Here is a 114,081-nt window from a genome sequence, read left to right on the forward strand (position 1 = left end):
AACCGGCTGCTCACTGCAGTCGGTTTATATACTAAGGAACGGATGTTTCTTAGTATCAATGCGCGTACTTTTTTATTTGCGCAATTATATATTTTGACTCGAGTATTAGGGTTAAGCACTTATAGTACATAAACTTGTCACAGCGAATGCTTGCTGTAAAGAATTAGAAGGAGTGAAGGGTTTTGGCAATTGAAAAAGAGTATCCAATGACTAAAGAAGGAAAGTTAAAGCTTGAACAGGAACTGGAACAATTAAAAACGGTTAAACGTAAAGAAGTGGTGGAGAGAATTAAAATCGCCCGCAGTTTTGGGGACCTTTCCGAGAACTCGGAGTACGATTCCGCAAAAGAAGAGCAGGCATTCGTTGAAGGACGAATTACAACAATCGAAAACATGATCCGTAATGCTAAAATCATTGAAGGCAATGATTCGAATACAGATACAGTTTCACTTGGGAAGTCGGTAACATTCGTAGAACTTCCAAATGGTGACGAAGAAACATACTCCATCGTAGGGAGTGTTGAAGCGGACCCATTCGAAGGGAAAATTTCCAATGATTCTCCAATCGCGAAAAGCCTAATAGGGAAAAGGGTCGGCGACAAGGTATCGATCATGACACCTGGCGGCGAAATGAGCGTCAAGATTGTTTCCATCAGCTAAATACGGCTTAAGAGGGTGTCCATAGGGGCATCCTCTTTTTTATCGGAAAAATGAATTGATAAATTTGTTCATAATTGTTTAAAAATTAGCACCTCGTCAACAATGGTTACGAGGTGTATTTTATGAAAAAGAAACGAATGAGGTTGCTGGCTATTTTATTGACCACTTTCATGCTGATGCTCATAGGAAGGCTCGCCTACATCCAACTTGTATCGACAGAATCTTTTTCAAAGCATGATGTGAACCTAATAGAAGCAAGTGTGAATCAGCGTTCACAGATATTAAAGATTGATGATGGGCGTGGAAAGTTTTATGACAGAAATGGGGAACCACTTGCACATGAAGAGATCCCGACGCTCGTCCTATTTCCATTTTTGAAAAAAATGACATGGCCTATAGATGAAATTGCCTCGATAATAGGCAGATCGGAAACGGAGTTGAAACGGGCAATTGAACAAGCGGATGAACCATTTGTATTTGGCGGAGATGAACCGATAGAGTTGACGCCCAGCCAATCGAAGGCAATCAATCAATTGAAGATTCCCGGGGTCTTTGCCGTGAACGAGAAATTATATCACGATCAAACCCCTGCAGCGCAATTGATCGGCACGACGAATATATCAGATGCGGAAAAGAAAAAACGTTATCCCGACATGAATTTATCTCCTGAAACGAAAATCGGCAATACGGGACTGCAAAGGACCTTTGATGAGTTCTTGCTTTCCGCTGGGGAATCGAAGCTCGTTTTTCACGTGGATGCCAGCGGAGGCCCAATGTTCGGTGTCGATGTTAAATATGTGGAACCAGCGAATCCCCTCTACCCAGTCAAGGTCGTAACGACCATTGATAAAGAGATTCAGGAAAAAGCGGAGAAGCTCGTCGATGAACGCGGGATAAAAAAAGGCGGTCTCGTACTGATCGATATCGAAAAAAGTGAAATCGTTGCAATGGTATCACGCCCTGCGCTTAATATAAAAGATCCGAATGGCGAAGGGGCCGTCAATATGATGCTGACTCAAAAAACGCCAGGTTCCGTCTTTAAAACGGTCACGGCAGCAGCGGCCATCGATTATGAAGCGGCTAGTCCTACCAGGACATTTAATTGTAATTTAACGATTGACGGGAAAACGGATAAACAGAGGGAACTGGGCATGCTTAATTTTGAAAATAGCTTTGCCCAAAGCTGTAACAGGACGTTTGCCGAATTGTCACAGGAAATTTCTAAGAAGAATCCTGACTTTTTGGATAAATACGCAAAAATGCTAGGGTTGATTGGCGAAACGGGCTGGCAAGGGGATGTTTATCACACGGAAGTTACCCAGTTGCATCATGAACAAACCGGGAAGGTCTGGCATGATGACGGCTTAAAAAAGGACCCCAAAATGATTGCCAAAACAGCAATTGGCCAGCAGGATGTCCAGACGACACCGCTCGCTATAGCGAATATGATGGCAACGATTGCCCGCGGTGGCAAGAAGGAACAGGTCAAAGCCGTTTCTAGGGTCGAATTTAACAATAGTACGACCGTAGTCGATTTCCCCGATCAAAGTATTGGCGGTGAGACACTTTCCCCATATACAACGATGAAAATGCAGCACCTCCTGAGGAAGGTCGTAACGGAAGAAAAAGGGACGGGTGCTTCCTTGAGAGATTTGCCTGTGGAGGTAGCTGGCAAGTCTGGTACAGCTCAGACGAATATTGAAAAAGGGGAGCTCAATAAATGGTTTGCAGGCTACTTTCCATATAAAAATCCCAAATATGCTCTAGTTACCGTAAGTTTTGAAACGAAGGAAAACAGTTCCAGTATGACGCCTCTTTTTTCAGATATTGTAAAAGTCTTGTACTCCAAGGACCAGGACAATAGCGAGAATTGACGAAAGTGTAGGAAACCCTTCCCTTCTATCTCTAGCTAAATCATGTTAAAATGAGGCAGTAAGAAATGGTAAGGGAGGAATGGACCTTGGGCTCACGTTTTAATCAGAGAGATCAAAAAAGAAAAGTAAATAAAATATATAATATTGCAATCACCATCGTTTCCATTTTAATCGTCATTGTTGCTGTCACCATTTTCTTAAGTGATGGTGGCACTGAATCAAAAAAAGCCACGACTGAACAAAAACAAATCGCCCATAAACAGGGGAAAGTAGTGGACAAACCTGCTGGGAAAGAGGAAGAAACCGATTCAGGGAAGGAAGTGGCAGAAGAAGATAGTAAAGCAACAGAAGAAGATGGCAAAGCAACGGAGGAAGATACCGAAGAGAAGTCTGAAGATGGAACAGACCCAGAAAAAGCAGGGGATGCCAAACTTGTGGAAGTGGAAGGCAGCGGAGATGGCAATGTCGCGGCTACATATACGAGTGAGGGCTGGAAACCAGTTGGAACTGAGCAATCCGGGGAACACACTACAAGCTTCCAAAAAGGCTCAGTCGATTGGAATGAAATGAGTAAGGCCATTGCTCTTGGAGCCGGAATCGATGAAGGAAGCATGAGACTTTGGTGGCTTCAAAACGGCGGTTCGCCTAATACGGCGATCGGTACCGTTTCTGAGGGGAACAGTCCAAAAACCTTCCGGGTCCATATCGAATGGGTGGACGGATCAGGTTGGAAGCCTGTAAAAGTCGAAGAGCTGAAAACAAACGATAAAAGGTAATGGATAAAAAAATATTAACGAAAAACCCCCGAAAGGAATTCCACTTTTCGGGGGTTTTTTCATTGTGGTCACTTTTTTGCTTTAAAGTGTACGACTGCACTGTAAAAACGTCTGCCTTCCTCGCTTACATACATTTGGTGTGATACGGATTGAACCTGAAGCATGATCGCTTTATTGATTTCAATTTGTGATTGAATTTTTTCCTCGAGGTTTTTAATGCTTTCTGCCTCGAAAAATTCTATTTTATCTTCGAATAAGTTTAAGTCTAGTTGAAAACTCATGACTGTTCCCCTCCAACATTTAGATACTGTTAGTTTAACACCAATCTGAACTGAATGAATGGATTTGCCTAAAAAACAAGAACTGTTTTTGTGTTTATTTCATATTATGCTGATAGGTTTTATTATCTAATCATAGGGGCAGAGAAATTTATAGATTTATTTGAAGAATGGTCGAAATCGTATGATGATACGGTGGTGGACACGATAATGAGTATCAAGACGTTATTAAACATTTTGATAGGATATTGGAAAGTTCACCAATTAGGCTTATGGTCACGTGCTACAAGGCCTGCGTAGGTACAAGGAATCTATTGAACAGCGGAAGCCTTTCCGCCGATTATTCTATATTGCATAAACCTCATTAAACTGGTAGGATAACTTAGAAAGGTGTCCTGATATGACAGTCCTTCCTAATATCCATGAGTTGATTGGGGAGAAGACGGTGATTTGAAATCACGCATTTCCGGTTACTGAATGAAGTCCGTATCTTTGGCTAACTGGAATACTTTAATCCGGGAGGAAACCAAGGGGATATGGATGGCATTTTTACCAATCTATATGGATGAAACGAATTTTGATAAGATCCATTCGAAAAGCGATCGTGAAGCTTTTCTATATGGTGAAGGAATTGACGATTAAAGAAGGCCTGTTTGTCGGCAATTCTTTTGGGCATTTTCAGCGGCCATGAAGGATTCAGCCAAGGCTTCAAGTGGGGGCGAATATCGTTGTGATATTCCCGGATTCCAGTGAACGATACTTTAGAAAAAAATTTATCAGGGTGGTATATAAAATGGGCAGAGAATTTATAGATTTATTTGAGGAATGGTCGAAATCGTATGATGATACGGTTGGTGGACACGATATTGAGTATCAAGAGGTTTTTAAACATTATGATAGGATATTGGACAGCGTCACCAATCGGGTTCATGGCCATGTGCTTGAGTTTGGCGTAGGTACCGGGAATTTGACGGAAAGGCTTTTGAAGAAAGGCCTGAAGGTATCGGGAATCGAGCCATCACCTGCCATGAGGGAAATAGCGGTAAGCAAGTTGCAAGGGAAAACAGAAATTGTAGATGGCGATTTTATCGATTTTCCGAAGCCGGAACAGGTTGATTCGATCGTGAGTACGTACGCGTTTCATCATTTAACCGATGAAGAAAAAGAAAAAGCGATAGCCAGCTATGGAAAGTTACTGAATACTGGTGGTAAAATAGTGTTTGCGGATACGATGTATCAATCCAGGGAAGCGCATGAACAAGCGATTTCTGATGCAAGGCAGGCGGGCTTTCATAATTTGGCGAACGATTTGCAAACGGAATATTATACGACGATTCCTTTTTTGGAAAAAGCACTTGAAGCAAATGGATATAAAGTGAACTTCGAGCGCTGCAATCAATTTGTCTGGATTATGGAGGCGGAAAAATTATAGGAAGAGGTTTTTACTAATGAAAGTAGCCATAATCGGAGCAATGGAAGAAGAAGTTACAATTTTACGTGATAAATTGGAAGGTTTGGAGCAGGTGACCATTGCCGGTTCCGAGTTCAATACAGGCACACTGAATGGTATCGAGGTCATTTTGCTTAAATCGGGAATAGGTAAAGTGAATGCGGCAATGTCCACTACGATCCTTTTAGAAAAATTCAAACCGGATGCGGTCATCAATACTGGCTCTGCCGGCGGTTATCATACAGCACTGAATGTCGGGGATGTGGTCATATCCTCGGAAGTTCGCCATCATGATGTGGACGTGACGATTTTTGGATATGAGTACGGTCAAGTCCCTCAGCTGCCTGCAGCTTTCATCCCTGATGAAAAACTTCTTGCAATCGCAGAAGAAGCAGCTAAAGAAATAGAGAATATGCAAGTGGCGAAAGGGCTGATCGTGACGGGGGATTCTTTCATGAATGATCCTGACAGGGTTGAATTCGTCAGAGGGAAATTTTCCGATTTATACGCGGTGGAAATGGAAGCGGCAGCCATTGCACAGGTAGCCTTCCAATTCAAAACACCATTTGTCATCATTCGTTCCCTTTCGGATATCGCAGGTAAGGAGTCCAATATTTCCTTTGATAAATTCCTGGAAACGGCGGCTCTACATTCAGCGGCACTGATTTTGAAAATGGTTGAAAAAATGAAATGAATGATTAGTGATCAGCGGAAGTCTTTCCGCTGATTATTCTTTATTGCATAATTCTTATTAAATTGGTAGGATAACTATGAAAGGATGTCCGAATATGAAAGTCTTTAAAAACATTCATGAGTTGATCGGGGAAACGCCGATGATGGAAATAACCCATTTCCCGCTTCCAGATGAAGTCCGTATCTTTGCCAAACTGGAATACTTTAATCCGGGAGGCAGTGTGAAGGACCGGCTTGGTCAAGAACTTTTAGCCCAAGCGTTACAGACAGGGAAGGTGAAAAAGGGTGGGACAATCATTGAACCGACTGCCGGAAATACTGGGATTGGCTTGGCGTTGGCGGCAATAAACAGTGGAGTGGACGTGATATTTTGTGTTCCGGAGAAATTCAGTGCCGAGAAACAGGAATTGATGCGTGCCCTTGGGGCCAAAGTGATCCAGACCCCGACAGAGGAAGGAATGACAGGAGCGATTGCGAAGGCTAAGGAACTGCTGGCTGAAATTCCAGGATCTTATTGTCCCCAACAGTTTGCCAACCCATCCAATCCTGATGCCTATTATAAAACGCTGGGACCTGAAATATGGGAACAGATGGATGGCGATGTAGATGTGTTTGTTGCCGGAGCAGGAACGGGAGGGACATTCATGGGAACATCGCGATATTTAAAAGAAAAGAATGCAGCTTCTGTCAAAACGGTCATAGTCGAACCAGAAGGATCGATTTTAAACGGAGGCGAAGCAGGACCCCATAAAACCGAGGGGATAGGGATGGAATTTTTACCTGCTTATATGGATGAGACGTATTTTGATCAGATTCATACGATAAGTGATCGTGACGCTTTCCATATGGTGAAGGAATTGGCGATGAAAGAAGGCTTGCTTGTCGGCAGTTCTTCCGGCGCGGCATTTGCAGCGGCCATGAAAGAAGCGGCCAAGGCTGACCGGGGGACGAATATCGTCGTCGTATTTCCGGATTCCAGTGAACGATACTTAAGCAAAAAAATTTATCAGGGGGGTATATAAAATGAGAAAAAAAACACAATTGATCCATGGCGGCATTTTTGGTGATGAAAAAACAGGCGCGGTTTCGGTGCCGATTTATCAAGTGAGCACCTATAAGCAGGATGGTCCGGGGAATCATCGGGGATATGAATATTCCCGTACGGGCAACCCAACCCGCCATGCCCTCGAGGAATTGATCAAGGACCTCGAAGAAGGAGAAAGAGGATTCGCCTTCGGGTCAGGAATGGCAGCGATGACGGCGGTCATGATGCTGTTCAGTCAAGGTGATCATGTATTGATGACAGATGACGTTTATGGAGGGTCCTTCCGGGTCATCACGAAAGTTCTTAACCGCTTCGGGGTGGAAGCTACGTTCATCAATACGAGTGACATACACTCGATCGAAAAAGAGATCAGGGATAATACGAAGGCACTTTTCATTGAAACCCCGACGAACCCATTATTGAAGATCACTGATCTAGAGGCGGTATCAAAAATAGCTAAAGAAAACGGCATCCTCACCATTGTGGATAATACCTTCAGTACGCCATATTGGCAAAATCCACTTACACTTGGAGCCGATATCGTGCTTCATAGCGCTACGAAGTACCTGGGGGGACACAGCGATGTTGTAGCGGGCCTTGTCGTGGTGAATGATGAAAAACTTGGCAATGACCTTCATTTCATCCAGAACTCTACAGGGGGCGTGCTAGGGCCCCAAGATTCATGGTTGCTAATGCGTGGAATTAAAACGCTGGGAATTCGAATGGAAGAACATGAAAAAAATACATCTCGTATCGTCCGTTTCCTATCCGGGCATGAAGGCGTTTCGAAAATCTATTACCCAGGTCTTGAAAACCATCCAAACCATGATATTGCAAAAAAACAATCGCGTGGCTTCGGCGGTATGGTTTCATTCGATGTCGGCAGTGCCGAAAAAGCCGAATCGGTTTTGAGTAAAGTGAAATTCTTCACACTTGCTGAAAGTCTAGGGGCAGTGGAAAGCTTAATTTCGATTCCGGCCTTGATGACGCATGCCTCGATTCCGGCAGAGCGCCGTGCAGAGCTTGGAATAACAGATGGGTTGATTCGTATTTCAGTTGGTCTGGAAGACGTTGAAGACTTATTGGAAGACTTGGAACAAGCGCTAAAAGGATAAATCGGAAGAGGGACCGCTTCATAGCTTGCTGCCATTATTTACACCCTGTCATTTGGAATGAATATGGTAAAATGAGATATCGATATCTTATTAGCTTGAAAGAAGGTGGAATGGCATGAAAAACCGCAAAAAACAAACAGCTGCAGTGCTGCGTTCGAAAATGGTCGATTTTAAACAATTTGCGATCACCTTGCTATGTGTCGGCTCGTTCTTCTATTTAGGAACCATCCTTCCCACTGGCGACAAAGCGATGATTGACACATATGTCTATATGGGAGCGACAATCATGTTCCTTGGCATATCCATAGTATTTTTCCGATTATCCAAAAAATATAAAAAGACCCTGGCGGAAATGGATGACCAGGACTCTTTACAACAATAGAAGAAAACCTGATTCTTTCAAGAATCAGGTTTTTTTGTTTATCTTACGTTATTGCCTGTTATATGGGCAGATATATCCTACCCATTGCCTCATTTAAGTGATAATGGCTAAGAGAAAATAGGAAGAAAGAAAGAGATTTCAAAAAAATGGGCAAAAGCCGTTTACAAATATTGAATTTGTGGATATACTTACCAGGTAATATAAAATATTCCAAAGGGAGGTCGAGTAAAATGAAATTGTATTTATATGGAATCGTCACAAATCAGATTAGCCGGTCCGTTTCAAATAACAATCACATACCATTCGACCTGTGCCAAGCGGAATATTTCTAAAGCAATTTGGCTTTATTAATCATTCAGACATAGCGGCCGCAGGGAGAAGTGTTTTATCCTGCGGCCTTTTTATATTTAAAAAATCCCGCAGGAGGACGTAACTTTCTGCGGCCTTTTTATGCCTTTTTGTTGGGCCGCTCCCTTAAAGGAGGTGATATTATGACACTGAATATGCTTTTCTTCACCATCACGATTAAATTGAAAAAAATGACTGCCGAGGAATGTTTGCAACAGGAGAGAATCCACAAGATCCGAGAAGAACATCTAGATAAAGCGCTGAAGCATCGTCCTTTTTTCTAAAGAGATATGAGGTTGGTATTCCATTAATGATTTTTAAGAAAGGTGGGAGGGTAATATGGATAAATTGGTAAATGCAAAAGGAGAGAAGCGTTGCTATTGGCAGGAGAAGGATACCGGCTAACGGCTTTGCCGACGTTTCACAGTATAGACATGGTTTGTATAAAAAAATGTTCACCTAAACAGCGGAAAAGGATGTTGGAAACATGATGAATCGAGGTGAGGAGTGATTCATCATGTTCTCAATGTGGATGACGCTAATTAACACTGAGGTCATCGGAACTGAGATATCCGTCAATGTCTCCGTTGAGCCTATCAGCCGCTGAAATGAATATGTAAAAGGGGAAACTCGGCACTCTGGCCGAGTTTTTTTCTTTGTTTGCATCAGCAGCACGGACCTGGTCCGCCATAACCAAACCCACATCCCGGGAACCACCAAAACCCGAAAATGAGCAATAAAATCAAGAGGACAATAAACAGGCCATAACTATACAAGTAATCGAATCCTTCATTACAAGGTGCAGGAGGCGGATAACCATAGCTGTACCCGTATGGTCCCAAATTATATCCCATCCTAAAACCCCCCCTTTCCTTAAAAATTCACTTTCATTATATGTACGTTTGTATTCGTCCGTTTGGGAATTCATCCATTCTGGTTTGAACATTTAATACTTTCATGATTTCTTTCAGTGGGACAGACACGTACAAGCCCACCGTTGCATAGGTATGAATAGGGAACCAAAGAAACGGGGGATGAAACCAATGCCCGGAATACTTACAGCTGTCGGCTATATTATCAAAGAATTTTACTTATTAGTTTCCTATGTCAAAAACAACGCTTTTCCCCAGCCCTTGTCATCTCAGGATGAAAAGAAATATCTGAAGCTTATGAGTGAGGGAGATGGTGATGCCCGTAACATCCTGATCGAGCATAATCTCAGACTTGTTGCCCATATCGTCAAGAAATTCGAGAATACGGGCGAAGATACAGAGGATTTGATTTCAATAGGAACAATTGGTTTGATAAAGGCCATTGAGAGTTATTCGGATGGGAAGGGTACGAAGCTGGCCACATATGCGGCGCGATGCATTGAGAATGAGATCTTGATGCATTTACGAGCGACTAAGAAAACGAAAAAAGATATTTCCCTGCATGATCCAATCGGTCAGGATAAAGAAGGAAATGAAATCAGTTTAATTGATGTACTGAAATCGGAATCGGAAGATGTCATTGATACGATTCAGCTTAATATGGAAATTGAAAAAGTGAAAAAGTATATTGATATTTTGGATGAACGGGAAAAGGAAGTCATTGTAGGCAGGTTCGGACTGGATTTAAAAAAGGAAAAAACCCAGCGTGAAATCGCTAAAGAGCTTGGCATTTCCCGCAGTTATGTATCAAGGATCGAAAAGCGTGCCTTGATGAAGATGTTTCACGAATTTTACAGGGCAGAAAAAGAGAAGGAAAAGAAAGCAAAAGGATAGGAATGCTAAAATTCAAAAGAGTGCGGGGGAATTCCCCCGCACTCTATTTTTTAATATTTATTTCTGATCAAATCTGCAAAAGCATTATAAATCTCGATCCCCTGAAAAAGGAACATGCGTGAAGCGGTTAAAGAAAATACCCCTATCATTATTAGTCTGAACCACATATAAATCACTCCTCGATTTTATTTTTTTTATAAAATGTCAGAGTGTGTGGCAACGTAATTCGCCTGAAAAAAAACTGGACCGAGATATCGTCGGCGAAGATTTGAATGAAAATAAAGGAAACTTAAAATGGAAAATTCAAAAATGATAATAATGATAATGGACTGCCAGGAACTAAGGAAAGGGACGAAAGGCAGTTTCTTGTCGGCCTTTTCCCAGTGATGAACATCAATGTGCTCTTCAAGGGTTAGCTGCTGTCCGTGATGATGGAACTGTATCGGCAGTGTCCATAGAATTAGGACGACAGCAGACAAGTGGATAAAGAATTTCATACAATCAACCACCCCTTTCCGAAGAATATATTCATCATATCATGCTTTTATTGTGGGATAAACAAAAATGTTCTAAAGTATACTGAAAATTCTTTTTAATTAGAAAAATATTGAATAAAGCTCTATAATAGGCTTATTGATAAAAAGGGGGCAATGCAGTATGGGATATGCTTTGACGTGGGATTTGGATATCTTTTTTAAAGGGGGAAGCTCTTCTAAGGAGTTCCTGCTTTTCTTAAATGAAATTAACGAAGAGGTACAGGAATTGGACCGGCTTGTTAGCAATATCAATCCAGAAGGAAACGATGATGGAAGTTTAATTCAGGCATTTGATTTTTTTAAAAATACAAATATGAAATCGTCTCAGGCCGGTGCTTTCATCGGATGCCTGGAAGCTCAAAATGCGCAGGATAAAAAGGCAGGTCAGCTGCGGATCAAACAAATGAAGATAGTCGCTTCACTAAAAATGGTGTTAAGTAAGCTGGATGAAAAGTTGATACAGCTTGATGAAGCGTTTTTTAAAGAAATCCTTGAAAAAGAACCATTGAATGAATTGAAATTCGTATTGGACGAACGTCGAGAACGGGCAAAGGAAAAGCTTTCAGTTAAGGAAGAATCATTAATCACTCAATTGTCCATGGACGGTTTCGAAGGCTGGAGCCAAATGTATGATACGATCGTTAGTTCAATGACTATCCCCCATAAGGGTGAAAATCTTTCTGTAGGCCAAGCGGCGAATAAATTTTCGGATCCTGATGGAAAGGCACGGAAAGAATTATTTACTGCTTGGGAACAAGCTTGGGGAGGGAAAAGTGACCTTTTTGCCCGGACTTTGAACCACTTAGCAGGATTTCGTCTCAGTGTGAATGATAAAAGGGGCTGGGATGATATTTTGAAGGAGCCTCTGGAAATAGGGAGGATGAAAAAAGAAACCCTCGAAAGCATGTGGAATGTAATTGCCGATCATAAGGAGCCGCTTGTGCGATTTTTGCAAAGGAAGGCAGAGTTACTTGATTTGGATAAATTAAGTTGGGCGGATTTGGATGCACCGCTCGCTGTTACAGCAGAGTCCAAAGTAATGGATTATCAAGAAGGTGCAGACTTCATCATACAGCAATTCTCTAAATTCGGCTCTCAATTAGCAAACTTCACCCAAAAAGCTTTTGAGGACAGCTGGATTGAAGCGGAGGACAGACCAGGTAAGAGGCCAGGCGGTTTTTGCACGGGCTTTCCACTAAATAAGCAGTCAAGAATTTTCATGACGTACTCGGGTACCCCTTCAAATGTATCGACATTGGCCCATGAATTGGGGCATGCGTTCCATTCTTATGCGATGAGGGAAATCCATCCATTGAACCGATCATATGCAATGAACGTGGCTGAAACCGCCTCTACTTTTGCTGAAATGGTCGTATCGGATGCAGCTGTGAAGGAAGCGGCCAGTGAGGAAGAAAAGCTGGTTCTTTTAGAAGATAAAATTCAGCGTTCCGTAACATTATTGATGAATGTCCATGCCCGTTTCTTATTCGAGACAAGATTTTATGATGAGAGGAAACAAGGATATGTCAGTGCCGAACGATTGAATGAACTGATGGTTGATGCACAAAAAGAAGCTTATGGTGATGCATTAAGTGATTATAATCCAACGTTCTGGGCTTCAAAGCTTCATTTCTATATTACAGGTGTACCATTTTATAATTTTCCGTATACATTCGGCTACTTATTCTCATTAGGCATTTACGCGAATGCCCTGAAAGAACCGGCAGGATTTGAAGAAAAATATATCGCCCTATTAAAGGATACTGGTTCGATGAAGGTCGAGGATTTGGCAGACAAACATTTAGGCGTCGATTTGACGACCCGGGATTTTTGGGAAGAAGCGGTTAATGCCTGTATGAAGGATGTAGAAGAATTCATGCGTTTGACCGATCCGCTTGTCCGAAAGGCATAAATAAGTTTAAGGTGAATATGAACGAAAAAAAGCGGATGTCCGAGTTAAGGACATCCGCTTTCTTATTTAAACTTTCTTTAGTTTAAATGGACTGACCATGAGTAATGATAATATAATCATGAGGGATAAGAAAAAGACCGGATGAAAATACGGGATAGCGAGAAAACTTAAGGTAGCGATGCAGCCTGCAACTGTAATGGGAACTCCTGTAAAATATCCATTGCTTTCACTTATATTGAAGCGGGCGAGGCGAAATGCGCCACAGCCAATATAGAAAACCGTGAATAGTGTGCCAGGTGCCCCGAATTCTATTAATATTCCTTGGTATAATAATAGGGCTGGTGCGACGCCAAAAGAAATGATGTCACACATGGAATCAAGTTGCTTACCCAATTCCGATTCAATGTTAAACTTTCGTGCAACCATACCGTCAAAGCGATCTGCAAGGGCAGCCAAGAAGATTAAAAGCAGGCTTAAATTCAATTGGCCATGCATCACGGCAATTATCGCAAATCCACCAAGGGATAAATTAATTAAAGTAAGTATATTTGCTGTTTGTGCTTTCACTTTTTTAATGGTTTGATCTAGGGCGTGTAATAAAAACATCTTTTCACTCCTTTCAAATGAAACAAAATAAAACAAAATATAATAAACATAAGTATTTATTATATAATAATATTTTATTTAACACAATTTATGCAAGTAATTTTTGAATAATTTTACAATTTGGAGTGGTTTTATTTGTATCAGTCTTTGTATCGCATTCTTATTGAACTGACGAATGGTCGGTATTCATCAGGTTTATTAAAGCATTTTAGCCAATCTCGTTGGAGCAGGCCCTTGATTTTACTATATGTAAAAACTTTCAACCTTAATCAACAAGAATTTGGTAAGGATTTAAAAGGGTATACGAATCTTCATGAGCTATTTACAAGGCGGTTAAAGGCGGACGCCAGGCCTATTACGGCAGCTCCTTCTGCAGTGGCTTCTCCCGTCGACGGTGTACTCGAGGATTCAGGGGAGATACGCGCTGATAAAAAGATCGTCGTTAAGGGAAAGGTGTATTCAATGGAGGAGATGCTCGGGGATGAGCTTTTTTTGGAAAAGTACATAGGCGGCAAATATCTCGTGTTATACTTAAGCCCGAGTCATTACCACAGGATCCATGCACCAATCAAGGGCTCCGTGGTCAAACGCTGGACTCTTGGAAGGAAATCGTACCCCGTTAATAAATGGGGAATGAAATATGGAAAAGAGCCTTTGGCAAAAAATTATCGTACAATAACTGAACTTCAAAATGAAGCGGGAAGTCTGGCAATGGTGAAAGTTGGAGCCATGTTCATAAATTCGATCGTCATTACTGATGAATCGGATGAATTGGAAAAAGGACAGGAATTTTCTTATTTCAGCTTTGGGTCGACAGTGGTCCTTCTTTTTGAAAAAGGCAGTTTTGAACTTGAAGGAAACATAACCATCCCCGCTGATGTCCGTGTCGGTGAAACAATCGGATTCATGAGACCCGTCTAACTTCAAATGAAAAATAAGAAGGCTGACATTTGATGTCAGCCTATGTATTTCATATTAGAATATTGATCGGATTTTATGTGTTAAGGATCTTCGATGAATTTCCGTTTCTATGAGGCGGATGAAATCGGTACTTAACTTTAAATTCTGCGCTTTAAAATAGGATTCCAGCAACAGGTCATCAGATAGTTTTTGCATCAGAACGCCATATACGGCTGCTCACCTCCAGTAGGGATTGCGAGGAATAATTTGGTGTTTACTTGCATATATTGATAAGTCTTCCTTGATGTACCCCTACTGTATCAGAAATAAACTTGGAGAACAATCGTTCTGTTATCCACAGTTAAAAGTGGATAACCTGTGGTTAAGTTGTTTACAAGGTGAACGAAATGATGCACATCAGTATGGATAATGTTAGTAAAGTTATCCACAGGTTGGATATATGAAATTTTTGTCGAAATCTTTTAGGAATAATTAGTTCTTTGGGTCTGGTTTACCTGCTAATTTCCCATTCTTTAATAAAAAATGCCTTTCCATATTAGAAAACATACATTATGATGTTTTTTTACCGTCAGACCTTCTTTCCTAATTTTTTTTGAAAGTGAGCCGAAAATTCGATATGATGGAGACGGTAAATTTTAACGAAAATATAGAGGTGCCAATATGCTTAAATTATTTTTGCCGAGTGAACATGTTAAAAGCATTTTTAATATAGATCCTCAAGAATTGAAAAAAAGAGGGATAAAGGGAGTCATTACCGATTTGGATAATACTCTCGTTGAATGGGACAGGCCAACAGCCACCCCCGATTTAATCAAATGGTTCGACAATATGCGGGATCATGGGATTTTAGTGACGATTGTGTCCAATAATAATGAAAAACGGGTTCGGTCTTTTTCCGATCCGCTTCACATTCCGTTTATCTTCCAGGCCAGAAAACCGATGGCAAGAGCTTTCCATAAAGCCCGTAAGACGATGGGATTGAAGTTAGAAGAAACGGTGGTAATCGGCGATCAATTATTGACGGATGTATTGGGAGGGAACAGAGGCGGGTTCCATACGATCTTAGTGGTCCCTGTTGCGCAGACCGACGAATTCAGAACGAAGATCAATCGTTATTTTGAAAGAAAGATCATGGCATTTTTTAAACGAAAAGGAATGATAGAATGGGAGGATCACAATTGAACAATCATCAAGAATTAGTGTGCATCGGCTGTGGTGTGAAGGTCCAGACGGAAGATCCGAAGGAGTTGGGCTTTGCCCCTAAATCAGCCCTGGAAAAAGAGAGCATCGTATGTCAGCGCTGCTTTAAATTGAAACATTATAACGAAGTTCAGGATGTATCCTTAACTGACGATGACTTCTTGAAAATCTTGAATAAAGTAGGCGAAACCGATTCTTTAATCGTCAAAATCGTCGATATTTTTGATTTCAATGGAAGCTGGCTTCCGGGCCTGCATCGATTTGTCGGAAGAAATGATGTTCTTTTGATCGGTAATAAGGTCGACTTATTGCCTAAATCAGTAAAACCGAACAAGTTGATCAATTGGATGAAGCAATCGTCCAAGGAATTGGGGCTTAACCCGATTGATGTCCTGCTTGTCAGTGCGGAAAAGGGAAAACACATCCTTGAAGCGGCTGATGCGATTGAGCGGTATCGCAAAGGAAAGGATGTCTATGTCGTGGGCTGTACGAATGTAGGTAAATCGACTTTCATCAACCGTCTTATAAAAGAAGTGAGTGGTGAAGGTGATATCATCACGACATCCCACTTCCCAGGCACAACCCTGGATATGATCGAAATTCCTTTGGATGATGGACAGGCTTTGATTGATACACCAGGTATCATTAATCATCATCAAATGGCTCATTATGTGGACAAACGGGACTTCAAGGTGATTATGCCGAAGAAGGAAATCAAGCCGAGAGTGTACCAACTGAATGAAGGGCAGACGCTATTTTTCGGTGGATTGGCCCGGTTGGACTATGTCTCAGGCGGAAGGCGTTCACTCACTTGCTACCTTTCGAATGAATTGAATATCCACCGTACGAAATTGGAAAATGCCGATGAATTGTATAAAAACCATGCCGGGGAATTATTGACGCCCCCACGCCCTGAACAAATCGAGGAGTTTCCGAAGCTGATTCCACATGAATTCTCCTTGAAAGATGGTAAAATGGATATTGTGTTTTCTGGACTTGGCTGGGTTACGGTCAATGAGCCAGGAGCGAAAATCGTTGCACATGTCCCTAAGGGTGTCAATGTGATCGTTCGTAAATCATTAATCTAAATATAGGGGTCGTCTAGTCTATGAAAAAGATATATGGGGTAATGGGAGATCCAATTGCACATTCGATGTCCCCGGACATTCATAATGATGCATTTGAAAAAGAAAATATAGAAGCGGTTTATCATCATTTTCATGTGACGAAAGAAGGTTTGAACGATGCCGTGAAAGGCATGAAAGCCCTTGGTATAGAAGGGTTTAACATCACGATTCCTCATAAGACTTCAATCATCCCTTTCCTTGATGAGGTGGATGAACTGGCCCTGGCAATCGGGGCTGTAAATACGGTTGTTAACAAAAATGGTCGGTTTATAGGGTATAATACAGACGGAAAAGGATTTTTCAAATCTTTATGCGATGAAATATCAGGTGACATTAAGGCTAAAAAAACGTTAGTGATCGGAGCGGGCGGTGCTGCGCGTGCGATTTATTTTACTCTTGTTAAAGAAGGGGTAAAACAAGTTGATATTGCAAACCGGACAAAGGAAAGAGCGGCCCAGCTTGTTTCTGATTGCCCATATGATAAAGTATCGAAGGCACTCTCGATTATCGAAGCGGAAGAAAGCTTATCACAATATGATTTAATCATCCAAACGACTTCTTCTGGAATGAGTCCGGAATTGGACCATTCACCGTTGAAGGTCGACCAGCTTAAAACCGGTGCAATCGTCAGTGATATCATCTATAACCCTCTGCAAACCAAGCTGCTGCTTGAAGCGCGGGAAAAAGGGGCGGAAACGCAAAATGGTCTGGGGATGTTCATCAACCAGGCTGCGCTTGCATTTGAGATATGGACAGGCGTTATGCCGGATACAGCAAGAATGACAGAGATTGTCTTGAACAAACTAGGAGGTAACACATGTTAACAGGAAAACAGAAAAGATTTTTACGATCAAAGGCCCATCACCTCAATCCAATTTTTCAAGTTGGTAAAGGCGGGGTCAATGATAATCTCATCAAGCAAATTGGTGAGGCGCTTGAAGTACGTGAATTAATAAAGGTCAGCATCCTGCAAAACTGTGAAGAGGACCGCAATGATGTGGGACGTTCTTTATCAAAAGGTGCAAGAGCGGAATTGGTTCAGATTATCGGCAACACAATTGTGCTGTATAAAGAATCAAGAGAAAACAAACAACTTAAATTACCTTAAGGAACCTATCTATGAAAAAAATTGGAATTCTTGGCGGTACATTCAATCCTCCACATATTGGGCATTTAATAATAGCGAATGAAGTGTTGGATGCCCTTGAGCTAGATGAAATTAGATTCATGCCAAATCATGTTCCTCCCCATAAAGAAAAATCGGAGGAAGTAACCGATATGGACAGGCTGGCTATGTTGGAAAACGCGATAGCCGGAAACCCATCTTTTTATATTGAAGGTATTGAAATAGAAAGAAAAGGCACATCTTATACGTATGATACGATAAAATTGCTGAAAGAACTTGAGCCAACCAATGAGTTCTATTTCATAATTGGCGCAGATATGATTGAGTATTTACCGAATTGGCACCGTATTGACGAGCTGGTGGACATGGTCAATTTCGTTGGGGTGAAGCGCCCCGGTTATAATGAAAAGACCCTATACCCAATCACGATGGTGAAAGTCCCTCAGATGTTCATTTCCTCTTCCATGATACGGAGGAAGCTAAGAACGGGGAAAACCGTGAAATATTTAATAGCAGATCCAGTGGTGAAGTATATTAAAGGGAATGGTTTATATGAATCGTGAGAAAGCATTGGTGCTGGTCAAAGAACAAATTACCGAGCGCCGGTACATTCATACCTTGGGCGTAGTCGGATCAGCGATTGAACTTGCTGAACTGTATGGTGCCGACGTCAAAAAAGCAGAATTGGCAGCCATTTTCCATGATTATGCAAAATTTCGTCCAAAAGAGGAAATGAAGCAAATAATAATCGCTGAAAAAATGGCGCCGGAGTTACTTGATTATGATATGGAGCTGTGGCATGCTCCAGTCGGGGCTTTTCTCGTGAAAAAGGAAGCGGGTATCACTGACGTAGAAATATTGGATGCGATTGCCTATCACACGTCTGGCAGGGTTGGCATGAGCCTTTTGGATAAGGTCATATACCTTGCTGACTATATTGAGCCGGGACGTTCTTTTCCTGGAGTCGACGAAGTCAGGCTGACAGCAAAGCGAAATTTGGATCATGCTGTCATTCAGGCTTTAAGGAATACAGTTGTTTTTTTAATGAAAAGAAATCAGGCAATTTACCCTGACACATTTAAGACATATAATGATTTGATCATGAATTTGAAGGAGAAGATGTAATGACTGAACGTGAACTTCTTGTAATTGCAGCAAAAGCGGCAGATGATAAAAGAGCGGAGGATATCGTAGCATTGAATATGCAAGGTATTTCCCTTGTAGCGGATTACTTTTTGATCTGCCACGGTAATTCTGAAAAACAAGTACAAGCAATAGCTCGTGAAATGAAGAGCAAAGCTGATGAATCAGGAATCAATGTAAAACGTCTTGAAGGTTTTGACGAAGCGAAATGGGTGCTTGTGGATCTTGGTGATGTAGTAGCCCACATCTTCCATAAGGATGAAAGAAACTATTATAACCTTGAACGTTTATGGGGAGATGCACCTTTTGAAGATCTAGAGAGTGAACTGACTCCATGACTTATGAACGCTTTGCCTATGTATACGATGAATTGATGAAGGACGCACCCTATGAAAAATGGCTGTTAATCCTTACGGCGAAGCTGGAACAGTACGGAATTGGTGGGAGGAAAGTCCTGGATTTAGCTTGTGGAACCGGGGAAATGACCGTTGAATTGGCACAACACGGATTTGAAGTCACCGGCGTGGATTTATCTGATGAAATGCTTCTTGTTGCCAATGAAAAAGCGGTGAGGCTTGGATTATCGATTCCACTTTTCCAACAGAATATGGCAGAACTCGAGGGACTTGGTCAATTTGACTGTGTCACGATTTTTTGTGATTCGCTGAACTACCTTCGCGACGAGGCGGATATAGTAAAAACGTTCAGCAGGGTTCATGAGCATTTAAAGGATGGCGGATTATTCTTGTTCGATATCCATTCGATTTATAAAATGGAAAAAATCTTTCATGATAATACGTTTGCTGTCAATGATGAGGAAGTATCCTATATATGGGACTGTTTCCCGGGGGAAGAACCTTACAGTGTGGAACATGATTTAAGTTTTTTCGTGAGGGACGATGAAAGTGGTCTGTACGACCGTTTTGATGAGTTGCATTATCAACGGACCTATCCGGTTGAACAATACAAAAAGTGGTTGAAGGAAGCAGGTTTTACGGTTTCTGAAATACTGGCGGATCTTGAAGAAGCACCGCTTGTAACGGAAACCGAAAGAATCTTGTTTGTAGCCAGTAAATGAAAGAAGAGGTCAAGATCCCCGTTCGTACATCCCTGTACGAGTGAAGGTCTGACCTCTTCTTTTTTTTATTTTTAGAAGGAAATGAGATATATGTTACGAATATTAATAAGGATGGCCGAACTGCTTCTCAACTTCGTGAAGATCCTCTGCAAACTTTTCATGTGTCGCTTGAAAAAGATGATGGAACATTTCCCCGGTTTCAGCTTCTAAAACCTTGATCCCCTCACCCGTGATTCCACCCTTTACACAAACCTTTTCCTGCAAGGTCGGCAATGTATAAACTCCTTTACCAAGCAGTTCCCCTAAGCCAACCAGCATGTTTTCAGTCAAAGTCGTAGCGGTTTCTTTATCTATCTTCGTCGTTTGGCAAGCCGCGTCAATAAAAGCTTGTGCTAAATAGCTGAAGAAGGCAGGACCGCAGCTGACGATATCGGAAGCTACCCGTGTAATATCATTTTCAATAATGACCGGTGCCGATATGGCGGAGGCCAAATCAAATAAAGCTGACATTTTCTCCTTACTGCAGCTCTCGCTGAAACTCAGTAACGATACTCCTGAACCCACACGGTTCGTTATGCTCGGTATAAAACGGGCACAGGGGGCATTCACTGCCGATTCAAGCTGGGAGACTGAAACAGGGCTTGTGATGGAAATAACCAGCTGATCCCTTTTTATATGATGTTTGATTCCCTGCAACAGGCTATCTATTTGTAATGGTTTTACACAGATAAAAATAAAGTCCGCTTGCTGGACGATTTCGGAAGCGCTCTCCGCAACCCCGATACCAGGGTGTTTTTCTTTCAGCGTCAATGCTTTGGAAATTGTTCGATTAGTAATGATTAGATCAGCCGGATTCAATATTTTTGCCTCCAGCCACGCCTCGATTAAAATGGTCCCCATATTGCCGGTTCCGATTACACCGATTTTCTTCAATGCCGATCAACTCCTCTCACTTAAGCGATTGATTCTCCTAGAAACCCTATGTATTTTTAATCTGTCCTATGACAATGTATTGTGCGAAAACTAGCAAGGAGGAAAATGAATGGAAAAAATTTTAAAAAAGAAAATGGCGATGATTACCGTTGCGTTGGTATCTGGGGCAGCAGGAATTTACTTTTTTTTGCAACAAGGGAAAGGTCCGGTTGATACGGAAGATATATTTGCTGTTACGGCAAATGAAGATAAAATCGAACAAAGTGAAAATGAAACGCCTGCCGAACCAGTAATCATTAAAGTGGATGTTAAAGGAGCGGTGCAGGCCCCAGGCTTATTTACGGCCCAGGCAGGTGACCGGGTAATCGATTTGATCACAGATGCGGGCAGTTTTACGGACAAGGCCGATAAGGATAAAGTGAACTTTGCCCAAATCGTTGAAGACCAAATGGTCATCTATGTACCGGAAATAGGTGAAGAAGACAAGGGAATCTTGGAGGATATACAAGTCGGTCCGCCTGGTAATGCCGCCGCTAAGGGGCCGTCAGGGAGACAGATGAACTTGAATACAGCTACGCAGGAAGATTTGGAAACACTGACGGGAATTGGACCATCCAAAGCGATTGCGATCCTGGAATACAGGGAAAAAGTGGGGAAATTCAAGCAGGTAGATGAATTGAAGAAGGTATCGGGAATCGGCGATAAAACGTTTGAAAAGTTACAGGATTCCATTTCGGTGCAATGAATGATTGAATTTGCTACACAAATGGACAGGAAGAGGGTAAAATTGAAGAAAATCATTCTAGGGAGTAAGGGGATACAACATGAACAGGATTAGTTGGGATCAATATTTCATGGCGCAAAGCCATTTATTAGCTTTAAGAAGCACATGTACACGACTCGCTGTAGGAGCGACGATCGTCCGGGATAACCGGATCATTGCGGGAGGATATAATGGGTCCATTGCAGGAGGGACGCACTGTATTGATGATGGCTGTTATGTAATTGATAATCATTGTGTCAGAACGATACATGCTGAAATGAATGCACTTTTACAATGTGCGAAATTTGGAGTGCCAGCTGATGGGGCAGAAATATATGTGACACATTTTCCATGTCTTCAGTGCTGTAAATCACTCATCCAAGCTGGAATCAAAGCTGTTTATTATGCGGAGGATTACAAAAACCATCCATATGCCCTGGAGTTATTTAAACAGGCTGGTGTCAAGACAGAAAAGGTCGAAGCGAAAGGGGCCATAGATGTTAATGGAAAAGAGAAAAAGGACTTTGTGTTCTCGTTGCTAGCTCAACTTGAACGAACAGGTCTGGGAAAAGAAGCTGTATTGGAGCTGGAAAAGCAGGCCAAACAGATATTTGACAATTAAATAGGATGGGGGGCAGGCATGGCTAGACACCTTATCTTATTAGCCGTTTCGGCCACATTTGGGGTTTCGGCCCATTCATTTTTACATGTAGGGCAGCTGATCATTATCCTTATTTTTCTCTGTTTCCTTTATTTATCGGTCGGGTTGAGCGTAAAGGCCCTTAGCGTTCATTTAGTGATCATGGGGATTTTCTTAGGGGCTGCCTCTTTCTCCGATCACCGGAACAACTCTGTATATCATGGAACGGAAAGTCGATTCATCATCACATTTACCGATCCACCGAATATTGATGGAAATTCATTAAAAGGATTCGTTGGCAGTGAGAAAGGCGAGCGGCTAATGCTTCGTTATAACATCACCACCGAACAAGAAAAAGCAAAGCTTAGCCAGCTTCTGCGAATCGGTTTATCATGTCCGGCCGAAGGGAATTTGCAAGTTCCTGACAAAAACAGGAATGAAAACAGTTTCGATTACCAGCGTTATCTTTTGCGACAAGGCACCCATTGGATATTTAAAGCTGATTCCATTTCATTTCGAGAATGCCAAGAGGTTGGAAACTCGATTGTCGTTTCGATTCGTAATTTGCGAATGAAGGGAGTTGGGTATATTAGTGAACACTTTCCGGAAGAATCGAGCGGTTTTGTCAAAGCTCTCATATTCGGCGACCAGACAGATATAGATGAAGTCGACCTTACTAATTATCAGCGGTTGGGTCTGGTTCATTTACTGGCGATTTCCGGTCTTCATGTAAGTTTTTTAACGGGAATGTTATTTTATCTTGGCATCAGGGTTGGAATTACAAGGGAAAATATGATGGTGGCCATTCTGATTTTCCTTCCAATTTACATGATACTTTCAGGTGCTAGCCCATCAGTGGTTAGATCGTGTTTAATGGCTATGCTTTTCTTTTTACTCCTGCTGTTCAAAAAGCGAATCTCGGCGGGTGCCACAATTGCATCGGTTTACATGGCACTGTTGTTTTTTAAGCCTAATATGCTCTATGATATAGGCTTTCAGCTTTCATTCGCAGTCACTTTCTCCATTATCATGTCTTCAAGCATTTTCTTACAATACCCGCAAAAAACGATGCAGCTATTTATCATCAGTTCCATATCCCAATTGGCTGCCCTTCCCATTTTACTTTTTCACTTTTTTGAAGTATCTTTTCTTGGCGTGTTCTTGAACGTATTGTATATTCCTCTTTATTCCATCATCTTGCTGCCATTTTCACTGATTACCCTTTTCATTCATTTATTGCTACCTTCCCTGGGGCAACCCCTCATATCAATTTTGAACTTCACTTTCATGCTCTCTAATAAAGCCGCGGATGCGGTATCGGATTTGCCCCTTGCATCCATTACGTTTGGAAAACCGCCTTTCATCATGATGACATTACTTGTTATTTCCCTTTTAGGGTTATACCTGACTTGGGATGAATCTTTTGAAAAATGTAAAATCTGGTGCGGAATCATGATTGTCCTTTTGCTTTTTCAATATAATTTACAAAGGTTCTCACCTTTTGGTGAAGTACAGATAATCGATGTTGGACAAGGTGACTCCATTTTAATTATCCTGCCGTTCAATCGCGGTAATTATCTGATTGATACGGGAGGGCAAATTACATTTCCAATCGAAACATGGGCAAAAAGGAGAAAGAAATTCAATACGGCGGATGATATCATTATTCCATTATTGAAAAGTAAGGGAATCCAGCACTTGGACAAACTGATTTTAACTCATGCAGATTCAGATCATATGGGAAGTGCAAAGGAATTAATTGAAAATTTCAAGGTGAGGGAGATTGTTATTGGAGGCTGGAGTGAAGAGCATTATCGGGATTTGGATTTTGTGTCCATTGCAAGAGTTAAAAAGATTAAAATGACGGTTACGAAGAGGGGGGATCATTGGGCAGTGGGCGAAGCTGCGTTTTCCGTGCTAAGTCCATATGAAAAAAAAGAGGATAAGAATGATTCCTCGATAGTTCTATTAGCAAAGCTTGGGGGATTGTCATGGCTATTGACTGGAGATATGGGAGAAGAGGGGGAAAGGGAACTGTTAAGCACATTTCCGCAGCTGCAGGCGGATATCTTGAAGGTTGGTCACCATGGCAGTAAAACATCTTCTTCCACGCCCTTCCTTGAACAGCTACAGTCGAAAGCTGCGCTTATTTCAGTTGGAAAGGATAATCGCTACGGTCACCCTCATGGAGACGTAATTGGAAATCTGGAGGGAAATGGCATTAAGGTGTTCAGGACGGATGAGGATGGAGCTATTATTTACAAGTATTATAAAAGTAAAGGAACCTTTCGGAAGACTCTTCCATAGTATGTAGAAAATCAATAAGAAAGAGACTGCAACGGCAGCCTCCTTCAGGAAAAATAAGTGCATGTAGTAAATGAAATCAGGATCCGACAGCTTTAATGACGACAGCTATGGTGAACATGGCGGCGAAAAATACAAAAGAACCGATGAATCCCATAGCGGAATCAGCGACGTCATCTGTTTTTGATTGGACATTCTTTTCGAATTCGTTCATTGTTTACCCCTCCTATTTCTGCTAATAGTATAAAACATTACCAAAAAAAAATCTACAGGCTACACTTCTTCATTTCCTTTACTGACAAGAGTTGTCACAAATAGTTTGGGATTTTGAGGTCAAAATAAAAGTACAAACAAAGCAAGCCAAAAAGCAAAGCTCGATTTTTGAATTCTACATGAATACTTTACCCGCTTTCAAGGGAGATTACCCGGGCCTTTCTTGAAAGTGTTCATATAGATCCGGAATTAGCCCTTTAGAGGGCTAGTTCCCTTTATAGCTTGTCAAATGGTCCATCCACCTATACCATTAGAGAAGAATACATAAAAAAGAGGCGGATTCTATTGGTATTAGACGTATGGAAAAGTATAAAAAAAGGGCAATTCGCGCCAGTATACATGTTATATGGAACGGAGGCCTATCTAATTAATGAAACGAAGCAGCTATTGATCGAGAATGTCCTTCACGAAGATGAGATGGATTTTAACTTTTCTCAATTTGATTTGGAAGAGACGCCTGTTGAAACAGCGCTTGAAGATGTTGAAACCCTCCCGTTTATCGGGGAAAGGCGTCTTGTTTTCATGCAAAACCCATTTTTTCTGACAGCTGAAAAAACGAAGTCAAGAGTTGAACATAATGTGAAAAGGCTTGAAGCCTATTTGGCTGATCCCGTTCCTTATTCTATTGTCGTGTTGACCGCACCTTATGAGAAACTGGATGAACGGAAAAAAATCACCAAGGAACTGAAGCGTAAGGCGGTTCTCGTTGAGGCAAAGAAGCTTGGTGACCATGAATTAAAGGGGTGGGTGAAGGAGCGGGTCGCAGCCTCTTCCGTCCAAATAGATGAACAAGCTACAGAGCTTTTACTTGAACTTGCAGGAACGAATCTGATGATGCTAACAAATGAATTGGATAAAATGGTGCTTTATGCTGAAGCTGATAAACACATTACGGTCGAGGTAGTGGAAAAGCTGGTCGCTAAATCCCTTGAGCAGAATATCTTCACGCTTGTTGACCATGTTTTGCAGCGGAAGATGGAGAGTGCCATGACGATTTTACACGATCTTCTCAGGCAGAATGAAGAGCCGATCAAGATATTGAGTGTTATGGCGGGACAGGTCAGGTTAATGTATCAGGTGAAAGAGCTTTCACGTCAAGGCTATAGCCAGCAAAAAATTGCAGGACAACTGAAGGTGCACCCTTACAGGGTAAAGCTGGCACTTGAAAAGACGGGAAAATTCCAGGAACGCGAGCTGTTGAGCATCATGAACGACTTAGCGGAGGCGGATTATAAAATGAAGACTGGACAGGCAGATAAGGCGATAACACTTGAATTGCTGCTCTTGAAAATTAGATGAAAATTAGATGATAAAAAAGGTGGCAGAAACCCTGTCACCTTTTTTGAACAAAAAAACACGCACAAAAAAAACGATCCAATTGGATCGTTTAATTTTTTGTCATTATGCGTTAAGAGCGTTAAGTCTTTTCGCTAAACGAGATTTTTTACGGGCTGCCGCATTTTTATGGATTAATCCTTTAGATGCAGCTTTGTCTAATTTCACAGCAGCTGTTAATAGAGCTTCTTTAGCAGCTTCAACGTTTTCACCAGCTAATGCAACTTCAGCATTTTTCACTGTAGTACGCATAGTTGATCTAACAGTAATGTTATGAACGCGTTTTTTGTCGTTAATTTTTACACGTTTAATAGCAGATTTAATGTTTGGCATTCCGTTCACCTCCTACAAAGAAATCGAGATTATATGAACTCGACTTTTCAAATCCATATCAAATAGCACAAGTGATATTCTATCAGACTGCTCATAAATATGCAATACTTCAGATTGAGAATCGAAAAGGAATTATAATTTCAGGAATAAATTCATCTCGTCATGGTTCATTGTACCAAAAAAATGAATAATAAAAAAGCAAAAACGACAGAATGTTTAAGAGAGACTATGGAAATTACTAGATTAGATATCAATTCAAACATCAGGAGGCCGTTATGGAAAATAATTTGGACCTTAGAGAATACGGAATTCGAACAGATTTGGCGATTGAAGCAAAGGAAATTGCCCTTGAACATAAAGGTGTTGTTGAGGAAGTGGATGTATCCCGAATCGAAGGGGTCATTATTAAGGAAAAAGAAGTGGATGATCTGAAGGTATCCTTAGTCGAGGTCACGGCTGAGGGGGAAAAAGAAATCGGTAAAAAAAAGGGCAGCTACTTGACCATCGAAGTCCAGGGGATCCGCCAGCAGGATACGGATACCCAGCAGCGGGTGGAAAAGGTGTTTGCCAACGAACTGGCTTACTTCTTGCAACGGAATAAAATCACCAAAGAAAGCAGTTGTTTAGTTGTCGGACTTGGTAATTGGAATGTTACTCCCGATGCTCTAGGGCCTGCTGTCGTTGAGAATCTTGTAGTCACGAGGCATTTGTTCGAATTGCAGCCGGAGTCCGTCAAGGAAGGCTATCGCCCGGTCAGTGCGATTTCCCCTGGTGTGATGGGGATTACGGGAATCGAGACGAGTGACATCATAAAAGGGGTCATCGAAAAAAGTAACCCTGATTTCCTGATCGTCGTTGATGCCTTGGCTGCCCGTTCGATCGACCGTGTGAATTCAACGATTCAAATTACGGATACAGGCATCCATCCAGGTTCTGGTGTGGGAAATAAACGAAAAGAATTGAGTCAGGAAACACTGGGAGTTCCTGTTATAGCTATTGGAATACCAACCGTAGTAGATGCCGTATCCATTGCCAGTGATACGATTGATTATATATTGAAGCATTTTGGCAAGGAATTGAATGAAGGGGACAGACCATCACGTTCATTGGCACCCGCTGGATTCAGTTTTGGAAAACGTACAAAGCTGACCGAAGAGGATATGCCAGGCGAAAAGGAACGCCAAACCTTCTTGGGGATGATAGGTGTCCTCCCTGATGAAGAGAAACGGAAATTGATATATGAGGTGCTGTCACCGCTTGGCCAAAATTTAATGGTTACACCGAAGGAAGTGGATGTTTTCATTGAGGATATGGCCAATTTGATAGCCAATGGGTTAAATGCAGCGCTGCATCATTCAATAAATCAAGAAAATACCGGTTACTATACCCGTTAAATCATTTTAAGTGCCCAAAAATGGTGTTCTACCCTTTCTAGCAAAGTCATAGGTATTAATAGACAAGCTATAGAGAGGGTGGAAGAATGAAAAGAAGAAATTCGCCAGGAATCATAACAGCCATTCACGGATCAACAATAATAAAAACTTTTCTAGGTATTCTCGCCTTGCTTCTTTTTGTTTTTTCAGTCAGCGGGGTCATGACTTCCCTAAGACCGGAATATCGGATATCCTCGAATTCCGTACATACCGTTGCGAACCAATTTTCAGGAAAAATGCTGTTCGCGATGCTGGCAAATGAAAATCATTATTTTTTTAATGCCCTGCCAGAAGGTAAGCAGGAATCGGTGATCACGAATCAATTGATAAAAGTCTCGACTAACATTTCATTTGAGGACCCGCGAAGTTTACTTGGCCGCGAACTTCCTGGCTTCTCGATTTTTGATAATGAAATCCTCGTGGCTGGGGAGGGGACGAATTATACGAATATGCCGTATGAATCCTCACCGCCAGTAGACGTCCTGAATGAAGAAAGGGATGCATCCCTGCAAAACCTGGATGAGATTGAAGAACCGGAAAAAGGAGTGGCCAATCAGCCGAATCAAACGACCAATGGCCGGAAAGTGGTCGAGATTTATCATAGCCATAACCGGGAATCGTACCTTCCTTATTTAAAAGGCGTGACCAATCCGGATCTGGCCTACCATTCTAAAATCAATATTACGAAACTCGGGAAAAGGATGGTTGAAGATCTGGCTGATAAGGGGATTGGTTCCTCGCTCGATAAAACGGATATCATGGGAAATCTCAATAATAAAGGATTGAATTATACCAAATCCTATCAAGAATCCCGAAAGTCAGTCCAGACGGCATTGGCCACTAACAAAGATTTGGAATATCTGATTGATATCCATCGCGATGCAAAGCGGAAAAAAGATACGACAATTACGATCAAAGGTAAAGAGTATGCCAAAATCGCCTTCGTGATCGGGGGCAATAATCCGAACTATGAAAAAAATGCCGCACTTGCCAATAAGCTTCATATAGCTTTGGAGAAAAAATACCCAGGGATTTCACGCGGGCTTATGAAACAGGGCGGAACTAGACATAATGGTATATATAATCAGGATTTGTCAGGCAATGCCATGCTCATTGAAATTGGCGGTGTTGATAATACATTCGAGGAAATGTACTTAACCGTTGATGCCTTTAGCGATGCTTTCAGCGAATTTTATTGGGATGCCAAGGCAGTGGATAAAACGACTGGGGAATCGGAAGCGAAGTAATTGAAAGGAGTTCTCTATCATGGTTCGATTTTGGTTGAAATGTACAGGGATTGTACTCGTATTATTTTTAGGTGTCCTTATTGGGATGCAGCAAGCGAACGATGGGATGAAAAAAATGAAGGGGTATGAGGATCCCTCTTTGAATAGTGCATTCATCATTAACCAATCGGACAAAGGGGAGATGGAAGCGGATATCCTTGGACAAAAAGTAACAAGTCATGATTTGGAGACGAAAAAAGAAAAGCTTGAAGAAATGAAAGCATTCAACTTTTTCTCTTCGATCGGCAAAGCACTTGGAGATACCATATCAGGGGCCTTCCAAGCACTTATCGATATGATTTAGGTGTGGAATAAGTTGAGTGTGCCCTATCCAAAGGCTGCATCCGAATCCGGAATGCAGCCTTTTTTTATGCTTTGCCCTGTAATGATGCTTCTTTTGTAACTATTCTGTTGAATCTTGCATTTTCTATTGATATAATAAAAAATAGTGTATTGTGTCGACTAGTGGGAGTGAACGTCATGAATAGAGAAGAAAAATTAAAAAGACAATCAAAGATTCGTAACTTTTCCATCATCGCTCATATTGATCATGGTAAATCTACATTGGCGGATCGTATCATTGAAAAAACGAACGCCATGACTCAGCGTGAAATGAAGAGTCAACTGTTGGATTCCATGGATTTAGAGCGTGAGCGTGGAATTACGATTAAATTGAATGCGATTCAATTGAAATATAATGCGAAAGATGGCGAAGAATATATTTTCCATCTTATTGATACACCGGGACATGTCGATTTTACGTATGAAGTGTCACGAAGCCTTGCAGCTTGTGAAGGGGCTGTCCTTGTTGTCGATGCGGCACAGGGTATTGAGGCCCAAACGCTTGCAAACGTGTATTTAGCTTTGGACAACAATCTGGAAATCATTCCGGTCATCAATAAAATTGATTTGCCGAGTGCCGATCCGGAACGGGTACGTGGAGAAATCGAGGAAGTAATCGGGTTGGATGCTTCCGATGCAGTTTTGGCTTCAGCTAAAGCGGGAATCGGAATCGAGGAGATTTTGGAGCAGGTCGTTGAATTGGTCCCAGCTCCACAGGGAGATCCCGATGCCCCGTTCAAGGCGCTTATTTTCGATTCACTGTTTGATGCGTACCGCGGTGTGGTTGCTTATATCCGTGTTGTTGAAGGTTCCATTAAAGTGGGCGACAAAATCAAAATGATGTCCACGGGCAAGGAATTTGATGTAACCGAATTGGGTGTCTTCAATCCAAAGACCCAGCTGTTGGATGAACTGAACGTCGGTGATGTAGGTTTCCTTACGGCAGCCATTAAAAACGTTGGTGATACGACTGTTGGTGATACGATTACCAGTGCCGTGAATAGTGCGACAGAACCATTGCCGGGCTACCGGAAGATGAATCCGATGGTATATTGCGGTCTATACCCAATTGACGCATCGAAATTCAATGATTTACGGGATGCGTTAGAGAAATTGGAATTGAACGATTCAGCGCTGCAGTTCGAAGCGGAATCATCGCAAGCATTGGGCTTCGGTTTCCGTTGCGGATTCCTCGGACTCCTTCATATGGAAATTATCCAGGAACGGATTGAACGTGAATTCAAAATTGATCTGATCACAACTGCGCCGAGTGTTATTTATGATGTGATCCAAACAGACGGAACGGTCCTGAAAGTAGATAACCCGTCTAATATGCCAGATGCTCAAAAGATTGAACGGGTCGAGGAGCCGTACGTCAAAGCGACGATGATGGCACCGACGGAGTTCGTCGGAACGATCATGGAAATCTGTCAAAATAAACGCGGCAACTTCATTGATATGGAATATATCGATGAGACCCGTGTGAGCATTCATTATGAAATACCTTTATCGGAAATCGTGTATGATTTCTTCGATCAATTGAAATCCAATACAAGAGGCTATGCTTCATTCGATTATGAGTTGATTGGCTACAAACCGTCCAAGCTTGTGAAGATGGATATCTTACTGAATGCTGAAACTGTCGATGCTTTAAGTTTCATCGTTCATAAGGACTTTGCCTATGAACGCGGTAAAGTCATTGTTGAAAAATTGAAGAAATTGATTCCAAGACAACAATTCGAAGTGCCGATCCAAGCGGCAATCGGGCAAAAAATCGTGGCCCGTTCTTCGATTAGTGCAATGCGCAAAAACGTATTGGCTAAATGTTACGGCGGCGATATTTCCCGTAAACGTAAGTTGCTCGAAAAACAGAAAGAAGGTAAAAAGCGGATGAAACAGGTAGGTTCCGTTGAAGTGCCGCAAGAAGCTTTCATGGCTGTTTTGAAAATGGATGATACGACACCAAAAAAATAAATAAAATAAACGATAGATAGAAAAAAGAGGGTAGAGGAGATCTAGCCTCTTTTTCTATCGACTCATTCGATTAAAAGGTTGTGAACACAATGATTAAAAGCGCCTACCTCCATATACCATTTTGTGAACATATTTGTCACTATTGTGATTTTAATAAAGTGTTTTTGCAGGGACAGCCGGTCGACGATTATTTACAGATGATGAAAAGGGAAATGGTGATGCAGCTTTCCAAATACCCGACTGCAGGATTGGATACTGTTTTTGTCGGTGGAGGGACACCGACCTCTCTAGATGAAAAGCAGCTTGCATTCTTATGTGAAGCAATCAATGAAACCCTGCCATTTGACCCCGAAAAGGCTGAATATACATTTGAAGCCAATCCAGGGGATCTTTCGAGAGAAAAACTCGAGATACTTTATCATTCAGGTGTCAATAGACTTAGCTTTGGTGTGCAAAGCTTCAATGATGAATTATTAAAACGAATTGGCCGGACCCACCGGGCTCTAGAAGTATATGAAACGATTCATCTGGCTCAAGAGGTTGGCTTTACGAATATCAGCATCGATCTGATTTATGGATTGCCGGGCCAAACGATGGAAGATTTCAATGATACGCTGGATAAAGCGATTGCCCTTCAATTGCCGCATTATTCGAGCTACTCATTGATCGTTGAACCGAAGACGGTTTTTTATAATCAGATGCGAAGGGGTAAATTAAGCCTGCCGCCGCAGGAGCTCGAGGCTTCGATGTATGAGAGGCTGATGGAAGAGATGGAGAAGCATGGTCTGCATCAATATGAAATCAGTAATTTTGCCCGTGAAGGGTTTGAAAGCCGGCACAATCTGACATATTGGGATAATGTGGAGTATTATGGGATTGGTGCCGGTGCACATGGCTATACTGGAGGAACAAGAGTGGCCAATCATGGTCCGGTGAAGAAATATATCGCACCATTGATGGCGAACCAGCTGCCTGTTTTGGAGGAGCACCCAGTACCGCTTCATGAACGGATGGAAGAGGAGATGTTTTTGGGTCTCCGAAAAACGGAAGGAGTTTCATTGGAAAACTTCAAGAATAAATTTTTTGTTGAAATGACGGAGATTTTCAGGAAACCGCTCGAAGAAGAATCGGCAAAGGGTCTGCTTAAGATAGAAGGCGGGTTCGTGCGCTTAACCGAACGGGGAAAATTGCTTGGAAATGAAGTGTTCCAATCATTTTTAGGCGTTATTGATTCCGAGTGAAGTAAATCTATGTTATTTTAACGATGAATTAGGGGTTTTCATTGTTGACATCATAAGCTTCATTTGATAATTTATTAGTATATTAGCACTCGGAGAGACAGAGTGCTAACAGAGGTGATCATACATGCTAACTGATCGTCAATTATTGATTCTACAAGTGATAATCGAGGATTTTATCCATTCTGCACAGCCAGTTGGGTCACGAAGCTTGTCGAAGAAAGATGAAATTACGTTCAGCTCTGCCACAATTCGAAACGAAATGTCCGATCTTGAAGAAATGGGATTTTTAGAAAAAACCCATACTTCTTCCGGTAGGATTCCTTCTGAAAAAGGGTATAGATATTATGTGGATCATTTACTTTCTCCTCAAGCTCCGAAAAAGAATGAAATGAAGATATTAAAATCCGTTTTTGTAGAACGAATTTATGAATTGGAAAAGATCGTTCAAAAGTCAGCGAAAATACTTTCGGAACTGACGAATTATACGGCGATTGTACTGGGGCCAAAAGTGAATGAGCATAAGCTGAAAAAAATCCAGATCATTCCTCTGAGCCCAGAAACGGCAATAGCCATCATTATCACTGATACAGGTCATGTGGAAAATCGAATGATTTCCTTACCGCCTTCTTTGGATATAAACGAAATTGAAAAGATGGTGAACATATTAAATTCCCGTTTAGTCGATGTTCCGCTGGTTGATCTAAAGGATAAGATTTATAAGGAAGTGGCTGTTCTTTTGAGCCGTCACATCCATAACTATGGATCGATGGTCTCGGTCCTGGCGGATACCCTGACGGACACAAAACCCGAAAAGATATTTTTCGGCGGGAAAACGAATATGCTGAGGCAGCCGGAGTTCCATGATATTGCTAAAGTAAGCACGCTTTTATCAATGATTGAGCAGGAACAGGGATTTTATGAACTCATTACCCAAAATCCATCGGGCATCCACGTCAAGATTGGCCGTGAAAATCAAAACACAGTGCTCGATGACTGCAGTTTGATTACGGCAACCTACTCAATCGGGCAGGAGCAAGTGGGCACATTAGCCATATTGGGTCCAACGAGAATGGAATATTCGAGAGTGATCAGTTTGCTTTCGTTTTTCTCGAAAGATTTAACGGCCCTGATGACAAAACTGTATCAAAAATAGGAGCAAAGGTAATATTGTTAAGGTGGCGGAGGTCATACTCCGCAGCCTGACGTATTACTTTAGCATAAATTGTATAACCCTTTTAGGGAGGTGAGATTGTGACAGAAAATAAAAACGAAGAACAAACATTGGAAAATGAAACAATCGAGGAAAGCGCTGCAGATGCAGTTTTCGCTGAAGATGAAATTCCAGCTGAACAAAACCAGGAGGAAACTCCGGTTGAAAAAGATGAACTTCAATTGGCTCATGAAAAGATTGCTGAGCTTCAGGCAAAAATCGAAGAAATGGATAACCGTTATCTTCGTCTGCAGGCCGATTTTGATAATTCAAGACGCCGTGCCAAGCTTGATATGGAGGCGGCTCAAAAATATAGAGTTCAAAGTATTGCCGTTGATTTAGTGGAGGCTCTTGATAATTTTGAAAGAGCTACAAAAATCGAAGCGGAAAATGAACAGACGAAATCCCTGCTATCTGGCATGGAAATGGTCTACAAAGCGATTACTGATGCATTGACTAAAGAAGGCATCGAACCGATTAGTTCGGTTGGTGAAGAGTTCGATCCGCGTTTGCATCAAGCGGTCATGCAAGTTCAAGATGAAAACTTCGGTTCTAACATCGTCGTCGAGGAATTCCAAAAAGGATACCTTCTTAAAGACCGTGTTATTCGACCTGCAATGGTAAAAGTGAACGAATAAGATTTTTACATATAATAATTGGGAGGTAGTGAAACTATGAGCAAGATTATTGGTATTGACTTAGGTACAACAAACTCTTGTGTATCTGTACTTGAAGGCGGGGAACCAAAAGTAATCCCGAATCCAGAAGGAAACCGTACAACACCATCCGTAGTGGCATTCAAAAATGGAGAAAGACAAGTGGGGGAAGTGGCAAAACGCCAAGCGATTACTAACCCTAACACGATCATTTCCATTAAACGCCATATGGGTACCGACCATAAAGAAGTAATTGAAGGAAAAGAATACTCACCTCAGGAAGTGTCTGCAATCATCCTTCAATACCTAAAATCATACGCTGAAGAGTATCTTGGCGAAAAAGTTACAAAAGCGGTTATCACTGTACCTGCTTATTTCAATGATGCAGAACGTCAAGCAACTAAGGATGCCGGTCAAATTGCTGGTCTTGAAGTGGAACGTATCATCAACGAACCGACAGCTGCAGCACTTGCATACGGTTTGGATAAAACGGAAGAAGATCAAACGATCCTTGTATTCGACCTTGGCGGCGGTACATTTGACGTATCGATAATGGAACTTGGGGATGGCGTTTTCGAAGTTAAGTCGACAGCCGGTGACAACCGTCTAGGTGGAGATGATTTCGACCAAGTCATCATCGATTACCTAGTAGAAGCATTCAAGAAAGAAAACGGAATCGACCTTTCAAAAGACAAAATGGCGGTTCAACGTTTGAAAGATGCAGCTGAAAAAGCGAAAAAAGATCTTTCCGGCGTAACTTCAACTCAAATTTCTTTACCATTCATCACAGCTGGAGATGCTGGCCCGCTTCACCTGGACGTAACGATGACTAGAGCTAAATTCGATGAGCTTTCTTCAGGTCTTGTGGAACGCACTATGGGACCAACTCGTCAAGCATTGAAAGATGCTGGCCTTTCAGCATCTGAAATCGACAAAGTAATCCTTGTTGGCGGATCTACACGTATTCCTGCGGTTGTTGAAGCGATCAAAAAGGAAATCGGTCAAGAACCAAGCAAAGGTGTAAACCCTGATGAAGTAGTGGCCATGGGTGCTGCAATTCAAGGTGGCGTATTGACAGGGGATGTTAAAGATGTAGTCCTTCTGGATGTAACTCCACTTTCACTTGGAATTGAAACGATGGGCGGAGTATTCACGAAACTGATTGACCGTAATACTACGATTCCGACAAGTAAATCACAAGTATTCTCGACAGCGGCTGATAATCAAACGGCAGTTGATATCCATGTCCTGCAAGGTGAACGTCCAATGTCAGCGGATAACAAAACTCTTGGTCGTTTCCAATTGAGTGACATTCCACCGGCACCGCGTGGAATTCCACAAGTTGAAGTGACATTCGATATCGATAAAAATGGTATCGTGAACGTTCGTGCGAAAGATCTTGGCACGAACAAAGAACAAGCGATCACCATCAAATCATCTTCAGGCCTTTCTGATGAAGAAATCGACCGCATGGTACGTGAGGCGGAAGAAAATGCCGATAGCGATAAACAACGTAAAGAAGAAGTCGAACTTCGTAACGAAGCTGATCAATTAGTTTTCCAAACGGAAAAAACGCTTAAAGATCTAGAAGGTAAAGTTGACGAAGCGGAAGTAACTAAAGCGAATGAAGCGAAGGACGAACTGAAAGCTGCAATCGAGAAAAATGAGCTTGAAGAAATCCGCGTGAAAAAAGATGCACTTAATGAAATCGTTCAAGCTTTGACAATGAAGCTTTATGAAGAAGCGGCAAAAGCTCAGCAAGCTGGCGAAGCCGGTGCTGGCGAATCTGCTCAGGACGATAATGTAGTTGATGCAGAGTACACGGAAGTTAACGAAGAAGAGAAAAAATAAAAAGTGACCCAATCGGGACACTGATATATATTGGGCAGTTGATTTCTGCCTGCCATTGTAGAAAAGTCAAAGTCAGGTTATCTTGACTTTGGCTTTTTTTACAGTGGATGGAATCATTGCCAGGAAGTGTTGGCATCTGATTTTCTTTTGTTCTTACAATCGCTGGTGGGGAATCATGGAAATTTAGAGAGAAATGTGTGCAAATTGGGACTGGCATTACAATTTACAAAAAAGTGTTAAAGCCGTTTGTACTTTTCTAGTTGATTATTATCTTCGTTCAGTGATAATATTACCTTTATGTGAATCGAATCGGGAGTGGATTTTAGATATGAGTAAACGCGATTATTATGAGGTGTTAGGCCTTTCGAAGAGTGCTTCGAAGGATGAAATCAAAAAAGCGTATCGTAAGCTCTCCAAACAATATCACCCTGATATTAATAAAGCGGACGATGCTGCGGATAAATTTAAAGAAATCAAGGAAGCTTACGAAGTATTGAGCGACGACCAGAAAAAGGCCCATTATGACCAATTCGGACATACAGATCCAAATCAGGGCTTTGGCGGTCAGGACTTTGGTGGTTTCGGCGGTTTTGAAGATATTTTCAGCAGTTTCTTTGGGGGCGGCGGACGCAGGAGAGATCCGAATGCACCACGTCAAGGGGCGGATTTACAGTATACGATGACGCTTTCTTTTGAAGAGGCTGCATTTGGAAAAGAGACTGAAATTGAAATTCCGCGTGAAGAGAATTGTGATACATGCAAAGGATCAGGTGCAAAACCAGGTACAAAAGTGGAAAACTGTTCACATTGTCATGGGACCGGTCAATTGAATGTAGAACAAAACACAGCGTTCGGAAGGATTGTGAACCGGAGAGCATGTCATCATTGTCAAGGAACAGGAAAAATCATTCCTAATAAATGTTCAACATGCGGCGGGGACGGAAAAGTCCAAAAACGTAAAAAGATCCAAGTTAAGGTGCCAGCAGGAATTGATGATGGCCAGCAATTGCGTGTAACCGGACAAGGCGAGCCAGGAATCAATGGCGGACCAGCCGGAGATCTGTATGTAGTCTTCCATGTGCGCAGTCATGAATTCTTTGAGCGGGATGGCGATGATATCTATTGTGAAATGCCTGTTACTTTTGCTCAGGCCGCACTAGGGGATGAAATAGAAGTTCCGACCCTTCATGGAAAAGTGAAGCTGAAGATCCCTGCCGGTACACAAACGAGCACGCGCTTCCGTTTAAAAGGCAAAGGTGTTCCTAATGTCAGAGGATATGGCCAAGGAGATCAGCATGTGGTCGTATTAGTGGTCACACCTAAAAAATTAACGGAAAAACAAAAGGACCTGCTTCGTGAGTTCAGCGATATCAGCGGTCAAGGTATTGATGAACATCATGATGGGTTTTTCTCAAAAGTGAAGCGTGCTTTTAAAGATAGGTGAATAAAAGTAAAAGAACAAATTGGGAGTTGGTAGATTATGAAGTGGTCTGAATTTGCAATCCAAACAACGAATGAAGCGGTTGAACCTGTTTCGAATATTCTTCATGAGGCAGGTGCCAGCGGTGTTGTCATTGAGGATCCTCTAGAATTAGTCAAGGAACGCGAAAATGTTTTTGGCGAAATCTACCACTTAAATCCAGATGATTATCCGGATGAAGGTGTATTGATTAAGGCATATTTGCCAGTTAACAGCTTCCTTGGTGAAACTGTTGATGCTATAAAGGAATCAATTAATAATCTCCTTCATTTTGATATAGACCTTGGGAAGAATGTTGTTTCAATTAGTGAAGTGAATGAAGAAGAGTGGGCGACGGCTTGGAAAAAATATTATAATCCCGTCAAGATTTCCGAACGGTTTACCATCGTGCCGACATGGGAAGATTATACTCCAGTCAGCAGTGACGAATTGATCATTGAACTTGATCCCGGCATGGCCTTCGGAACGGGGACACATCCGACAACGGTCATGTGTATCCAAGCGTTGGAACGTACAGTTCGTCCAGGGGATTTAGTTGTTGATGTAGGAACGGGTTCTGGGGTTCTAAGCATTGCTGCTGCATTATTGGATGCAGAACGAATCCAGTCCCTTGATTTGGATGAAGTGGCTGTACAGTCAGCTATTCAAAATGTGGAACTTAATAACGTGCAGAATAAAGTGTCCGTTTCACAAGGCAACTTGCTGGATGGTGTGAATGAACAAGCGGATGTCGTCGTGGCTAATATTCTTGCCGAAGTGATCATGCGATTTACGGATGATGTAGCGAAAGTGGTTAAACCTGGCGGATATTTCATCGCTTCTGGGATCATTCAACCAAAGAAACAAGATGTGAAGGATGCGATTATAGGATCTGGATTCACCATTGAGGAAACGATCTTGATGGAAGATTGGGTAGCAATAATAGCGAAAAGAAATGATTAATTGAAAAAGTTACTCTGATTATCGGGTATTTTGATAGTCAGAGTACCTTTTTTTAGCTTGAATCCTTGCATGGCTTGCATTCGGGAAACCTGACTGTTAGCCGCTGTATGTATTTTAGACTAGATGAAGTAGGTGGCAGTGTGCAACGGTATTTTCTTAACGAAGAAGACATCAATGGAAACAGGGTGACGATATCAGGTGATGATTTTCACCATATCTCCAGGGTGATGAGAATGGGACCGGGAGAGCGGATAATCACGGTGAAAGCTAATGGTATGACTGCTGTCACGGAAATTTCCGAAATAACTGATGATGTTGTTATAGGGACTGTTATCGAATGGAAGAATGAAGAAAAGGAACTTCCTGTGAGGGTTGTGATAGCGAGCGGTCTGCCTAAAGGGGATAAATTGGAATATATCGTACAAAAGGGTACGGAACTGGGTGCGGTTGAGTTTATCCCTTTTATTGCTGCTCGTTCGGTGGTAAAATGGGACCACAAAAAGGTAGGCAAGAAATTGGAGAGGCTCCAGAAGATTTCAAAAGAGGCGGCCGAGCAATCTCACCGCACTGTTATCCCTGCCATCAAGGAGCCGATGACGGCAGATCAGCTAGCTGGGTATGCTTCCGGTTTCAATCATAAATTAATCGCTTTTGAAGAAGAGGCAAAGCGGGGGGAAACTTCTGTACTCGCTTCGGTCCTGAAGGATATCACCGGAGGGCAATCGATCTTATTTGTCTTTGGTCCTGAAGGTGGTTTAGCAGATAAGGAAATTGAAAAACTGTCTGATGCCGGTTTTCTAGCTTGCGGTCTTGGACCAAGAATATTAAGAACTGAAACAGCACCTTTATATGCACTTTCCGCTGTTTCTTATCATGTAGAACTTTTGAGGTGATGAAAAATGGCAACGGTCGCTTTCCATACATTAGGCTGTAAAGTGAATCATTATGAAACAGAGGCTATTTGGCAATTATTTAAAACTGGGGGATATGATCGTGTTGAGTTTGAAAATACATCAGATGTATATGTCATCAACACATGCACGGTGACAAACACTGGCGATAAGAAAAGCCGTCAGGTCATCCGTCGTGCCATTCGTAAAAATCCGAATGCCGTCATAGCGGTAACGGGATGTTACGCTCAGACATCGCCAGCTGAAATCATGGCCATACCAGGTGTGGATATTGTTGTAGGAACACAGGACAGGGTTAAACTTCTTGATTATATCGAGCAATTCAAGGTGGAACGTGAACCAATCAATGCTGTAGGAAATATCATGAAAAACCGTGTCTATGAAGAGTTGGATGTACCTGCTTTTACAGACCGTACACGCGCTTCGCTAAAGATTCAGGAAGGTTGCAATAATTTCTGCACTTTCTGCATCATACCTTGGGCTCGTGGCTTGATGCGTTCCCGCGATCCGAAGGAAGTCGTTCACCAAGCTGAGCAGCTTGTCGAGGCAGGGTATAAGGAGTTAGTCCTGACCGGAATCCATACTGGTGGCTACGGAGACGATTTGAAGGACTATAATTTGGCGATGCTGCTGCGGGACTTGGAAAAAATCGATGGGCTGAAGCGTATCCGTATTTCATCCATTGAAGCCAGCCAAATTACAGATGAGATCATTGAAGTGCTGACGAATTCGAAAAAAGTCGTACGTCATTTGCATATACCAATCCAATCGGGTTCCGATACAGTACTAAAACGGATGAGACGTAAATATACGATGGATTTCTTCGGTGATCGAATCGAAAAGTTGAAAATTGCACTTCCGGGTCTTGCTGTTACCTCTGATGTCATCGTAGGTTTCCCAGGTGAAACCGAAGAAGAATTCATGGAGACATATAACTTTATAGAAAAATATAAATTCTCCGAACTTCATGTTTTCCCTTATTCAAAACGGACAGGGACTCCGGCTGCCCGTATGGAGGATCAAGTGGATGAAGATGTCAAAAATGAACGTGTCCACCGACTTATCGCTTTGTCGGATCAGCTGGCAAAAGAGTATGCCTCCCGATTCGAGGGTGAAGTTCTGGAAGTCATTCCTGAAACGAAGTTGGAAAATGGCCTTTATGAAGGCTACTCCGATAATTATATGAAAATCGTTTTCCCGGCTTCAGATGAAATGGTCGGTGAAATCGTAAAAGTGAAAATTACAAAGTCGGGCTATCCATTTAGTGAAGGACAGTTCGTGACGATCGTAAAGGATTTACCATTGCAACAAGCATCAAATATTTAAGACGGCGAATTTACGCTGTCTTTTTTTTATTCTCTGTTTGATGTGTTTTCTTGGAACGTTCGGGTAAAGACTATATATATCGTCAAAGTGGATAAATTATGGTATGATTAGAGGTACGTACAACTAGTTATAGTTTGTTTTTGAGGAGGATTATTAATGTCACAAAATGTAGCAGGTTTAATTGACCACACGTTATTAAAAGCAGATGCAACCAAAGAGCAAATTAAGGTATTATGCGAAGAAGCGAGAGAGTATAACTTTGCTTCCGTATGCGTAAACCCGACATGGGTTAAGTATGCAAGCGAACTTTTGGAAGGGTCAGAAGTGAAAGTTTGTACGGTTATCGGGTTCCCTCTAGGTGCAACCACACCGGAAACTAAAGCTTTTGAAACGAAAGATGCCATCAGCAATGGTGCTCACGAAGTCGATATGGTGATCAATATCGGCGCATTGAAGGACAAGGATGATGAGTTGGTAGAGCGGGATATCCGTGCTGTGATAGCTGCATCCACTGGTAAGGCTCTATCGAAAGTAATCATTGAAACCTCTCTATTGACTGAGGAAGAAAAAGTCCGTGCTTGTGAACTGGCAGTAAAAGCGGGAACGGATTATGTTAAAACATCAACTGGTTTTTCGACCGGCGGTGCGACTGTCGAAGATATCACGCTCATGAGAAAAACGGTCGGTCCCGATATCGGTGTCAAAGCTTCAGGTGGTGTCCGCAACACGAGTGATGCCCAGAAAGTGATTGAAGCTGGTGCAACAAGAATTGGTGCGAGTGCAGGTGTCTCCATCGTAAAGGGCTTAACGGCTGAATCCGATTATTGATTTTTTTAAAAGGCGGAGAATAATTTTTCTCCGCCTTTTTTTTATTCCCCTTTTTCCCACCACGTCTGATCGCGCTTGCTTCATTCCTGTCCTAGAAAAAGCTCTCCACGGCAAAAAATGAAAGATGTATCTATTTTGAATTCTCACTAGTTATTTTTGGAACCAGCAACTTTTAAAGAAAACCGCACAAGCGGCGAGTTTCACGAGTTAGAACGGCGAATTCACGAGTAAAGCACCGGAATTCACGAGTAAACGTGCAAAACTCACGAGTAAAAGCGTAAAATTCACGAGTAAAGCACTGAAATTGAGTGAATGTCATGAAAATGCAAAAGAAAACGCCCCAAAATTAAGCCAAAGCACGTAATTTTGAGGAGGAAATTGAAATTCACGAGTAAAAGCGCAAAATTCACGAGTAAAGCACTGAAATTCACGAGTAAACGTGCAAAACTCACGAGTAAAAGCGTAAAATTCACGAGTAAAGCACCGGAATTGAGTGAATGTCATGAAAATGCAAAAGAAAACGCCCCAAAATTAAGCTAAAGCGCGCAATTTTGAGGAGGAAATTGAAATTCACGAGTAAAAGCGTAAAATTCACGAGTAAAGCACTGAAATTGAGTGAATGTCATGAAAATGCAAAAGAAAACGCCCCAAAATTAAGCTAAAGCGCGCAATTTTGAGGAGGAAATTGAAATTCACGAGTAAAAGCGCAATATCACGAGTAAAGCACCAAAACTCACGAGCAAACCGCCGAAATTGTCCCCAAAGCCATTGACTTTTAGGACAGGCCTTTATTTTTTAGGGGGACGGTGCACCCAAAGAATGAAGCTGGAGAATTGGCGTGCGAAAGGCAAGACAGCCAAAGAAGTCAAGATATTGAAAATGACACTAGCATGGGCGAGTTGTTTCCCCTCGTTTTCGGTGAAAAAGGCAGCCGTTCGTACCAGGATGTCCACAAAAGGCAGGAATGCAGCAACCCCGATGACGTTTAGCCAAATATGTGCATAAGCTGTGAAGGCAGCTTGTCTACCAGACCCGATGCTGGCCATGTATCCGGTGATGCAAGTGCCTATATTGGATCCAAACATGATGATGATTGCGGAAGTGACGGATAACTCCCCATTCATCAAAAAGCTCATGGCTATCCCGATGGTTGCCGAACTAGAGTGAATGAGTGCCGTCAATAATATCCCTGCTAATAGGGCATAACTGATATGGCCCTCTATGTAATTGATGAGCGTTTGTATGGATGGATAGGCTGCAATTGGTGTCGAAAGCGTTTTAAAACCACTCATAGCCGCGAAGATGGCCGAGATTCCGATCAGTGTCATCCCTAAGCTTCGCGATAATACATTTGGCATGAAGCAAAGGAAAGCGCCGCTGATGACACCTGGGATGATCCAACCATCCAAAGAGAAGGTCATGAACTCTGCCGTGAAGGTGGATCCGATATTCGTTCCAAGAATAATCCCGATTGTTTGCGGGAACGTTAAGCTTCCTGCAGAAACGAGGCCGACAGTCATGACCATGACCGCCGAGCTGCTCTGCAAGATCCCTGTAAAGATGGTTCCGGCCATGAAACCCTTCCATGGTTTATCCGTTACTTTTGAGAGAAATGTTTTTAATGCTGCACCGGACATATTGAACAACCCGATTCGTAAAACTGACATACCAGCCAAAAATATCGCAATGAATAGTAGGAATAAAAATAGTTCATACATGACTGTCACCCCTTTAATAACTTATGGTCCGTTAAGGGGAGACATGCTATAAATTGGGTTTCCATGCCGTTGAATGATGGTTTAAAGAAAAATTATGATAATAACATGATAATATTCAAAATAAGTTTGATTTTATTGGTTGACCTGCTAAAGATGATATATTATAATTGTTTAGTACATGTATAACATGTTGACAACTTGAGTTAGTGTGTTGTTTTCGGAGGGAGGGAAAGAGATGTCTAAAACCGTCGTTCGTAAAAACGAATCGCTTGAAGATGCTCTTCGTCGTTTCAAACGTACTGTATCTAAAGCAGGATCGCTTCAGGAAGCTAGGAAGCGTGAATTTTATGAAAAACCAAGCGTAAAACGTAAGAAAAAGTCTGAAGCTGCAAGAAAACGTAAATTCTAAGAGAGGGTGGAAAGATGAGTCTTCTCGAGCGTTTAAATAATGATATGAAACAAGCGATGAAGAACAAGGAAAAGGACAAACTATCTGTTATTCGGATGCTGAAAGCTTCTATTCAAAATGAAGCACTGAAGCAGAGACAAGATTTAACAGATGATGAAGAATTGACAGTGCTCTCTCGCGAATTAAAACAACGCAAAGACTCCCTCCAGGAGTTTGAAAACGCAGGTCGTTCCGATCTCGTGGATAAAGTCCGCACCGAACTAGTATACGTAGAGGCATATATGCCTAAGCAACTTTCAGAAGAAGAGATTTCTAAAATTGTTAAACAAACGATTGAAGAAGTCAATGCAACATCCAAAGCAGATATGGGGAGAGTTATGGGAGCTTTAATGCCTAAAGTTAAAGGTAAAGCGGATGGTTCTCTAGTAAACAAATTAGTACAACAACATCTATCTTAAACTCGAAACTTAAAACTCGAAACCTAACCGCAGGCAAATTGCCTGTGGTTTTTGTGTATTTCCTGGTTTTTGTGCGTATATTATTGAAACGAAGCCACAGATAATATGGGCACTTTCAATTTTATTTGCTTTTTTTGAAACCTTTTTCATATACATACGTAATAACTAAAGAACAGAGTATAGGGTTGCTTCATTTGCTCCTTATTCGAATTTTAGTTGCGGGCTGAATTTTACTGGTAAGTATCTTCCTGAAAATTGGAGGCACTTACAGCGTTTAAGACGGTAAAGGGGGGGGCGTTCTGCCTGAAAATTTGGCGTTATTTATCTGTACTCTTATTTGGATTGCTGTTCACCATGTCTTCATTTGGAGGATCGGTGGTTTCTGCAAAAGAGAAGATCGTTTACCATGTTCCAATTGAAGAAACGGTGGAAAAGGGACTCTCGGCCTTTTTGGAGCGTGCGCTGACCACTGCTGAAGCTGCTGATGCAGATCTTGTGGTATTCGAGGTGAACACCCCTGGAGGCGCTGTGGATGCAGCAGGGGAAATTGCGAAGTTACTGTCCGATTCACCAATTAAGACTGTTGCTTACGTGAATAACAGGGCTTTATCTGCAGGTGCATATATTTCCCTAAGTGCAGATGAGATCTATATGGTTCCAAGTGCCACTATGGGATCAGCGGCAGTGATTGATTCAACGGGGAACGCTGCAGGTAAGAAAGCCCAATCTTATTGGCTGGCTGCCATGAAGACTGCTGCAGAACAAAATGGTCGCGATCCCATATTCGCTCAGGCAATGGCGGATGATGACATCGACCTTCCCGAATATGGGGCGGAAAGAGGAAAGTTGCTGACATTTACAGCTGAACAGGCAAAAAAGGCTGGTTATAGTGAAGGCACCGTCTCTGGGAAAACGGAGTTGTATAGTATACTTGGGGTTGAGGATGCCGATATTCGGTCAATCGAAGAAAGCTTTCCAGAAAAACTTGCCCGCTTTTTGACCAATCCGATTGTCGTCCCCATTTTATTGACGATAGCAGGAATCGGGATTGTGATTGAATTGTTTTCACCTGGTTTTGGAATTCCGGGGGTAATTGGGATCTCCAGTCTTGTCTTATTCTTCTATGGTCATCTTGTCGCTGGTATCACCGGGTACGAATCGTTAGCGATGTTCATCATTGGGGTCATTCTTGTATTAGTTGAGTTTTTTATCCCAGGGGGGATTATCGGGCTGCTTGGATTTACGGCGATTGTGGGGAGTTTATTCCTTGCATCAGGTGATCCGGTTATTATGACGATATCCTTGCTAATTGCGGTCACCGTATCCATTTTGGTATTCATCCTACTTGTAAAGGTGTTTGGAAAACAAATGAAATTTTTCAGGAAAATGATATTAACCGATGCAACAAAAACGGAACAAGGATATGTCAGCAATCCGAATCGAGTGGATTTATTAGGTGTGGAAGGGAAGGCCTTTACAGATTTGAGGCCCTCAGGAACAGCTTTAATCAAAGATGAAAGAGTGGATGTCGTGACTGAAGGAAGCTTTATTTCCAAAGGGTCGACGATCATGATCGTTAAAGTTGAAGGATCTAGGGTGGTCGTCCGGGAAATTCCGGATTCAAATTAAAAAATTTTAAGAAACAGGAAGGATGAATAATTAAGTGATAACTTCAGGAACGATATTTATTGTACTGGCAGTGATTGCTGCCATAATCGTATTGGCAGTGTTTTTCACATTCGTACCAATAATGTTATGGATTTCCGCTTTAGCGGCAGGAGTCAAAATCAGTATATTTACATTAGTAGGGATGAGGCTTCGCCGTGTTATACCAAGCAGGGTTGTCAATCCGCTTATCAAGGCCCATAAGGCTGGAATCAATGTTTCAACGAATCAATTGGAGAGCCATTACCTTGCAGGCGGTAATGTCGATCGCGTAGTGAATGCTTTAATTGCTGCAGAACGTGCCAATATCGTGTTACCTTTCGAACGGGGTGCAGCTATTGACCTTGCAGGTCGGGATGTACTGCAAGCCGTTCAAATGAGCGTTAACCCGAAAGTGATCGAAACTCCATTCATCTCTGGTGTAGCGATGAATGGTATTGAAGTGAAAGCAAAGGCGAGGATTACGGTCCGTGCCAATATTGAACGTCTAGTCGGTGGTGCCGGCGAAGAGACAATCATTGCCCGTGTAGGTGAAGGGATCGTATCGACGATCGGTGCTTCGAAAATGCATACGGATGTACTTGAAAACCCCGATTTGATTTCAAGAACGGTTTTATCAAAAGGGTTGGATTCTGGAACGGCATTCGAAATTCTTTCCATTGATATCGCTGAAGTGGATATCGGGAAAAATATTGGGGCCATATTACAGACTGACCAAGCTGAGGCCGATAAGAAAATAGCCCAGGCAAAAGCCGAAGAACGCCGTGCAATGGCTGTTGCACTTGAACAGGAAATGGTTGCCCGTGTTCAGGAAATGAGAGCGAAGGTTGTTCAATCAGAAGCGGAAGTTCCGTTGGCAATGGCCGATGCACTGAAAAGCGGAAATCTGGGAGTGATGGATTATATGAATATCCAAAACATCACGGCAGATACGGATATGCGCGATTCCATCAGTAAAATATCCGAAAATCCAAAAGATAGCAATAACAACAATAATAATAATTAGGTCAGGGAAGGGAGGTCTTTAAATGGGAGATATTATTGATTTCTTTCTCAAGAACCCATTCCTTATCATTGTCTTGATCGGTATTTTAACGTCCATGTTAGGAAAGAAAAAGCAGCCTCAGCAAAATGATGATCCAAACAGGCCTCCGAAAAAGAACTGGCAGGAGGTCATACGGGAGCTTCAAGGTGAAATGTCACAAGGGGATCAGCAGCAAAGGCCTGCCCCTGCTCCCGTAAGGAAAGTCGAACAGCAGGCAACGCAGGCTGTTGAAGTAAACGATGAGACGAAGAATGAAGCGAACAAAAGGATTGCTGAGCTTAGACGGCTTCAGCAGAAGTACGATCAAGAGCGTTTATATCAAAAAGCGAAGGCAGATCAAATTACATCAGCGATATCTGATAACAGCAGTCCGGTCTATCGCAAAGGACCTTCTTTTGGCAAAAAGCAGCTGATTGATGGCATCATCATGTCAGAAGTGCTGGGACCGCCAAGGGCGAAGCGAAGTCTTCAGAGGTCCAGAAGGTAACAGAGTGCAACACCGGGCTTTTTTCATTACATCCTTGATGCCACGAAAAAATAGGCTTTCATTCCCTTATAATTTTGTGCTAGAACCCTCTTTCATTTCATACATTGAGATGAAAGGGGGTTCTTTTTTATGGCACGCAATTGGGGAAAAAAAGTGAAACAGCTTATGACCAAAACAATGGACCTTCCGCAAGATGTCATGATGGACCTGCCGCGAATTACAATGATCGGACAATTACATATTTATATTGAAAACCATCGTGGCTTATTGGCTTTTACAGACAGCGAAGTGCGATTGATGCTGAAAAATGGGCAGTTGCTGATAAAGGGAAACGCCTTTGTCATAAAGACGATTTTGCCGGAAGAAATCATGCTCGAAGGCAAAATTGACAAGGTTTATTTTATCAATGAATGATCCCGGGAGGTCTCCATGAAAAACCAATGGACAAACTATTATACAGGCTATGTAAAAGTGAAGGCATATGGAAAAGGCGCAGAACGGCTGATTAACATGCTGACGAGAAGAGGGCTGCATATCTGGGATGTGAAGCGCGTCGGCAGCGAAGCCCTGATTTTTCATATGGATGTTAGGGATATCCCTAAACTCCGTCAGGTCATGCGTAAGAGCGATTGTAAAGTAAAATTCATGCAGGGAAAGGGTGTCCCTTTCCTCATGAAGAGGGTTATGAAAAACAGCGGATTTTTAGTGGGCCTGATCGCTTTCCTGCTTTGCATATTTGTACTTTCCAATATGGTATGGGGCATCGAGGTACAAGATGCCAAGCCGGCAACCGAGCATGCCATCCGGAAAGAATTGGACAAGATGGGCGTGAAGATCGGTAAAGTGCAATTCTTTGTTGATGATGTGGATACGATTCAGCGTAAGCTGTCGGACCGGATTGGTGCATTGACATGGGTGGGGGTAGAGCTAAAGGGAACGACATACCATTTCCGGGTTGTTGAAAAACGGCAGCCTAAAGAAGTCGAGAAAACATCTCCACAGAATTTGGTAGCTTCCAAAAAAGCGATCATCACTAATATGTTCGTTGAAAAGGGACAATCTATAGTTAATGTGAATGATTATGTAGGAAAAGGACAGCTTCTTGTTTCAGGACTGATTGGAAAAGAGGATAAACAGGAAATTGTATCCGCAAAGGGAGTAATAAAAGGGAAAACGTGGTATAAAGCGAAAGTGGATGTTCCGTTAAAAACCAAGTTTGCTGTTTTTAACGGAAATGAAACGAGTAGGCACTTTTTGAAAATGGGGGAATTTTCACTGCCTATTTGGGGATTCAAGGATCCGGGATATGAAAAACAGGTAAAAGAAACGACAGTGAGGCCGTTTCACTTTCTTCAATGGGAACTGCCCATTTCTTATAAACAGGTGACCTTAAGGAGCAAGGAAGACATTGTTCGGAGTTATACAGAGGAAGAAGCGGTGAAGGAAGGCAGGAAAATGGCTAAAGCAGAATTGGAAAAGCATTTAGACGAGGAAGATGAAATCGTCGAAGAAAAAATTTTGCACGAAAGCATAGAGAATGGTAAAGTTAAATTATCTATACATTACCAAGTTATTGAAGATATAGCGATTGGACAGCCAATCATTCAAGGAGACTAACGAATGGCAGATGATGTGAAAGTAATTAAGCTGGAAATAGAGTCACCTAATGAAGCGATCGCTTTATTGGGCAATGGGGATTCAAATGTGAAAGTGCTTGAAGAGGAGCTAGGCATTTCCGTCATTACCCGGGGTGAAGCGGTGAGTGTTGCCGGGGATATCGAGCGCGTAACGATGGGACAGGAAATACTTAAGGCACTATTGACAGTGATCAGAAAAGGAATTGCAATCAGCTCTAGAGATGTGCTTTATGCAATTGAATTGGCAAGAAAAGGAACCTTGGAGTATTTTGGTGAATTATATGATGAGGAAATCGCGAAAACGGCTAAGGGGAAATCCATTAAAGTCAAAACTATCGGGCAGAGATACTATATCCAGGCAATAAAGAAACATGACCTGGTATTTGGAATTGGGCCTGCCGGAACCGGGAAGACCTATCTTGCTGTTGTAATGGCGATCAATGCATTGAAAAATGGACATGTAAAACGGATCATCCTGACACGTCCTGCCGTCGAAGCGGGCGAAAGCCTGGGTTTTCTGCCTGGTGATCTAAAAGAAAAGGTAGATCCTTACCTACGGCCGCTGTATGACGCTCTCCATGACCTCCTTGGGATGGAACAGACCCAACGGATGATAGAGCGCGGAACGATCGAAATAGCTCCTCTGGCTTATATGAGGGGCCGTACGCTTGAAGATGCCTTTGTCATTTTGGATGAAGCCCAAAATACGACGGAAGCCCAAATGAAGATGTTCCTGACCCGGCTAGGGTTCGGATCGAAAATGGTCATTACGGGAGATCGGACTCAGATTGACCTTCCAAAAGGCATAAAGTCAGGTCTTATACGGGTAGAAGAGATCTTGAAGAATGTTAAAGGCCTTTCCTTTGTTTATTTTGAGCAAAGTGATGTAGTAAGACATCCGCTTGTCGCCAAAATCATTACTGCTTACGAGCAGGCAAAGTGATAAGAAAAAAATCCGCCATTTTCAATCGGCGGATTTTTCGTGATGTGACTAAATGACCTATCTTTTTGGCTAAAAAGTGGATATGGAACGAAAGAAGGTTTACATTTATCAATACGAGGTGAAAATTTACATGAAAACTGTTATGATTTTACATATCTAGAATAATAAACATCATTTTTTAGGAGGACCTTCCTTGAATCGTATCCAGAAATTTTTCACTAAAATAAAAGGGCTGTTGGTCCATCGCTTTTTTCAAGTGTTATTGTTTATCATACTTGGTTTGTTTGCGTATGGGTTAATGTTCTCCAACGTCAAGCCGGAAAAGGTCGAGGTAGAGCTTTTTAAGCCTTCGGAACAAACAATCCGTTCAACGAAGACTGTGGAAGATACCTATAAGACCGAACAGGAAAAAGAAGAGATTTCAAAACAGGTGGCTGATGTATATTCATTAAAAAAAGAATATGCCAAAAATAAAGTCGATCTGATTTCATCCATCTTCGATTCAGCGATTGAGGTGAATAAAGAAACGGACCCCGATAAAGCGCATGATGATGATGGTAAAGAAAATAAAAAAGGGACCATAAAGACGGATGCTCAAAAAGTTTCCATATTAAAAGAAAAATTGACCGATGAAGTCAATAAAAATATTGAGGAATCCGTTTTCCTTGCTTTAGTCCAGGCGGATGAAGATGAGTTGAAAATAGCGAAAGATTCAACCATTACTGCCGTGAATAATGTGATGAGCTCCCGCATCGCTGCCAGTGACGTCGAAAATGCCAAGAAAAAGGTTGTAGAGGAATTGGGCTATATGAGCATTAATAGCGATATGAAGAAAGCTTCCAATTCCCTAGCGCGCACGGCAATCATTCAGAATGTGTTTTTCGATAAGGATAAAACCGAGGAACAGCGACGGAAAGCGGTCGAAAGCGTGGAGCCAATCAGAATCCTCCAGGGACAGATCATCGTAGAAGAGAACCAGTTAGTGGACAGGGATGTATATAGGCAGCTTGAACTGGCAGGCTTTTTAAATACGGAGTCTACCATTTACCCGTATATCGGCCTGCTGCTATTCATATTTCTGACTTTTGCCGCTTTTTATTACTTTTTCTACTTTTCCATTTCCAAAAAGGATAACAAGTACAATCAGTTATTGATCTTCAGTCTTGTCTTTATCCTTTCAATGGCTACCATGAAAACGGTCAGCATTCTGGCAGACCTGAAAAACTCGAATTTGGAATACATTTTCCCGGGTGCCATGGCGGCGATGCTCATCAAGATATTATTGAACGATAAGTTAGCGGTAGCCATGATCATATTGTTAGGTTCATATGGTACGATTATATTTAATGGTGATACGCCTGGTAATCTGGATTTCTCGATGGGGCTTTATATCATTTTCGGGGGATTGACGGCAATCATCATTTTATCGCGGCCCAATTTCAAATCAAAGGTTCTGGTTGCAGGGCTACTATTGTCTTTAATCAATATGGCATTCGTATTTTCACTAATCTTCATCATGGACGGCCATTATACTAGAATGGAGTATTTATATTATGCTGTTGCTGCGATAGGTTCTGGAGTTGGTTCAGCTGTTTTGACCATGGGCCTTTTACCGTTTTTCGAGGCTGGTTTCGGGATCTTATCATCTATTAAGCTTATCGAGCTTTCGAATCCCAATCATCCGTTACTGCGGAAGATCTTGATTGAGGCTCCGGGGACTTATCATCACAGTGTAATGGTCGCCAATTTGGCAGAATCGGCTTGTGAAGCCATTGGGTCTAATGGATTGCTGGCAAGGGTCGGCAGTTATTATCATGATATCGGTAAAACGAAACGGCCGCACTTCTTCATCGAAAATCAGATGAACGTGGAGAACCCGCATGATCGGCTGCCGCCTGAAACGAGCAGGGATATCATCATCGCTCATGCCGTAGATGGCGGTGAGATGCTGCGAAGCCACAAATTCCCGAAAGAGATAGTGGATATTGCAGAGCAGCATCATGGGACAACTTTATTGAAATTTTTCTACCATAAGGCAAAAAAACAGGATGATGCCACACTGGAATCGGCTTACCGGTATCCCGGGCCGAGGGCGATAATGAAGGAAGTAGCTGTCATAGGCATTGCCGATAGTGTGGAAGCTGCAGTCAGATCGATGCAGCACCCAACCCCAGAGAAAATTGAAGAACTGGTAAGTTTCATCATTCAGGACAGGATTCAAGATGGTCAATTTGATGAATGTGACATTACTATGAGAGAATTGAGTATCGTGAAGCATTCCTTATGTGAATCGCTTAATGGTATCTTCCACTCCAGGATTGAATATCCGGAGGCGGATAAATTAGGACAGAAGGTGAAAGAATGATTTTAGCTATCGATTTAATGGATGAAACGAACGAAGTAACGGAAGAAGCTCAGCGACTTGTTGAAAGCATTCTGCAATTTGCGGCTAAAAAAGAAAACATTGAAAAAGATACCGAGCTATCAGTTACATTTGTAGACAATGAGAGAATTCGGGAAATCAATAAAGAATATCGTCATAAAGATTCAGTAACCGATGTCATTTCTTTTGCACTTGAAGAAATGGGGGAAGATGAAGTGGAAATTGTCGGGGGGGAAATGCCCCGCATATTAGGCGATATCATCATTTCCATTGAACGCACGAAAGAGCAGGCTGAAGAATATGGGCATTCTTTCGATCGTGAACTTGGATTTTTAGCACTGCATGGCTTTCTTCATTTATTAGGTTTCGACCACATGAATGAAGAAGATGAAAAAGAGATGTTTACGAAACAAAAGGAGATCTTGGAAGAATATGGACTTTCAAGAGAAGGGTAAAAAAAGGTATCCATTATTAAAAAGTTTCTCTTTTGCCTGTCAGGGAATTTTGGAGGCTGTTCGAACGGAACGCAACATTAAGATTCATTTCGCGTTAACGGCAATCATCGTTTTCTTTGGCTGGTATTTCTCATTGAATGGGATGGAATGGCTTTTCATTTTGGCGGCCATAGCCGGTACGATTACGTTAGAGCTCGTTAATTCAGCGATTGAAAGGGTAGTTGATCTGGTGACGGATCAAATCCATCCCCTTGCCAAGCAGGCAAAAGATATTGCAGCCGGCGCAGTATTCATATATGCTATATTCTCCATAATAGTTGGATTGATTATCTTTTTGCCTAAGTTTGGCCTGTAGGTTGCCAAATGGTACTCAATTTGAAAGGAAGATGTGAATTGAATACGAATGAATTGATTGAGGAAGCTAAAAAAGCTAGAGAAAAAGCTTATGTACCTTATTCCAAATTTAAAGTGGGGGCAGCCCTTTTGACCACTGATGGGAAGGTCTATCATGGTTGTAATATAGAAAATGCTGCGTACAGCATGTGTAATTGTGCCGAAAGGACCGCTTTATTCAGCGCTTATGCCCATAACGATAAAAAGTTCACTAAACTTGCAGTCGTGGCAGATACCGATGGTCCTGTTTCTCCATGCGGGGCGTGCAGGCAGGTTATTTCAGAACTGTGCGACCAGGATATGCCGGTTGTTTTGACCAACTTAAATGGGGATATAAAAGAACTAACAGTACAGGAATTGCTTCCAGGAGCTTTTTCACCGGAGGATTTAAATGGATAAATTATTTGATGATACACAAGTAAAAGGTTACAAATCAGGTTTCATTTCGATAATTGGACGACCTAATGTTGGAAAGAGTACATTTCTGAATCGGGTCATCGGTCAAAAGATCGCGATTATGAGTGATAAACCCCAAACTACAAGAAATAAGGTTCAAGGCGTACTTACGCAAAACGATTCACAAATGATTTTCATTGATACACCCGGCATTCATAAACCAAAGCATAAGCTTGGGGATTTCATGATGAAAGTGGCAACGAATACATTGAAAGAAGTCGATTTGATTCTCTTCATGATCAATGCGACTGAAGGATACGGACGCGGTGACGAGTTTATCATCGAAAAACTTCAAACCGTAAAAACTCCTGTTTTCCTGGTTGTAAACAAAATAGATGCGATGCATCCAGATGATTTACTTCCAATCATTGAAAAATACCAACAGCTTTACCCTTTTGCGGCAGTCGTTCCGATTTCTGCACTTGAAGGAAATAACGTCGATACATTGCTTGAACAAATCAAGGAACACCTACCTGAAGGTCCCCAGTTTTATCCAGCTGACCAAGTGACCGACCATCCGGAACGTTTTATCATTTCCGAATTGGTCCGCGAGAAGGTATTGCACCTGACGCGTGAGGAAATTCCGCATTCAGTGGCTGTTGTCATCGATTCAATTAAAAAAATGGATAACAGTGATACCATTAATGTCATGGCGACGATCGTTGTCGAGCGTGATTCACAAAAAGGCATCGTCATCGGAAAGCAAGGGAAAATGCTTAAAGAAGTCGGTAGCCGTGCCAGAGTGGACATCGAAAACTTATTGGGCTCGAAAGTTTTCTTGGAACTTTGGGTAAAGGTACAGAAGGATTGGCGTAACAAAGCCAGCCAGCTTCGCGATTATGGTTTCAATGAGAGCGAGTATTAATTAACAAAATTTACGAGTCATGAAAGTTTGGAAAACGGTCAAGCTAATCATATGGTCGGATATTCATATTGCTAGTTAAAAATGAAAGGTGGGCTTTATATGTTGGATTTTACCTGGGAATTATTTAGTGAAACAGGTAATGTGGACACCTATTTGCTTTTTAAGGAGATAGAAGTCGAAAGACAGGAAAGACCCTTGGTATTGAAAGATGAGCTAGCAGAAATTGATTTTCCTGTTTCATAGGTTAGTCTTGGCGAACATGGGTGGTGTCTTGGTATGCTCCAAAAATGTGAGGGCATTGTCATAAGGCGAACTGCATATGGAGAAAATAACAAAATCATTACTATATATACCCGAGAGCTAGGAAAAATTGGTGTTATGGCTAGAGGAGCCAGTAAACCTAATAGCAGGCTTGCTGCCGTCACACAGCTTTTTTGCTCCGGGTATTTCCTTGTAACCACTTCAACCGGACTCGGAAGTCTTCAGCAAGGCGAAATGGTCGATTCACTCCGTTACATACGGGAGGATCTTTTTGCGACTGCTTATGCTTCTTATATTGTTGAGTTGCTTGATAAAAGCGTCGATGATAAAAAACCGAATCCATATTTGTATGAATTGCTTTTGCAAACCTTGCATTACATAAACGAAGAATATGACGCAGAGGTTTTGAAATTCATTTTTGAAATGAAGATGCTGCCCGTCAATGGGATTAACCCAGTGCTGAATCAATGTGCTGTTTGTGGCGAAACGGAAGGGGAATTCGCCTTCTCGCTTCGGGAAGCGGGCTTTATTTGTCATCGCTGTCTCGGGAAGGATCCCTATCATTTTAAAATTTCACCTGCAGCCGTCAAATTGCTGAGGATATTTTATTATTTCGATTTATCAAGGCTAGGAAACATTTCCGTCAAGCCTGAAACGAAAAAGGAAATCCAAAAAATAATAGATGCTTATTATGAGGAATATTCCGGTCTCCATTTGAAATCAAAAAAGTTCCTAAAACAGATTGATACGATGAAAGATATGTTTTAAGATCTACCCTATTGACATTCCATGCTAGTTTGTATAAAATTCTAATCATCAAAATAAGAAGATTGCGTTGATGGAAAAGAGTATCTGTCATTCTCCATAAAAAGCGAACCCGGGACGGTGGAAGCCGGGATATGGATTTACAGGGAAGGGCGTTTCCGGAGCATGTTGCTTTGAAAAGAGGCCGTTTTATAAACGGCAATTAGGGTGGAACCGCGGGTATACTCTCGTCCCTATGCATTTCGCATAGGGACGGGAGTTTTTTGTTTGCCTGTTAAAGGATTCCGATCCTTAATTTTTAAAGAGCCGTTTAAATAACCTGGAGGTGTACGATGAATATTCAAAATATGATTTTAACGTTACAAAAGCATTGGTCTGAACAAGGCTGCATATTAATGAATGCTTATGATGTAGAAAAAGGGGCAGGAACGATGAGCCCATACACATTCCTGAGAGCCATTGGACCTGAGCCTTGGAGTGTTGCTTACGTGGAGCCATCCCGCCGTCCGGCTGACGGTCGTTATGGCGAGAACCCTAATCGACTGTATCAGCATCATCAGTTCCAAGTGATCATGAAGCCGTCGCCTGACAATATCCAAGATTTATATTTGGATTCATTGCGCGCTTTAGGGATTAATCCGCTAGAGCATGATATTCGTTTTGTGGAGGACAATTGGGAAAACCCATCACTAGGGTGTGCTGGTCTCGGTTGGGAAGTATGGCTTGATGGAATGGAAATCACGCAATTTACATATTTCCAACAAGTGGGCGGCCTTGAATGTAAGCCGGTTTCCGTGGAGATTACATACGGGATCGAACGTCTCGCCTCTTACATTCAAGATAAGGAAAACGTATTTGACCTGGAATGGACAGAAGGATTCACGGTCCGGGATATATTTGGACAGCCGGAATACGAACATTCAAAATATACGTTTGAAACATCCGACCTAGATATGCTGTTTCAACTTTTCACGATGTATGAAAAGGAAGCGCATCGCCAAATGGAAGAAGGGCTTGTGCATCCTGCCTATGATTATGTTTTGAAATGTTCACATACGTTTAACCTTTTGGATGCCAAAGGTGCCATCTCGGTGACGGAAAGAACGGGATATATTGCCCGCTGCCGTAACCTAGCGCGTAAGGTCGCTAAAACCTTCTATGAAGAGCGGGAAAAATTAGGCTTCCCGATTCTGAAAGTGAAAGGGGAGAATACAAATGAGCAAGCGTGATTTGTTATTGGAAATTGGATTGGAAGAGCTGCCAGCACGTTTTGTGACAGCATCCATGAAACAGCTGTCAGATAAAGTGCAGAAATGGCTAATGGAAAAAGCGATTGAATTCGGAGAAGTTGAAGCGTTTTCCACACCAAGACGTTTGGCCATATTGGTGAAAGACGTGGAAGAATCACAAAAGGATATTGAAGAAGAAGCAAAAGGACCGGCTAAGAAAATAGCTTTGGACAGCGAAGGCAATTGGTCTAAAGCCGCATTGGGATTTGTCAGGGGCCAAGGCATGACTTCAGAGGATATTTATTTTAAAGAACTCAAGGGTGTGGAATATGCCCATGTGAATAAATTCATAAAAGGACAGCCGACTGTACAGCTGTTATCTGAGCTTGCTGAAATCATCAGCGGCATGACGTTCCCGAAAAACATGCGTTGGGCCAATCAAGAGCTCCGCTTCGTCCGTCCGATTAAATGGCTGATTGCCTTATTCGGAAATGAAGTGGTGCCATTTAGCATCGCTGGTGTCGAGACGGCCCGTGAAACAAAGGGACATCGTTTCTTGGGCGATAGCGCAATCATCGAGCAGCCGGCACGGTACGAAGAAACGTTAAAAGAACAATTTGTAATGGCGGATCCGGATAAACGCAGACAAGTTATTCTAGATCAGATTAAAGGGCTAGAGCAGGAAAAGGGCTGGATCATCCCAGTCGATGAAGAACTGCTTGAAGAAGTCAATAATTTGGTGGAGTATCCAACGGTGTTATTTGGACACTTCGAAGAAGAATTCCTTGAGCTTCCTCCAGAGGTCCTGATCACTTCAATGAAGGAGCACCAACGTTATTTCCCTGTCAAAGATCAGGACGGCAAGCTACTTGCTTTCTTTGTAACCGTGCGTAATGGTGATGATCGCCATTTGGATAAGGTTTCTAAAGGAAATGAAAAAGTATTGCGTGCACGCCTATCGGATGCAGCATTCTTCTATAAAGAAGATCAGAAAAAAGAGATTTCAGCTGCTTTGAAAAAGCTGGACAGCATCGTTTATCATGAAGAAATTGGTACATTGGCCGAGAAAACTGCCAGAGTAACTGCAGTTACCGGAGTCCTTGCGGATGCCTTGAATTTAAAGGCGGAAAAAGAAATGGCCCTTCGTGCAGCGGAAATTGCCAAGTTCGATTTGGTGAGCCATATGGTTTATGAATTCCCTGAATTGCAAGGGTATATGGGTGAGAAATATGCACTCCTAAAAGGAGAAACCAAGGAAGTGGCCGCAGCTATCAATGAACACTATATGCCGAGGCATGCGGATGACAATGTTCCGCCTTCTGTCATTGGAGCGGTTGTTAGTTTAGCTGAAAAAATTGATACTTTGTCTTCATTCTTCGCTATTGGCGTCATTCCGACAGGTTCCCAGGATCCATACGCACTAAGAAGGCAGGCGAGCGGTGTCGTCCAAATTCTAGCGGAGAAGAAATGGAATATCTCTTTAGAGGAGCTTATTGTTATAGGTCTTAAAGGTCTAGAATCAAAAGGTATCTTAAAACGTGATCTTGAGGATGTTAAATCTGATATGTTCACATTCTTTAAAGCGCGTGTCAAACACCTGCTGCAAGAACAGCAAATCCGTTACGATTTGATTGACGCAGTTCTGGTCAATGAGATCGGTTATATCCACTCCATCGTGGAACGTGCACACGTCTTGGATGCGAAAAAAGACGAAGCAGGATTTAAAGAAAGTCTGGAAGCTTTAAGCCGCGTCATGAACATTGCCGTGAAATGTGACAATAAAGTGACAGTCGATCCAACTTTCTTTGAAAATGATCAAGAAAAAGCGCTATACGAAAAATATCAAAATATAGCAATTCGTTATACTGAATCTAAAGATGAGAATGAGCGGTTTGAACAGCTTGTTTCGCTCCAATCGGAAATAGAATCATATTTCGAGAATACAATGGTCATGGCAGACGATGAAGCAATCCGCAGTAACCGTTTATCTCTTATGAAGGAAATCAGTGATTTGGTTGCAGGTTTTGCTGCCATGAATAAAATCATCCTTACATAATTGAAAGGGTGTATGGAAATCGGAAACACTTTAAACAAGGGTTTCCGATTTCTATAAAAAGATAAATGGTCAATAAATAGGACAAACATGCCCTTATTAAATAATTTAGTATATAATTATTAAATGAATGACTTTTGTTACTTTACTCTGCGAAAGCAGTGGGGTGGTGATTATAATCCAACTGAATAAGCGTCAGGAACAGATTTTACAAATTGTAAAAGAAAACGGACCGATTACTGGAGAGCATATTGCCGATAGATTGAACCTTACTAGGGCGACTCTTCGTCCAGATCTAGCCATATTGACGATGGCAGGTTTTCTTGATGCCAGGCCGCGGGTCGGGTATTTCTATACAGGCAGGTCAGGAACACAGCTTTTGACCGACAGCCTTAACCATCTTTATGTACGAGACTACCAATCGATCCCGGTCGTTGTTGACGAGGGCATTTCCGTATATGATGCGATCGTCATGATGTTTTTAGAAGATGTCGGGACAATGTTCGTTGTCGATAAGCATGCATTGCTTGTTGGTGTCTTATCAAGGAAAGACTTGTTGCGTGCGAGTATTGGGAAACAAGAGCTTAACTCCATTCCAGTCAATATCATCATGACTAGGATGCCCAATATTACAATGTGTTCAAAAGAAGACCTTTTGATTGATGTTGCCAAAAAATTGATTGATAAGCAAATCGACTCATTACCGGTCGTCAAAGACACAGAAAAAGGCTATGAAGTAATTGGAAGAATTACAAAAACCAATATTACGAAAGCATTCGTAGCTTTGGCTGATGAAGGCTATTAGGGGGCTTGCAAAAGGAATGACGGAGAATATGAACGGTTCTATTATATATGTTGTATCGGATTCAGTAGGGGAAACAGCGGAATTGGTTACAAAAGCAGCTGCAAGCCAGTTCTCGGGATCTGCTTTTTCCATAAAGCGAATTCCGTACATTGAAGATGAACAAAACGTGGATGAAGTGATTTCACTGGCTAAATTAGATGGGGCGATCATTGCTTATACCCTTGTGAAGCCAGCTATTAGAGCGTATATGAAAGCACAGGTCGAAAAAGAAAACCTGTCTGCTTATGACATTTTAGGGCCGCTTATGGACATCCTTCAGGAAAGGGCACCAAAAGGGCCTCTTAATGAACCTGGTCTTGTAAGAAAGCTGGATGATGATTATTTCAAGCGTGTGGAAGCCATTGAATTTGCAGTGAAATATGATGATGGACGTGATCCCCGAGGCATTTTACGTGCTGATATCGTCCTTGTAGGTGTTTCACGCACTTCAAAAACACCGTTATCACAGTATTTAGCCCACAAACGCTATAAAGTGGCGAATGTACCTTTAGTGCCTGAGGTGGAACCCCCAGAAGAGCTGTTTTTGGTGCCGCCTGAAAAATGCATTGGTTTAAAGATCAGTCCGGAAAAGCTGAACCATATTCGCAAAGAACGATTAAAGTCACTCGGGCTCAATGATCATGCGATTTACGCAAATGTGGAGCGAATAAAAGAAGAATTGACATACTTTGATAAAATCATATCAAGGCTGAACTGTCCAATTATTGATGTAACCAATAAAGCTGTTGAAGAAACAGCCAATTTGATCATCAATATCCTTCAAAACAAAAATCGTTGATCCATATAATCAAGGCAAACCAAAATGTGAGCTTGACACTTTAAGTGTCAGCTCACATTTTAATGCCAAGGTCAATAAAGGGAATATCAAGAATGAATTGAAAATAAATACATATAATTCCTCTTCTTTTCCAAATGCAAATTCATTGATTTGCATGAAAATAAAATCGGAATTTAAATGTTGGCATCTTCTAATCAAATAGACTATAATAAAAAATTGTGAGAAAAAAGTAATCTTAAGGTTTAGACTTAATTAATAAGGAATAAACTAAAGGTTAATGAGATGTCAAGGTTTTTATCATAAAAATAATTCGACATGTTCCGTATAATTCAAAATGGGTGGGCCTTATTCAAGGGAAAAGTGGCGCTTTCACTTAAGAAGGCTGGTATTCCTTGAAGAATAAATGTTGGCTTCTTTAGAGGGAACTCTATGAACCAATGCTGAAAATTCACTATATCTTCATAAAGTTTAGGGGAGAAAAAGGATTATGCAGAAAGATGTAGAATTAGAAGGTATGAATAATAAACCTACCATACACGTCGATGCCGATGCATGCCCGGTGAAAGACGAGATCCTTCATTGTGCAGGATTGCACGATGTTGAAGTCTGTTTTGTTGCATCATATAAAAATATGATGAATAACCCTGAAGGTAAATGGGTATATGTCGATGCAGACAAAGAAGCGGCAGATCTTTATATAGTAAACTCAGTAAAAAAGGGTGATATTGTCGTTACTGCAGATATTGGTTTGGCTGGGACCTTGCTTCCTAAAAGCGTTTATGTTCTTTCGCCTAGGGGAAAAGAATACACCGAAGAGAATATTTTCATGCTATTGGATATGCGTTATCAGTCGGCGAAACTCCGCAGGCAGGGTAAACATACGAAAGGGCCGAAAGCATTCACAAAGGAAGACCGTACATGTTTTACAAATAAACTTTTGAAAACTTTGTCGAACTTTGCAGGGAATTAGGAAACAGTATCGAATTAGAAACTATCACCAGTATTGCAAGGTGGAAAAATGATAAATGGCCGTATAGAAGATGAAAAAATTAACCAAATTCGCGAAGCTGTTGACATTGTTGATTTAATTGGTGAGTATGTCCAGCTGAAGAAGCAAGGGCGCAATTATTTTGGCCTTTGTCCTTTTCATGGTGAAAACTCGCCCTCGTTTTCCGTTTCAGCGGAAAAGCAAATCTTTCACTGTTTTGGTTGTGGGGCAGGCGGGAATATTTTTACCTTCTTAATGGATATAGAAGGCTACAACTTTGTGGAGTCTGCAAAAGTTTTAGCTGAAAAAGGAAATGTTCCTTTGGATGTTGAAATTAATAAGGATTCCAAGCGTTCTAACATGCCTGCAGGCTCTCAGCAAATGGTTGAAGCCCATGACCTGCTGCGAAAGTTTTATCATCATCTCCTCGTTAACACGAAGGAGGGCCAGGATGCTCTCGAATATTTACTTAAACGAGGGTTCACTGAAGAGACGATAGAAAAGTTCCAAATTGGCTACTCTTTGGATTCATGGGACTTCGTATCCAAGTTTCTTTTAAAACGTGGGTTTCCAGCAGAATACATGGAGCAGGCAGGGCTTATTATTTACAGGGAAAAAGACGAGTCATATTTTGACCGTTTCAGAAATAGAGTCATGTTTCCAATTATGGATCATCAAGGAAATACGATTGCGTTTTCAGGGAGAGCGATGGGGGACGATGAGCCCAAATATTTGAATAGTCCTGAAACGCCAATCTTTAATAAAAGTAAAACTTTATATAATTTCCATCATGCAAGACCGCACATACGAAAGAAAGAACAAGTAGTCATTTTTGAAGGCTTTGCCGATTGTATTTCAGCTGTTCGTGCAGGTGTAGAAAATTCAGTCGCTACAATGGGGACTGCCCTGACGGAACAGCATATCCAGCTTTTAAAAAGAAATACTGACCAGATACTTATTTGCTACGATTCGGACTCTGCGGGATTGAACGCAGCCAATCGTGCAGTTAATATGCTACAGGACCATGACTTTTCCGTGAAAGTCGCTCACATGCCTGATAACTTGGACCCCGATGACTACATAAAGGAATTCGGTGAAAAAAGCTTTGTTTCTGAAGTAATAGGGGACAGTTTAACCTACATGGCATTCAAAATGCATTATTTGCGTCGAGGGAAAAATGTAAATAATGAAGGAGATCGAATTCAATATATCGAAGAAGTCCTTAAAGAAATTTCGCGATTGCCCAATGCAGTGGAGAGGGATCATTATCTCCGGCAGTTATCCTCTGAATTTTCCCTATCATTGGATGCGCTGGAACAGCAGCAGCGACAGGTGTTCTTTACGGAACGCAAGAAGGGGGCACTGCCGCAGCCTGCAGCCCAAAAGAAAATGGCCCTGCAATATGAGCATAAGTTAAAGCCTGCTCATCATAATGCTGAAACGAAGTTGATTGCCCATATGCTAAAAAGCAGGGATATGACTTTTAAAATTCAGCAGCTGCTTGGGCAAACGGTCTTTCATGTAGACGAACATCAGGCAATCATCACCTATTTATATGCGTTCTATGAAGATGGACACGAACCGGATACAAGCTTTTTCCTTACTTATTTACCGGATCCAAACTTGAGAAGGATCGTTTCGGAAATAGAAATGATGTCAGTGAATGAGGAAGTTACCGATAAAGAACTGACCGATTGTATAAATCAAGTGTTGAAATATGAAAAGTTGTTAAAGATAAAAGAAAAACAAGTTGAAGAAAAAGATGCAGTTAGACGGAGTGATTATGTCGCTGCTGCACAAATTGCCATGGAAATCATTAAATTGCGTAAAATGTTGTAGTCGTTTAGGTGTAAGTCCTGGAAGGAGGGGAACTAATGGCTGAAAAACCAGCACGTTCCAAACAAGTTGATAATGAATTTAGCCTTGAACAGGTTAAAGAAAAATTAATAGAGCTAGGTAAAAAACGAGGCTCTTTGACTTTAGAAAAAATCGCTGAAATGATTGGCGGTTTTGAGTTAGATTCCGATCAAATGGATGAGTTCTATGAGGTGTTAGCAGAAAACGGCGTCGAGATACTCACGGATGGTGAGGAAGACGAAGATGAAGATGATCCTGATGAGAAGAAACTTGCAAAAGAAGAGGAGTTTGACTTAAATGATTTAAGTGTTCCTCCTGGCGTTAAAATTAATGATCCAGTCCGTATGTACTTAAAGGAAATCGGACGGGTCGACCTTTTATCGGCAGAAGAGGAAATTTCTCTGGCGACGCGAATTGAGGATGGAGATGAAGAAGCGAAACGCCGATTGGCTGAAGCTAACCTTCGTCTTGTTGTCAGTATTGCCAAGCGCTATGTCGGACGCGGCATGCTTTTCCTTGATTTGATTCAGGAAGGTAATATGGGACTTATCAAAGCAGTAGAAAAATTTGATTACCGCAAGGGATTCAAATTCAGTACGTATGCAACATGGTGGATTCGCCAAGCCATAACCCGTGCCATTGCCGACCAAGCAAGAACGATCCGGATACCGGTGCATATGGTTGAAACCATCAATAAATTGATCCGTGTCCAACGACAGCTTCTTCAGGATTTAGGGCGTGAACCTTCTCCGGAAGAGATTGCAGAAGATATGGACTTAACTCCTGAAAAAGTACGTGAAATCTTGAAAATAGCTCAGGAGCCGGTTTCCCTGGAAACGCCAATAGGTGAAGAAGACGATTCCCATTTAGGTGATTTCATTGAAGATCAGGATGCTACTTCCCCATCAGAACATGCAGCATATGAACTTTTGAAAGAACAGCTTGAAGACGTATTGGATACACTTACTGACCGTGAGGAGAACGTCTTGAGACTCCGCTTTGGACTTGATGATGGACGCACTCGGACACTTGAAGAGGTAGGTAAGGTGTTTGGGGTCACCCGCGAGCGTATCCGTCAAATCGAAGCGAAGGCGTTACGAAAACTGAGACATCCAAGCCGCAGCAAACGCTTGAAAGATTTCTTGGAATAAAATATATTTTGCCCTTTACAGAGCCCTCTTTGAATGCCCAGCGTTCGGGAGCGGCTTTTTTTTTTGAAATTGGATGTAAAAAATTCCTTGTAAGAACAAAATTTAACCAGTTATCTATATAATGGAGATGGGTTTAACTCGATAACTGAGTTTCCACAACCTAAAAGAGCGGCAAAAAGCTGTTAAAAAGAAATGACCGGCATGAGGATGTGAAATTCATGGATGAGATGAGAAAGAAAATCATCATTCAAGAAATAAACTCCTGGAAGGAAAGTCGTATGCTTCCGGAGCAATATTGTGATTACCTGCTTGCATTATACTGTCAAGGCGAACTACCGCCTGCAAATTTGAATAAAACCTGGAGTGATAAGAAAGACATTCTTTCAGGACTGTTGATTGGAGCCCTTTTTGCATTTATTGTATTTTTGAATTATTTTACTGAAATACCCATAAGAATGCAAATGCTTGTGACAACAATTTCTATCATTGCCTTTGGACTGGCGGTCCGCCGCTTTATCGGCAGGAAAATAATTTTTCAGATGGCGTTGATGGGGCTGGCGTTATCACTGCTTTTATTAACAATCAGTTTGGCAGAATTCATGGCACCCGGCAAAGCGAGTATCCTTTATGTTTTCTTGTTCATAAATTGCGGACTCTGGATTTTAATGGGCAAAAAACTGAAGCTGCTCCATTTCTCCATAGCGAGAAGCCTAGGGGCTATAGTCATTGCTTACTTTTTAATAATATAATTCAAAGACATTTTACCGGTTTTAAATGGTGAATTTAGGGTATTATGAAATATATGTAAGAAGAAATGAAAATGTTTGGAAATATACATAAGTTTTTGACAATTTTAAGAAATTATATAATATCTTCTATTTTTGGGCTTTTACTTGAAACTCTTTTCAAGTAAAATAATATATAGTTGTTTGTATATAATATTAAATATGGTAAGTTTAGGTTCTACATAGGGGAGGAAATACTATGCGCAATCCAGTAATGCCTTTTATTATTATCATGGTTTTTGGTATTGGACTTATGTTTTTACTTTCGTTTAAAGGTTTGGGTGATGCCAAAGATCTTGCTAAGGAAAAAAAGGGCGGCGAAAAGACAGAAGAAAAAGAAAGTGCGTCTGCATCACCTGAGGACATCTATAAGCAAAACTGTATCTCTTGTCATGGTAACGCCTATCAAGGCGGCGTCGGACCTGCTCTAAAAGGAGTTGGCGATCGCCTGTCGGTTGACGAGGTTAAAAACGTGATCACTAATGGACGGGGTGCAATGCCATCAGGTTTAGTCGAAGAACAGAACATTGATGCCATGGCCAAATATATTCATGGACTGAAGTAATTCATGAAACTGACTCAGGAGATCGTTTGAAGGCGACCTTTTTGGGTCAGTTTTTATTTTATTCCGAAAAAGGAAGGTTCCCTTTATCCAGTGATGGAGAGGGCCCTATTTCTCCTTCCTGTAATTTTTCGATTGAACTTGTTATAATTTAATGGGAAACTAATTAAATGTAAGACATTATTTGAATTAAGAGAGTTGATAAATATGAATCATGAAAAACTATCGATGAGATTAGAACGTGTTGCCATACATATACCAAAAGGAAGCATCCTTGCAGATATAGGTTCCGACCATGCATACTTACCGTGCTATGCGGTGAGTAACGGCCTGTGTGACAGCGCTATAGCAGGTGAGGTAGTAGAAGGGCCTTATCAGTCAGCCCGCAAGCAAGTGGCTATAACGGGACTTGGAGACAAGATAGAGGTCCGTAAAGGAAACGGGCTTGAAGTATTGAATCCCGATGAAGCGACATGCATTACGATTGCAGGCATGGGAGGGACTTTAATATCAAGTATATTGGAAAGCGGAAAAGGGAAACTCGGCAAGGCGGAAAGGCTTATCCTTCAGCCTAATGTCGGTGCAGCGAATGTTCGCAGTTGGCTAATCGATAACGGCTGGGAACTTAGCGGAGAGGAAATCCTTGAGGAAGATGGGAAAATTTATGAAATCTTGATTGCTGAAAAAGGGGAACCGCTTCGCCCTTATCATGTAAACAGGCAAACAGGTCTCATATTCGGACCATATTTAAGAGAGCAATTCAGTGACATTTTCATAAAAAAATGGCAGCTTGAGAAAAAACATTTGGAAAGAATCATCGAACAATTGGATGAAAGCGGACGAAGCGGACTTGAAACCAAGCGCAATGAATTAATATCCCAAATTTCCGTAATTGAGGAGGTGCTTAAAGGTTGAAGATCGTAAATGGTCACAAAATCATTGAAATGTTTGAACAATTCTCCCCAAAGCAATATGCAATGGAGGGAGATCCAATCGGTTTGCATGTCGGACAGCTCAATAAGCCGGTTACCAAAGTGATGATTGCCCTTGATGTGCTGGAAGAGGTTGTAGACGAAGCGATAGAACATGGGGTGGAATTGATCATCGCCCACCATCCGCTTATTTACCGGCCATTGAAAAAGATCGATACAAACGCAGCTGGAGGCCGCATCATCGAAAAGCTGATCAAACATGATATCGCTGTTTATGCTGCACATACCAATTTGGATGTCGCTAAGGGCGGAGTGAATGATTTACTTGCCGAAGCGCTACAATTGCAGGATACAGAGGTATTGATTCCAACTTACGAGACAGCTCTAAAGAAATTGGTCGTATATGTTCCAAAGACCGACGAACAAAAGGTGAGGGAAGCCTTAGGTAAGGCAGGGGCCGGATCAATTGGGAATTACAGCCAGTGTTCGTTTTCGGTGGAAGGTACAGGACGCTTCGTGCCAGGTGAAGGCAGTGAACCGGAAATTGGCTCCCAAGGAAAGCTTGAAGCAGTAGCTGAAATGAGGGTTGAAACGATATTCCCGGAAAGTATCGAGAAGAAAGTGCTTTCTGCAATGATTAAAGCCCACCCATATGAGGAAGTTGCGTACGATATTTATAAACTGGAAAATGAAGGGGAGTCACTTGGATTAGGAAAGATAGGCGTGCTTGCTGAAGAAATGACACTTGAACAATTTTCCGAACATGTGAAGCAGACCCTTGATGTTGAAAAGGTGCGCGTCGTTGGAGATTTGCAAAACCCGATAAAAAAAGTGGCCGTGTTGGGCGGAGACGGCAATAAATACTTTACGACTGCTAAATTCAAGGGTGCGGATGTATATGTTACAGGTGATATGTATTACCATACAGCCCATGACGCTATGATGATTGGTTTGAACATTGTGGACCCAGGCCACAATGTTGAAAAGGTGATGAAAAAAGGCGTTGCACGAATCCTTGAAGAAATGTGTCACGAAAAGAACTACGATGTGGAATTCATTCCATCTCGGGTGAATACAGACCCTTTCCGATTCATTTAAAAGACGAAAAAAGGCAGCCGACTCGGCTGCCTTTTTTGTGCATAATCATTTTTTCACTTTAATCTTAGGTAAAATTTTATGCAATGGCGTTTTCTTTTCGGTATTCCAGGTCGTTTCATCATTTGCTTCATATTGCTCTAGAAATGCTATAACTTCCTTTGTGATCGGAGTGGGTGTAGATGCCCCGGAAGTGACGGCAACCGTTTCTGCATCTTTTAGCCATTCAAGGTTCAGCTCGGAAATGTCAGCGATTCGATAAGCTGTCGTGCTGGCAATTTCCTCGGATACTTGTGCAAGGCGGTTTGAATTATTACTCTTGGGATCACCGACGACAATTAAAACATCAGCTTCGCCAGCCTGCTTGGCAACCGCTTCTTGGCGTACCTGTGTCGCTAAACAAATTTCCTTATGGACTTCGGCATGTGGGAATTTTTCCTTAACCTTATCCATGATATCCAAAACATCCCATTGGCTCATCGTTGTTTGATTTGTCACAATGATCTTATCACTATTCAATGTCAAGGCTTCGACGTCTTCATCCTTTTGAACGAGGTGAACGACATCGGGAGCAACTCCGACTGCACCCTCCGGTTCCGGATGGCCTTTCTTGCCAATATAAATAATTTGATAGCCTTCCGCTTCTTTTTCCCGTATTAAGTCATGGGTTGCGGTAACATCGGGACAGGTTGCATCTAGCGTGACAAGCCCTTTTTTCTCAGCAATCTTCCTAATCTCAGGGGAAACGCCGTGAGCAGTAAAGATGACGGTTCCGCTGTCGACCTTTTCGATGATATCGTGACGGTTGCTGCCGTCCAACGTGATGATGCCTTCTTCCTCAAACGCATCCGTTACATGTTTGTTATGCACAATCATTCCCAAAATGTAAATGGGGCGTGGCAAGGTTTTATCTAAAGCCGCATTTCGGGCGATGACCATGGCATCGACAACGCCATAACAATAGCCGCGCGGGGAAATTTTAATCACTTTCATCTATGTGTCCTCCTCAAGGCAAAAAACTCTCACTTTTATACCTTTCTATTATATAAGACCATAGATGATATTACAAAACATCCTATTTGCATAAAGCCAGTTCCTGAAAAAATTTTAAAAACGTTAAATATAAAGCTTGGGACCTGATGTCCTTTCCTTTTTGGTTTTGGTACGAACCTGGGAAATGGGTTTATCTTCTTTATCTTCTTTAGCTTTTGCTTTTTCCTTCGAATCCGTTTTTACCTCATTATTTTTTTGTGCCTCAACATTAGTCACGCTTTCAACTGGCGCTTTCTTGTCCTCGGTTTCACCGGCTGATGATATGTTCCGGAAAACTTTCCACACGGAAGGCAAGTTTTTAATTACGGGTCCATATTGTTCCACCATAGGGGTGAATTGTTCGGCTGCCTGCAACACCTTTTGCGTGTTGTTGAGCATATTGTTCAGGGAATCGGGGTTTTTTAGTGTTTCTAAGATACCGCCGCCTCCGCTGCTTCTTGAAGAACTTTTGTTAGTGGGAGCAGCTGGTGCAAACAAGTTGGGAGAAGCAGTTCTTTGTTTCGACTTACCGAGTATCTTTGACAATAGCCCTTCCTTCTTTGCTGGCGGCATTTCCTGCCGATGCGGTGTGGTGAAAGGACCCCGGAAACCTTGAGGCCCCTGCGGTCTGTTTTGTGCCATCGGCCGCCGCATCTGCTGATAAGGGTTGGGGATTTGCGGTGTTTGCCTGAATGGTATTGGCGGCTGTTGCATCCTTCGACCATTTGGTGGCTGAAAACCGGGTCCGGGTTGACGATTTCTGTCTGGGAACATAGGTTTCACCTCCTCTGATATTATATGCTGGTGTATTCTTCTATATAAATTATGCAGCTCGACAAAAAAGGTTTGAGGAAAGAGTGACTGGGCTGTTGTGAAGTGACCGGAAAGAAGGTAAGATGGTAACGGTAGTCTTTTAGCTCCATGTCTGCGGGGGATACGCTATGACCAGGACAGGGGCTTTTCATTTGCAAGAGTCCATTTTAAGAGAACTAGCCTCAGCGCTTGCGCTTTTTATGAAATCCAGCTTCAGCGCCTAGCTCGCTGTGAAAAAGAGGATTGCCCTCACAAGGCAAGAAAGCGCCTTATGGGACAATCCCTATTTTCTTCACGAGCTACCCAGGCGCTTGCGCTTTTTATGAAATCCAGCTTCAGCGCCTAGCTCGCTGTGAAAAAGAGGATTGCCCTCACAAGGCAAAAAGCGCCTTATGGGACAATCCCTATTTTCTTCACGAGCTACCCAGGCGCTTGCGCTTTTTATGAAATCCAGCTTCAGAGCCTAGCTCGCTGTGAAAAAGAGGATTGCCCTCACAAGGCAAAAAGCGCCTTATGGGACAATCCCTATTTTCTTCACGAGCTACCCAGGCGCTTGCGCTTTTTATGTAAAATTTATTATAATAACAGGACATGTCTAATGACTGACAGGATAAAGGAGTTTTTTGATGAAACAAAACCAATTTGAACGATTTAATTTGAAAAGCTACATTCTAGATGCAGTTCGTACTTTAGGGTTCGATAAGCCGACGGAAATTCAAGAGCGTGTGCTTCCGTCGCTTTTAAAGGGAAGTAGCTTAATTGGCCAGTCGCAGACAGGTACAGGAAAGACACATTCCTATTTGCTGCCGATTATGAACAGGCTTGATGCTGGTAAAAATGAGGTTCAAGCGATTATTTCCGCACCAACCCGTGAGTTAGCGAACCAAATCTACAAAGAAGCTTTGAAAATTGCTGACCATTTCCCTGAGGATGAGCAGATTCAAGTCCGCTGTTTCATCGGTGGTACTGATAAACAACGAATGATAGATAAATTGAAGACACAGCCACAGTTGGTAATCGGAACGCCAGGCCGGATCAAGGATTTGGTTGAGGCTCAGGCCTTACAAGTGTATACAGCAAAAATGCTTGTAGTCGATGAAGCGGACCTTATGCTAGACATGGGATTCCTTGAAGATGTCGATTTATTTGCATCACGTATGGCTGAAAAAATTCAAATGCTTGTCTTCTCGGCAACCATTCCTGAAAAATTGAAGCCGTTTTTGAATAAATATATGGAGAATCCTAAGTATGTTCAAGTGAATCCGAAGCAGGCGACAGCTGCGAAAATTGAACATGTTCTGGTACCGCTTCGCCACCGTAACAGGGAGCAGTTACTTCATGACATCATTGTTCGTTATAATCCTTATTTGGCGATAGTTTTCACGAACACAAAAAAAATGGCGGATCATGTGGCTAATTCCTTGATTGAAAAAGGGTTGAATGTCGGTCGTATTCATGGGGATTTAACACCTCGTGAGCGTAAAAAAATGATGAAGCAAATCAAAGATTTAGAGTATCAATTCATCGTTGCGACTGATCTGGCTTCCCGTGGAATCGATATTGAAGGTGTAAGCCATATCATAAACTATGAATTGCCATCAGATTTGGATTTTTACATCCATAGGACGGGAAGGACTGCTCGTGCAGGATATTCCGGCATTGCCACTACCATTTATGATACATCCGATGAAGATTCATTGAACCGGCTTGAAAAAATGGGCATCGAATTCCGTGATGCCGATATCCAAAACGGTGATTGGGTTGATATCGACGAACGTAATAAACGGAAAAACCGTAAAAAACAAAAATCTGATATCGATGTTAAAGCGAGCAGGCACGTCAAGAAGCCAACTAAAGTCAAGCCAGGATACAAAAAGAAAATTCAACGCGATGTGGAAAACTTTAAAAAACGCGAACGTCGTATACAGAGAAAGAAATAGGGGAGTAATCAGATGCTGAAGATTGGATCGCATGTTTCAATGAGCGGGAAAAATATGCTTCTTGCTGCGAGTCAAGAAGCGGCTTCATATGGCTCCAACACATTCATGATCTATACGGGGGCCCCTCAAAATACAAGACGTAAAAAAATCGAGGATTTAAATATTGAAGCCGGAAGACTGCATATGGAGGAGAATGGAATAAGCGACATCGTAGTCCATGCCCCATATATCATCAATATAGGAAATACCACGAATCCAGCCACATACGAGCTGGGGGTCAACTTCTTACGCAGTGAAATCGATCGGACCGAAGCGATAGGTGCAAGGCAGATCGTACTTCATCCAGGTGCGCATGTTGGTGCAGGCAGTGAAATGGGAATAAAGAGAATCATCGAAGGTTTGAATGAAGTGCTGACAGCCGACGATAAAGTTCAGATTGCCCTTGAAACGATGGCGGGTAAAGGTACTGAATGTGGCCGGTCTTTCGAGGAGTTAGCGATGATTATTGATGGTGTGACCCATAATGAAAAATTATCGGTATGCTTCGATACTTGCCATACTCACGATGCAGGATATAATATCATTGAGGATTTTGATGGTGTGCTGAATGAATTTGATAAATTGGTCGGTATTGACCGCATCAAGGTCCTTCATATAAACGATAGTAAAAACGAACGCGGCATGCGTAAGGACCGCCATGAAAACATTGGCTTCGGTCATATCGGTTTTAAGGCGTTGAATGATATTGTCCACCATCCGCAATTAAGCACTGTTCCAAAAATCCTGGAAACACCTTATGTAGGGGAAGACAAGAAAGACAAAAAGGCCCCTTATAAATTTGAAATTGATATGTTCAAGAATAATCAATTTGAAGAAGATTTACTGGAAAAAATCGGATCTCAGCAATAATCATAATAGAAAGGGACGATTCATCTTTATTTCGATGAATCGTCCTTTCATTTTACATTTAGTTTAAGGATACTCATTCAAAGTAGGCTTAAAAGGTGGAAGTAAGGTTGTTAAAGAGGGATTCTATTTCCCTGGCTGTGCCTGCTCCGGCAACTTTTGTAATTTGACCCAGTACGTTCTGTCTTTGACGTATATCAAAAATGTTGATTTTTTTACCTGCTAGAAGTGCAGTGATATCCTGTGCTTGTTTTTGGGTGAGTGCAACCCCATGCTGCTTAGCAAGGGAAAGCAGTTCATCAGGGCGAATACTGTTGATTTTATGATTGACCATCATTTCAAATAATTTCAAACGATCTCCTCCTTTGTTAAAACATATGAAGGAAGCAGACGTATGTGAACATGAAAGTTTGTTTGATTTACGGGAATTTGGTTCAGCTAACATTTTTTGATGGTTCAGGGCGGATGGACACTTGTTCAGGGGACCGGATTCTTTACATCTGGACTTCTTTGATTTATACTAACGATTGTTAATCGTAATGATTCTTAAAAAAAAGGTGATCTCTTTGGATAATGTAGTAAACCCCATAATTAAATTAGAAGATATATCTTACAAATATACAAAAGATCTAGTGCTGGAACATGTTTCGCTTGAAATTCCTAGAGGGGCCTTCTTAGCTATCGTTGGGCCGAATGGATCCGGTAAGTCAACCCTTTTGAAATTGCTGCTTGGTCTGTTCAAGCTCCAAAAGGGAAAAATTGAAATATTCGGGGAAGACATAAGGCGCTTTAAAGATTGGCAAAAGGTAGGGTTCGTTTCCCAAAAGGCGAACTCCTTCAACTCAGGATTCCCTGCCACTGTATTTGAAGTGGTTCAAAGCGGTTTGACCAAAAAAATCGGTTTATTCAAGTTTGCAGTCAAAGAGGATAAGCAAAAGGTGAAGAAAGCTTTGGAATCCGTGGATATGCTTGAATATCAGAACCGCAATATCGGAGAATTGTCCGGAGGGCAGCAGCAGAGGGTATTCATTGCCCGTTCACTGGTCAGCGAGCCGGAATTGATGATATTGGATGAGCCCACGGTTGGCGTTGATTCAAAGAACGTCCACCAATTTTATGAAATGCTTGAGATGCTGAATAAAAAATTAGGAATAACACTGATTTTAGTAACCCATGATGTTGGTACTGTGACGGATAAAGTCACACATGTCGCCTGCTTAAATAAAAAACTTCATTTTCACGGGGATGCCTGTGAATATAATGAGTTGAATGAAAGCGAGCTCTCATCCATTTATGGACATGGGGTCCAATTATTAAATCATAATCATTAATATGTTTTGGAGGATAGCCCAATGATATCGGGGATATTGCAATTTGAATTTTTGCAGAACGCATTCTTGACCGGAATCATCATCGGAGCGATTGCGCCATTAGTGGGCGTTTTTGTCGTGGTAAGGCGGATGTCGATGATTTCCGATGCTCTCAGTCATGTAGCGCTTGCTGGTATAGCGTTTAGTTTATTGCTTCAGAAGAGCTTTCTATCTCTAGCAGGATTGAATCCACTTTATATAGGAATGGCGTTTTCTGTAGGTGGTTCATTATTCATTGAAAAATTAAGAGGGGTGTACAAGCATTACCAAGAGCTTGCAATCCCGATCATAATGTCCGGCGGCATGGGTCTTAGTGTCATTTTCATATCCATTGCAAATGGTTTCAATACGGATTTATATGGTTATTTATTCGGCAGTGTCAGCGCCGTCAGCCGGGCTGACTTATATGTCATATTGGCAGTGGGGATAGTCGTTGCATTAATGCTCACCCTATTGTATAAAGAATTATTTCTGTTATCATTTGATGAAGAGCATGCAAAAGCGTCGGGAATACCTTATAAAGCGATTCATTTTATTTTTATTGTCATGGTCGCATTGGTCATTGCCGCTTCCATGAAAATCATTGGCATATTACTGGTTTCTTCGCTCATGACGCTCCCTGTAGCAGCCAGTCTCCGTTTCGCAAAGGGCTTTAAGCAGATGATTGTTTTTTCGGTAATGTTCGGTGAAGTATCCGTCATAGGCGGATTATTTTTATCATACAACCTTGATCTCGCTCCTGGTGGGACCATTGTAATAATAGCTGTGCTAATTCTCATCTTGTCAATTTTGTTTGATAAGTGGAAAAATCGATAGATGGGGTGATGTTTTTTGAACGTAACTACTGCCATGCAATTATTAAAAGATAAAGGTTTTAAACATACAGGAAAGAGGGAAGAAATGCTTCAGCTTTTCTCTTCCAGCGATAAATATTTAACGGCAAAAGATGTATTGGAGAATATGAAAAAAGACTATCCAGGGTTAAGCTTTGATACGATTTACCGGAATCTTTCCTTATTTGTCGAATTAGGCATCTTTGAAGCGACGGAGTTGGAAGGGGAAAAGCATTTTCGATTTACATGCGGCCATTCTTCCCATCATCACCACTTTATCTGTTTGAATTGTGGAAAAACGAAAGAAATCGAATTGTGTCCGATGCAGGAACTTCAGGAAAGCTTGAAGGACTACGATGTTTCAGGACATAAATTTGAAATATACGGACGATGTCCTGCATGCAGTGCATCTTAGAAACATAAAAACCATTGACACTCGGTCAATGGTTTTTCCTGTTTCACTTTATAGTTGCCGGTTGCCCTGACATCCAATTATTCACCCAGACAGAAGCTTCTTGCCAATTGTTGACCCGGATCACCCTTTCAGGCACAGGATCTTGGTTGTAAGGGGTATTAAATAAAATCACGGGTATTTTACACTCTTCCGAAATGGCCACTGCATTATCGTGCTTGTCCTCTAAAAAGAGATCGACTTCAAATTTCTTGGCTGCAGCAACTTTATCGTGTGATCCTACAAGCTCGATATGATCATATAGGACTTCGTTGCTCGTGAACCAATTCTTCGTTATATCCAATAAACGGTTGCTCCGGGCACTGATGAAATATAAGTTAGCCTGTTCTGTCCATTTTTCCAATACATCCTTTGCTCCCTCAGCCAATAAAGATTCGGAATAGATGATTGGCTCGGTTTCAATGAACCATTTAGTGAAATCTTCTTTTGGAACATTAACGAATGGGTATAAGTCATACTCCGTTATGTCTTCATATGCTAAATTCAGCTGAAAAGCATTATTTAAAAAAGGGACCATGGAATCAGGTCTCGTAACAGTTCCATCTATATCGATGCCAAATCGTTTTTTCATGATGAATCTCTCCTCATATTCAATACTTGTAATAGTGTAACATATACCAAGATAGCTTTGGTAAAAACCCGTATTTATTTCCAAGACATGAAACCATTTCACGATGGATTCCATCACTTTTTACATACACTATAAATGCTCCATAAACGAAAGTGAGGGATTCACTAATGGAAAAAGATCAATACTCCAGTATTGACGATGAGATGCAATTGACTAAAAAGGGCAGTGAACCATCCGTTGTTGTGGATGATCAGCATCATGAGCGATATTATAATGAAGATACACCTGCAGATGACAGGCGGTATGAAAGTCGTGGGACCATTACCAATAATATGGATAACCAGTATAATGAAGAAACGTCTGCAGAAATTTCAACACCACCTCGAATCAGGGAATATAAGAATAATGAGTCAACTGAGGCTGATGATTCTGGGAATGTTGCTTCAAGAGGACAGGCTATTGGTGTCATAGCTTTGATCATCTCCATTTTATCGTTATTCATGATGCCGTTCATTTTAGGGGTTGTGGGTATAATTGTAGGGATAGTGGCCAGAAGCAGGGGATCAAACTTGGGTACTTGGGCCATAGTAATAGGTGCAATCTCCATCATCGTTGGCATATTCATCCTGCCATTCTTTTAACAATTTGAAACCCTTTGATGTCATTTCTTAAAATGCATCAAAGGGTTTTTAAATAAAAAAAATCCCGATAATGAAAAATCGGGATTTTTTTTTATTTATTTTGTAAAGCGGCAGCAGCAGCTTCTGCTCTTTGTTTTTCATAGTACTCTTCAGCGATTTTGTCAATTTCCTTTTTCAGTTCCTCGACCATCGTCTCTTCAGGCACTTTACGTACAATCTGACCTTTTCTAAACAGCAAACCTTCACCACGAGCCCCAGCTATGCCGATATCAGCCTCACGGGCTTCCCCAGGACCGTTTACCGCACAACCAAGCACTGATACCTTGATTGGTGCTTTAACCGTCTGGATGTACTCTTCAACCTCATTGGCGATAGAGATTAAATCAATCTCGATCCGACCGCAAGTAGGGCAGGAAATTAATGTGGCCATGTTAGAAGCAAGGCCAAATACTTTTAGGAGCTCCCTTGCCACCTTCACCTCTTCGACAGGATCGGCACTTAAGGAAACACGCATCGTGCTTCCAATACCTTGACTTAGGATGGCACCTAATCCGGCAGCACTTTTTACGGTTCCTGAGAACAGTGTACCTGATTCCGTGATTCCCAGATGTAAAGGGTAATCGAATGCTTTAGAAGCTTTTTCATATGCTTCGATGGCTAAATTCACATCAGAAGCCTTCATGGAAACGATGATGTCATGGAAATCGTGATCTTCCAGGATCTTGATATGGTGTAAAGCACTTTCAACCATGCCATCGGCAGTGGGGTATCCATATTTATCGAGGATCTTCTTCTCGAGAGAACCAGCATTTACCCCGATGCGGATTGGAATTCCTTTAGCCTTCGCAGCTTTCACGACAGCTTCTACCTTTTCACGGCGTCCGATGTTACCAGGGTTTATCCTGATTTTATCCGCTCCGCCTTCAATTGCCTTAAGAGCGAGTTTATAATCGAAATGAATATCGACTACAAGTGGGATGTTTATCCGTTTTTTTATCTCGGGGATTGCATCAGCTGCCCTTTCATCCGGACAGGCGACACGTACGATTTGACATCCCGCCTCTTCAAGACGAAGGATCTCTGCAACTGTTGCTTCAACATCATGTGTTTTTGTAGTTGTCATGCTTTGTACTATAACTTCATTATTGCCGCCAATCGTTAAGTTTCCGACTTTAATTGGCCGCGTCTTGGTGCGATGTATGATTTCACTCAAGTGGAATTCTCTCCTTTAGGAAAAAATCAGTTTTGATTTTTAATTTGTTTCTCTGAAATATTGTATCAATGTACATACCGCTTGACAAGGAAATAGGTCGCATTATCTTTTTTTAACAAGAAAAATTACCCATTACTGGATATATTCGATGCTTAGAAATCCCTTTTAATGGTGCTTGGGAGTGCGCAGATCCCCATTTAGAGGTTATTTATAAACGGGAATCTTATATGTTTTGCCAATCTGCATATTTTCGGGCTTCAATCCTTCATTCAAACTTTGAAAGTCAGAAATGATCGTTTCGATTGGCTGATTAGATCCGACTTTTTCCGTTTCAATGATGGAGAGTAAGGTATCCCCGGGTTTCATGGTGATTTCTTTATAAGCGGCAGATGGTGCGGATGCAGGCTTACTGGCCGGGACGGTCGGTTGGCCTGTAGTGGCCGGTGGATGGGAAGGCGGCAGGGTACCCGTAGTCAAATCGAAATAAATAATAAATAAAGTGAAACAGAATGAGATAAAAAGCAGTAGCCGTTTCAATTTTCCATCCTCCCAAGCTTGTCTTTATTTCATTTATACTTGTAAGAATCTAAAAATATGCCTAAAAATGGGCAGTTTTTCAAATGGAATGTGGGAGGGTCATTCCATTTTTCTTTTTCAGTTGATTAAAATCCTTATTATTTGAATGAATGTTAGTTTCCTTTGGGGTCAGACCAATTTCTCTTGCCTTCATTATGAGTAACAGCCCTTGTACATCAATATTACTCTCCTTCACGTCTATCACCTCTTAAATACTATTTCAACATTAAGTATAAGAATGACTTGGTGAGTATTTTGTCGAATTAAGAAGATATGAAAAAATATGACTGTAGTCATATGCGGGAAAGCAGGGAGAAACTGCAAAAGCAAAAAGACCCGGAACAGAACAGATGGGTTCCGGGTCTTTTTGCTTTTTAAGGTCAATCTGCGATCTTATTAGCAGCTGTTTCTTTAATGGATAAATATAACATTATCAATGTCACAAACCAGCTAATGATTGAAGCGAATGGAACCGTTGCTTTAAAAGCATCCATGATGGTGAAGAATATGGTGGCAAGTGTAATGCTATATGCACCAATTCTCCATAGATGCCTATAGGAAAGCGAACGGCCAAGGGCATTTTTGAAAAGAAGTCCAAAAGCGGCAAGGATTGTCACTTTAATGAAGATTCCGCTAGCAGTAAACAGGTATAATATAAGTAGTAGCAATGGAAGGATGATCGGTAGCACAGATTCAACTGACTCAAGCCAAGTGGATATTTCCTGATTATCTCCTTCCAGAAGTGAATATGGAGTGGATTGCACGTTTCCGCCAGATACGAACACCAGATCAGACTTTAAAAGGGCGACAGCCTCATCAGCTTTTGCAGCTACTTCTTCCGGGGTCAAGGTCCCCGTACCATCTACAAAAATTTGATATCCGTTTTTATTCAGGCTAAATGGTTCACCTTCTTCAGTCGTCAACGTGCCATTTTTGATTTCAAATGCAGGTAAGTCTTCAGATACTGTTTCATTCATGGCATCTATCCCGTCAACTATCATTGTACCGAAATAAAAAGCTGAAGGGAGAAAGGCAATGAGACTTATAAAGAATACGAATAATATCGTTTTCCCGATACCTTGGCTTTGAAAGGAAGCGATATCTTTAGGAGAATATATGCTTACCCATAGTTGTTTGAATATGTTCAATGTTTTCAGCACCTAACTATATAAGATTCCTAACCAATTTTAACTATTTGGGAAAAATAAAACAACCTGTTTTCTGCTTCAATGGTTTCAACCATTAATAAAGAGGCAATTATGGAGTGATAGAGGAAAAAATAATAAATGAAATGAGAAAGGGCGTTTTTAGTTATGGATACACTATTTTGGATAATAATTATCCTCATGTTCATAATGGGCTTTGTCGGTCTGATTTTTCCGATCATCCCAAGTGTTTTATTCATATTCGGCGGAATATTGTTATATGGACTATTTTATTCCTTTGAACCATTTGGCTGGTTTTTCTGGACTGTCCAAATTTTATTCGTCATCCTTTTATTCGCAGCTGATTATATAGCAAACATGGTTGGAGTCAAAAAATATGGCGGAACGAAAGCGGGGGTTTGGGGCAGTACGATTGGGCTTCTGGTCGGACCATTCGTGATTCCGTTCGTCGGAATTCTAATAGGCCCATTCATCGGGGCATTCTTGGCGGAAATCCTAGTCCATAAAAAAGACCCGGTTACTGCTTCTAAAATCGGCCTTGGTTCCGTTGTAGGTTTTATAAGCAGCGTAATCACCAAAGGCATCATTCAACTTCTGATGATAGGATATTTTATATACGTGGTATTCTCATAGGAAATAAAATCGAAAAATGAAAAATTGAGGCATAAGGTTTGAAACGGTTACAAAAATTTGATACTCTATTGCTAGCGAGCTTCAGGTATCTTTCCAGAACTGAAGCCCTCAAAAAAACAGCTTACATAGGGAGGAATTTTATAATGGCTTTTGAACTTCCACAATTACCGTATGCATATGATGCATTAGAACCACACATCGACAAAGAAACAATGAACATTCACCACACTAAACATCACAACACATATGTGACAAACCTGAACAATGCCCTAGAAGGCAACCAAGAACTTCTAAGCAAAAGCGTTGAAGAAATTGTCGCTAACCTTGACGCAGTACCTGAAGCTGTACGTACAGCTGTACGCAACAATGGTGGCGGACATGCTAACCACACATTATTCTGGGAAATCCTTTCACCTAACGGCGGCGGACAACCAACTGGTGAATTAGCAGATGCTATCACTTCTAAATTCGGAAGCTTTGACAGCTTTAAAGAAGAGTTCGCTAAAGCGGCTACTACTCGTTTTGGATCTGGCTGGGCTTGGCTTGCTGTCAACAACGGCGAATTGGAAGTAACAAGTACACCGAACCAAGACAATCCATTATCAGAAGGTAAAACTCCACTTCTTGGATTGGACGTTTGGGAACATGCTTACTACCTAAACTATCAAAACCGTCGTCCTGAATACATCAATTCTTTCTGGAATGTTGTAAACTGGGATGAAGTTGCAAAACGTTACAGCGCTGCAAAATAATTAGTAAGAAAAAGACAGGAACTCCTTTACAGGAAAACCTGTCTTTTTTTTGTTTATATATGGATGGCAGTATCTATAAGGTAAACAGTGTAAGTGCAACTACTTCTCTGTCTTCGCCATCCTGTCTCGCCAATCGAAGAGTTTTCTTTACACTGTTCAAAATGCAGGAAAGGAAAAATGCGTCAAGGACCTTAGCGGTAAACAGTGTAAGTGCAACTGTTTCTCTGTCTTCGCCATCCTGTCTTGCCAATCGANCCTTAGCGGTAAACAGTGTAAGTGCAACTACTTCTCTGTCTTCGCCATCCTGTCTCGCCAATCGAAGAGTTTTCTTTACACTGTTCAAAATGCAGGAAAGGAAAATGCGTCAAGGACCTTAGCGGTAAACAGTGTAAGTGCAACTACTTCTCTGTCTTCGCCATCCTGTCTCGCCAATCGAAGAGTTTTCTTTACTTTTTTTTACATAAATACCCTTGTTTTTTCAAACACTAGAGTGGAATTTAAAGGAGAGTTAAAACAATGGGTATTTTAGAGAGATGGTTGGGTGAAGCGGGGGGGAAGAAGGATCTGCACCTCCTTTTGTTTATTGGCGGTCTTTACAGCCTTAGCATTGCTTTATCCAATACATTCGTTAATGTGTACTTGTGGAAACAATCCGGTCAAATTGTTGATATTGCCGTATATAATCTAACCGTGGTGCTTTTTCAACCGCTTACCTTTGTCTTTGCTGGCAGGCTGGCGAAAAAAGTGGATCGAATCATTGTTTTGCGTCTAGGTGTTATCTTTTTGGCCCTATTTTATTTAACTGTCCTTTTGGTCGGCACACGGGCAACGGATTTCCTTTGGCTGCTCGGTGCACTGTTAGGAATTGGTTATGGGTTTTATTGGCTAGCGTATAATGTATTGACGTTTGAAATTACTGAACCGGAAACTAGAGATTTCTTCAATGGTTTTTTAGGGATTTTATCATCCCTTGGGGGGATGGTGGGTCCTATTCTTTCAGGGTTCATCATTTCAAGGCTTGAAAAATTCACGGGATATTCCATTGTATTCGGCTTATCTTTGTTATTGTTTTCCGTTGCGGTATTTCTTAGTTTTTCGTTGAAAAGACGTCCAGCCCATGGGAAATATTTTTTTCTTCGGATATTGCAAGAACGTAAAAAAAATCGTAATTGGCTCTTGATCACTCGTGCACATTTTTTTCAAGGGATACGAGAGGGCACATTCATGTTCATCATTTCAATCACCGTTTTCATTCAGACGGGTAGTGAACTTGCCTTAGGGAGCTATGGTCTGTTAAATTCAGCCATATCATTCGTTGCGTATTTTTTTGCTTCTCGATATATAAAACAGCCGATGCGAAAGAAAGCGATTCTTATTGGAGGAATCCTGTTGTATACAGGAGTCTTATTGATTGCAATTGATATCACATTTGGAAAGCTTCTCATTTATGGGGCGATTGTTGCTACCGCTTATCCTATTCTTTTGGTCCCATATATATCATTGACTTATGACATTATAGGCCGCGCTTGGAAAGCAACGGAAATGAGGATTGAATATATCGTAGTCCGGGAACTGTTCGTACATTTTGGAAGGATTGTATCCATATCAGGATTCATTCTTTCGGTCATGTTTTTCGACCTAAAGCAAATACTCCCGATTTATCTGTTAATCGTCGGGGCAGGGCATACCGTGATATATTGGTTTGTACGGAAAATCGATATCAATGACCAAGTTTAGAAAAGAGGCCTTAGAGGCCTCTTTTAAATTTCGATGCCTTGCGTTTTTGTATGTTATGAGCCGTAAGTCACTTTTTGTCGAAAATTCGTTAGATGTTTAATATTTCTAGAACACTAAGGTAGAAAAAAATATAAATGTTCTATAGAATAGTATAGGACTATTATGACTATGTAAAAAGGATGTGTGGCTTAGTGTGAATAAAAAGAAAAAGAAAAAGACGCATGTGCCTTTCAGATTGAATATTCTTTTCTTTTTAGTATTTGTTTTGTTTTCCGTTCTCATTTTACGCTTGGGTGTTGTACAGATTGTTTATGGTGATGATTACCGGCGTGAGATTGAAAAAACAGAGGAAGTGACCGTGAATAATTCGGTGCCCCGTGGAAAAATGTATGACCGGAATTTAAAACTGATGGTCGACAACCAACCACTGGATGCAATTACATATACACGAAAGCAAGGTACGAAACAAACAGAAATGGTGGAAACGGCTGAGAAACTCGCGAAGTTGATCGAAAAAGATACGAATAAAGTAACTGAGCGTGATAAAAAGGATTTTTGGATTTTAAATCATCCAAAGTTGGCCGCCAAAAAAATTACTGATAAAGAGAGAAAAAAGGTCGAACAGGGCGAGCTGGAAGAGAGTGATTTGTATAAGCTTCAGCTCAAAAGGATTACGGAGGAAGAAGCAAAGCTTTCGAAAAAGGATATGGAAACCCTTGCCATATACAGGGAATTTGCTAGCGGATATGCGCTTACTCCACAGATTGTGAAAAACAAAAAAGTGACGAAGGAAGAATTCGCCAGAGTGAGCGAAAACCTTGATTCGCTTCCTGGGGTCGATATATCAACGGATTGGGATCGTTTTTATACGTATAATAAAACCCTTAAATCTGTATTGGGTAAAGTTTCTTCGTCTGAAGAAGGATTGCCTAGTGAAAGTCTGGACTATTACCTGGCACGTGATTACAGCCGGAATGACCGTGTAGGAAAGAGCTATATCGAGCAGCAATATGAAGATATCCTCCAAGGGCAGAAAGCAAAAGTAAGGAATGTGACCGATAAATCAGGAAATATAGTCGATTCAGAAGTGATTACTGAAGGCCAGCGCGGAAAAGATCTTATATTGACAATCGATATGGATTTACAGCTAGCAACAGAGAAAATCATTGAAAAGCAATTGATTGCCAAGAAGAAATTGGGTAACACCAAATTCTTGGATAGGGCCTTTGTCGTCATGATGGATCCCAATACAGGGGAAGTTTTAACGATGGCTGGTAAGAAATATGAGAAGGATCCGAAAACAGGGAGATCTTCCATAGAGGACTTTGCATTAGGAAATATCACGACTTCCTATACGATGGGTTCTTCCGTAAAAGGTGCTACCGTTTTAACTGGTTATCAGCAAGGTGCGATACAGCCGGGTACGTACTTTTATGATACGAAGCTGAAAATCAAAGGTACACCAGAAAAAGGATCATATAGTAACTTCGGGAACATTAATGATTTGACTGCCTTAAAAGTATCCTCGAACGTTTATATGTTCAGGACGGCGATTAATATTGCCGGTGCGAAATATGTCCCAAATGAGCCATTGAATATTAGTTCCGGTGCCTTTTCAACCATGCGGAATTCATTTGCCCAGTTTGGCTTGGGAACACGAACTGGGATTGATTTGCCGAATGAAATGAGCGGATTCAAAGGTTCCGAAACATCTCCTGGTAAGCTGCTTGACCTTGCAATCGGACAGTATGATACGTATACACCAATGCAGCTCGTGCAATATGTTTCAGCCATTGCGAATGGTGGAAATCGCATGAAGCCGCATATGGTTAAGGAAATTCGCGAACCGGTTGATAATAACGAAGAATTGGGTCCTGTCGACGAAGACATTTCACCGACAGTCATGAATCGTCTGGATATGAAGGAAGATTGGATAAAGCGTGTGCAGAGCGGTTTTGAGAAAGTTGCGATGGAACAAGGCGGAACAGCATATACGTATTTTGGTCATAAACCATATACGGTAGCGGCTAAAACTGGAACGGCGCAAGCGTTCTATGATGGTCCGAACCGAACGGATTATAGCGAGCCTCAAAAAACGATGAACATCACGCTTGTCGGTTATGCACCTGCTAAAAATCCGGAGGTTGCTTTTGCTGTCGTTGTTCCGTGGGCATATCAAGGACATACGGGCCACAGCATGAGCAAAGAAATAGGTGAAGAAATCATGGATACTTATTTCAAACTGAAAAAAGAACGGGCTAAGAAGGAAAATACTGAAACCTCGACTGATTTGAAAGTGGAGAATGGTAAAGACGTTCAAAAAGACCAGGCTGAAGTTAGAAAAAGCCAGGAAAATGAATAAAAAGGCTAAAAACACGTTTTTGGGTAAAACCGAAAACGTGTTTTTTTTTTAGGCAGCGATGAATCCAGTTTTGGCATCTTTACAATTCGTACACAATAATTTACTGAATATTTACATTTGCTTCAAATGGGGTTCACAGTCTAAAAGTATGATGTGTTTGTAGGACAAAATATTCATATAAAATTCTTAGGGGGATTTACAAATGAGACGTTTCAAGGGTATGGCAATGACTGTAATGATGGGTGGAGTAATTGCAGTTGCGGCGGGTTGTGGATCCGATGATACTAAGACAAGCAGCAGTGAAGGAAAAGGATCAGGCAAACTGCAGGGAGAAGTGATTACGGATGGTTCCTCAACGGTCTTTCCAATCATGGAGGCAGTTGCAGAAGAATATATGGCTACACAACCTGATGTAAAAGTATCAGTTGGATCATCAGGAACAGGCGGAGGATTTAAGAAATTCATCGCTGGTGAGACGGATTTAAGCAATGCATCCCGCCCTGTCAAGGAAGAAGAAAGTACGATGCTTGATGAAAAGGGAGTTAAATATACAGAGTTGAAATTGGCATTTGACGGGATTTCAATCGTCGTCAATAAAGATAATGATTTCATCGATTCACTAACAGTTGAAGAACTCCAAAAACTGTGGGTTGATAATGGCAAGGTGAAGAAATGGTCTGATATACGTCCCGAATGGCCGAATGAAGAAATTAAATTCTACTCTCCGGGAACAGATTCAGGCACATATGATTATTTCAATGAAGTGATCCTTAACGAAAAACCAATGGTGGAAAATGCTACGCTTTCAGAAGATGATAATGTTCTTGTGCAGGGTGTAGAAGGTGATAAAAATGCGATTGGGTTCTTCGGTTATGCCTACTATGCAGAAAATAAAGATAAGTTAAAGATCGTTTCCATCGACAACGGCAAGGGTGCTGTTGAGCCAACACATGAAACGATTAAAAGTGGGGAGTATGCCCCATTGTCACGTCCGCTATACACATATGTAGCTAATAAGTCGGTAGCTGAAAAAGAACAAGTGGCAGATTATACTCAATTCGTCATTGAAAATGCTGGAGAGCTTGCTGAAGAAGTGGGTTATATCAGCCTACCGGAAGAAGAGTACAAGAAAGATCTTGATAAATTGAAAGAACTTGAAAAATAATCGATATTACAGGCTACTGAAATCCCGTCTTGACTCGTTTAAGGCGGGGGTAACAGCTTGTAAATCCAAATATTGCGTGTCTGAAATGGAGGATGCAAGTTGGAACTGAGAAAAACAGAAAGCTATTCTGTACAGCAAATGATCCTGGAAAAGAAAAGGAAGAAAAAAATAAATATAGAAAAAATCATACCTAAGCTATTGTTCTTTACTGCGGCAATTTCTGTTTTTACTACAATCGGGATTATCCTGACGCTTATATTTGAGACATTCATCTTCTTTGACAGAGTTTCCATCGTCGAATTTTTTACAGAGGCTAAATGGCTGCCATTTGCATCCACCCCTTCGTATGGGATTATGCCCCTTGTCGTTGGAACATTGAAGATAACAGTGATAGCAGCGGTGGTTGCAGTTCCAGTAGGGCTTGCAACAGCCATTTTCTTGAGTGAATATGCATCAGAGAATACACGGAGAATCATCAAGCCGATTTTAGAAGTTTTAGCTGGGATTCCTACTATCGTTTACGGCTTCTTTGCCTTAACTTTTGTAACACCGGTTTTGCGGGATTTATTTCCTTCCCTTGACATGTTCAATGCCTTAAGTCCTGGGATCGTTGTAGGTATCATGATCATGCCGATGATAGCCTCTTTGTCGGAAGATGCCCTTGTATCAGTGCCGAAGTCGATTCGCGAAGGTGCATATGCTTTAGGGGCAACGAAACTTGAAACGACAATTAAAGTGGTATTGCCAGCAGCCATTTCAGGAATTGTGGCATCCATCGTTCTTGCTTTATCCAGAGCGATCGGGGAGACCATGATTGTGAGTGTTGCAGGTGGCTCGACTCCAAATATGAGCATGGATGTCACTTCATCGATCCAAACAATGACCGCCTATATCGTACAGGTCAGTTCGGGGGATGCAGGGTATGGGACAACGATTTACTACAGCATATATGCGGTTGGAATGACACTGTTCGTCTTTACGCTTGTCATGAATTTACTGGCGCAGTTCATCTCTCGCAAGTTCAGGGAGGAATATTAAGACATGAAACTGATAAACAAAAGTCATGTTGCAAAAAAAATGCCCGTTAGGCTGGCTGTTAACACGATTTGTAAAGGATTATTCTTCTTGGCAACATTGGTTGGCCTCATTGTATTGGCCATCTTATTTTATCGGATATTCACTCAAGGAATTGGTCATCTGAATGGGGATTTCCTTCAGAATTTCGCTTCCAGGAAACCAGAGGACGCTGGTATAAAAGCAGCTCTAATCGGTTCAATATGGTTGATGGTAGTCGTGGCTCCAGTTTCCCTGCTGCTTGGTGTCGGAACGGCGATTTATTTAGAGGAATATGCCAGAAAGAATTGGATCACCACTTTTATCAAAGTGAATATTTCCAATCTGGCAGGTGTCCCGTCAATTGTATTTGGACTGCTGGGCTTAACGGTTTTCGTCCGGGCACTAGCCTTGGACCGGTCCATATTGGCAGCAGGCTTGACCATGAGTCTTCTCGTTCTCCCGGTCATCATAGTAGCTGCCCAAGAGGCCATACGTGCCGTACCTCGTGATTTAAGGGAAGCTTCATTTGGAATGGGTGCAACAAAGTGGCAGACAATATTGAAAGTGGTCCTCCCGGCTGCTATACCTGGCATTTTAACTGGTGGAATACTTGCATTGTCGCGGGCAATCGGTGAAACGGCGCCATTGGTGGTGGTTGGCATACCGATGTTCATCGCCTTTTTGCCTCAAACGGTCATGGATACATTTACAGTGCTGCCAATGCAAATCTATAATTGGACATCTCGTCCACAGGAGGAATTCCAGCAGGTTGCTGCAGCGGGAATCATCGTTTTGCTCTTCCTGTTAATTTTCATGAATTCAATAGCGGTTTTAATTAGGAATAAATTCCAGAAAAGATATTGATGGGAGGAAGGAAGCATGAATATGACCTTAACGAGAGAAAAAAAGTCACCGGCAATCGGGATCGAAAATGTCGAGTCCGATGTCTTGACGGAAAAGGTGTATGAAACGTCCAATCTCAATTTATGGTACGGTGAAAACCATGCTTTGAAAAATATTAATCTTGATATGCATCAAAATGAAGTGACTGCCATCATCGGGCCTTCAGGATGTGGGAAATCCACCTATATCAAAACATTGAACCGAATGATTGAACTGGTTCCGGATGTTAAAACGACAGGTCAGATTAAATATAGGAACAGGAATATCCTCGATCAGTCCTATAAGGTGGAAGATTTAAGGACACAGGTGGGGATGGTCTTTCAAAAGCCTAATCCCTTTCCTAAATCAATTTATGAAAATGTTGTATACGGACCAAGGATCCATGGTATCAAAAATAAAAGAATCCTTGATGAAATCGTTGAAAAAAGTTTAAAAGGTGCAGCGATTTGGAATGAAGTGAAAGACCGCCTTCATGAAAATGCATATGGACTTTCAGGTGGACAGCAACAGCGACTTTGTATCGCCAGATGTTTGGCAATCGAGCCGGATGTCATATTAATGGATGAACCGACTTCTGCTCTTGATCCGATTTCCACTTTGAAAATAGAAGAATTGGTCCAAGAAATGAAAAAGGAATTCAGCATCATAATCGTTACCCATAACATGCAGCAGGCAGCACGTATCTCTGATAGAACAGCCTTCTTTTTAAATGGAGAAGTCATCGAATACTCTGATACCAATACCATCTTCTCTAATCCGAATGATAAAAGAACAGAAGATTACATTACCGGACGTTTCGGTTAAAGAGAAAGGGAGATGCGATAATGATCGTTCGTGAAAATTTCGAGCTTCAATTGAAAGAGTTACAAGGGAAAATCGTGGAACTGGCCAATTTAGCTTCCGGCGCCATTTCAAAATCATTTACCGCACTGGAAAACAAGAATGTTGAAGAGGCTCTTGAAGTTATTGATGATGATACAATAGCTGATTTGCTGGAAGAGGAAATTAATGACTTTGCTATTTTACTGATTGCTAAGCAACAGCCAGTTGCGATTGATTTACGGCGTATCATCGCTGCCATAAAAATAGCTTCAGATATTGAACGGATGGCGGACTTTGGGGTCAATATCGCTAAATCGGCCATCCGAATCGGTGACCAGCCATTTATTCTGCCTTTAACACCTTTAAAGCAGATGCATGATATTACCCTAAAGATGATTGAACTTTCGATAGAAGCATTTGAGAAGGAAGATGTTGTACTTTCAAGAGAAATCATTGAAATGGATGATGAGGTCGATCGCTATTATGGAGAGATGATTCGAGGTCTCCTTCGGCTTTCAGATGAAAAAAACATTCAGCAGATCACACAGCTTTCCTTAATTGCCCGATATTTAGAAAGAACGGCTGATCATACAACGAATATCGCAGAGAATATTTATTTCCTAGTAAGAGGGAGATATGTCAGCAGGAATGAATGAACCCAATCCTAATTGAAATAAAGAGAGGCTTTTTCTCGGACATCGTCCATTTAAAAGTCTCTCTTATTCATTAATGTGTCAAAGTGTGGGCCAATTGTCTATATGTCATATTATTCGTAACCACAAACTCGCCGATTTGAACTTTTTTTGCGAAATCATGTTCATTCATATAAGCTTCAAATCCTGCAGCATCATCGATGACCTTTTCCTTTGAAAGCCTATTGGCAATTTCGCTTGTGGTCATATTCGCTTTCACTTCCATTGTATAGGAGACGATGGAGTGATCTTTTTTTGAAGCTTCTTTCTCCTTTATTTCTTTATCCGCATCCTTTGACTGATGGACAGTTCTTTTAGCTTCCTCGATAGGAAGTGAAACGACAAATCCCTCATTCTCTAGCAATTCCTTAGCTTCCTCCGTAGTCGGAGTGGTACCATCGATTATTCCGGTACCGTAATAAAATCCTGTAAAGATTGTTGTTGTAAGGATGATACCGGCGGAAAGGCCTTGCAGTCTTGCTTTATTCATCTTTATTCACCCGCAATCTTTGTTGCTTGATCACTGAGATGGTTTGTTCCTTTGTTAACGAGGATTGTTTTGCGATTTGGTCCAAAGAAAGACCTTGGCTATATAAGGATAGAACCTGGCTTTTTAGAATTTCATGAATGGGTTCGATATCATTGGAAGTGGCAGGTGATTTAGTCTTTAAAGGAGGAATCGGGTCATCCTGGATAATGAATTCCTCTTCAAGAATTTTCACTTTCTTCTTTAATTGGTAGATATCCTGCATATAGGTTATGGTCATCTGTTCTAAATCTTCTTCTAATTTGGCAACTTTATCTTTACTGATAAAGGAAATGATAAGAATGATGATCGCTAATGAAAAAAGAAGGATGATAAGGATTTCCATGTTTACACCTCAGAAGATAATTTTCGACATATACTTATATTTTACACATATTTTTAAAAAATTGGAGATTTTCATATTTTTAAATCTTGGATATGGCAATAAACTACATTAATTGTCTGTTTGGTTTCAAATTATTGTCGAAAAGCCTCATGACTATCGATGAAGAAAAAAATTCAGGCATGAAAACGGGAAAAAAACCTTTAAAAGATAACTTACATAAAATTCGACAAAAAGTGTTTATTGTCCATCAGCCAATTCAGTGCTAACATAAAGATAGAATAAAAAGAAAAGACGAAATATTATGAATAGTTAAAAATCAGCGAACCTATAAGATAAGAAAATGGTGTGCAGATTCTAAGTGGAAAGTTTCACTGTCAGCGCCTAATGATAAGTTATATAAGGATAAAAAAGGGGAAGGGATGATTATATGAATTCGCTATTCGCATATATGCCGCAGGATAACCAGGATCTATATCGTAAGGGATTAAAGGCTGGGTTATGGATGGATGAGAGTTTTGATTGGTATCCTGAGGAAGACATGATGAGTCATCCTAATGGAGAGATCCGGACACTTTCGCAAACTTATACCCAGGGTCAGGTGACCTTTTCGAAGTTCACGATTAGGAATACTTCATTTGAGACTAAGCGTCCTAAAGTGTTTTTTCACTATGAAAACGCTTTCGAAAGACAGGCGGTGGCTTTTTACAGCCCGAATGAACGGGCGATTTTACATGTAGCACCTCAATCGATTGCCTTACTGGGTGGATTGGTGAAAGGGAAAAGCATCTCTCAATATTGCATCCAAGGTAAGGGAAGCCTTTATCAAGAGGGATGCTTCAAATCACTGAAAGAAGGGCTCCTGGCTTATTCACCGCTTGCCAAAGGGGAAGTTACCAGCGTGTTTACATTAGAGACGGAAATCTTACCTAAGGAATGTATAGAAGCTGTGGCTTGGGTCATTCATGCTGAAACGAAAGAAGAAGCGAAAGTCATAAATAATCAGCTTCTTCTGACGATGCAAAACGTGAACAATTAAAATTAAAAAAAGTTAATGTTGGTTTTCCCAAAAAACATACTAGCAATTCGCATTGAATAATGATATTATAGAAAAGTCCTATGTGAAAAAGTCAATATGTTTGGAGGGAAATACACAATGCGCGTAAATATTACATTAGCTTGCACTGAATGTGGAGACCGTAACTATATTTCTAAAAAAAATAAACGTAACAATCCAGACCGTCTTGAGCTTAAAAAATACTGCTCAAGAGAAAAACGCAGCACGACTCACCGTGAAACAAAGTAAGCAACAGGATTTTTCCTGTTGTTTTTTTTTGCATTTTTTTAATACCTTCTTTCTATCTTTCCTTTAGGGTCCGTTGCCCATTTAGTGAATATTTTCAGAATGTACTAATGATTAGGCAACTTCCCGCTTCGTATTTTCGTAATTGAACAAATATTATGAGATAATAATAGAAGTAGACTAAAGGAGTCGGAAGAGATGAGAGAAAACAAGAATAAGCTCCGCAAAGAAGTTAGGTCCCGTTTAATGGAACTGACCAAAGTGGAACATGAAGAACTATCGAGCAGAATCGCTGAAAACTTATTTTCACTGGAGGAATGGAAAAAAGCTAAAACCATTGGCATCACCATCTCCATTCCACCTGAAGTTCCAACGGTACGGATCATTGAACAAGCATGGAGTGAAGGGAAAGAAGTGGCAGTGCCCAAGTGTGACCCTGAAAAAAAGACAATGGAATTCAAAAAGATTTCCTCCTTCAATCAGCTGGAGTCTGTTTATTATGGATTGCTTGAACCAGTGGCTGAAACTGCCAAGGCTCTCAAAGAGGAATTGGACGTATTGATCGTACCCGGTCTTGCCTTTACCAAAGAAGGGTATCGCCTAGGCTTTGGTGGTGGCTATTATGACCGCTTCCTCTCATATTACCGAGGTGCTACAATGGCCCTTGCATACGACCTTCAATTTTTGGATGAACTCCCGATAGAGGTTCATGATATAGCGGTAAGCAAACTCATTACCCCTTCCAGGGTTTTACGCACGTACGCCCATTAGAAGAAGAAATTTATTAATTATCACTTTTAGCTCATAAAAATCCTTTCCTGTATCAAACTAATGCTAGGAGGGATTGTTATGCTTCGATTAATTATTCAAATCTTCTTGGTTGGTTTAGTGGTTTATGCAGGTTATCAAAACCGGTACCGCCTGATAAATGCTGTGCTTTCTAACGGCATACTGAGAAGATTTCTAGTGACTAAGTCCTTGGATATGCCAATGTTCAGGGATAAAATGATGCAAAGCATGTTCAGTCAGACCAAATGATGATGCCGGCATCTTAAAAAGGAACCTCTCAAGGGTTCCTTTTTTTATAAGGAGGGGGAGAGTGGAGGGGAAAACAGTCTCCTTTTTACTTTTTTCATCATTTCGTCTATAGTTTTAATTAAAGAAACAGGAATTTTAGAAGCTTAAGATTCATTGGAAAGTGGGGAAGGCATTGGGATTTAAAGAGGATTATTTGTTTTGGGAAACCACAAGGGAATTGTCGGCCCATTATGATTATCGAATGATCACTGTCACGGAAAACCATCAGGAGATTTGGCTTGAGAGCGATAAGAATAAGGAGTTTCCAGTCATCAGGCTCATTCGACATGATTTGGATTGGGCTAATTGGCTGAAACGTGATATCGACCGAACACTGCAGAATGGGGAAAGAATCAGGAGGAAATTATACAAAAAGCCCATAGACATACTAAGCATCTATGTTAGTAAATTTGCCCCAGTCGATGATCATGACTTTAGTTTACAGGTGGCTTCCTTTAAAAAAACGAATGTTAACACGTTTATTCTTACTTGTGAATCATTTCATGATTCGTTGCAAAACCTTGAGCATGTTTTGAAGAAACCACTTTCAATTCAAGTTCTTAAAGAAAATGAAATAGATGAGGAAAAGGTTCTCGCAGTAAAGAAAGACGCCATCTCGGAGTCAGTCAAAAAGGCTAAGGCTGAGCAGAAAGTATTTCAAAATGCAAATAAGCCATTCTTTACATATATATTCATAGCGATACAAATAGCTATGTTCATCTTGATGGAGTTTAATGGAGGCAGCACCAACTCCAAGACTTTGATTGAGTTTGGCGCTAAATATTCCCCTTATATCATACAAGGGGAATGGTGGCGGTTCTTTACACCGATGATCATCCATATTGGGTTCATTCATTTACTGATGAATACATTTTCATTGTATTTGATTGGTGCTGAAGTAGAAAGGATTTACGGTAATGCCAGGTTCCTTTTTATCTATATATTCGCAGGTTTCGCCGGAACTCTAGGCAGCTTCATCATGACCCCGAATCTTTCGGCAGGGGCGAGCGGCGCCATTTTTGGCTGTTTTGGGGCCCTTCTGTACTTTGGCATCGTCTATCCAAAATTATTCATGCGCTCGATGGGCTCAACGGTGATCGCGTTAATTATCATTAACCTGATATATGGTTTCACCGTTTCGGGAATTGACAATGCAGGGCATATCGGAGGGTTGGTTGGCGGGTTCTTGGCTGCTGGAGTGGTCCATCTGCCAAAAACCAGGAATCTCTTTCGGCAGCTGGCTTTTTTAATAGGAACTGCGATACTGACCTATGGCATGCTTCAATTTGGTTTTAAACATCAGAGCAATGCAGCTATAGATGATAATACCATGGCCATGCTAGCCCAAAAGTACATTGATGATGCAGAAGAAGATAAAGCAGAAGAGATGTTATTCAATTATGTGGATGAAAACCCAGATGCACCACTATCGCTTTTTATGCTTGGGAATTTATCTTTTGATAAAGACGACTTATACAAAGCAAGGGATTATTATGAAAAAGCGATTGAAAGTAATCCGGATTTGCATGGAGCGCATTACAATCTGGCCTTAGTCTACATGAAGCTCGAATCATTCGACAAAGCTAAGGAGCAAGCTGAAAAGGCTATTGAGCTAGCCCCGGATAAAAAGTCATATATTAAACTGTTGGCAGAAATTGAAAAGCGATTATAACTTTTGACGTAGCATGATTGGGGTACCGTCTTTCAGGGTAAACAAGACAAGTATTTCACCCTGATTCTTCGCCATAAGCAATTGGGGGATGGTGCTTCCTTGTGGACTCACAGTGGATCCATCCTCCTTTTTAATGCCTAACACATAATTTTTATAAAGCCCCTCCCATAGCTTTCCCACAATTTCTTCCCGTTTGAATTGGGGGAAGGCGGAAAGCCATTGATTTTTTTTTGAGGGCAGGTCCGTCAATGAGATGATATTGTACTGATCCAGATTAACTTGAAATGCTTGACCTGCTTTCTCCAAACCATTTTGAACCGTTTGATCAGTCAAACCGTCCAGCGTTTTTTTCCATTGAATCTGTTCTTCTGAAAGGGGACGATGGAAATATTGAAAAACTGGTGACGTTACTGTATAAAGTTTGTCTTTACTGAGCTGCTGTGCACTGGTGAAAATTGTGTCAGCCGGATGAACCTCGGCATAATGAAATGTTACCGCTTCGTAACGCCCGCTCTCCCTTTCTTTAGATTCCGCTTTTTGAGAGAGTTCTTGTTTATTTTGCCGCCAATTTTTTAAAGCTCCGGCCAATTTTCCATTTTTGTATAAGAGCGATACGTCCTGACGTAAATAAGCAGGCTGGTCCAACGCAGAATTCACCTTCCAAGTGATGGAATAGGTGGAACCCCCGGTACCCTTCGGTGTAAGGTGGGTGGAAGCATGTTCAAAATGGAGCGAGGAATCGATGGGAAAAAAAATAATGGTTTCCTCTGCCTGTCTATTATTTGCAAAGTAAAGGATGACAAAAAGGGTGGTTAAGACTAAAAAGACGGTATACTTCAATTGTAGTTTCATTTTTCCCCTCCGTTTTCACGTACGATGAATGATTTTAAAAAATATTAAGTTGTTCCAAATTTTTAAATCAAATCGAGAGAGTCCTCATTAGGCGTTCACATTCTGATATTTCATCATATGAATAGAGTTGGACATGTATGAGGGGGATGGGTAAAATTATCAAAAGAGGAAATGCACGCTTGTTGTAAAGAGGCTGATTCGATATACTTTCCTATATAAAAGACTAAAGAGGCTAACTATGAAAACATATTATGATCTTCAACAATACTTGAAAAGATTCGGTACATTTATTTATATTGGTGATCGGCTAGCCGAGCTTGAACTGATGGAAGCTGAAATCAGGGAAATCCACCGTATGCAGATGATGGATACGAAAGATTATCAAATGGCAATCCTTTTAATTAGGCAGCAATTGTCTCTTGAAAGGGAAAAAAAGAAAAAAAAATGATAAAAAAGGTGAGAATGATGGAAAAGTGGCTGATGGGTGTAGATTTAGGCGGTACAACTACCAAACTGGCTCTGATCAATTCATACGGAGAGATTATTCATAAATGGGAAATCAGCACGGACATCTCCGAAAAGGGCAAATTCATTACGATTAACATAGCAAAAGCGATTGATGCGAAGCTCGTGGAACTTAATGAACCGAAGAGTAAGATAGTTGGGATAGGAATGGGTGCCCCCGGCCCTGTGAATTTTGTAAGTGGTTCCATATATGAAGCCGTCAATCTAGGCTGGAAAGATTATCCTTTAAAAGATTTATTGGAAGTGGAGACATCTCTCCCTGCGGTGATCGATAATGATGCCAATATGGCAGCTTTGGGAGAAATGTGGAAAGGTGCGGGTAATGGCGCCAAAGACCTCGTTTGTGTCACTTTAGGTACGGGTGTAGGCGGCGGGATCATCCATAATGGGCAAATTGTCCATGGTATTAGTGGTGCTGCTGGAGAAGTGGGCCATATAACGGTCATAACAGACGGCGGGGCGCCGTGCAATTGCGGCAAGACAGGTTGTTTGGAAACGGTCGCTTCAGCAACGGGAATCGTCCGTATGGCTTTAGAGGCCTTGGATAATGCCGATGAAAAGTCAATGCTTCAGCAGAAAGTCGACGAGGGAAATGTGGTTACTTCCAAATTGTTATTCCAATGCGCTGCAGCAGGTGATCCTTTGTCCACGGCTGTGGTAGATAAGGTAGGCAATTACCTAGGGTTAGCACTATCACATGTTGGGAATGTGATGAATCCAGATAAAATCGTCATTGGCGGGGGCGTTTCACAAGCGGGGGACATTCTGCTTGATACTGTCCGTTCTGCCTTTGGAAAGTATGCATTCAAACGGGTTAGTAAATCAACGAAAATCAGCCTGGCAACACTAGGCAATGATGCAGGGGTAATAGGTGCAGCCTGGCTTATCAAAAGCCAATTGAATACTTGATCCGTTGCGTGGCCCTGTGGCAAACAGGGGTATAAGAAAAGTAGATGTAATTTTCAGACAGTTTAACAACTTTAAGGGGCAGGTCCAATCGTTCCTGATTTTGCATTGCGGGAGAGAAGAACCATGACCCATGATTGAAACGCTCTGGTTCATAGCGCCAGCGCTTCTTCAATGAGGAGGGACCAGGAGTGAAAAGGGTCTTCAAAAATCAAGGATACTCATTGTTTTGGGTCCTATTAATATCGCTTTGGCTTAAAACATACATTGCTTATAAAACGAGTTTTGAGATAGATATTGAAAATTGGGTCCAGGAGTTCATATTATTCATCAATCCGGTCAGTTTCCTATTACTTACCCTTAGCGTAAATATATTTTTAAAAGAAAAAAGGCGGACAGCATACTTATTGATCATGAGTTTTTTCATCACCCTTGTCCTGTTTGCCAACCTTGTTTTTTTTCGCTTTTTCAATGACTTTTTAACCATTCCCGTTCTTTTTCAAACGAGCAATATGAGCGACCTTGGAAGCAGTGTACATGAATTGATCAATCTGAGTGACCTTTTGTATTTTGCCGATATTATTTTCTTGATGCTTTTGGTCAAATACAAACCGAAAATATTCCACGATCGTTCATACAATCCAGAGGATCGTAAATTCTTAGTGTTAATGACTTTGGGAGTGACATTCTTTAATTTAGCTTTAGCGGAAGCGGAGCGTCCTGAACTCCTGACACGAACGTTTGACCGCGAAATCCTCGTTAAGAATATTGGTACGTACCATTATCATCTCTATGATGCAATATTACAGACGAAATCATCAGCTCAACGCGCCCTTGCGGATGGCAGTGAATTGGCGGAAATTGAAAATTATATCCGTTCCAATCAAAAAGCGGTTAATGATGATCTATATGGTCTGGCAAAAGGCAAAAATGTGATTCTTGTATCATTGGAATCCACTCAAAGCTTTGTCATCAATAAAACAGTGAACGGGGAAGAAATCACTCCTTTTCTGAATGAATTCATTAAAGAGAGCTATTATTTCAATAACTTTTATCACCAAACTGGCCAGGGGAAAACATCTGATTCAGAATTCATTATTGAGAATTCCCTTTATCCTTTAGGTAGAGGTGCAGTATTTTTCACGCATTCCCAAAATGAATACAAAGCCACCCCCGAAATCTTAACGGAAAAAGGTTACTATACGGCTTCCTTGCATGCCAATAATAAAAGCTTTTGGAATCGTGACATGATGTACGATTCTCTTGGGTACCAGCGGTTTTATGATAGTGATGAATACAAGGTCTCTGAAAGGAATTCCATCAATTGGGGTTTGAATGATAAATCGTTCTTCAAGCAATCAATTGCTCACTTGAAGGGGATGCCGGAGCCTTTTTATGCCAAATTCATAACGTTAACCAATCATTTCCCATTCACTTTGAATGAAGCAGACCGATCATTGGAACCATACGATTCAAATTCCAAAACCTTGAATCGGTATTTTCCGACCGTACGTTATACGGACGAAGCCTTGGAACGATTTATCGGCGATTTGAAACGCGATGGAATATATGAGAATTCGATTATTGTACTATATGGGGACCATTATGGTATTTCGGAAAATCATAACTCTGCCATGAGCCAGTTCCTGGGTAAGGAAATCACGCCGTTCGAATCCATCCAACTTCAGCGTGTCCCGCTGATCATACATGTCCCCGGACAGAAGGGAAAAACGATTTCCACCGTTTCCGGCCAAATTGATGTAAGGCCGACACTCCTGCATTTATTGGGCGTTGAAAATGATGATTATATCGAATTCGGCAAAGATTTATTTTCCGAAGAGAAAATAGAATTCACCGTTCTTCGCGATAGCAGCTTCATCACGAAGGATCATCTGTATACGATGGATACCTGCTATGATAAAAAGACCGGAACGGCGACGGACAAGAGTCCATGTGAGAAGTATTTAGAAAAGGCGAAGCAGGAACTTAATTACTCCGATAAAATAATATATGGCGACTTGCTTCGATTTTATGAGCAACGTTGAAAATGGAAACCTGGCTAATCCAGGTTTTTTTGTTTTTGTGAGGAGAATCGGCACCATTAAAGGAGGATCACCATTCAATTTGAAACACGGGAGACTTCCTGAACATCTTTCGGCCTTTCGTTTCATAAAGATTAAACAATGAAAGGGGCGGAGGCTGAATGAAAGTCGTAAGCAGAAGCGGGGACGATTTGGCATATTATAGTCAATTGTTCCAAATTCCACGTGTCTTGATTGAGGATGCAAATCCCTCCATTACGGGAGGGATTTTGCCAAATGGCATGGAGGTGCAAATACCGGGGTTCGTTATTCAAGAAGAGTCCCGGCTAGATATCGATTTTTCCGATATCGCTTTACAGTCTCAATTGCCAATCGATGCGATATTGTTGTTGAATCAAGGTGAACAAAAACCATTTTCCGTACCCGTCAGAGTCATGCATCCCATGCTTGTCACCGAAAAGCCATATGATTATCAAACACTTCTTGACGACCTTGATATTCTTTCTTTTCATTATCCCTTCATAAAAGTTGAATCGATTGGGAGGAGTGTATTAGGAAAAGAACTTCATGAGGTGAGGGTCGGTAAAGGTGATAAGCTCATACATTATAATGGTTCATTTCATGCAAATGAATGGATCACATCGGCGGTCTTGATGAAATGGCTGAATGATTTGCTGTTGGCAGTAACGAATGATCGTACATTATGCGGAATGGATTGTATGCCTTTCTATCGGGAAGTTACTATTTCGATGGTTCCAATGGTGAATCCTGATGGAGTCGAGCTAGTCCTAAAGGGGGAGGAGGCGGCAGAGGGGAAATTTGATGTATTAAAAATGAATAATGGTAATCCTGCCTTTTATGCTTGGAAAGCCAATATCCGTGGTGTAGACCTGAATAATCAATATCCGGCCAATTGGGAGATTGAAAAGCAAAGGAAAATTCCTAAAGCCCCTGCTCCGAGGGATTATCCAGGAGAGACCGCTTTATCAGAGCCAGAAGCATTGGCCATGAAGGAGCTGGCAAAAAGACGGAATTTTGAAAGAGTGCTAGCACTTCACACACAGGGAAAGGAATTTTATTGGGGATATGAAGGACATGAACCTGAACAGGCGGCGAATGTTGCAAGGGAGTTTGAGGAGCGCAGCGGATATCGGGCGGTTCAATACATTGACAGCCATGCTGGGTATAAAGATTGGTTCATTCAGGAATTTAAACGTGGCGGGTTCACAATTGAGCTGGGAAAAGGCATCAATCCACTTCCCTTATCCCATTTACCTGGTATATATAAAGATACCGTTAAGATTTTGATGGCAGGCTTGTATATGTGATGACATTTTTCTAATATACTTCCAAAAAAATACAAGGTAATTAATCGCCACTTTTTCTCTTTTTTACTTTATAATGAAAGTCGTAAGGGTTCGATTGGTAATCCTTACTCTCTTTCTAATGTCTCGCTCACATATGCCAGGCGTTTATTTTTGAAGTGGGAGGTGTGTGGGGATTAAAGTATCAAAAGCAGCACTTTGTATGCGGCTTTCCATCTGTAAGATGTTGTGTTTCATCCCATTATTTATCTCCACTATCCTTCTTATCACGGCTTGTGAGCCTTCCAAGGACCTTAGTAAACCCGTAAATGATACGGAAAAAGAACACTCCCAATCTAAACTGGAAACTTCAGTAAGCAATTTAAAGGTCCCGACTGCAGAAACGGAAAAAATCGAAGCCATTTATGGATGGCTGGATTCTAAAACCATTTTATATTCTGTGAAGCGGGATGGTAGTAAAATATCCCAGTTGATGGCATGGAATTTGGAGACGAATGACACTTCCGTTTTCTATCAGCCGGCTTTTGCGTTTTCCGAAGTATCAATCAGTCCGTCTGGTACGCATATTTTGGTATCGTCCTTCACATCTTCGGGGAAAGCATCAATCACAATACTTGATAAAACAGGAAATCCGCTTTATTCGGTTTCAATCCCAGCTTATGAATTAGCTTATGAGTGGAATTCATATCAAGATGGCATGTTGTTTTTATCGAGTTTTTATGAAGACTGGACATACAGCAGCTATGTGTTGAATCCAGATGATCAAACGATGGAAACATTGGACTTTCCGCAGCCCTTTGCACAATGGGCAGGCGAAAAGGAATTGATGTTTCTCGATTGGGATAAGGAAGAACCTGCTTTGACGGCTCCCTTAGAAAGAAAGGCGCTGAATGGTGACGGGGCGGACAGCCTTATGCTCGATGTCATTCACTTTAAAAAAATGAAACAAGCGCTGATGACGATTCAAGTGGAGACAGAAAAACAAGATCGGGGTACATATGCCTTTTATGATTCAACAAACAAGCCGATCCACTCTTTTTCCGTGCCACTATTGAAAAGCTTTTCAGATTGGGTGATTCCATCTTATGATATCATTGAAAAAAATAAGGAATTCATAACGTTTATTCCTAATGAATCAAAAGATGCAGACCAATATGAGGGAAGGTTTACCTTAACTAAATTTAATTGGGCAAAAGGCACACAAGAAGAATTGATGAAGGACATGGAAAATGAACCATTAAGCTGTTCGCTTGATGGCAACCTCTGCTTATATGGATATCAATTTGAGAAAATGATTGATATGAAAACCCATCAAATACAAAGATTGTTCAAACAAACATAATGACCTAAATACAAAAGCTCGCCGGATGGCGAGCTTTTTCTTTAATGGGCAACAGGAAAACCGCTGTTGATGACAGTCATGACAGTGAACCAGCCAAACACGACTGCACTGCCGGCTGCAAAAATGAATCCTAAGAAGTTTCTCTTTTTTAATGTGGTAAATACAGCTGCCAGCCCTAAGATAGCCACAAGTCCGAAAACAACCATTAATATCATATCAAAACCCCCTTTTTCGTAATGAATACCTAATCTCTAATAATATACCCAGAGAATAAAGCAACTACCAAAAATATGTAGAAAAGATTGCATTTGTTAATATCTTAATATTTTTTTAATTATTTGTCGAGGTTTAAAAGGTGATACTTCTATGACTTGAGTAAACTGGATTAACATTAGTGCGTGAATTGGTGTAAGATGTAGATAGAAAATCATATTGGAGTGATGGAAATGAAATGGACACAAATTCCTCTAGGACCGCTGCAAACGAATTGTTATGTAGTTTCCAATGGACAGGATTGCATCATTTTCGATCCGGGTGAAGAGCCTCAGAAAATCATACAGTACATACAGACAAAAAAATTAAAGCCTTTAGCGATTTTATTGACACATGCACATTTTGACCATATCGGTGCCCTTGATGCTATTCGGGATTATTATGAGATCCCAGCATATATTCACGAAAAAGAGGCTAAGTGGCTGCTTGATCCCGCTTTGAATGGTTCCCAAAACTGGTTCCCTGAAAATCCAATGCGAATGAAGCCTGCCGATCATATCCTGGCAAATGAGCAGGAACTTACTATTGGTGGATTCACTTTTGAAGTATTCGAAACCCCCGGACACTCTCCAGGGAGCGTTTCGTATTATGTGAAGGAGGAACGTCTCCTCTTTTCAGGGGACGTCTTGTTCCAGGGAAGCGTTGGCAGAACTGATTTAATAGGCGGAAGCGAGGCAGTGCTGTTGAAAAGCATTGATACGAAGCTGCTGACACTTCCTGATGATGCCATCGTTTTTCCCGGTCATGGGCCTGTCACGACCATTTTAGATGAAAAGAATACCAATCCCTTTTTGAGATAATGACTATTACAGGTGCCATAGATGGCACCTGTTTTATTTTAAATTCTTATAATGTAAAAATATTGAAATGGATCATTTCCGGGACTATACTGAATATAAAAAACATTTTGTCTCTTTTCGTGATTTGGGAATGGCGGGTGATGAAGAGGCTCACGGGAATTTAAGGGCCTTCCTGGGAGTGGAATATTTCTTACTTTGAAAATGCCTATTTTAAAGGGGAAACATTCATTGATAATGCTGCACCTTTTATGAACGTTGTCATGAAAAATTGAACATTTTATGAACTTTAAATATATATATGAATTAATAGAGACGGAGGCATTGTGTTGAAAGATCACTTGAAGGAATTGATTGCAATCAGCCCCCAAAAGGGAATTTCCTATCATGATTATATGGATGCTGTTTTGTATACACCAAATATAGGCTACTATGTGCGTCAAAAAAAGAAGATTGGCTCAAAAGGGGATTTTTATACGTCCGGTAATGTTGGGGATGCATTTGGGAGGTCACTGGCCAGATGGTTCGTTTATTTGATAAAAATGTGCGGAGTATCGCCAAGAATCATCGAAGTAGGCGCAGGAGACGGTAAGTTGGCTTATGATATCCTCGTTTTCATTAAAGAAACGGAACCGCTGATATGGGAATCTCTGACTTATATCCTTGTGGATGGCAGTCCGTATCACAGAAAGATTCAGCAAGAACGTGTGGGGATGTTCAAACAGGCAGTTTCTGCTGCCAGTTTAGAAAGTTGGACGAGTGTAAATGGAATCGTCTTTTCAAACGAACTTTTCGATGCTTTGCCTGTACATGTCATTGAAAAGTATGACGGGGCCCTTGTAGAGATATTCGTCACTGAAAAGGAAGGCGATTTGGTGGAAGTGAGGGAACCATTGGTCAACCCTGACATACTCTCTTACCTTACAGAACGGACTATCACGCTAATTGAAAAACAACGATACGAAGTTCCGCTAAAAATGGTCCAGGAATATGAGAAGATCGTTTCCCGTATCGAATCAGGTATTCTCCTTACAATAGATTATGGTTATACCGAAAGGGAATGGAAGGAGCCAGCTCATCTTCAAGGGAGCTTGAGGGGCTATTATCAGCATGAAATGATTAAAGATCCACTTATGTATCCAGGTGATATGGATTTGACGACACATATCCATTTTGACACATTAATTGAAATTGGAAAAGGAAGGGGATTTTCCGATAAGGGGCTTTATATTCAAAATGAATTCCTGCTTAAAACAGGGATCCTTGAGGAATTGAAGGACCACAAAGAGACTGATCCATTTTCCGAGACGGCGAAGCGTAACCGTGCAATTCGGGGGCTAATCTTTCCAGGGGGATATAGTGAACATTTCAGAGTGCTGCTTCAATCGAAGAATTTAGCTGAAGAAGCAAGGATCCTTCCTGAATGAGGACAGTAAAAACCCATGAATTCAAAATTCATGGGTTATGTAATATTGCTTGTTCTTAATGGGCAGTACCCGGAGTCATCATAAATACGCTCCAGTAGGAAAATCCTGCAAAGAAAACGGTAAGATAGGCGCTGAAAACATAAATATACATGCGCTCAGATAATTTCAAATAACTTAAAAGTACAAAAAAGCCGGTTTGTGCAAAGAAAAGTAAAGACGTTTGATGCATATGGCCAAGATAAAAGAAAATTGCCATAATCCCTGTCCAAAATCCACATACTCTGAACATGCGTTCCATCCGAATCCCTCCTTATGTCTAGTCGTGTACATTCTAAATAATTATAAATGAAATTGTAAGGTAATGTAAAGGATGCCTTTTGTTTCTATGTGAGAACCGATGCCTGATAAGAGCACGTTGTGCAATTAGACATCATATTTTCTAATTCCACAATATTGACATTGTCAAACAAGGCTTCGAACATACCTTTTAAAAATGAATTGTGCATGGAACAGATTGTACCTGGCTCTACTTCGGTAACTTCCTTAAATGGGCAATTGAAGATACGAAAGTATATTTTATTTTCTTCTTCGCTAGCTTGTATTTCGGGTGATAACCCAGCAATGGTGGCAGCATTTTTAAGCATGTTGACTCTTTCCGCAAAAGCAAGTCTATCAATCGGCGTTGAGTTCAATGCTAGTTGCTGATTGATCAATTCCTCTCCGAATACTTTTCCCGTTTCATAAAGAGCTTGTTTTCCTTGTTCCCCTAATTTCATCATCGTCTGGATTGCAATCCTTGAAAGCAGTTGATAGTCCCTATATGGAAAATGAAGCTGAATGACTTTATCAGACAAACGATAAAGTCTGCTAGGGCGACCGCCTTTCCCCGTCTTACGGGCATCAGATGTCAACAAATCCACATCCTCCAGTTTTGACAAATGTAGACGGGCAACATTTGGATGGATTTTAAAGGAATCGGCGATTTGCTGTACGGATACATCCCCATGATTGTCCACAATATGTTGGTATATATAATATCTGGTGGGATCTGCTAACACGTTTGTTATTTTTAACGTTTGTTCCATTATTTCCTCCTGCGGTTCCATAGTTTAACTATGTTCATTATAATGCAGGCAGAAAAAAATGGAATAAAAGATATGGCAAACTCCTCTTAGTTTAAAAAAAATTCACAATTTAAACGGTCTTATAAGGTAAATAGATGTACAATAATTATACAAATGTTATACAATTGTTATAAATATTATAAATATATACAAAATGTGAACGGGGAGGATTAGTATGGAACAGTTAACTTTCTTTTCGTACCCAAGTTGTACATCTTGCCGAAAAACAAAAAAATGGTTAAAAGCCAATCATGTTTCCTTCGATGAGCGACATTTATTCAGAGAGACTCCAACAGAAGCAGAATTAAAAAGAATTCTTGAATTGACAACGGAAGGACTTGATGAAGTCTTAGCAACAAGAAGTGAAGCTTACAAAAGCTTACATGTTAATATTGACGAAATGATGCTTTCTGATGTCATCCAATTATTAACAAAAGAACCGAAGTTATTAAGAAGGCCCATCCTCATCGACGGGAAAAAACTGGTGATTGGTCATAATGAGGACGCATTAAGAAATTTGGTTTCACAAAGGCTTGATTTAAAAATGAGCATGTAAATCGATTCTCGAAATTTTTTCGAGGATTTTTTTATTCTTAAGCAGGAATTTGTCGTGGATTGTCGAATTCATCCACAAGAAACATAGGAGGTGATGAATGTTTTGATATCGATTGAAAAGACCGCAGAAAAAATACTTACCAGTGCCATACGGTCATCGGCTTCGGATATCCACATTTTTTTTCGCAGGGAGGGGCCCCTCATCCAATTCAGGATAGACAATAAGCTCGTTCCTCAGGAAACCATATCATTCTTTGAAGCTGAAAGGCTGATAGCCCATTTGAAGTTCCTTGCCGCAATGGATATAGGCGAGAAAAGGAGGCCACAGAGTGGTGCTATCACCATCAATTTGGCTAACCAAGTGGTTGGACTCCGCCTTTCCACTTTACCCACTGCCTATCTTGAAAGCTTGGTCATCCGCTTAATACCCCAACAGAATATCCTTCCTCTAGAACAGTTATCCTTATTTCCAAACACCGTTCAAAAATTGATTGCACTTTTGAAGCATTCCCATGGCATGCTCATATTTACCGGTCCAACCGGAAGTGGAAAAACCACCACACTATATTCCCTACTTCATCATGCCCATGAGATGATCAATCGAAATATCATTTCACTTGAAGATCCCATTGAAAATGTATCCGAAAAGGTACTGCAAGTCCAAATCAATGAAAAGGCAGGCATTACTTATTCTGTCGGACTAAAAGCTGTGCTAAGGCATGATCCCGATGTGATCATGGTCATTGCCTAAAAAATGCTGTTTTATTAGGGTTTACAGCTTTTCAATCTTAGGCTTGACCACATTTTGACCACATTAGACTTTTCTTGCTCTTTTTGAGAAGACGTCAGCCACGTCTGATTGTAAGTCTAAAGAGACATGAGAATACGTATCGAGTGTGATTTTTATTGACGAGTGACCTAAGCGATCAGAAACAATTTTAGGGTTTACACCTAACTCTAATAAAAGGGAGGCATGAGTATGTCGAAGATCATGGAACCTAATTTTGGGTGAACCAGATCTTTCGATATAACGACCAAAGATTCTGTTTAAGCTGGATGGTCTAAAAATAACGCCATCTTCATGACAAAAGATTAATTGTTGGTCATTGTAAGAATCACTGAGTTTTAACTTCATCTCATTGTTTTTAATGACTTGTTCCTTTAAAATAGAGATTAGGAAATCATCAACAGCCACATTTCTATGAGAAGAAGGTGTTTTCAGCTCCCCAAGTTGAACACCTTTTTTTGTTTCTGAAACACTCTTGGATATCCTTATTCGTTTTTTCTCCCAATCAATATCATCCTTCGTCAATGCTAAAAGTTCTCCTTTACGAATTCCTGTATAAGCTGCAGTAACAAAAATTCTGTAATAAAACGTATGATGGTTTTTTACTACCTTCAAAAAGTGTTCTAATTCATCGAAGCTCCAGGTCACAACTTTTCTTTTTTGTTCCCTGACCAAAGAAAGATTGTTAAAAGGGTTTTTATTAATTAACTCTAAGTTAACAGCATGGTTAATAATGAGTTTGGTTATCGAATACACTTTATGAGCGGTATTTTCATTTAGTGATTCAAGTAACTTTCCAGAAAACACTTGTGCATGAATAGGTTTTAGTTCCTGAACCTTATACATTCCTATAAGAGGGCCTATCCAGTTCCTTATTTTGTTTTCGTATTGTTCGGCAGTGGTATCTCTTAATTGATGACGATAACTTTTGAGCCATTCCTCTGCAAATTCCCCTAACAATATTTCTTTGGGAGCAATCCATTCGCCTTTGTTCAACTCATAAACCAGTTGATTAAGTGCGTTTTCAGCTTCTTTTTTTGTCTTGAATCCACTTTTAGTCTTTTGCTTTCTAGTTCCTGTAATTGGATCTTTTCCAACATCAACGGTATAACTCCACTTATTTCCCCTCTTGCGGACATAACCTTTCACTTTTGAACAACTCCTTTTTGGTTTGTCCCGACAAGAAAGTTTGCTTTTGTTTCAATAATCACACCGGCAGGAAGCTCTGGAACATAGATGATATTTTTCAACGAACGACACCCCGTATACTAAAATTAAATGAGAACACAAATAGGAACGTATGTTTGTAATTCGATACTACTTTAGTATACTATAGCTAACGTAAACGCGGGGTATTTTTTCCTAGAGACCAAACTTTTTATGACAATAATCGACAAGTGAAAAATGGGAACAAAAAAACGGGTGAAGATAGCCCGAAATTTAGTCTTTTTCGTAAGCCTTTACTATCTTCGCCCATTGTTCTATCTGTTTTGGTGTAATGCCCTGTTCTTCCATTTTCTTACCTAAGATAATCCATTCTGCTCCAGCTTCTTTTAATTCTTCCGATGGTTCTTGTATTTTGTTGTTTATTAATTGTTTTGGATCTACAGATAAAATTTCTGCTATCTTGCCGAGCGTTTCTAAACTTAATGGTGTTTTTTCGTTTTCTAACTTTGAGATATAGGATTTAGTTACTCCTAATTTATAGCCTAATTCATCTTGGCTTAGGCTTCTTAATTTTCGGTATAGTTTTATTTTTTCTCCATACCCATTCATTAACATTCACCCCTTTAAGTCAACGATAACTCCACCCTTTATTATGTCTAAAATTGAGCAATACATCAACTTTAATTTTCAGCACAAAAGTTAATTAGGATTATTTACTATTTACTTGTTGACTTATAATTCAACTTCCGTGTATACTATGTGTAATAGTTGAATTATAAAGAAACATCACGGAGGAAATGTTTCACTATTGGTCAACAAAACGAAGGTTATTGAACTAGAAGAGGTTAGGCCATAAAGAGTTTATCGAAAGACTCAACATTTCCGTAAGTCATCTGAGAAAAATTAAAAAAGGTGAAGGTATGCCTAACTTGAAACTAGTCGCTAGAATAGCCAAAGCTCTTGATTGTTCTTTAGACAATCTATTTTTTTAAGATGTTGTTGAGTTATAGTTCAACTAAAAAGGAGGATAAAAAATGGAAAAAAAAGACTACCCAATGGTTTTAACAGCAGAAGACCTATCCAAAATTTTAGGGATTAGCAAGCGAGTAGCATATGAAATTATGGATGAAAACGGGTTTCCTTTAATCCGTATCCGTCGTTCAAAGTATGTAAATCGTGAGGATTTCTTTAATTGGCTAGAAAAGAAAAAAGATGTGAGCTGATGCAACGTTAAAATCCGCACACAAAAAAGTGGAGGAGGAAAAGAAATGGATCAACAAACAAAGGAAAAAATAATGGAATTGGTTTCAGAAGCCTTGGATAAAAATGCTTATGTAAATATTCACTTTACACAATTTGAAAAAACTAATGATTTCAAACCGGTGTTTAAAAATGATGTAGAGAGCAAGGCGAAAGAGCTTGCTGAAATGTTGTCTGTTAATGTCCAAGAAACAGATAGTTTGGTAGTAGATAATGATACCATTCGCTTTTGCTTTAGTTATTTACCACCAGAAAATGCTGCTAGATTCATGGAAGAGGATGTGTGGATTGATGAATCCAAACTCAGATGACCAAATTTTCTATTTCCTATGCTTCTGTTACTATCAAGGATTTCTCCCGAACTTCGATACACTGTCCGATAAGTTTCCAGAAACCGATTGGGATGTATTACAGCGTGAGCTAAAAAGTTTTGCCAATATTCATGAAATGGATGGAATCAAAATAGGAGGGATTTTAGCATGAAACCATTAGAAAACTTATTAGAAGAAATGAACCAAAGTGAAGAGTTAGATTTTCAACAGGTATTTGCCGTAACTGATTTAGAAACAGCAACAGAAGCTAACCACAGAATTTCATATTTTGAAGATCGCAAACAAGAAATTGACGCTATAATCGAAAAACAAATTGCGCCATTCCTTGATAAGATTGAAAAAGTCAAATCTTGGGGTGAAGAAGCTAAGAAAGAGTTTATCGAAAAACAGGCTCACTATTCTATTCATCTGGAAATGTATTTGCGTGAAGAGGTCAAAAAACAAATTGATTCAGGAAAGAAACCTAAGAAAACTATTTCATTGCCTTATGGGAAAATCTCATTAAAAAAACAGCAACCTGAGTTCAAAAAGGATGATGAATTGCTGATGAATTATGCAAAGGAAAATGGGTTTATTAAAGTGAAGGAGTCTCTTGATTGGGAAGGTATTAAGAAACAATCTACAGCTCATGAGGGTGTTTTGATTGACGAACAAGGTCAACTTATTCCTGGGGTAAAAGTTGTTGAACGTCCAGAAAAATTTGATTTGAAATTGGATTGAGACAGAAAGACTGCCATCTATTCTGCCTCTGAAAAACATATTCGCACACATTATAACACGAAAGGATGATCAGTATGAAAACTTCTGAAAACATCGTGGAGATCGCCAAGGCTTTAGCTGCATTCCAATCTGAGGTAAAACAGCCTGAGAAGGATGGGAGTAACCCTCATTTCAAATCCAAGTATGTAACGCTGGACGGTACCGTTAAGGCAATAAATGAATGCGCTCCTAAACACGGCCTATCTTACACACAAATGCCAGTAAGTGACGCAAATGGCATTGGTGTAGTAACAATCATGTTTCACTCAAGTGGTCAGTTTTTCGAGTTTGATCCGTTTATTCTTCCACTCGATAAAAAGACAGCTCAAGGTGTAGGGTCTGCCCTAACGTATGCCAAACGTTATTCGCTATCAGCTGCATTCGGAATAGTCAGTGACGTTGATGATGACGGAAACGAAGCGAGTGATAATGCATCTCAAAAACAAAGCACAGGTGGTCAACAGCCTTTAGCTTCTGAAAAGCAATTAAACCTTATTAACAAGCTATTAAAGGACGTTTCAGCTGATAAGGGCATCTCTGCGGAGGAAGCCTATAAAATCCTTAAAACGCGCTTTAAAAAGGATATGGAATGGTACTCAGTTGAGGATGCAAGTAAGGCGATCGCTCTTCTTAATAAATCATTAGAAAGAAAGGGGGCTTAGTATGCTGATTATCAATGTCTTTTTGCTCTATATCTTAGTTTTGGGTGTTGGATTTATTACAAATATGGTGATGAATGATGAACGATAAATCCCCTCAATTCATTTGTACCGACTGTGTTTTTGTCTTCCTGTTGCTAACACCGATTGGCCGCGGTTATCGAAAGTTTTGTCCGAAGTGCGGCGATTTTGTATCAGTGCAAAAATTTGAAACTAAAGTTAAAAAGAAGAAGCGTCAAATTTGGAGCGATGAGGAATTAAGCTATATTGATCGATGTATTGCAGGGGAAATACTAACCTATCAGTTAGCTACAAAATTAGGAAGGACGCCTCAATCTATAAAACGTAGAAAACAAAGGCGTATAGCAGAGTTAGCAATGAAATCGTGAACGGGAGACACAAACTGTGCGATAAAAAGGCGACGGAATAGTGCCCATCACCTTTATTTTTCTTTTGGAGGATTATTGTGTTGATAATTTAAAAACTTAACAACAGGTTGATCCTTCGGATTGAATTCTTTATTATTCAAAATTGGATCCACACCAAGAGTTATTGTATCAGTTCCTAAATACTTTGTTTTCTCTTTTGGAACATATGCAGAGTAGGTTAATACAGTAAATTTTAAAATATAGCTATGGCTGTATTCTCGTCCTTTTTCACTCTGTAACAATTCAACAACATCGTAATTCTTGTCCCACCAATCATATCCTATTCTTATTGAGTCATCATTATAATAATCCTTTACTGCTGTGACAATTTCATCCTGGTAAAGTTGAAGGAAAAAATTATCAAAGACTTGTTCCTGTCCTTTAGAATTATGTTGATGGTTTTTTTCGGCTTGAACTGGCAATATATTAGTGCCGATAGCAAGTAAAGCTACAAATACACAAATGAATTTTCTCATTTAACTACCTCCTAAAAGTTATTATTCGTAGTTGGAGAAAGTTAATACTGGAAGATCTAAATATTTATGTCACAGTCCGAATAAAGTGAGCGATAACTAATTCTCATACGGCATATTAGTTAAGGGAAGTTACACTCTGTCAAACGTAATACGTCAACAAAAAAAAGAGGATGCTCAGCATTCACTAAGCAACCTCTTTGCTTTCTTTTTCTCCAACAGTTCCAGGTATTTGAAACCATACAACATGATTTCTTCCATTGCCTGGCTGCGGTTGTTCTTGCGAGTATTAAAGCGGTAATCTTCAATCTTGGAAAGAGTAGATGGATTAAGTGAGATAGTAGTTGTTGGTTTAGAAGAATCTTTACGGATATGCATTTTGGTTCGCTCCTTTATGATTTGGATTTACGTAATACGTTATTAATACATTTGTTTAACACTATTTGTGAAGTACAAGCAGCTCATGAAGTTCACAATCTAAGATGGTACACAATGTTTCTAAAGTATCGTAAGAAATATTATTGTTTTGGTTGTTGTAGAACTTGTCTAATGTACGACGACTAATCGTCATATCTTTCTCCTGGATCATCCGGTGTAATTCAGATATTGATTTTATATTTCTTTCGGCCATGACAATTGCTAAACGATTTCTAATCATTTTTCATATCACCTTTCCATAAAAGTGTGTAATTTTATAATTAGTATATAACTTTTTAACACTTTTATGCAACATTTTATTTTGAAATGAGAAAAAGTTAATACAAAGATTAATAAAATAGTTACAAAGGTAGGGAATATTCATTGCTTAATTTACTACAATAGTGTAAAATTTAATCATGAAAGTAGTAAATAACGGAAGGGAGGGAAATGAATGCCTATCCGTAACAACTTGAAAGTCATCATGGCGCAGCGTGGCGTTAAGTCATACACTCAACTATCTAAGCTGACTGGCTACCACTATGCTACTGTCAGACACTTTGCAATCGGGCTGCATACTCGTTTAGATTCTGGTTTAGTTGAATCGATCTGCGAGCAATTAGATTGCGACATTCAAGATTTACTTTATATAGAAAAGAAAGAAGCTTAAGTGCGCGACTTTGAATTTTCGCGCCTATTATCTATTGAAAGGGGTGAGTTGGAGTAAGGGACATGAAATAAATTAAAGGAGGAAAATGAGTGAATCAATTGCAAAAGGTATTTATTTACGGGGAAAACGAAGTCCGTACAGTTGTTAAAGGAGAAGAAATATGGTTTGTGGGGAAAGATGCAGCATCAATATTAGGTTTCAAAAATAATCGTGATGCAATTTCCACACACGTTCATGAAGATGATAAGGGAGTAGATTCACTCGACACCCTTGGCGGCTCACAAAAAATGACTTTGATAAATGAAAGTGGATTATACGCTTTGATATTTGGTTCTCGCTTAAAAGGAGCTCAACAGTTTAAAAAGTGGGTAACTAAGGAAGTTCTCCCTTCTATTAGAAAACATGGTGTTTTCATGACAGACGATGTACTTGAAAGAACCTTACATGATCCAGACTACATGATTGGATTGCTTACAGCCTTAAAAGAAGAAAAAGTAAAACGGGTTGAAGCAGAAACTACAGTCAGTATTCTAACTCACGTAAACAAAACCTATACAGCCACAGAAATAGCTAAAGAGTTAGGGTTCAAGTCTGCTATCGCTTTAAATAAAAACTTGCAAACTCGTAAGCTTCAATTTCAGCAAAATGGAACATGGGTTTTTTACAGCAAATATGCTGACAAGGGTTATGTTGAGATAAAGCAAGATGTTTTGGATAACGGAAAGGTGATTTACCACCGGAGATTTACACAGATAGGAAGAGAGTTCTTAATCAGGTTATATGGATTAGAACAAAAAAATGCCTAGTTGCTCCAACAACTAGACGGGTTTTAAATGTTTTTATAAGTTTATGCTCTTGTGGCCATTATATACCAAATAAAAATATTTGGCTACAAGAGCGTACGTTCGAAATACACAGTAAGGAGTGTTTACATGGATGTTAAATGGATAAGGTTAAGCACTCATATGTTTGAAGATGAAAAAATTAAATTGATTGAGTCGCTGCCAGAAGCAGACACGATCTTAATTATATGGGTGAAGCTTTTATCTCAAGC

131 protein-coding genes and 1 other annotated feature (1 of these 132 only partly in view) are annotated in these 114,081 nt (G+C 40.9%); of the genes, 103 read left to right on the top strand and 28 right to left on the bottom strand.

The genetic code is table 11. The annotated features are described in order from the left end of the window. Positions 1-182: 182 nt before the first annotated feature. From greA to ACFX4X_RS02875, 3 genes are all read left to right on the top strand, one after another. Positions 183-659 (top strand): transcription elongation factor GreA, encoded by a 477-nt coding sequence (greA, locus tag ACFX4X_RS02865; RefSeq protein WP_056528546.1) that lies wholly within the window; start codon positions 183-185, stop codon positions 657-659. 122 nt (positions 660-781) lie between these two features. Then, complete coding sequence (locus ACFX4X_RS02870) at positions 782-2,533, top strand: peptidoglycan D,D-transpeptidase FtsI family protein (RefSeq protein WP_284470183.1); 1,752 nt, start codon at positions 782-784, stop codon at positions 2,531-2,533. Positions 2,534-2,619: 86 nt separating this feature from the next. Then, on the top strand, positions 2,620-3,309 hold the full coding sequence (locus tag ACFX4X_RS02875) for a YrrS family protein (RefSeq protein ID WP_284470184.1): 690 nt from the start codon (positions 2,620-2,622) through the stop codon (positions 3,307-3,309). Positions 3,310-3,377: 68 nt separating this feature from the next. On the opposite strand, the gene ACFX4X_RS02880 is transcribed toward ACFX4X_RS02875, so the two are convergent. After that, positions 3,378-3,590, bottom strand: coding sequence for a DUF2536 family protein (locus ACFX4X_RS02880; protein WP_061464144.1), 213 nt, complete (start codon positions 3,588-3,590; stop codon positions 3,378-3,380). A 790-nt stretch (positions 3,591-4,380) separates the two neighbouring features. Here ACFX4X_RS02880 and ACFX4X_RS02885 point away from each other — a divergent pair. From ACFX4X_RS02885 to ACFX4X_RS02910, 6 genes are all read left to right on the top strand, one after another. Next, on the top strand, positions 4,381-5,019 hold the full coding sequence (locus ACFX4X_RS02885; protein WP_061464143.1) for a class I SAM-dependent DNA methyltransferase: 639 nt from the start codon (positions 4,381-4,383) through the stop codon (positions 5,017-5,019). Between the two features lie 16 nt (positions 5,020-5,035). Continuing rightward, on the top strand, positions 5,036-5,731 hold the full coding sequence (gene mtnN / locus ACFX4X_RS02890; RefSeq protein WP_061464142.1) for a 5'-methylthioadenosine/S-adenosylhomocysteine nucleosidase: 696 nt from the start codon (positions 5,036-5,038) through the stop codon (positions 5,729-5,731). A 94-nt stretch (positions 5,732-5,825) separates the two neighbouring features. Beyond that, complete coding sequence (locus ACFX4X_RS02895; protein ID WP_377381420.1) at positions 5,826-6,752, top strand: PLP-dependent cysteine synthase family protein; 927 nt, start codon at positions 5,826-5,828, stop codon at positions 6,750-6,752. A gap of 1 nt (position 6,753) precedes the next feature. Continuing rightward, complete coding sequence (locus tag ACFX4X_RS02900) at positions 6,754-7,890, top strand: bifunctional cystathionine gamma-lyase/homocysteine desulfhydrase (protein WP_089361565.1); 1,137 nt, start codon at positions 6,754-6,756, stop codon at positions 7,888-7,890. A gap of 115 nt (positions 7,891-8,005) precedes the next feature. Then, positions 8,006-8,272, top strand: a complete 267-nt coding sequence (locus ACFX4X_RS02905) for a YrhC family protein (RefSeq protein WP_377381424.1) — start codon at positions 8,006-8,008, stop codon at positions 8,270-8,272. 491 nt (positions 8,273-8,763) lie between these two features. Continuing rightward, a complete protein-coding gene (locus ACFX4X_RS02910; RefSeq protein WP_081108862.1) occupies positions 8,764-8,904 on the top strand; it encodes a YrzI family small protein in 141 nt (46 codons plus the stop codon). A 381-nt stretch (positions 8,905-9,285) separates the two neighbouring features. Here ACFX4X_RS02910 and ACFX4X_RS02915 read toward each other — a convergent pair whose 3' ends face one another. Further along, on the bottom strand, positions 9,286-9,474 hold the full coding sequence (locus tag ACFX4X_RS02915) for a hypothetical protein (RefSeq protein ID WP_377381427.1): 189 nt from the start codon (positions 9,472-9,474) through the stop codon (positions 9,286-9,288). A gap of 189 nt (positions 9,475-9,663) precedes the next feature. On the opposite strand from ACFX4X_RS02915, the gene sigK reads away from it, so the two are divergent. After that, entirely contained in the window at positions 9,664-10,386 is a 723-nt protein-coding gene (gene sigK / locus ACFX4X_RS02920) for an RNA polymerase sporulation sigma factor SigK (protein WP_061464138.1), read from the top strand. Positions 10,387-10,580: 194 nt separating this feature from the next. Here sigK and ACFX4X_RS02925 read toward each other — a convergent pair whose 3' ends face one another. Continuing rightward, a complete protein-coding gene (locus tag ACFX4X_RS02925; RefSeq protein ID WP_377381431.1) occupies positions 10,581-10,883 on the bottom strand; it encodes a hypothetical protein in 303 nt (100 codons plus the stop codon). 160 nt (positions 10,884-11,043) lie between these two features. Here ACFX4X_RS02925 and ACFX4X_RS02930 point away from each other — a divergent pair, with 160 nt between their 5' ends. Continuing rightward, the gene (locus ACFX4X_RS02930; RefSeq protein WP_377381434.1) at positions 11,044-12,834 is read left to right on the top strand and encodes a M3 family oligoendopeptidase; all 1,791 of its coding nucleotides are present in this window, start codon (positions 11,044-11,046) and stop codon (positions 12,832-12,834) included. A 66-nt stretch (positions 12,835-12,900) separates the two neighbouring features. On the opposite strand, the gene pssA is transcribed toward ACFX4X_RS02930, so the two are convergent. Beyond that, positions 12,901-13,440: a CDP-diacylglycerol--serine O-phosphatidyltransferase gene (pssA, locus tag ACFX4X_RS02935; RefSeq protein ID WP_061464135.1), complete on the bottom strand. Its 540-nt coding sequence runs from the start codon at positions 13,438-13,440 to the stop codon at positions 12,901-12,903. A gap of 135 nt (positions 13,441-13,575) precedes the next feature. On the opposite strand from pssA, the gene ACFX4X_RS02940 reads away from it, so the two are divergent. Beyond that, positions 13,576-14,361 carry a phosphatidylserine decarboxylase gene (locus ACFX4X_RS02940; protein ID WP_377381437.1) on the top strand — a complete coding sequence of 262 codons (786 nt, stop codon included), beginning with the start codon at positions 13,576-13,578 and terminating at the stop codon, positions 14,359-14,361. A 54-nt stretch (positions 14,362-14,415) separates the two neighbouring features. On the opposite strand, the gene ACFX4X_RS02945 is transcribed toward ACFX4X_RS02940, so the two are convergent. Beyond that, complete coding sequence (locus tag ACFX4X_RS02945) at positions 14,416-14,556, bottom strand: sporulation histidine kinase inhibitor Sda (protein WP_034311351.1); 141 nt, start codon at positions 14,554-14,556, stop codon at positions 14,416-14,418. 465 nt (positions 14,557-15,021) lie between these two features. Here ACFX4X_RS02945 and ACFX4X_RS02950 point away from each other — a divergent pair, with 465 nt between their 5' ends. The 8 genes from ACFX4X_RS02950 to ACFX4X_RS02985 are packed head-to-tail and all read left to right on the top strand — an operon-like array spanning position 15,022 to position 20,035. Next, positions 15,022-15,543 (top strand): YqeG family HAD IIIA-type phosphatase, encoded by a 522-nt coding sequence (locus ACFX4X_RS02950; RefSeq protein WP_061464133.1) that lies wholly within the window; start codon positions 15,022-15,024, stop codon positions 15,541-15,543. Then, positions 15,540-16,649, top strand: coding sequence for a ribosome biogenesis GTPase YqeH (yqeH, locus tag ACFX4X_RS02955; protein ID WP_375166213.1), 1,110 nt, complete (start codon positions 15,540-15,542; stop codon positions 16,647-16,649). Before ACFX4X_RS02950 ends, yqeH begins: the two co-directional genes overlap by 4 nt. Before the next feature lie 20 nt (positions 16,650-16,669). Beyond that, positions 16,670-17,512 carry a shikimate dehydrogenase gene (gene aroE, locus ACFX4X_RS02960; protein WP_089361562.1) on the top strand — a complete coding sequence of 281 codons (843 nt, stop codon included), beginning with the start codon at positions 16,670-16,672 and terminating at the stop codon, positions 17,510-17,512. Beyond that, a complete protein-coding gene (yhbY, locus tag ACFX4X_RS02965; protein ID WP_061464130.1) occupies positions 17,506-17,796 on the top strand; it encodes a ribosome assembly RNA-binding protein YhbY in 291 nt (96 codons plus the stop codon). Before aroE ends, yhbY begins: the two co-directional genes overlap by 7 nt. Before the next feature lie 11 nt (positions 17,797-17,807). Next, the gene (locus tag ACFX4X_RS02970; RefSeq protein ID WP_125160708.1) at positions 17,808-18,377 is read left to right on the top strand and encodes a nicotinate-nucleotide adenylyltransferase; all 570 of its coding nucleotides are present in this window, start codon (positions 17,808-17,810) and stop codon (positions 18,375-18,377) included. Then, complete coding sequence (yqeK, locus tag ACFX4X_RS02975; protein WP_089361560.1) at positions 18,367-18,939, top strand: bis(5'-nucleosyl)-tetraphosphatase (symmetrical) YqeK; 573 nt, start codon at positions 18,367-18,369, stop codon at positions 18,937-18,939. The genes ACFX4X_RS02970 and yqeK overlap by 11 nt, the downstream gene beginning before the upstream one ends. Then, positions 18,939-19,295 (top strand): ribosome silencing factor, encoded by a 357-nt coding sequence (rsfS, locus tag ACFX4X_RS02980; RefSeq protein WP_057218744.1) that lies wholly within the window; start codon positions 18,939-18,941, stop codon positions 19,293-19,295. The genes yqeK and rsfS overlap by 1 nt, the downstream gene beginning before the upstream one ends. After that, positions 19,292-20,035 (top strand): class I SAM-dependent DNA methyltransferase, encoded by a 744-nt coding sequence (locus ACFX4X_RS02985; protein WP_125160706.1) that lies wholly within the window; start codon positions 19,292-19,294, stop codon positions 20,033-20,035. Before rsfS ends, ACFX4X_RS02985 begins: the two co-directional genes overlap by 4 nt. A gap of 102 nt (positions 20,036-20,137) precedes the next feature. Here ACFX4X_RS02985 and comER read toward each other — a convergent pair whose 3' ends face one another. Then, positions 20,138-20,968: a late competence protein ComER gene (gene comER, locus ACFX4X_RS02990; RefSeq protein ID WP_377381445.1), complete on the bottom strand. Its 831-nt coding sequence runs from the start codon at positions 20,966-20,968 to the stop codon at positions 20,138-20,140. 109 nt (positions 20,969-21,077) lie between these two features. Here comER and ACFX4X_RS02995 point away from each other — a divergent pair, with 109 nt between their 5' ends. The 3 genes from ACFX4X_RS02995 (at position 21,078) to ACFX4X_RS03005 (ending at position 24,678) form a co-directional block, all read left to right on the top strand. Continuing rightward, positions 21,078-21,713, top strand: coding sequence for a helix-hairpin-helix domain-containing protein (locus ACFX4X_RS02995; protein WP_377381449.1), 636 nt, complete (start codon positions 21,078-21,080; stop codon positions 21,711-21,713). Positions 21,714-21,792: 79 nt separating this feature from the next. Further along, complete coding sequence (locus ACFX4X_RS03000; RefSeq protein WP_089361557.1) at positions 21,793-22,353, top strand: ComE operon protein 2; 561 nt, start codon at positions 21,793-21,795, stop codon at positions 22,351-22,353. 18 nt (positions 22,354-22,371) lie between these two features. Beyond that, positions 22,372-24,678, top strand: coding sequence for a DNA internalization-related competence protein ComEC/Rec2 (locus ACFX4X_RS03005; protein ID WP_377381453.1), 2,307 nt, complete (start codon positions 22,372-22,374; stop codon positions 24,676-24,678). A gap of 76 nt (positions 24,679-24,754) precedes the next feature. Here the strand turns inward: ACFX4X_RS03005 and ACFX4X_RS03010 are convergent, their stop codons facing one another. Beyond that, entirely contained in the window at positions 24,755-24,889 is a 135-nt protein-coding gene (locus ACFX4X_RS03010; RefSeq protein WP_081108861.1) for a YqzM family protein, read from the bottom strand. 344 nt (positions 24,890-25,233) lie between these two features. Between ACFX4X_RS03010 and holA the strand changes: the two genes are divergently transcribed. Next, the gene (gene holA, locus ACFX4X_RS03015; protein WP_089361555.1) at positions 25,234-26,247 is read left to right on the top strand and encodes a DNA polymerase III subunit delta; all 1,014 of its coding nucleotides are present in this window, start codon (positions 25,234-25,236) and stop codon (positions 26,245-26,247) included. A 102-nt stretch (positions 26,248-26,349) separates the two neighbouring features. Here holA and rpsT read toward each other — a convergent pair whose 3' ends face one another. Continuing rightward, positions 26,350-26,616 carry a 30S ribosomal protein S20 gene (rpsT, locus tag ACFX4X_RS03020; RefSeq protein WP_034308554.1) on the bottom strand — a complete coding sequence of 89 codons (267 nt, stop codon included), beginning with the start codon at positions 26,614-26,616 and terminating at the stop codon, positions 26,350-26,352. Positions 26,617-26,891: 275 nt separating this feature from the next. Between rpsT and gpr the strand changes: the two genes are divergently transcribed. The 14 genes from gpr to ACFX4X_RS03090 all read left to right on the top strand — a co-directional run bounded on the left by gpr (position 26,892) and on the right by ACFX4X_RS03090 (position 42,636). Next, positions 26,892-28,010, top strand: coding sequence for a GPR endopeptidase (gpr, locus tag ACFX4X_RS03025; protein ID WP_284470195.1), 1,119 nt, complete (start codon positions 26,892-26,894; stop codon positions 28,008-28,010). 86 nt (positions 28,011-28,096) lie between these two features. After that, entirely contained in the window at positions 28,097-29,296 is a 1,200-nt protein-coding gene (spoIIP, locus tag ACFX4X_RS03030; protein ID WP_061464121.1) for a stage II sporulation protein P, read from the top strand. Between the two features lie 19 nt (positions 29,297-29,315). After that, positions 29,316-29,639 carry a YqxA family protein gene (locus ACFX4X_RS03035; RefSeq protein ID WP_061464120.1) on the top strand — a complete coding sequence of 108 codons (324 nt, stop codon included), beginning with the start codon at positions 29,316-29,318 and terminating at the stop codon, positions 29,637-29,639. Positions 29,640-29,815: 176 nt separating this feature from the next. After that, entirely contained in the window at positions 29,816-31,651 is a 1,836-nt protein-coding gene (gene lepA, locus ACFX4X_RS03040) for a translation elongation factor 4 (RefSeq protein ID WP_061464119.1), read from the top strand. Between the two features lie 89 nt (positions 31,652-31,740). Beyond that, positions 31,741-32,892 (top strand): radical SAM family heme chaperone HemW, encoded by a 1,152-nt coding sequence (gene hemW / locus ACFX4X_RS03045; RefSeq protein WP_377381461.1) that lies wholly within the window; start codon positions 31,741-31,743, stop codon positions 32,890-32,892. A gap of 124 nt (positions 32,893-33,016) precedes the next feature. Then, on the top strand, positions 33,017-34,045 hold the full coding sequence (gene hrcA, locus ACFX4X_RS03050; protein WP_061464116.1) for a heat-inducible transcriptional repressor HrcA: 1,029 nt from the start codon (positions 33,017-33,019) through the stop codon (positions 34,043-34,045). A 98-nt stretch (positions 34,046-34,143) separates the two neighbouring features. Further along, complete coding sequence (grpE, locus tag ACFX4X_RS03055) at positions 34,144-34,740, top strand: nucleotide exchange factor GrpE (protein ID WP_375166214.1); 597 nt, start codon at positions 34,144-34,146, stop codon at positions 34,738-34,740. 36 nt (positions 34,741-34,776) lie between these two features. Further along, complete coding sequence (gene dnaK, locus ACFX4X_RS03060) at positions 34,777-36,609, top strand: molecular chaperone DnaK (RefSeq protein ID WP_061464114.1); 1,833 nt, start codon at positions 34,777-34,779, stop codon at positions 36,607-36,609. 328 nt (positions 36,610-36,937) lie between these two features. Beyond that, positions 36,938-38,053 carry a molecular chaperone DnaJ gene (gene dnaJ, locus ACFX4X_RS03065; protein WP_284470199.1) on the top strand — a complete coding sequence of 372 codons (1,116 nt, stop codon included), beginning with the start codon at positions 36,938-36,940 and terminating at the stop codon, positions 38,051-38,053. 36 nt (positions 38,054-38,089) lie between these two features. Beyond that, positions 38,090-39,031 carry a 50S ribosomal protein L11 methyltransferase gene (gene prmA, locus ACFX4X_RS03070; RefSeq protein ID WP_125160699.1) on the top strand — a complete coding sequence of 314 codons (942 nt, stop codon included), beginning with the start codon at positions 38,090-38,092 and terminating at the stop codon, positions 39,029-39,031. Between the two features lie 140 nt (positions 39,032-39,171). Beyond that, on the top strand, positions 39,172-39,924 hold the full coding sequence (locus tag ACFX4X_RS03075) for a 16S rRNA (uracil(1498)-N(3))-methyltransferase (RefSeq protein WP_377381467.1): 753 nt from the start codon (positions 39,172-39,174) through the stop codon (positions 39,922-39,924). Between the two features lie 6 nt (positions 39,925-39,930). Continuing rightward, positions 39,931-41,268, top strand: coding sequence for a tRNA (N(6)-L-threonylcarbamoyladenosine(37)-C(2))-methylthiotransferase MtaB (mtaB, locus tag ACFX4X_RS03080; RefSeq protein ID WP_289337326.1), 1,338 nt, complete (start codon positions 39,931-39,933; stop codon positions 41,266-41,268). 156 nt (positions 41,269-41,424) lie between these two features. Next, positions 41,425-42,096: a deoxyribose-phosphate aldolase gene (deoC, locus tag ACFX4X_RS03085; protein ID WP_061464109.1), complete on the top strand. Its 672-nt coding sequence runs from the start codon at positions 41,425-41,427 to the stop codon at positions 42,094-42,096. 378 nt (positions 42,097-42,474) lie between these two features. Next, positions 42,475-42,636, top strand: a complete 162-nt coding sequence (locus ACFX4X_RS03090) for a hypothetical protein (RefSeq protein WP_377381471.1) — start codon at positions 42,475-42,477, stop codon at positions 42,634-42,636. A gap of 248 nt (positions 42,637-42,884) precedes the next feature. Here the strand turns inward: ACFX4X_RS03090 and ACFX4X_RS03095 are convergent, their stop codons facing one another. Then, positions 42,885-43,814 (bottom strand): Na/Pi symporter, encoded by a 930-nt coding sequence (locus tag ACFX4X_RS03095; protein WP_377381474.1) that lies wholly within the window; start codon positions 43,812-43,814, stop codon positions 42,885-42,887. Between the two features lie 235 nt (positions 43,815-44,049). Here ACFX4X_RS03095 and rpsU point away from each other — a divergent pair, with 235 nt between their 5' ends. The 26 genes from rpsU to ACFX4X_RS03225 all read left to right on the top strand — a co-directional run bounded on the left by rpsU (position 44,050) and on the right by ACFX4X_RS03225 (position 68,334). Then, on the top strand, positions 44,050-44,223 hold the full coding sequence (gene rpsU, locus ACFX4X_RS03100) for a 30S ribosomal protein S21 (RefSeq protein ID WP_028391853.1): 174 nt from the start codon (positions 44,050-44,052) through the stop codon (positions 44,221-44,223). A 14-nt stretch (positions 44,224-44,237) separates the two neighbouring features. Beyond that, positions 44,238-44,681, top strand: a complete 444-nt coding sequence (locus tag ACFX4X_RS03105; protein WP_377381477.1) for a GatB/YqeY domain-containing protein — start codon at positions 44,238-44,240, stop codon at positions 44,679-44,681. Positions 44,682-45,035: 354 nt separating this feature from the next. Then, entirely contained in the window at positions 45,036-46,310 is a 1,275-nt protein-coding gene (locus ACFX4X_RS03110) for an NfeD family protein (RefSeq protein ID WP_377381479.1), read from the top strand. A 52-nt stretch (positions 46,311-46,362) separates the two neighbouring features. Next, a complete protein-coding gene (gene floA / locus ACFX4X_RS03115; protein WP_377381848.1) occupies positions 46,363-47,352 on the top strand; it encodes a flotillin-like protein FloA in 990 nt (329 codons plus the stop codon). A 22-nt stretch (positions 47,353-47,374) separates the two neighbouring features. Beyond that, complete coding sequence (locus tag ACFX4X_RS03120; RefSeq protein WP_284470205.1) at positions 47,375-47,878, top strand: hypothetical protein; 504 nt, start codon at positions 47,375-47,377, stop codon at positions 47,876-47,878. A gap of 129 nt (positions 47,879-48,007) precedes the next feature. Further along, positions 48,008-48,292: a sporulation protein YqfC gene (gene yqfC, locus ACFX4X_RS03125; protein WP_034308511.1), complete on the top strand. Its 285-nt coding sequence runs from the start codon at positions 48,008-48,010 to the stop codon at positions 48,290-48,292. A 15-nt stretch (positions 48,293-48,307) separates the two neighbouring features. After that, positions 48,308-49,495, top strand: a complete 1,188-nt coding sequence (gene yqfD, locus ACFX4X_RS03130; RefSeq protein WP_061464103.1) for a sporulation protein YqfD — start codon at positions 48,308-48,310, stop codon at positions 49,493-49,495. A 3-nt stretch (positions 49,496-49,498) separates the two neighbouring features. Next, a complete protein-coding gene (locus ACFX4X_RS03135; RefSeq protein ID WP_061464102.1) occupies positions 49,499-50,458 on the top strand; it encodes a PhoH family protein in 960 nt (319 codons plus the stop codon). 193 nt (positions 50,459-50,651) lie between these two features. Continuing rightward, positions 50,652-52,823, top strand: a complete 2,172-nt coding sequence (locus ACFX4X_RS03140) for an HD family phosphohydrolase (RefSeq protein WP_377381484.1) — start codon at positions 50,652-50,654, stop codon at positions 52,821-52,823. Continuing rightward, on the top strand, positions 52,820-53,296 hold the full coding sequence (ybeY, locus tag ACFX4X_RS03145; protein WP_377381487.1) for an rRNA maturation RNase YbeY: 477 nt from the start codon (positions 52,820-52,822) through the stop codon (positions 53,294-53,296). The genes ACFX4X_RS03140 and ybeY overlap by 4 nt, the downstream gene beginning before the upstream one ends. Continuing rightward, complete coding sequence (locus ACFX4X_RS03150; protein WP_284470208.1) at positions 53,274-53,651, top strand: diacylglycerol kinase family protein; 378 nt, start codon at positions 53,274-53,276, stop codon at positions 53,649-53,651. The genes ybeY and ACFX4X_RS03150 overlap by 23 nt, the downstream gene beginning before the upstream one ends. A gap of 38 nt (positions 53,652-53,689) precedes the next feature. Then, a complete protein-coding gene (locus tag ACFX4X_RS03155; protein WP_089361537.1) occupies positions 53,690-54,088 on the top strand; it encodes a cytidine deaminase in 399 nt (132 codons plus the stop codon). Beyond that, positions 54,081-55,010 carry a GTPase Era gene (gene era, locus ACFX4X_RS03160; RefSeq protein ID WP_061464097.1) on the top strand — a complete coding sequence of 310 codons (930 nt, stop codon included), beginning with the start codon at positions 54,081-54,083 and terminating at the stop codon, positions 55,008-55,010. The genes ACFX4X_RS03155 and era overlap by 8 nt, the downstream gene beginning before the upstream one ends. Before the next feature lie 99 nt (positions 55,011-55,109). Further along, the gene (locus ACFX4X_RS03165) at positions 55,110-55,253 is read left to right on the top strand and encodes a YqzL family protein (protein WP_081108859.1); all 144 of its coding nucleotides are present in this window, start codon (positions 55,110-55,112) and stop codon (positions 55,251-55,253) included. Positions 55,254-55,286: 33 nt separating this feature from the next. After that, positions 55,287-56,039 carry a DNA repair protein RecO gene (gene recO / locus ACFX4X_RS03170; protein ID WP_061464096.1) on the top strand — a complete coding sequence of 251 codons (753 nt, stop codon included), beginning with the start codon at positions 55,287-55,289 and terminating at the stop codon, positions 56,037-56,039. A gap of 58 nt (positions 56,040-56,097) precedes the next feature. Beyond that, positions 56,098-56,274: a binding site (T-box leader), on the top strand. Positions 56,275-56,368: 94 nt separating this feature from the next. Next, entirely contained in the window at positions 56,369-57,265 is an 897-nt protein-coding gene (glyQ, locus tag ACFX4X_RS03175) for a glycine--tRNA ligase subunit alpha (RefSeq protein ID WP_061464095.1), read from the top strand. Next, the gene (gene glyS, locus ACFX4X_RS03180; protein WP_377381493.1) at positions 57,252-59,321 is read left to right on the top strand and encodes a glycine--tRNA ligase subunit beta; all 2,070 of its coding nucleotides are present in this window, start codon (positions 57,252-57,254) and stop codon (positions 59,319-59,321) included. The genes glyQ and glyS overlap by 14 nt, the downstream gene beginning before the upstream one ends. A gap of 127 nt (positions 59,322-59,448) precedes the next feature. Further along, a complete protein-coding gene (gene ccpN / locus ACFX4X_RS03185; RefSeq protein WP_155727348.1) occupies positions 59,449-60,123 on the top strand; it encodes a transcriptional regulator CcpN in 675 nt (224 codons plus the stop codon). A gap of 16 nt (positions 60,124-60,139) precedes the next feature. Continuing rightward, positions 60,140-60,961 carry a pyruvate, water dikinase regulatory protein gene (locus ACFX4X_RS03190; protein WP_230160715.1) on the top strand — a complete coding sequence of 274 codons (822 nt, stop codon included), beginning with the start codon at positions 60,140-60,142 and terminating at the stop codon, positions 60,959-60,961. Between the two features lie 514 nt (positions 60,962-61,475). Beyond that, the gene (locus ACFX4X_RS03195; protein WP_284472029.1) at positions 61,476-61,931 is read left to right on the top strand and encodes a YaiI/YqxD family protein; all 456 of its coding nucleotides are present in this window, start codon (positions 61,476-61,478) and stop codon (positions 61,929-61,931) included. Between the two features lie 51 nt (positions 61,932-61,982). After that, positions 61,983-63,788: a DNA primase gene (gene dnaG, locus ACFX4X_RS03200; protein WP_155727533.1), complete on the top strand. Its 1,806-nt coding sequence runs from the start codon at positions 61,983-61,985 to the stop codon at positions 63,786-63,788. Between the two features lie 35 nt (positions 63,789-63,823). Further along, the gene (gene rpoD, locus ACFX4X_RS03205) at positions 63,824-64,957 is read left to right on the top strand and encodes an RNA polymerase sigma factor RpoD (protein ID WP_284470210.1); all 1,134 of its coding nucleotides are present in this window, start codon (positions 63,824-63,826) and stop codon (positions 64,955-64,957) included. Between the two features lie 218 nt (positions 64,958-65,175). Beyond that, positions 65,176-65,706, top strand: coding sequence for a hypothetical protein (locus tag ACFX4X_RS03210; protein ID WP_377381496.1), 531 nt, complete (start codon positions 65,176-65,178; stop codon positions 65,704-65,706). 235 nt (positions 65,707-65,941) lie between these two features. After that, entirely contained in the window at positions 65,942-66,307 is a 366-nt protein-coding gene (gene cccA, locus ACFX4X_RS03215) for a cytochrome c550 (RefSeq protein ID WP_061464090.1), read from the top strand. 204 nt (positions 66,308-66,511) lie between these two features. Then, a complete protein-coding gene (locus ACFX4X_RS03220; RefSeq protein WP_061464089.1) occupies positions 66,512-67,219 on the top strand; it encodes a tRNA (adenine(22)-N(1))-methyltransferase in 708 nt (235 codons plus the stop codon). Further along, a complete protein-coding gene (locus ACFX4X_RS03225; RefSeq protein ID WP_377381501.1) occupies positions 67,216-68,334 on the top strand; it encodes a Nif3-like dinuclear metal center hexameric protein in 1,119 nt (372 codons plus the stop codon). The genes ACFX4X_RS03220 and ACFX4X_RS03225 overlap by 4 nt, the downstream gene beginning before the upstream one ends. A gap of 45 nt (positions 68,335-68,379) precedes the next feature. On the opposite strand, the gene ACFX4X_RS03230 is transcribed toward ACFX4X_RS03225, so the two are convergent. Both ACFX4X_RS03230 and vrrA read right to left on the bottom strand, forming a co-directional pair. Beyond that, positions 68,380-69,324: a 4-hydroxy-3-methylbut-2-enyl diphosphate reductase gene (locus tag ACFX4X_RS03230; protein WP_284470213.1), complete on the bottom strand. Its 945-nt coding sequence runs from the start codon at positions 69,322-69,324 to the stop codon at positions 68,380-68,382. A gap of 123 nt (positions 69,325-69,447) precedes the next feature. After that, the gene (gene vrrA, locus ACFX4X_RS03235) at positions 69,448-70,137 is read right to left on the bottom strand and encodes a VrrA/YqfQ family protein (RefSeq protein ID WP_377381504.1); all 690 of its coding nucleotides are present in this window, start codon (positions 70,135-70,137) and stop codon (positions 69,448-69,450) included. A 665-nt stretch (positions 70,138-70,802) separates the two neighbouring features. Between vrrA and ACFX4X_RS03240 the strand changes: the two genes are divergently transcribed. Together ACFX4X_RS03240 and ACFX4X_RS03245 are read left to right on the top strand one after the other, a co-directional pair. After that, entirely contained in the window at positions 70,803-72,116 is a 1,314-nt protein-coding gene (locus tag ACFX4X_RS03240; RefSeq protein ID WP_061464085.1) for a DEAD/DEAH box helicase, read from the top strand. Between the two features lie 12 nt (positions 72,117-72,128). Beyond that, complete coding sequence (locus tag ACFX4X_RS03245; RefSeq protein ID WP_284470215.1) at positions 72,129-73,025, top strand: deoxyribonuclease IV; 897 nt, start codon at positions 72,129-72,131, stop codon at positions 73,023-73,025. A gap of 88 nt (positions 73,026-73,113) precedes the next feature. Here the strand turns inward: ACFX4X_RS03245 and ACFX4X_RS03250 are convergent, their stop codons facing one another. Then, positions 73,114-73,374, bottom strand: coding sequence for a DUF2624 family protein (locus ACFX4X_RS03250; RefSeq protein WP_061464083.1), 261 nt, complete (start codon positions 73,372-73,374; stop codon positions 73,114-73,116). Between the two features lie 214 nt (positions 73,375-73,588). On the opposite strand from ACFX4X_RS03250, the gene ACFX4X_RS03255 reads away from it, so the two are divergent. Genes ACFX4X_RS03255 through ACFX4X_RS03265 form a run of 3 tightly spaced genes read left to right on the top strand, consistent with a single transcriptional unit; the run spans position 73,589 to position 75,640 of the window. Continuing rightward, the gene (locus ACFX4X_RS03255) at positions 73,589-74,353 is read left to right on the top strand and encodes a metal ABC transporter ATP-binding protein (RefSeq protein WP_250211687.1); all 765 of its coding nucleotides are present in this window, start codon (positions 73,589-73,591) and stop codon (positions 74,351-74,353) included. Positions 74,354-74,374: 21 nt separating this feature from the next. Next, entirely contained in the window at positions 74,375-75,208 is an 834-nt protein-coding gene (locus ACFX4X_RS03260) for a metal ABC transporter permease (protein WP_377381509.1), read from the top strand. Between the two features lie 15 nt (positions 75,209-75,223). Then, positions 75,224-75,640: a Fur family transcriptional regulator gene (locus ACFX4X_RS03265; RefSeq protein WP_061464080.1), complete on the top strand. Its 417-nt coding sequence runs from the start codon at positions 75,224-75,226 to the stop codon at positions 75,638-75,640. Positions 75,641-75,683: 43 nt separating this feature from the next. Here the strand turns inward: ACFX4X_RS03265 and ACFX4X_RS03270 are convergent, their stop codons facing one another. Further along, positions 75,684-76,268 (bottom strand): 5' nucleotidase, NT5C type, encoded by a 585-nt coding sequence (locus ACFX4X_RS03270; RefSeq protein WP_089361526.1) that lies wholly within the window; start codon positions 76,266-76,268, stop codon positions 75,684-75,686. Between the two features lie 167 nt (positions 76,269-76,435). Between ACFX4X_RS03270 and ACFX4X_RS03275 the strand changes: the two genes are divergently transcribed. Beyond that, complete coding sequence (locus ACFX4X_RS03275; RefSeq protein WP_377381513.1) at positions 76,436-76,909, top strand: DUF4190 domain-containing protein; 474 nt, start codon at positions 76,436-76,438, stop codon at positions 76,907-76,909. Between the two features lie 91 nt (positions 76,910-77,000). Here ACFX4X_RS03275 and ispG read toward each other — a convergent pair whose 3' ends face one another. The 4 genes from ispG to ACFX4X_RS03295 all read right to left on the bottom strand — a co-directional run bounded on the left by ispG (position 77,001) and on the right by ACFX4X_RS03295 (position 79,846). Next, entirely contained in the window at positions 77,001-78,113 is a 1,113-nt protein-coding gene (ispG, locus tag ACFX4X_RS03280; RefSeq protein WP_289321200.1) for a flavodoxin-dependent (E)-4-hydroxy-3-methylbut-2-enyl-diphosphate synthase, read from the bottom strand. Between the two features lie 213 nt (positions 78,114-78,326). Next, on the bottom strand, positions 78,327-78,659 hold the full coding sequence (locus ACFX4X_RS03285) for a LysM domain-containing protein (RefSeq protein ID WP_061464076.1): 333 nt from the start codon (positions 78,657-78,659) through the stop codon (positions 78,327-78,329). Positions 78,660-78,738: 79 nt separating this feature from the next. Further along, positions 78,739-78,894 (bottom strand): hypothetical protein, encoded by a 156-nt coding sequence (locus ACFX4X_RS03290; protein ID WP_377381516.1) that lies wholly within the window; start codon positions 78,892-78,894, stop codon positions 78,739-78,741. 184 nt (positions 78,895-79,078) lie between these two features. Further along, on the bottom strand, positions 79,079-79,846 hold the full coding sequence (locus ACFX4X_RS03295; protein WP_284470218.1) for a DUF1189 domain-containing protein: 768 nt from the start codon (positions 79,844-79,846) through the stop codon (positions 79,079-79,081). 165 nt (positions 79,847-80,011) lie between these two features. On the opposite strand from ACFX4X_RS03295, the gene ACFX4X_RS03300 reads away from it, so the two are divergent. The 9 genes from ACFX4X_RS03300 (at position 80,012) to phoU (ending at position 89,950) form a co-directional block, all read left to right on the top strand. After that, a complete protein-coding gene (locus ACFX4X_RS03300) occupies positions 80,012-80,497 on the top strand; it encodes a DUF456 domain-containing protein (RefSeq protein WP_284470219.1) in 486 nt (161 codons plus the stop codon). A 143-nt stretch (positions 80,498-80,640) separates the two neighbouring features. Beyond that, on the top strand, positions 80,641-81,249 hold the full coding sequence (gene sodA, locus ACFX4X_RS03305; RefSeq protein ID WP_034308436.1) for a superoxide dismutase SodA: 609 nt from the start codon (positions 80,641-80,643) through the stop codon (positions 81,247-81,249). A 516-nt stretch (positions 81,250-81,765) separates the two neighbouring features. Then, positions 81,766-82,986, top strand: a complete 1,221-nt coding sequence (locus tag ACFX4X_RS03310) for an MFS transporter (RefSeq protein WP_377381520.1) — start codon at positions 81,766-81,768, stop codon at positions 82,984-82,986. Positions 82,987-83,179: 193 nt separating this feature from the next. Continuing rightward, positions 83,180-85,348 carry a peptidoglycan D,D-transpeptidase FtsI family protein gene (locus ACFX4X_RS03315; RefSeq protein WP_377381523.1) on the top strand — a complete coding sequence of 723 codons (2,169 nt, stop codon included), beginning with the start codon at positions 83,180-83,182 and terminating at the stop codon, positions 85,346-85,348. 202 nt (positions 85,349-85,550) lie between these two features. Then, a complete protein-coding gene (locus tag ACFX4X_RS03320) occupies positions 85,551-86,513 on the top strand; it encodes a PstS family phosphate ABC transporter substrate-binding protein (RefSeq protein WP_377381526.1) in 963 nt (320 codons plus the stop codon). A gap of 138 nt (positions 86,514-86,651) precedes the next feature. Then, positions 86,652-87,551 (top strand): phosphate ABC transporter permease subunit PstC, encoded by a 900-nt coding sequence (gene pstC, locus ACFX4X_RS03325; protein ID WP_061466147.1) that lies wholly within the window; start codon positions 86,652-86,654, stop codon positions 87,549-87,551. 3 nt (positions 87,552-87,554) lie between these two features. Beyond that, positions 87,555-88,433 (top strand): phosphate ABC transporter permease PstA, encoded by an 879-nt coding sequence (gene pstA, locus ACFX4X_RS03330; protein WP_061464070.1) that lies wholly within the window; start codon positions 87,555-87,557, stop codon positions 88,431-88,433. Positions 88,434-88,448: 15 nt separating this feature from the next. Further along, positions 88,449-89,276, top strand: a complete 828-nt coding sequence (pstB, locus tag ACFX4X_RS03335) for a phosphate ABC transporter ATP-binding protein PstB (protein ID WP_377381530.1) — start codon at positions 88,449-88,451, stop codon at positions 89,274-89,276. A gap of 20 nt (positions 89,277-89,296) precedes the next feature. Then, positions 89,297-89,950 carry a phosphate signaling complex protein PhoU gene (gene phoU, locus ACFX4X_RS03340; protein ID WP_377381533.1) on the top strand — a complete coding sequence of 218 codons (654 nt, stop codon included), beginning with the start codon at positions 89,297-89,299 and terminating at the stop codon, positions 89,948-89,950. A gap of 70 nt (positions 89,951-90,020) precedes the next feature. Here phoU and ACFX4X_RS03345 read toward each other — a convergent pair whose 3' ends face one another. Both ACFX4X_RS03345 and ACFX4X_RS03350 read right to left on the bottom strand, forming a co-directional pair. Beyond that, on the bottom strand, positions 90,021-90,476 hold the full coding sequence (locus ACFX4X_RS03345) for a hypothetical protein (protein WP_317777839.1): 456 nt from the start codon (positions 90,474-90,476) through the stop codon (positions 90,021-90,023). Further along, entirely contained in the window at positions 90,469-90,858 is a 390-nt protein-coding gene (locus ACFX4X_RS03350) for a hypothetical protein (RefSeq protein ID WP_377381536.1), read from the bottom strand. Before ACFX4X_RS03350 ends, ACFX4X_RS03345 begins: the two co-directional genes overlap by 8 nt. Positions 90,859-91,285: 427 nt before the next feature. Between ACFX4X_RS03350 and ACFX4X_RS03355 the strand changes: the two genes are divergently transcribed. The 5 genes from ACFX4X_RS03355 to ACFX4X_RS03375 all read left to right on the top strand — a co-directional run bounded on the left by ACFX4X_RS03355 (position 91,286) and on the right by ACFX4X_RS03375 (position 94,907). Further along, a complete protein-coding gene (locus ACFX4X_RS03355; RefSeq protein WP_061464064.1) occupies positions 91,286-91,894 on the top strand; it encodes a hypothetical protein in 609 nt (202 codons plus the stop codon). 117 nt (positions 91,895-92,011) lie between these two features. Continuing rightward, positions 92,012-92,161 carry a 50S ribosomal protein L33 gene (gene rpmG, locus ACFX4X_RS03360; protein WP_028391797.1) on the top strand — a complete coding sequence of 50 codons (150 nt, stop codon included), beginning with the start codon at positions 92,012-92,014 and terminating at the stop codon, positions 92,159-92,161. 195 nt (positions 92,162-92,356) lie between these two features. Then, the gene (locus ACFX4X_RS03365) at positions 92,357-92,929 is read left to right on the top strand and encodes a 5-formyltetrahydrofolate cyclo-ligase (RefSeq protein ID WP_377381539.1); all 573 of its coding nucleotides are present in this window, start codon (positions 92,357-92,359) and stop codon (positions 92,927-92,929) included. Between the two features lie 78 nt (positions 92,930-93,007). Continuing rightward, positions 93,008-93,196: a hypothetical protein gene (locus ACFX4X_RS03370; protein WP_061464062.1), complete on the top strand. Its 189-nt coding sequence runs from the start codon at positions 93,008-93,010 to the stop codon at positions 93,194-93,196. Between the two features lie 172 nt (positions 93,197-93,368). Further along, a complete protein-coding gene (locus ACFX4X_RS03375) occupies positions 93,369-94,907 on the top strand; it encodes a rhomboid family intramembrane serine protease (protein WP_377381542.1) in 1,539 nt (512 codons plus the stop codon). Here the strand turns inward: ACFX4X_RS03375 and ACFX4X_RS03380 are convergent. Continuing rightward, the gene (locus ACFX4X_RS03380; protein ID WP_377381544.1) at positions 94,902-95,759 is read right to left on the bottom strand and encodes a hypothetical protein; all 858 of its coding nucleotides are present in this window, start codon (positions 95,757-95,759) and stop codon (positions 94,902-94,904) included. The genes ACFX4X_RS03375 and ACFX4X_RS03380 overlap by 6 nt on opposite strands. A gap of 238 nt (positions 95,760-95,997) precedes the next feature. Here ACFX4X_RS03380 and ACFX4X_RS03385 point away from each other — a divergent pair, with 238 nt between their 5' ends. The 5 genes from ACFX4X_RS03385 (at position 95,998) to ACFX4X_RS03405 (ending at position 101,899) form a co-directional block, all read left to right on the top strand. After that, positions 95,998-96,207 carry a YqgQ family protein gene (locus tag ACFX4X_RS03385; RefSeq protein ID WP_061464059.1) on the top strand — a complete coding sequence of 70 codons (210 nt, stop codon included), beginning with the start codon at positions 95,998-96,000 and terminating at the stop codon, positions 96,205-96,207. 14 nt (positions 96,208-96,221) lie between these two features. After that, positions 96,222-97,193, top strand: coding sequence for an ROK family glucokinase (locus tag ACFX4X_RS03390; protein WP_377381854.1), 972 nt, complete (start codon positions 96,222-96,224; stop codon positions 97,191-97,193). Between the two features lie 188 nt (positions 97,194-97,381). Next, positions 97,382-99,235, top strand: coding sequence for an LTA synthase family protein (locus tag ACFX4X_RS03395; RefSeq protein ID WP_377381547.1), 1,854 nt, complete (start codon positions 97,382-97,384; stop codon positions 99,233-99,235). A 158-nt stretch (positions 99,236-99,393) separates the two neighbouring features. Beyond that, a complete protein-coding gene (locus ACFX4X_RS03400) occupies positions 99,394-100,560 on the top strand; it encodes a M14 family metallopeptidase (protein WP_089361513.1) in 1,167 nt (388 codons plus the stop codon). Positions 100,561-100,726: 166 nt separating this feature from the next. After that, positions 100,727-101,899 carry a YqgU-like beta propeller domain-containing protein gene (locus ACFX4X_RS03405; RefSeq protein WP_284470229.1) on the top strand — a complete coding sequence of 391 codons (1,173 nt, stop codon included), beginning with the start codon at positions 100,727-100,729 and terminating at the stop codon, positions 101,897-101,899. Between the two features lie 41 nt (positions 101,900-101,940). Here ACFX4X_RS03405 and ACFX4X_RS03410 read toward each other — a convergent pair whose 3' ends face one another. Continuing rightward, complete coding sequence (locus tag ACFX4X_RS03410) at positions 101,941-102,114, bottom strand: DUF2759 domain-containing protein (protein ID WP_081108857.1); 174 nt, start codon at positions 102,112-102,114, stop codon at positions 101,941-101,943. A gap of 231 nt (positions 102,115-102,345) precedes the next feature. On the opposite strand from ACFX4X_RS03410, the gene ACFX4X_RS03415 reads away from it, so the two are divergent. Both ACFX4X_RS03415 and ACFX4X_RS03420 read left to right on the top strand, forming a co-directional pair. Further along, the gene (locus tag ACFX4X_RS03415; RefSeq protein ID WP_061464054.1) at positions 102,346-102,972 is read left to right on the top strand and encodes an MBL fold metallo-hydrolase; all 627 of its coding nucleotides are present in this window, start codon (positions 102,346-102,348) and stop codon (positions 102,970-102,972) included. A gap of 326 nt (positions 102,973-103,298) precedes the next feature. Next, entirely contained in the window at positions 103,299-104,396 is a 1,098-nt protein-coding gene (locus ACFX4X_RS03420) for a class I SAM-dependent methyltransferase (RefSeq protein WP_284470231.1), read from the top strand. Positions 104,397-104,451: 55 nt separating this feature from the next. On the opposite strand, the gene ACFX4X_RS03425 is transcribed toward ACFX4X_RS03420, so the two are convergent. Together ACFX4X_RS03425 and ACFX4X_RS25520 are read right to left on the bottom strand one after the other, a co-directional pair. Further along, on the bottom strand, positions 104,452-104,694 hold the full coding sequence (locus ACFX4X_RS03425) for a DUF2626 domain-containing protein (protein WP_377381553.1): 243 nt from the start codon (positions 104,692-104,694) through the stop codon (positions 104,452-104,454). Between the two features lie 85 nt (positions 104,695-104,779). Further along, positions 104,780-105,481, bottom strand: coding sequence for a helix-turn-helix transcriptional regulator (locus ACFX4X_RS25520; protein ID WP_061464052.1), 702 nt, complete (start codon positions 105,479-105,481; stop codon positions 104,780-104,782). A gap of 214 nt (positions 105,482-105,695) precedes the next feature. Between ACFX4X_RS25520 and ACFX4X_RS03440 the strand changes: the two genes are divergently transcribed. Beyond that, positions 105,696-106,076, top strand: coding sequence for a Spx/MgsR family RNA polymerase-binding regulatory protein (locus tag ACFX4X_RS03440; protein ID WP_061464051.1), 381 nt, complete (start codon positions 105,696-105,698; stop codon positions 106,074-106,076). A gap of 93 nt (positions 106,077-106,169) precedes the next feature. Continuing rightward, entirely contained in the window at positions 106,170-106,826 is a 657-nt protein-coding gene (locus ACFX4X_RS03445) for an ATPase, T2SS/T4P/T4SS family (protein WP_377381556.1), read from the top strand. A gap of 63 nt (positions 106,827-106,889) precedes the next feature. Here ACFX4X_RS03445 and ACFX4X_RS03450 read toward each other — a convergent pair whose 3' ends face one another. Both ACFX4X_RS03450 and ACFX4X_RS03455 read right to left on the bottom strand, forming a co-directional pair. Then, positions 106,890-108,011, bottom strand: a complete 1,122-nt coding sequence (locus tag ACFX4X_RS03450) for a site-specific integrase (protein WP_377381558.1) — start codon at positions 108,009-108,011, stop codon at positions 106,890-106,892. Between the two features lie 291 nt (positions 108,012-108,302). Continuing rightward, entirely contained in the window at positions 108,303-108,638 is a 336-nt protein-coding gene (locus ACFX4X_RS03455) for a helix-turn-helix domain-containing protein (protein WP_377381561.1), read from the bottom strand. Between the two features lie 254 nt (positions 108,639-108,892). On the opposite strand from ACFX4X_RS03455, the gene ACFX4X_RS03460 reads away from it, so the two are divergent. The 7 genes from ACFX4X_RS03460 (at position 108,893) to ACFX4X_RS03490 (ending at position 111,428) form a co-directional block, all read left to right on the top strand. After that, positions 108,893-109,021: a helix-turn-helix domain-containing protein gene (locus tag ACFX4X_RS03460; protein WP_377381860.1), complete on the top strand. Its 129-nt coding sequence runs from the start codon at positions 108,893-108,895 to the stop codon at positions 109,019-109,021. A gap of 42 nt (positions 109,022-109,063) precedes the next feature. Beyond that, entirely contained in the window at positions 109,064-109,252 is a 189-nt protein-coding gene (locus ACFX4X_RS03465; RefSeq protein WP_377381564.1) for a helix-turn-helix domain-containing protein, read from the top strand. A gap of 45 nt (positions 109,253-109,297) precedes the next feature. Continuing rightward, positions 109,298-109,600: a hypothetical protein gene (locus tag ACFX4X_RS03470; protein WP_377381567.1), complete on the top strand. Its 303-nt coding sequence runs from the start codon at positions 109,298-109,300 to the stop codon at positions 109,598-109,600. Further along, complete coding sequence (locus tag ACFX4X_RS03475; RefSeq protein WP_377381570.1) at positions 109,581-109,772, top strand: hypothetical protein; 192 nt, start codon at positions 109,581-109,583, stop codon at positions 109,770-109,772. Before ACFX4X_RS03470 ends, ACFX4X_RS03475 begins: the two co-directional genes overlap by 20 nt. Beyond that, positions 109,769-110,341: a host-nuclease inhibitor Gam family protein gene (locus ACFX4X_RS03480; protein ID WP_377381573.1), complete on the top strand. Its 573-nt coding sequence runs from the start codon at positions 109,769-109,771 to the stop codon at positions 110,339-110,341. Before ACFX4X_RS03475 ends, ACFX4X_RS03480 begins: the two co-directional genes overlap by 4 nt. Before the next feature lie 74 nt (positions 110,342-110,415). Continuing rightward, positions 110,416-111,042 (top strand): ERF family protein, encoded by a 627-nt coding sequence (locus tag ACFX4X_RS03485; RefSeq protein ID WP_377381576.1) that lies wholly within the window; start codon positions 110,416-110,418, stop codon positions 111,040-111,042. A 77-nt stretch (positions 111,043-111,119) separates the two neighbouring features. Continuing rightward, positions 111,120-111,428 (top strand): hypothetical protein, encoded by a 309-nt coding sequence (locus tag ACFX4X_RS03490; RefSeq protein ID WP_377381579.1) that lies wholly within the window; start codon positions 111,120-111,122, stop codon positions 111,426-111,428. 53 nt (positions 111,429-111,481) lie between these two features. Here ACFX4X_RS03490 and ACFX4X_RS03495 read toward each other — a convergent pair whose 3' ends face one another. The 3 genes from ACFX4X_RS03495 to ACFX4X_RS03505 all read right to left on the bottom strand — a co-directional run bounded on the left by ACFX4X_RS03495 (position 111,482) and on the right by ACFX4X_RS03505 (position 112,598). After that, a complete protein-coding gene (locus ACFX4X_RS03495; protein ID WP_377381581.1) occupies positions 111,482-111,943 on the bottom strand; it encodes a hypothetical protein in 462 nt (153 codons plus the stop codon). 174 nt (positions 111,944-112,117) lie between these two features. Then, entirely contained in the window at positions 112,118-112,318 is a 201-nt protein-coding gene (locus tag ACFX4X_RS03500) for a hypothetical protein (RefSeq protein ID WP_377381584.1), read from the bottom strand. A 61-nt stretch (positions 112,319-112,379) separates the two neighbouring features. Then, on the bottom strand, positions 112,380-112,598 hold the full coding sequence (locus ACFX4X_RS03505; protein ID WP_377381587.1) for a helix-turn-helix domain-containing protein: 219 nt from the start codon (positions 112,596-112,598) through the stop codon (positions 112,380-112,382). Positions 112,599-112,811: 213 nt separating this feature from the next. Here ACFX4X_RS03505 and ACFX4X_RS03510 point away from each other — a divergent pair, with 213 nt between their 5' ends. From ACFX4X_RS03510 to ACFX4X_RS03520, 3 genes are all read left to right on the top strand, one after another. After that, positions 112,812-113,027, top strand: coding sequence for a helix-turn-helix domain-containing protein (locus tag ACFX4X_RS03510; RefSeq protein WP_377381589.1), 216 nt, complete (start codon positions 112,812-112,814; stop codon positions 113,025-113,027). An 89-nt stretch (positions 113,028-113,116) separates the two neighbouring features. After that, the gene (locus ACFX4X_RS03515) at positions 113,117-113,833 is read left to right on the top strand and encodes a BRO family protein (RefSeq protein WP_377381591.1); all 717 of its coding nucleotides are present in this window, start codon (positions 113,117-113,119) and stop codon (positions 113,831-113,833) included. Positions 113,834-113,959: 126 nt separating this feature from the next. Further along, positions 113,960-114,081, top strand: partial view of a phage replisome organizer N-terminal domain-containing protein gene (locus ACFX4X_RS03520; protein ID WP_377381594.1) — the start only. Its footprint extends 694 nt past the window's final position; only the first 122 of its 816 coding nucleotides appear in the window; its start codon is at positions 113,960-113,962; its stop codon lies beyond the right edge, outside the window.

This window comes from Peribacillus sp. YIM B13481 (assembly GCF_042787985.1).
GTDB classification, from domain to species: Bacteria; Bacillota; Bacilli; order Bacillales; family DSM-1321; genus Peribacillus; species Peribacillus simplex_A.

Bases quoted from the DNA above. Each gene is read 5' to 3' on its own strand.
- ACFX4X_RS02910 (WP_081108862.1), top strand. From the start codon at position 8,764: ATGACACTGAATATGCTTTTCTTCACCATCACGATTAAATTGAAAAAA.
- ACFX4X_RS02985 (WP_125160706.1), top strand. From the start codon at position 19,292: ATGACTTATGAACGCTTTGCCTATGTATACGATGAATTGATGAAGGAC.
- ACFX4X_RS03415 (WP_061464054.1), top strand. From the start codon at position 102,346: ATGAAATGGACACAAATTCCTCTAGGACCGCTGCAAACGAATTGTTAT.
- ACFX4X_RS03165 (WP_081108859.1), top strand. From the start codon at position 55,110: ATGTTGGATTTTACCTGGGAATTATTTAGTGAAACAGGTAATGTGGAC.
- ACFX4X_RS03370 (WP_061464062.1), top strand. From the start codon at position 93,008: ATGCTTCGATTAATTATTCAAATCTTCTTGGTTGGTTTAGTGGTTTAT.
- ACFX4X_RS02900 (WP_089361565.1), top strand. From the start codon at position 6,754: ATGAGAAAAAAAACACAATTGATCCATGGCGGCATTTTTGGTGATGAA.
- ACFX4X_RS03010 (WP_081108861.1), bottom strand. From the start codon at position 24,889: ATGAACGAATTCGAAAAGAATGTCCAATCAAAAACAGATGACGTCGCT.
- yqfD (WP_061464103.1), top strand. From the start codon at position 48,308: ATGAAAAACCAATGGACAAACTATTATACAGGCTATGTAAAAGTGAAG.
- ACFX4X_RS02925 (WP_377381431.1), bottom strand. From the start codon at position 10,883: ATGAAATTCTTTATCCACTTGTCTGCTGTCGTCCTAATTCTATGGACA.
- ACFX4X_RS02880 (WP_061464144.1), bottom strand. From the start codon at position 3,590: ATGAGTTTTCAACTAGACTTAAACTTATTCGAAGATAAAATAGAATTT.
- ACFX4X_RS03485 (WP_377381576.1), top strand. From the start codon at position 110,416: ATGAAAACTTCTGAAAACATCGTGGAGATCGCCAAGGCTTTAGCTGCA.
- ACFX4X_RS02950 (WP_061464133.1), top strand. From the start codon at position 15,022: ATGCTTAAATTATTTTTGCCGAGTGAACATGTTAAAAGCATTTTTAAT.
- ACFX4X_RS03350 (WP_377381536.1), bottom strand. From the start codon at position 90,858: ATGGAAATCCTTATCATCCTTCTTTTTTCATTAGCGATCATCATTCTT.
- rpsT (WP_034308554.1), bottom strand. From the start codon at position 26,616: ATGCCAAACATTAAATCTGCTATTAAACGTGTAAAAATTAACGACAAA.
- ACFX4X_RS03195 (WP_284472029.1), top strand. From the start codon at position 61,476: ATGAATAATAAACCTACCATACACGTCGATGCCGATGCATGCCCGGTG.
- ACFX4X_RS03355 (WP_061464064.1), top strand. From the start codon at position 91,286: ATGAATTCGCTATTCGCATATATGCCGCAGGATAACCAGGATCTATAT.
- dnaK (WP_061464114.1), top strand. From the start codon at position 34,777: ATGAGCAAGATTATTGGTATTGACTTAGGTACAACAAACTCTTGTGTA.
- yqeK (WP_089361560.1), top strand. From the start codon at position 18,367: ATGAATCGTGAGAAAGCATTGGTGCTGGTCAAAGAACAAATTACCGAG.
- ACFX4X_RS03190 (WP_230160715.1), top strand. From the start codon at position 60,140: ATGACGGAGAATATGAACGGTTCTATTATATATGTTGTATCGGATTCA.
- ybeY (WP_377381487.1), top strand. From the start codon at position 52,820: ATGATTTTAGCTATCGATTTAATGGATGAAACGAACGAAGTAACGGAA.
- ACFX4X_RS03220 (WP_061464089.1), top strand. From the start codon at position 66,512: ATGAATCATGAAAAACTATCGATGAGATTAGAACGTGTTGCCATACAT.
- ACFX4X_RS03500 (WP_377381584.1), bottom strand. From the start codon at position 112,318: ATGCATATCCGTAAAGATTCTTCTAAACCAACAACTACTATCTCACTT.
- glyQ (WP_061464095.1), top strand. From the start codon at position 56,369: ATGAATATTCAAAATATGATTTTAACGTTACAAAAGCATTGGTCTGAA.
- ACFX4X_RS03095 (WP_377381474.1), bottom strand. From the start codon at position 43,814: ATGTATGAACTATTTTTATTCCTACTATTCATTGCGATATTTTTGGCT.
- ACFX4X_RS03320 (WP_377381526.1), top strand. From the start codon at position 85,551: ATGAGACGTTTCAAGGGTATGGCAATGACTGTAATGATGGGTGGAGTA.
- ACFX4X_RS03445 (WP_377381556.1), top strand. From the start codon at position 106,170: ATGAATGTTTTGATATCGATTGAAAAGACCGCAGAAAAAATACTTACC.
- rpmG (WP_028391797.1), top strand. From the start codon at position 92,012: ATGCGCGTAAATATTACATTAGCTTGCACTGAATGTGGAGACCGTAAC.
- ACFX4X_RS03275 (WP_377381513.1), top strand. From the start codon at position 76,436: ATGGAAAAAGATCAATACTCCAGTATTGACGATGAGATGCAATTGACT.
- ACFX4X_RS03310 (WP_377381520.1), top strand. From the start codon at position 81,766: ATGGGTATTTTAGAGAGATGGTTGGGTGAAGCGGGGGGGAAGAAGGAT.
- hrcA (WP_061464116.1), top strand. From the start codon at position 33,017: ATGCTAACTGATCGTCAATTATTGATTCTACAAGTGATAATCGAGGAT.
- prmA (WP_125160699.1), top strand. From the start codon at position 38,090: ATGAAGTGGTCTGAATTTGCAATCCAAACAACGAATGAAGCGGTTGAA.
- ACFX4X_RS03475 (WP_377381570.1), top strand. From the start codon at position 109,581: ATGAATCCAAACTCAGATGACCAAATTTTCTATTTCCTATGCTTCTGT.
- ACFX4X_RS03440 (WP_061464051.1), top strand. From the start codon at position 105,696: ATGGAACAGTTAACTTTCTTTTCGTACCCAAGTTGTACATCTTGCCGA.
- ACFX4X_RS02885 (WP_061464143.1), top strand. From the start codon at position 4,381: ATGGGCAGAGAATTTATAGATTTATTTGAGGAATGGTCGAAATCGTAT.
- ACFX4X_RS03470 (WP_377381567.1), top strand. From the start codon at position 109,298: ATGGATCAACAAACAAAGGAAAAAATAATGGAATTGGTTTCAGAAGCC.
- deoC (WP_061464109.1), top strand. From the start codon at position 41,425: ATGTCACAAAATGTAGCAGGTTTAATTGACCACACGTTATTAAAAGCA.
- ACFX4X_RS03495 (WP_377381581.1), bottom strand. From the start codon at position 111,943: ATGAGAAAATTCATTTGTGTATTTGTAGCTTTACTTGCTATCGGCACT.
- ACFX4X_RS03120 (WP_284470205.1), top strand. From the start codon at position 47,375: ATGGGAGATATTATTGATTTCTTTCTCAAGAACCCATTCCTTATCATT.
- rpoD (WP_284470210.1), top strand. From the start codon at position 63,824: ATGGCTGAAAAACCAGCACGTTCCAAACAAGTTGATAATGAATTTAGC.
- ccpN (WP_155727348.1), top strand. From the start codon at position 59,449: ATGACTTTTGTTACTTTACTCTGCGAAAGCAGTGGGGTGGTGATTATA.
- ACFX4X_RS02930 (WP_377381434.1), top strand. From the start codon at position 11,044: ATGGGATATGCTTTGACGTGGGATTTGGATATCTTTTTTAAAGGGGGA.
- mtnN (WP_061464142.1), top strand. From the start codon at position 5,036: ATGAAAGTAGCCATAATCGGAGCAATGGAAGAAGAAGTTACAATTTTA.
- ACFX4X_RS03260 (WP_377381509.1), top strand. From the start codon at position 74,375: ATGATATCGGGGATATTGCAATTTGAATTTTTGCAGAACGCATTCTTG.
- mtaB (WP_289337326.1), top strand. From the start codon at position 39,931: ATGGCAACGGTCGCTTTCCATACATTAGGCTGTAAAGTGAATCATTAT.
- lepA (WP_061464119.1), top strand. From the start codon at position 29,816: ATGAATAGAGAAGAAAAATTAAAAAGACAATCAAAGATTCGTAACTTT.
- ACFX4X_RS03230 (WP_284470213.1), bottom strand. From the start codon at position 69,324: ATGAAAGTGATTAAAATTTCCCCGCGCGGCTATTGTTATGGCGTTGTC.
- ACFX4X_RS03135 (WP_061464102.1), top strand. From the start codon at position 49,499: ATGGCAGATGATGTGAAAGTAATTAAGCTGGAAATAGAGTCACCTAAT.
- aroE (WP_089361562.1), top strand. From the start codon at position 16,670: ATGAAAAAGATATATGGGGTAATGGGAGATCCAATTGCACATTCGATG.
- ACFX4X_RS03505 (WP_377381587.1), bottom strand. From the start codon at position 112,598: ATGATTAGAAATCGTTTAGCAATTGTCATGGCCGAAAGAAATATAAAA.
- ACFX4X_RS03390 (WP_377381854.1), top strand. From the start codon at position 96,222: ATGATGGAAAAGTGGCTGATGGGTGTAGATTTAGGCGGTACAACTACC.
- ACFX4X_RS03385 (WP_061464059.1), top strand. From the start codon at position 95,998: ATGAAAACATATTATGATCTTCAACAATACTTGAAAAGATTCGGTACA.
- ACFX4X_RS03005 (WP_377381453.1), top strand. From the start codon at position 22,372: ATGGCTAGACACCTTATCTTATTAGCCGTTTCGGCCACATTTGGGGTT.
- recO (WP_061464096.1), top strand. From the start codon at position 55,287: ATGCTCCAAAAATGTGAGGGCATTGTCATAAGGCGAACTGCATATGGA.
- ACFX4X_RS03425 (WP_377381553.1), bottom strand. From the start codon at position 104,694: ATGGAACGCATGTTCAGAGTATGTGGATTTTGGACAGGGATTATGGCA.
- ACFX4X_RS03465 (WP_377381564.1), top strand. From the start codon at position 109,064: ATGGAAAAAAAAGACTACCCAATGGTTTTAACAGCAGAAGACCTATCC.
- ACFX4X_RS02945 (WP_034311351.1), bottom strand. From the start codon at position 14,556: ATGCAAAAACTATCTGATGACCTGTTGCTGGAATCCTATTTTAAAGCG.
- pstB (WP_377381530.1), top strand. From the start codon at position 88,449: ATGAATATGACCTTAACGAGAGAAAAAAAGTCACCGGCAATCGGGATC.
- ACFX4X_RS03240 (WP_061464085.1), top strand. From the start codon at position 70,803: ATGAAACAAAACCAATTTGAACGATTTAATTTGAAAAGCTACATTCTA.
- hemW (WP_377381461.1), top strand. From the start codon at position 31,741: ATGATTAAAAGCGCCTACCTCCATATACCATTTTGTGAACATATTTGT.
- ACFX4X_RS02995 (WP_377381449.1), top strand. From the start codon at position 21,078: ATGGAAAAAATTTTAAAAAAGAAAATGGCGATGATTACCGTTGCGTTG.
- ACFX4X_RS03300 (WP_284470219.1), top strand. From the start codon at position 80,012: ATGGATACACTATTTTGGATAATAATTATCCTCATGTTCATAATGGGC.
- ACFX4X_RS02915 (WP_377381427.1), bottom strand. From the start codon at position 9,474: ATGGGATATAATTTGGGACCATACGGGTACAGCTATGGTTATCCGCCT.
- ACFX4X_RS03270 (WP_089361526.1), bottom strand. From the start codon at position 76,268: ATGAAAAAACGATTTGGCATCGATATAGATGGAACTGTTACGAGACCT.
- yhbY (WP_061464130.1), top strand. From the start codon at position 17,506: ATGTTAACAGGAAAACAGAAAAGATTTTTACGATCAAAGGCCCATCAC.
- cccA (WP_061464090.1), top strand. From the start codon at position 65,942: ATGCGCAATCCAGTAATGCCTTTTATTATTATCATGGTTTTTGGTATT.
- ACFX4X_RS03035 (WP_061464120.1), top strand. From the start codon at position 29,316: ATGGTTCGATTTTGGTTGAAATGTACAGGGATTGTACTCGTATTATTT.
- gpr (WP_284470195.1), top strand. From the start codon at position 26,892: ATGGAAAATAATTTGGACCTTAGAGAATACGGAATTCGAACAGATTTG.
- ACFX4X_RS03245 (WP_284470215.1), top strand. From the start codon at position 72,129: ATGCTGAAGATTGGATCGCATGTTTCAATGAGCGGGAAAAATATGCTT.
- ACFX4X_RS02970 (WP_125160708.1), top strand. From the start codon at position 17,808: ATGAAAAAAATTGGAATTCTTGGCGGTACATTCAATCCTCCACATATT.
- ACFX4X_RS03510 (WP_377381589.1), top strand. From the start codon at position 112,812: ATGCCTATCCGTAACAACTTGAAAGTCATCATGGCGCAGCGTGGCGTT.
- rpsU (WP_028391853.1), top strand. From the start codon at position 44,050: ATGTCTAAAACCGTCGTTCGTAAAAACGAATCGCTTGAAGATGCTCTT.
- ACFX4X_RS03365 (WP_377381539.1), top strand. From the start codon at position 92,357: ATGAGAGAAAACAAGAATAAGCTCCGCAAAGAAGTTAGGTCCCGTTTA.
- rsfS (WP_057218744.1), top strand. From the start codon at position 18,939: ATGACTGAACGTGAACTTCTTGTAATTGCAGCAAAAGCGGCAGATGAT.
- ACFX4X_RS03210 (WP_377381496.1), top strand. From the start codon at position 65,176: ATGGATGAGATGAGAAAGAAAATCATCATTCAAGAAATAAACTCCTGG.
- ACFX4X_RS03380 (WP_377381544.1), bottom strand. From the start codon at position 95,759: ATGAAACTACAATTGAAGTATACCGTCTTTTTAGTCTTAACCACCCTT.
- yqfC (WP_034308511.1), top strand. From the start codon at position 48,008: ATGGCACGCAATTGGGGAAAAAAAGTGAAACAGCTTATGACCAAAACA.
- ACFX4X_RS02905 (WP_377381424.1), top strand. From the start codon at position 8,006: ATGAAAAACCGCAAAAAACAAACAGCTGCAGTGCTGCGTTCGAAAATG.
- ACFX4X_RS03000 (WP_089361557.1), top strand. From the start codon at position 21,793: ATGAACAGGATTAGTTGGGATCAATATTTCATGGCGCAAAGCCATTTA.
- ACFX4X_RS03150 (WP_284470208.1), top strand. From the start codon at position 53,274: ATGGACTTTCAAGAGAAGGGTAAAAAAAGGTATCCATTATTAAAAAGT.
- sigK (WP_061464138.1), top strand. From the start codon at position 9,664: ATGCCCGGAATACTTACAGCTGTCGGCTATATTATCAAAGAATTTTAC.
- ACFX4X_RS02895 (WP_377381420.1), top strand. From the start codon at position 5,826: ATGAAAGTCTTTAAAAACATTCATGAGTTGATCGGGGAAACGCCGATG.
- vrrA (WP_377381504.1), bottom strand. From the start codon at position 70,137: ATGTTCCCAGACAGAAATCGTCAACCCGGACCCGGTTTTCAGCCACCA.
- dnaJ (WP_284470199.1), top strand. From the start codon at position 36,938: ATGAGTAAACGCGATTATTATGAGGTGTTAGGCCTTTCGAAGAGTGCT.
- ACFX4X_RS03455 (WP_377381561.1), bottom strand. From the start codon at position 108,638: ATGAATGGGTATGGAGAAAAAATAAAACTATACCGAAAATTAAGAAGC.
- ACFX4X_RS03105 (WP_377381477.1), top strand. From the start codon at position 44,238: ATGAGTCTTCTCGAGCGTTTAAATAATGATATGAAACAAGCGATGAAG.
- pstC (WP_061466147.1), top strand. From the start codon at position 86,652: ATGATCCTGGAAAAGAAAAGGAAGAAAAAAATAAATATAGAAAAAATC.
- ACFX4X_RS03410 (WP_081108857.1), bottom strand. From the start codon at position 102,114: ATGATATTAATGGTTGTTTTCGGACTTGTGGCTATCTTAGGGCTGGCA.
- pssA (WP_061464135.1), bottom strand. From the start codon at position 13,440: ATGTTTTTATTACACGCCCTAGATCAAACCATTAAAAAAGTGAAAGCA.
- ACFX4X_RS03480 (WP_377381573.1), top strand. From the start codon at position 109,769: ATGAAACCATTAGAAAACTTATTAGAAGAAATGAACCAAAGTGAAGAG.
- era (WP_061464097.1), top strand. From the start codon at position 54,081: ATGGATAAATTATTTGATGATACACAAGTAAAAGGTTACAAATCAGGT.
- phoU (WP_377381533.1), top strand. From the start codon at position 89,297: ATGATCGTTCGTGAAAATTTCGAGCTTCAATTGAAAGAGTTACAAGGG.
- glyS (WP_377381493.1), top strand. From the start codon at position 57,252: ATGAGCAAGCGTGATTTGTTATTGGAAATTGGATTGGAAGAGCTGCCA.
- sodA (WP_034308436.1), top strand. From the start codon at position 80,641: ATGGCTTTTGAACTTCCACAATTACCGTATGCATATGATGCATTAGAA.
- ACFX4X_RS03345 (WP_317777839.1), bottom strand. From the start codon at position 90,476: ATGAATAAAGCAAGACTGCAAGGCCTTTCCGCCGGTATCATCCTTACA.
- pstA (WP_061464070.1), top strand. From the start codon at position 87,555: ATGAAACTGATAAACAAAAGTCATGTTGCAAAAAAAATGCCCGTTAGG.
- ACFX4X_RS02870 (WP_284470183.1), top strand. From the start codon at position 782: ATGAAAAAGAAACGAATGAGGTTGCTGGCTATTTTATTGACCACTTTC.
- ACFX4X_RS25520 (WP_061464052.1), bottom strand. From the start codon at position 105,481: ATGGAACAAACGTTAAAAATAACAAACGTGTTAGCAGATCCCACCAGA.
- spoIIP (WP_061464121.1), top strand. From the start codon at position 28,097: ATGAAAAGAAGAAATTCGCCAGGAATCATAACAGCCATTCACGGATCA.
- ACFX4X_RS03110 (WP_377381479.1), top strand. From the start codon at position 45,036: ATGTCTTCATTTGGAGGATCGGTGGTTTCTGCAAAAGAGAAGATCGTT.
- ACFX4X_RS03400 (WP_089361513.1), top strand. From the start codon at position 99,394: ATGAAAGTCGTAAGCAGAAGCGGGGACGATTTGGCATATTATAGTCAA.
- ACFX4X_RS03490 (WP_377381579.1), top strand. From the start codon at position 111,120: ATGAACGATAAATCCCCTCAATTCATTTGTACCGACTGTGTTTTTGTC.